The 115,343-nt window shown below is 58.3% G+C and carries 92 protein-coding genes and 8 pseudogenes (1 of these 100 cut by a window edge); 51 read left to right on the top strand and 49 right to left on the bottom strand.

Annotation, left to right across the window (positions count from 1 at the left end):
* From betB to LJU29_RS24860, 7 genes are all read left to right on the top strand, one after another.
* Nucleotides 1-792, top strand: partial view of a betaine-aldehyde dehydrogenase gene (gene betB, locus LJU29_RS24890; protein ID WP_122322471.1) — the 3' portion only. Its footprint begins 681 nt before the window's first position; the window shows 792 of its 1,473 coding nt (coding positions 682-1,473); the start codon falls outside the window, past its left edge; the stop codon is at nt 790-792.
* Nucleotides 793-932: 140 nt separating this feature from the next.
* Nucleotides 933-2,639, top strand: a complete 1,707-nt coding sequence (gene betA, locus LJU29_RS24885) for a choline dehydrogenase (RefSeq protein WP_122322470.1) — start codon at nt 933-935, stop codon at nt 2,637-2,639.
* A 286-nt stretch (nt 2,640-2,925) separates the two neighbouring features.
* Nucleotides 2,926-3,444, top strand: coding sequence for an RNA polymerase sigma factor (locus tag LJU29_RS24880; RefSeq protein WP_002555616.1), 519 nt, complete (start codon nt 2,926-2,928; stop codon nt 3,442-3,444).
* Complete coding sequence (locus tag LJU29_RS24875) at nt 3,441-4,424, top strand: FecR domain-containing protein (RefSeq protein WP_054995901.1); 984 nt, start codon at nt 3,441-3,443, stop codon at nt 4,422-4,424. Before LJU29_RS24880 ends, LJU29_RS24875 begins: the two co-directional genes overlap by 4 nt.
* Before the next feature lie 120 nt (nt 4,425-4,544).
* Nucleotides 4,545-5,678, top strand: coding sequence for a PepSY-associated TM helix domain-containing protein (locus LJU29_RS24870; protein ID WP_257111323.1), 1,134 nt, complete (start codon nt 4,545-4,547; stop codon nt 5,676-5,678).
* Nucleotides 5,675-5,857: a hypothetical protein gene (locus LJU29_RS24865; protein ID WP_004654803.1), complete on the top strand. Its 183-nt coding sequence runs from the start codon at nt 5,675-5,677 to the stop codon at nt 5,855-5,857. The genes LJU29_RS24870 and LJU29_RS24865 overlap by 4 nt, the downstream gene beginning before the upstream one ends.
* A 69-nt stretch (nt 5,858-5,926) precedes the next feature.
* Nucleotides 5,927-6,556, top strand: coding sequence for a glutathione S-transferase family protein (locus LJU29_RS24860; RefSeq protein ID WP_005781167.1), 630 nt, complete (start codon nt 5,927-5,929; stop codon nt 6,554-6,556).
* A gap of 261 nt (nt 6,557-6,817) precedes the next feature.
* On the opposite strand, the gene rloA2 is transcribed toward LJU29_RS24860, so the two are convergent.
* Nucleotides 6,818-7,321, bottom strand: a complete 504-nt coding sequence (rloA2, locus tag LJU29_RS24855; protein ID WP_002555611.1) for a retropepsin-like aspartic peptidase RloA2 — start codon at nt 7,319-7,321, stop codon at nt 6,818-6,820.
* A 193-nt stretch (nt 7,322-7,514) separates the two neighbouring features.
* Between rloA2 and yihG the strand changes: the two genes are divergently transcribed.
* Together yihG and LJU29_RS24845 are read left to right on the top strand one after the other, a co-directional pair.
* Nucleotides 7,515-8,408 carry a 1-acylglycerol-3-phosphate O-acyltransferase, YihG family gene (yihG, locus tag LJU29_RS24850; RefSeq protein WP_057423321.1) on the top strand — a complete coding sequence of 298 codons (894 nt, stop codon included), beginning with the start codon at nt 7,515-7,517 and terminating at the stop codon, nt 8,406-8,408.
* 71 nt (nt 8,409-8,479) lie between these two features.
* Complete coding sequence (locus LJU29_RS24845) at nt 8,480-9,526, top strand: RHS repeat-associated core domain-containing protein (RefSeq protein WP_257111322.1); 1,047 nt, start codon at nt 8,480-8,482, stop codon at nt 9,524-9,526.
* On the opposite strand, the gene LJU29_RS24840 is transcribed toward LJU29_RS24845, so the two are convergent.
* Nucleotides 9,506-10,069 carry a DUF2780 domain-containing protein gene (locus tag LJU29_RS24840; protein ID WP_004654797.1) on the bottom strand — a complete coding sequence of 188 codons (564 nt, stop codon included), beginning with the start codon at nt 10,067-10,069 and terminating at the stop codon, nt 9,506-9,508. The two genes, LJU29_RS24845 and LJU29_RS24840, sit on opposite strands and share 21 nt — an antisense overlap.
* Nucleotides 10,070-10,304: 235 nt before the next feature.
* Between LJU29_RS24840 and LJU29_RS24835 the strand changes: the two genes are divergently transcribed.
* Complete coding sequence (locus LJU29_RS24835) at nt 10,305-11,309, top strand: RHS repeat-associated core domain-containing protein (RefSeq protein ID WP_257111321.1); 1,005 nt, start codon at nt 10,305-10,307, stop codon at nt 11,307-11,309.
* Nucleotides 11,310-11,692: 383 nt separating this feature from the next.
* On the top strand, nt 11,693-12,718 hold the full coding sequence (locus LJU29_RS24830; RefSeq protein ID WP_257111320.1) for an RHS repeat-associated core domain-containing protein: 1,026 nt from the start codon (nt 11,693-11,695) through the stop codon (nt 12,716-12,718).
* 57 nt (nt 12,719-12,775) lie between these two features.
* On the opposite strand, the gene fdhA is transcribed toward LJU29_RS24830, so the two are convergent.
* The 10 genes from fdhA to LJU29_RS24780 all read right to left on the bottom strand — a co-directional run bounded on the left by fdhA (nt 12,776) and on the right by LJU29_RS24780 (nt 24,967).
* Entirely contained in the window at nt 12,776-13,972 is a 1,197-nt protein-coding gene (fdhA, locus tag LJU29_RS24825; protein ID WP_122322460.1) for a formaldehyde dehydrogenase, glutathione-independent, read from the bottom strand.
* Between the two features lie 49 nt (nt 13,973-14,021).
* Nucleotides 14,022-14,879 carry a formyltetrahydrofolate deformylase gene (purU, locus tag LJU29_RS24820; RefSeq protein ID WP_257111319.1) on the bottom strand — a complete coding sequence of 286 codons (858 nt, stop codon included), beginning with the start codon at nt 14,877-14,879 and terminating at the stop codon, nt 14,022-14,024.
* Between the two features lie 250 nt (nt 14,880-15,129).
* Nucleotides 15,130-15,762 (bottom strand): sarcosine oxidase subunit gamma, encoded by a 633-nt coding sequence (locus tag LJU29_RS24815; RefSeq protein ID WP_257111318.1) that lies wholly within the window; start codon nt 15,760-15,762, stop codon nt 15,130-15,132.
* Between the two features lie 51 nt (nt 15,763-15,813).
* Nucleotides 15,814-18,834 (bottom strand): sarcosine oxidase subunit alpha, encoded by a 3,021-nt coding sequence (locus tag LJU29_RS24810; protein WP_257111317.1) that lies wholly within the window; start codon nt 18,832-18,834, stop codon nt 15,814-15,816.
* The gene (locus LJU29_RS24805; protein WP_002555603.1) at nt 18,831-19,127 is read right to left on the bottom strand and encodes a sarcosine oxidase subunit delta; all 297 of its coding nucleotides are present in this window, start codon (nt 19,125-19,127) and stop codon (nt 18,831-18,833) included. The genes LJU29_RS24810 and LJU29_RS24805 overlap by 4 nt, the downstream gene beginning before the upstream one ends.
* A gap of 15 nt (nt 19,128-19,142) precedes the next feature.
* Nucleotides 19,143-20,393: a sarcosine oxidase subunit beta family protein gene (locus LJU29_RS24800; protein ID WP_002555602.1), complete on the bottom strand. Its 1,251-nt coding sequence runs from the start codon at nt 20,391-20,393 to the stop codon at nt 19,143-19,145.
* 17 nt (nt 20,394-20,410) lie between these two features.
* Nucleotides 20,411-21,664 (bottom strand): serine hydroxymethyltransferase, encoded by a 1,254-nt coding sequence (gene glyA / locus LJU29_RS24795; RefSeq protein WP_002555601.1) that lies wholly within the window; start codon nt 21,662-21,664, stop codon nt 20,411-20,413.
* A gap of 267 nt (nt 21,665-21,931) precedes the next feature.
* The gene (choV, locus tag LJU29_RS24790) at nt 21,932-23,110 is read right to left on the bottom strand and encodes a choline ABC transporter ATP-binding protein (protein WP_002555600.1); all 1,179 of its coding nucleotides are present in this window, start codon (nt 23,108-23,110) and stop codon (nt 21,932-21,934) included.
* A complete protein-coding gene (gene choW, locus LJU29_RS24785; RefSeq protein WP_170846044.1) occupies nt 23,107-23,955 on the bottom strand; it encodes a choline ABC transporter permease subunit in 849 nt (282 codons plus the stop codon). The genes choV and choW overlap by 4 nt, the downstream gene beginning before the upstream one ends.
* A 64-nt stretch (nt 23,956-24,019) precedes the next feature.
* Nucleotides 24,020-24,967 (bottom strand): choline ABC transporter substrate-binding protein, encoded by a 948-nt coding sequence (locus LJU29_RS24780; RefSeq protein WP_257111316.1) that lies wholly within the window; start codon nt 24,965-24,967, stop codon nt 24,020-24,022.
* Between the two features lie 780 nt (nt 24,968-25,747).
* On the opposite strand from LJU29_RS24780, the gene gbdR reads away from it, so the two are divergent.
* Nucleotides 25,748-26,851: a choline metabolism transcriptional regulator GbdR gene (gene gbdR / locus LJU29_RS24775; RefSeq protein WP_002555597.1), complete on the top strand. Its 1,104-nt coding sequence runs from the start codon at nt 25,748-25,750 to the stop codon at nt 26,849-26,851.
* A gap of 181 nt (nt 26,852-27,032) precedes the next feature.
* Here the strand turns inward: gbdR and LJU29_RS24770 are convergent, their stop codons facing one another.
* Nucleotides 27,033-28,163, bottom strand: coding sequence for a methyl-accepting chemotaxis protein (locus tag LJU29_RS24770; protein ID WP_412778798.1), 1,131 nt, complete (start codon nt 28,161-28,163; stop codon nt 27,033-27,035).
* A pseudogene (locus tag LJU29_RS29955) lies at nt 28,164-28,592 on the bottom strand (MCP four helix bundle domain-containing protein); the annotation flags it as partial.
* Nucleotides 28,593-29,079: 487 nt separating this feature from the next.
* On the opposite strand from LJU29_RS29955, the gene LJU29_RS24765 reads away from it, so the two are divergent.
* Together LJU29_RS24765 and LJU29_RS24760 are read left to right on the top strand one after the other, a co-directional pair.
* Nucleotides 29,080-29,313, top strand: coding sequence for a hypothetical protein (locus LJU29_RS24765; protein WP_002555595.1), 234 nt, complete (start codon nt 29,080-29,082; stop codon nt 29,311-29,313).
* Nucleotides 29,310-29,612, top strand: coding sequence for a cell division protein ZapA (locus tag LJU29_RS24760; RefSeq protein WP_257111314.1), 303 nt, complete (start codon nt 29,310-29,312; stop codon nt 29,610-29,612). The genes LJU29_RS24765 and LJU29_RS24760 overlap by 4 nt, the downstream gene beginning before the upstream one ends.
* Nucleotides 29,613-29,625: 13 nt before the next feature.
* Here the strand turns inward: LJU29_RS24760 and LJU29_RS24755 are convergent, their stop codons facing one another.
* Together LJU29_RS24755 and LJU29_RS24750 are read right to left on the bottom strand one after the other, a co-directional pair.
* Complete coding sequence (locus LJU29_RS24755; RefSeq protein WP_002555593.1) at nt 29,626-30,339, bottom strand: 3'-5' exonuclease; 714 nt, start codon at nt 30,337-30,339, stop codon at nt 29,626-29,628.
* The gene (locus LJU29_RS24750) at nt 30,336-32,270 is read right to left on the bottom strand and encodes a putative nucleotidyltransferase substrate binding domain-containing protein (RefSeq protein WP_257112871.1); all 1,935 of its coding nucleotides are present in this window, start codon (nt 32,268-32,270) and stop codon (nt 30,336-30,338) included. Before LJU29_RS24750 ends, LJU29_RS24755 begins: the two co-directional genes overlap by 4 nt.
* A 232-nt stretch (nt 32,271-32,502) precedes the next feature.
* Between LJU29_RS24750 and LJU29_RS24745 the strand changes: the two genes are divergently transcribed.
* On the top strand, nt 32,503-32,949 hold the full coding sequence (locus LJU29_RS24745; protein ID WP_257111313.1) for a response regulator: 447 nt from the start codon (nt 32,503-32,505) through the stop codon (nt 32,947-32,949).
* A gap of 45 nt (nt 32,950-32,994) precedes the next feature.
* Here LJU29_RS24745 and LJU29_RS24740 read toward each other — a convergent pair whose 3' ends face one another.
* The 4 genes and pseudogenes from LJU29_RS24740 to LJU29_RS24725 form a co-directional block, all read right to left on the bottom strand.
* Nucleotides 32,995-36,732: a type III effector gene (locus tag LJU29_RS24740; protein WP_257112869.1), complete on the bottom strand. Its 3,738-nt coding sequence runs from the start codon at nt 36,730-36,732 to the stop codon at nt 32,995-32,997.
* A 718-nt stretch (nt 36,733-37,450) separates the two neighbouring features.
* Nucleotides 37,451-37,662, bottom strand: a pseudogene (locus tag LJU29_RS24735) (hypothetical protein); the annotation flags it as partial.
* A gap of 360 nt (nt 37,663-38,022) precedes the next feature.
* Entirely contained in the window at nt 38,023-39,003 is a 981-nt protein-coding gene (locus LJU29_RS24730; RefSeq protein ID WP_054078085.1) for an IS5-like element ISPsy2 family transposase, read from the bottom strand.
* 156 nt (nt 39,004-39,159) lie between these two features.
* Nucleotides 39,160-41,337: a malate synthase G gene (locus tag LJU29_RS24725; RefSeq protein ID WP_257111312.1), complete on the bottom strand. Its 2,178-nt coding sequence runs from the start codon at nt 41,335-41,337 to the stop codon at nt 39,160-39,162.
* Nucleotides 41,338-41,658: 321 nt separating this feature from the next.
* On the opposite strand from LJU29_RS24725, the gene LJU29_RS24720 reads away from it, so the two are divergent.
* The gene (locus tag LJU29_RS24720; protein ID WP_005744056.1) at nt 41,659-42,177 is read left to right on the top strand and encodes a glycine cleavage system transcriptional repressor; all 519 of its coding nucleotides are present in this window, start codon (nt 41,659-41,661) and stop codon (nt 42,175-42,177) included.
* Between the two features lie 223 nt (nt 42,178-42,400).
* On the opposite strand, the gene rarD is transcribed toward LJU29_RS24720, so the two are convergent.
* Together rarD and LJU29_RS24710 are read right to left on the bottom strand one after the other, a co-directional pair.
* Complete coding sequence (gene rarD, locus LJU29_RS24715) at nt 42,401-43,288, bottom strand: EamA family transporter RarD (protein WP_004663394.1); 888 nt, start codon at nt 43,286-43,288, stop codon at nt 42,401-42,403.
* A gap of 211 nt (nt 43,289-43,499) precedes the next feature.
* Nucleotides 43,500-44,474 carry a serine/threonine protein kinase gene (locus tag LJU29_RS24710; RefSeq protein ID WP_002555585.1) on the bottom strand — a complete coding sequence of 325 codons (975 nt, stop codon included), beginning with the start codon at nt 44,472-44,474 and terminating at the stop codon, nt 43,500-43,502.
* 194 nt (nt 44,475-44,668) lie between these two features.
* Here LJU29_RS24710 and LJU29_RS24705 point away from each other — a divergent pair, with 194 nt between their 5' ends.
* The 6 genes from LJU29_RS24705 to LJU29_RS24675 are packed head-to-tail and all read left to right on the top strand — an operon-like array spanning nt 44,669 to nt 50,204.
* On the top strand, nt 44,669-45,688 hold the full coding sequence (locus LJU29_RS24705) for a LacI family DNA-binding transcriptional regulator (protein WP_054994786.1): 1,020 nt from the start codon (nt 44,669-44,671) through the stop codon (nt 45,686-45,688).
* Nucleotides 45,672-46,673 (top strand): ABC transporter substrate-binding protein, encoded by a 1,002-nt coding sequence (locus LJU29_RS24700; protein WP_257111311.1) that lies wholly within the window; start codon nt 45,672-45,674, stop codon nt 46,671-46,673. The genes LJU29_RS24705 and LJU29_RS24700 overlap by 17 nt, the downstream gene beginning before the upstream one ends.
* Entirely contained in the window at nt 46,673-47,542 is an 870-nt protein-coding gene (locus tag LJU29_RS24695; RefSeq protein ID WP_005735061.1) for an ABC transporter permease, read from the top strand. The genes LJU29_RS24700 and LJU29_RS24695 overlap by 1 nt, the downstream gene beginning before the upstream one ends.
* Complete coding sequence (locus tag LJU29_RS24690) at nt 47,539-48,318, top strand: ABC transporter permease (protein WP_257111310.1); 780 nt, start codon at nt 47,539-47,541, stop codon at nt 48,316-48,318. The genes LJU29_RS24695 and LJU29_RS24690 overlap by 4 nt, the downstream gene beginning before the upstream one ends.
* Entirely contained in the window at nt 48,315-49,346 is a 1,032-nt protein-coding gene (locus LJU29_RS29785; protein ID WP_371321895.1) for an ABC transporter ATP-binding protein, read from the top strand. Before LJU29_RS24690 ends, LJU29_RS29785 begins: the two co-directional genes overlap by 4 nt.
* Nucleotides 49,347-49,370: 24 nt before the next feature.
* Nucleotides 49,371-50,204 (top strand): phosphodiesterase, encoded by an 834-nt coding sequence (locus LJU29_RS24675; RefSeq protein ID WP_005758094.1) that lies wholly within the window; start codon nt 49,371-49,373, stop codon nt 50,202-50,204.
* A 268-nt stretch (nt 50,205-50,472) separates the two neighbouring features.
* Here LJU29_RS24675 and LJU29_RS24670 read toward each other — a convergent pair whose 3' ends face one another.
* From LJU29_RS24670 to LJU29_RS24660, 3 genes are all read right to left on the bottom strand, one after another.
* The gene (locus LJU29_RS24670; RefSeq protein ID WP_005735064.1) at nt 50,473-52,389 is read right to left on the bottom strand and encodes a PhoX family protein; all 1,917 of its coding nucleotides are present in this window, start codon (nt 52,387-52,389) and stop codon (nt 50,473-50,475) included.
* Nucleotides 52,390-52,470: 81 nt separating this feature from the next.
* Nucleotides 52,471-53,235: a TOBE domain-containing protein gene (locus LJU29_RS24665; RefSeq protein ID WP_057453869.1), complete on the bottom strand. Its 765-nt coding sequence runs from the start codon at nt 53,233-53,235 to the stop codon at nt 52,471-52,473.
* 147 nt (nt 53,236-53,382) lie between these two features.
* Nucleotides 53,383-54,117, bottom strand: a complete 735-nt coding sequence (locus LJU29_RS24660; protein WP_257111309.1) for a ComFC family protein — start codon at nt 54,115-54,117, stop codon at nt 53,383-53,385.
* 89 nt (nt 54,118-54,206) lie between these two features.
* Between LJU29_RS24660 and bioB the strand changes: the two genes are divergently transcribed.
* The 10 genes from bioB to LJU29_RS24610 all read left to right on the top strand — a co-directional run bounded on the left by bioB (nt 54,207) and on the right by LJU29_RS24610 (nt 65,555).
* Nucleotides 54,207-55,265 (top strand): biotin synthase BioB, encoded by a 1,059-nt coding sequence (gene bioB, locus LJU29_RS24655; RefSeq protein ID WP_002555574.1) that lies wholly within the window; start codon nt 54,207-54,209, stop codon nt 55,263-55,265.
* Nucleotides 55,266-55,329: 64 nt separating this feature from the next.
* The gene (gene bioF / locus LJU29_RS24650) at nt 55,330-56,520 is read left to right on the top strand and encodes an 8-amino-7-oxononanoate synthase (RefSeq protein ID WP_257111308.1); all 1,191 of its coding nucleotides are present in this window, start codon (nt 55,330-55,332) and stop codon (nt 56,518-56,520) included.
* Complete coding sequence (locus LJU29_RS24645) at nt 56,513-57,244, top strand: alpha/beta fold hydrolase (protein WP_257111307.1); 732 nt, start codon at nt 56,513-56,515, stop codon at nt 57,242-57,244. The genes bioF and LJU29_RS24645 overlap by 8 nt, the downstream gene beginning before the upstream one ends.
* Nucleotides 57,237-58,046, top strand: a complete 810-nt coding sequence (gene bioC / locus LJU29_RS24640; RefSeq protein ID WP_057452936.1) for a malonyl-ACP O-methyltransferase BioC — start codon at nt 57,237-57,239, stop codon at nt 58,044-58,046. Before LJU29_RS24645 ends, bioC begins: the two co-directional genes overlap by 8 nt.
* A gap of 30 nt (nt 58,047-58,076) precedes the next feature.
* Complete coding sequence (bioD, locus tag LJU29_RS24635; protein ID WP_057452937.1) at nt 58,077-58,757, top strand: dethiobiotin synthase; 681 nt, start codon at nt 58,077-58,079, stop codon at nt 58,755-58,757.
* A gap of 154 nt (nt 58,758-58,911) precedes the next feature.
* Entirely contained in the window at nt 58,912-59,208 is a 297-nt protein-coding gene (locus LJU29_RS24630; RefSeq protein WP_004654758.1) for a hypothetical protein, read from the top strand.
* A gap of 348 nt (nt 59,209-59,556) precedes the next feature.
* Nucleotides 59,557-61,362 carry a phenylacyl-CoA dehydrogenase gene (locus tag LJU29_RS24625; RefSeq protein ID WP_002555568.1) on the top strand — a complete coding sequence of 602 codons (1,806 nt, stop codon included), beginning with the start codon at nt 59,557-59,559 and terminating at the stop codon, nt 61,360-61,362.
* 377 nt (nt 61,363-61,739) lie between these two features.
* Nucleotides 61,740-63,038, top strand: coding sequence for a GGDEF domain-containing protein (locus LJU29_RS24620; protein WP_257111306.1), 1,299 nt, complete (start codon nt 61,740-61,742; stop codon nt 63,036-63,038).
* A 172-nt stretch (nt 63,039-63,210) separates the two neighbouring features.
* Nucleotides 63,211-64,989 carry an acyl-CoA dehydrogenase C-terminal domain-containing protein gene (locus LJU29_RS24615; RefSeq protein WP_057423907.1) on the top strand — a complete coding sequence of 593 codons (1,779 nt, stop codon included), beginning with the start codon at nt 63,211-63,213 and terminating at the stop codon, nt 64,987-64,989.
* A gap of 404 nt (nt 64,990-65,393) precedes the next feature.
* Nucleotides 65,394-65,555, top strand: a complete 162-nt coding sequence (locus LJU29_RS24610) for a YqaE/Pmp3 family membrane protein (protein WP_002555565.1) — start codon at nt 65,394-65,396, stop codon at nt 65,553-65,555.
* 84 nt (nt 65,556-65,639) lie between these two features.
* Here the strand turns inward: LJU29_RS24610 and LJU29_RS24605 are convergent, their stop codons facing one another.
* The 11 genes from LJU29_RS24605 to LJU29_RS24555 all read right to left on the bottom strand — a co-directional run bounded on the left by LJU29_RS24605 (nt 65,640) and on the right by LJU29_RS24555 (nt 77,516).
* Nucleotides 65,640-67,466 carry a S9 family peptidase gene (locus LJU29_RS24605; RefSeq protein WP_005744036.1) on the bottom strand — a complete coding sequence of 609 codons (1,827 nt, stop codon included), beginning with the start codon at nt 67,464-67,466 and terminating at the stop codon, nt 65,640-65,642.
* The gene (gene pqqE, locus LJU29_RS24600; RefSeq protein WP_257111305.1) at nt 67,429-68,598 is read right to left on the bottom strand and encodes a pyrroloquinoline quinone biosynthesis protein PqqE; all 1,170 of its coding nucleotides are present in this window, start codon (nt 68,596-68,598) and stop codon (nt 67,429-67,431) included. The genes LJU29_RS24605 and pqqE overlap by 38 nt, the downstream gene beginning before the upstream one ends.
* Nucleotides 68,591-68,875 carry a pyrroloquinoline quinone biosynthesis peptide chaperone PqqD gene (gene pqqD, locus LJU29_RS24595; RefSeq protein ID WP_005744034.1) on the bottom strand — a complete coding sequence of 95 codons (285 nt, stop codon included), beginning with the start codon at nt 68,873-68,875 and terminating at the stop codon, nt 68,591-68,593. The genes pqqE and pqqD overlap by 8 nt, the downstream gene beginning before the upstream one ends.
* Nucleotides 68,872-69,627 (bottom strand): pyrroloquinoline-quinone synthase PqqC, encoded by a 756-nt coding sequence (gene pqqC, locus LJU29_RS24590; protein ID WP_057423906.1) that lies wholly within the window; start codon nt 69,625-69,627, stop codon nt 68,872-68,874. Before pqqC ends, pqqD begins: the two co-directional genes overlap by 4 nt.
* Nucleotides 69,628-69,635: 8 nt before the next feature.
* Nucleotides 69,636-70,547 (bottom strand): pyrroloquinoline quinone biosynthesis protein PqqB, encoded by a 912-nt coding sequence (pqqB, locus tag LJU29_RS24585; protein WP_057423905.1) that lies wholly within the window; start codon nt 70,545-70,547, stop codon nt 69,636-69,638.
* Between the two features lie 88 nt (nt 70,548-70,635).
* Nucleotides 70,636-70,710: a pyrroloquinoline quinone precursor peptide PqqA gene (gene pqqA, locus LJU29_RS24580; protein ID WP_003422658.1), complete on the bottom strand. Its 75-nt coding sequence runs from the start codon at nt 70,708-70,710 to the stop codon at nt 70,636-70,638.
* A gap of 135 nt (nt 70,711-70,845) precedes the next feature.
* On the bottom strand, nt 70,846-73,155 hold the full coding sequence (gene pqqF, locus LJU29_RS24575; RefSeq protein ID WP_257111304.1) for a pyrroloquinoline quinone biosynthesis protein PqqF: 2,310 nt from the start codon (nt 73,153-73,155) through the stop codon (nt 70,846-70,848).
* 182 nt (nt 73,156-73,337) lie between these two features.
* Nucleotides 73,338-74,132: a carbon-nitrogen hydrolase family protein gene (locus tag LJU29_RS24570; RefSeq protein WP_005758075.1), complete on the bottom strand. Its 795-nt coding sequence runs from the start codon at nt 74,130-74,132 to the stop codon at nt 73,338-73,340.
* Nucleotides 74,133-74,146: 14 nt separating this feature from the next.
* The gene (locus tag LJU29_RS24565) at nt 74,147-75,826 is read right to left on the bottom strand and encodes a flavin monoamine oxidase family protein (RefSeq protein ID WP_005735082.1); all 1,680 of its coding nucleotides are present in this window, start codon (nt 75,824-75,826) and stop codon (nt 74,147-74,149) included.
* Nucleotides 75,827-75,976: 150 nt separating this feature from the next.
* Complete coding sequence (locus LJU29_RS24560) at nt 75,977-76,438, bottom strand: Lrp/AsnC family transcriptional regulator (RefSeq protein WP_002555556.1); 462 nt, start codon at nt 76,436-76,438, stop codon at nt 75,977-75,979.
* 10 nt (nt 76,439-76,448) lie between these two features.
* Nucleotides 76,449-77,516: an FUSC family protein gene (locus tag LJU29_RS24555; RefSeq protein ID WP_004654731.1), complete on the bottom strand. Its 1,068-nt coding sequence runs from the start codon at nt 77,514-77,516 to the stop codon at nt 76,449-76,451.
* Nucleotides 77,517-77,827: 311 nt separating this feature from the next.
* On the opposite strand from LJU29_RS24555, the gene LJU29_RS24550 reads away from it, so the two are divergent.
* Nucleotides 77,828-78,151, top strand: a complete 324-nt coding sequence (locus LJU29_RS24550) for a helix-turn-helix domain-containing protein (protein WP_016982674.1) — start codon at nt 77,828-77,830, stop codon at nt 78,149-78,151.
* Nucleotides 78,152-78,265: 114 nt separating this feature from the next.
* Here the strand turns inward: LJU29_RS24550 and LJU29_RS24545 are convergent.
* Nucleotides 78,266-79,396, bottom strand: a pseudogene (locus LJU29_RS24545) (Fic family protein).
* A gap of 279 nt (nt 79,397-79,675) precedes the next feature.
* On the opposite strand from LJU29_RS24545, the gene LJU29_RS24540 reads away from it, so the two are divergent.
* The 8 genes and pseudogenes from LJU29_RS24540 to LJU29_RS24505 all read left to right on the top strand — a co-directional run bounded on the left by LJU29_RS24540 (nt 79,676) and on the right by LJU29_RS24505 (nt 89,011).
* Nucleotides 79,676-80,971 (top strand): M20 family metallopeptidase, encoded by a 1,296-nt coding sequence (locus LJU29_RS24540; protein WP_257111303.1) that lies wholly within the window; start codon nt 79,676-79,678, stop codon nt 80,969-80,971.
* Between the two features lie 117 nt (nt 80,972-81,088).
* Nucleotides 81,089-81,592, top strand: a complete 504-nt coding sequence (locus tag LJU29_RS24535; RefSeq protein ID WP_117140220.1) for a GNAT family N-acetyltransferase — start codon at nt 81,089-81,091, stop codon at nt 81,590-81,592.
* Nucleotides 81,593-81,919: 327 nt separating this feature from the next.
* Complete coding sequence (locus LJU29_RS24530) at nt 81,920-85,960, top strand: Pls/PosA family non-ribosomal peptide synthetase (RefSeq protein ID WP_257111302.1); 4,041 nt, start codon at nt 81,920-81,922, stop codon at nt 85,958-85,960.
* Complete coding sequence (locus LJU29_RS24525) at nt 85,957-86,601, top strand: 4'-phosphopantetheinyl transferase family protein (RefSeq protein WP_054994662.1); 645 nt, start codon at nt 85,957-85,959, stop codon at nt 86,599-86,601. The genes LJU29_RS24530 and LJU29_RS24525 overlap by 4 nt, the downstream gene beginning before the upstream one ends.
* Before the next feature lie 107 nt (nt 86,602-86,708).
* A complete protein-coding gene (locus LJU29_RS24520) occupies nt 86,709-86,960 on the top strand; it encodes a helix-turn-helix transcriptional regulator (protein ID WP_010207618.1) in 252 nt (83 codons plus the stop codon).
* Nucleotides 86,961-86,975: 15 nt separating this feature from the next.
* A pseudogene (locus tag LJU29_RS24515) lies at nt 86,976-87,431 on the top strand (HipA domain-containing protein); the annotation flags it as partial.
* A 177-nt stretch (nt 87,432-87,608) separates the two neighbouring features.
* Nucleotides 87,609-88,386: pseudogene (locus tag LJU29_RS24510) on the top strand (AraC family transcriptional regulator).
* A 49-nt stretch (nt 88,387-88,435) separates the two neighbouring features.
* Nucleotides 88,436-89,011 carry a LysE family translocator gene (locus tag LJU29_RS24505; protein WP_257111301.1) on the top strand — a complete coding sequence of 192 codons (576 nt, stop codon included), beginning with the start codon at nt 88,436-88,438 and terminating at the stop codon, nt 89,009-89,011.
* A 168-nt stretch (nt 89,012-89,179) separates the two neighbouring features.
* On the opposite strand, the gene LJU29_RS24500 is transcribed toward LJU29_RS24505, so the two are convergent.
* Complete coding sequence (locus LJU29_RS24500; protein ID WP_257111300.1) at nt 89,180-89,995, bottom strand: formate/nitrite transporter family protein; 816 nt, start codon at nt 89,993-89,995, stop codon at nt 89,180-89,182.
* Between the two features lie 420 nt (nt 89,996-90,415).
* Between LJU29_RS24500 and msrA the strand changes: the two genes are divergently transcribed.
* Nucleotides 90,416-90,922 carry a peptide-methionine (S)-S-oxide reductase MsrA gene (gene msrA / locus LJU29_RS24495; protein WP_257111299.1) on the top strand — a complete coding sequence of 169 codons (507 nt, stop codon included), beginning with the start codon at nt 90,416-90,418 and terminating at the stop codon, nt 90,920-90,922.
* 688 nt (nt 90,923-91,610) lie between these two features.
* On the opposite strand, the gene LJU29_RS24490 is transcribed toward msrA, so the two are convergent.
* On the bottom strand, nt 91,611-92,771 hold the full coding sequence (locus LJU29_RS24490; protein WP_257111298.1) for an HNH endonuclease family protein: 1,161 nt from the start codon (nt 92,769-92,771) through the stop codon (nt 91,611-91,613).
* 63 nt (nt 92,772-92,834) lie between these two features.
* On the opposite strand from LJU29_RS24490, the gene LJU29_RS24485 reads away from it, so the two are divergent.
* Nucleotides 92,835-93,997 (top strand): IS3 family transposase gene (locus LJU29_RS24485; RefSeq protein WP_122320854.1). Its coding sequence is split into 2 segments (ribosomal slippage): nt 92,835-93,090 and nt 93,090-93,997, totalling 1,164 coding nucleotides; the frame shifts between segments, so codons are not numbered across the junction.
* 967 nt (nt 93,998-94,964) lie between these two features.
* On the opposite strand, the gene LJU29_RS24480 is transcribed toward LJU29_RS24485, so the two are convergent.
* From LJU29_RS24480 to LJU29_RS24470, 3 genes are read right to left on the bottom strand one after another with little or no spacing between them, the layout of a single operon-like run.
* On the bottom strand, nt 94,965-95,600 hold the full coding sequence (locus LJU29_RS24480; RefSeq protein ID WP_257111297.1) for a hypothetical protein: 636 nt from the start codon (nt 95,598-95,600) through the stop codon (nt 94,965-94,967).
* 7 nt (nt 95,601-95,607) lie between these two features.
* On the bottom strand, nt 95,608-96,645 hold the full coding sequence (locus LJU29_RS24475; protein ID WP_257111296.1) for an ImmA/IrrE family metallo-endopeptidase: 1,038 nt from the start codon (nt 96,643-96,645) through the stop codon (nt 95,608-95,610).
* Nucleotides 96,646-96,669: 24 nt separating this feature from the next.
* A complete protein-coding gene (locus LJU29_RS24470; protein WP_257111295.1) occupies nt 96,670-97,011 on the bottom strand; it encodes a hypothetical protein in 342 nt (113 codons plus the stop codon).
* A gap of 121 nt (nt 97,012-97,132) precedes the next feature.
* On the opposite strand from LJU29_RS24470, the gene LJU29_RS24465 reads away from it, so the two are divergent.
* Nucleotides 97,133-97,699, top strand: a complete 567-nt coding sequence (locus LJU29_RS24465; protein ID WP_122679700.1) for a sce7726 family protein — start codon at nt 97,133-97,135, stop codon at nt 97,697-97,699.
* Here the strand turns inward: LJU29_RS24465 and LJU29_RS24460 are convergent.
* The gene (locus LJU29_RS24460) at nt 97,683-98,708 is read right to left on the bottom strand and encodes a beta family protein (protein ID WP_257111294.1); all 1,026 of its coding nucleotides are present in this window, start codon (nt 98,706-98,708) and stop codon (nt 97,683-97,685) included. The genes LJU29_RS24465 and LJU29_RS24460 overlap by 17 nt on opposite strands.
* 347 nt (nt 98,709-99,055) lie before the next feature.
* On the opposite strand from LJU29_RS24460, the gene LJU29_RS24455 reads away from it, so the two are divergent.
* The 4 genes from LJU29_RS24455 to LJU29_RS24440 all read left to right on the top strand — a co-directional run bounded on the left by LJU29_RS24455 (nt 99,056) and on the right by LJU29_RS24440 (nt 109,230).
* Nucleotides 99,056-100,036: an IS5-like element ISPsy2 family transposase gene (locus LJU29_RS24455; protein WP_257112865.1), complete on the top strand. Its 981-nt coding sequence runs from the start codon at nt 99,056-99,058 to the stop codon at nt 100,034-100,036.
* A gap of 562 nt (nt 100,037-100,598) precedes the next feature.
* Nucleotides 100,599-108,212 (top strand): XopAD/skwp family type III secretion system effector, encoded by a 7,614-nt coding sequence (xopAD, locus tag LJU29_RS24450; protein WP_257111293.1) that lies wholly within the window; start codon nt 100,599-100,601, stop codon nt 108,210-108,212.
* A 458-nt stretch (nt 108,213-108,670) separates the two neighbouring features.
* Nucleotides 108,671-108,922, top strand: coding sequence for a type II TA system antitoxin, ParD family (locus LJU29_RS24445; protein ID WP_004643047.1), 252 nt, complete (start codon nt 108,671-108,673; stop codon nt 108,920-108,922).
* Complete coding sequence (locus LJU29_RS24440; RefSeq protein ID WP_053486599.1) at nt 108,919-109,230, top strand: type II toxin-antitoxin system RelE/ParE family toxin; 312 nt, start codon at nt 108,919-108,921, stop codon at nt 109,228-109,230. The genes LJU29_RS24445 and LJU29_RS24440 overlap by 4 nt, the downstream gene beginning before the upstream one ends.
* Before the next feature lie 105 nt (nt 109,231-109,335).
* Here the strand turns inward: LJU29_RS24440 and LJU29_RS24435 are convergent, their stop codons facing one another.
* Complete coding sequence (locus tag LJU29_RS24435) at nt 109,336-109,650, bottom strand: HU family DNA-binding protein (RefSeq protein WP_005758826.1); 315 nt, start codon at nt 109,648-109,650, stop codon at nt 109,336-109,338.
* A 162-nt stretch (nt 109,651-109,812) separates the two neighbouring features.
* On the opposite strand from LJU29_RS24435, the gene LJU29_RS24430 reads away from it, so the two are divergent.
* On the top strand, nt 109,813-111,042 hold the full coding sequence (locus LJU29_RS24430; RefSeq protein WP_257112866.1) for an IS91 family transposase: 1,230 nt from the start codon (nt 109,813-109,815) through the stop codon (nt 111,040-111,042).
* A 161-nt stretch (nt 111,043-111,203) separates the two neighbouring features.
* On the opposite strand, the gene LJU29_RS24425 is transcribed toward LJU29_RS24430, so the two are convergent.
* The 4 genes and pseudogenes from LJU29_RS24425 to LJU29_RS24410 form a co-directional block, all read right to left on the bottom strand.
* Nucleotides 111,204-111,536, bottom strand: a complete 333-nt coding sequence (locus LJU29_RS24425; protein ID WP_257111292.1) for a hypothetical protein — start codon at nt 111,534-111,536, stop codon at nt 111,204-111,206.
* Nucleotides 111,537-111,659: 123 nt separating this feature from the next.
* A pseudogene (locus LJU29_RS24420) lies at nt 111,660-111,794 on the bottom strand (replication initiation protein); the annotation flags it as partial.
* Nucleotides 111,782-111,859 (bottom strand): annotated as a pseudogene (locus LJU29_RS24415) (lytic transglycosylase domain-containing protein); the annotation flags it as partial. The pseudogenes LJU29_RS24415 and LJU29_RS24420, both read right to left, overlap by 13 nt.
* A gap of 10 nt (nt 111,860-111,869) precedes the next feature.
* Nucleotides 111,870-112,121, bottom strand: a complete 252-nt coding sequence (locus LJU29_RS24410; protein ID WP_257111291.1) for a hypothetical protein — start codon at nt 112,119-112,121, stop codon at nt 111,870-111,872.
* A gap of 626 nt (nt 112,122-112,747) precedes the next feature.
* On the opposite strand from LJU29_RS24410, the gene LJU29_RS24405 reads away from it, so the two are divergent.
* A complete protein-coding gene (locus LJU29_RS24405; protein ID WP_044424039.1) occupies nt 112,748-113,287 on the top strand; it encodes a helix-turn-helix transcriptional regulator in 540 nt (179 codons plus the stop codon).
* A 116-nt stretch (nt 113,288-113,403) separates the two neighbouring features.
* On the opposite strand, the pseudogene LJU29_RS24400 reads toward LJU29_RS24405, so the two are convergent.
* A pseudogene (locus tag LJU29_RS24400) lies at nt 113,404-113,700 on the bottom strand (polyamine ABC transporter substrate-binding protein); the annotation flags it as partial.
* A gap of 64 nt (nt 113,701-113,764) precedes the next feature.
* Between LJU29_RS24400 and LJU29_RS24395 the strand changes: the two are divergent.
* Nucleotides 113,765-114,745: an IS5-like element ISPsy2 family transposase gene (locus tag LJU29_RS24395; RefSeq protein ID WP_257112865.1), complete on the top strand. Its 981-nt coding sequence runs from the start codon at nt 113,765-113,767 to the stop codon at nt 114,743-114,745.
* Nucleotides 114,746-115,343 lie beyond the last annotated feature (598 nt).

Raw genomic sequence — 115,343 nt, 5'->3', positions numbered from 1 at the left:
ACCGGCGGCACCGACACCGGCAAGAAAGTCATGGCCAGTGCCTCAAGCTCGTCGCTCAAGGAAGTGACCATGGAGCTGGGCGGCAAGTCGCCGCTGATCGTGTTTGACGACGCTGATCTGGACCGTGCTGCCGACATCGCAATGATGGCCAACTTCTATAGCTCCGGCCAGGTCTGCACCAACGGTACGCGTGTGTTTGTACCGAACGCGTTGAAAGCCGAGTTCGAAGCGAAAATCCTTGAGCGTGTGAAGCGTATTCGCGCCGGTAACCCGGAAGACGAAAACATCAACTTCGGCCCGCTGGTCAGCTTCGAGCATATGGAAAGCGTGCTGGGCTACATCGCCAAGGGCAAAGAGCAGGGCGCACGCCTGTTGTGCGGCGGTGATCGTCTGACCGGTGGTGTGTTCGACAAGGGTGCGTTCGTTGCGCCGACCGTGTTCACCGACTGCACCGACGAGATGACCATCGTGCGTGAAGAAATCTTCGGCCCGGTGATGAGCATCCTCGGTTACGACACCGAAGACGAAGTGGTGCGCCGCGCCAACGACACCGACTTCGGTCTGGCCGCAGGCATCGTGACTCGCGACCTGAACCGCGCACACCGCGTGATTCATCTGTTGGAAGCCGGTATCTGCTGGATCAACGCCTGGGGCGAGTCGGCGGCACAAATGCCGGTCGGCGGTTACAAGCAATCGGGTGTTGGTCGTGAGAACGGCATCAGCTCGCTGGCGCAGTACACGCGGATCAAGTCGGTACAGATCGAGCTGGGCGACTACGCCTCGGTTTTCTAAACACGCTTCAAGTGGCACGCGGCAAACCTCAAGCAGACGCAATCAAAAGCGGCTTGCCGCACCCCATTTTCACAAGTATCGCCTCGCTGCTTCTGCTTGCAGCCGAGGCTTGAGACTTGCAGCTCTATGAGGGAGCCTCTATGACGACTCAATCCGAATACGACTACATCATCATTGGTGCCGGCTCTGCCGGTAACACCCTGGCAGCCCGTCTCACCGAAGACGCAGGCGTCACCGTTCTGCTGCTCGAAGCCGGTGGCCCGGACTACCGGCTGGATTTCCGTACGCAGATGCCAGCCGCTCTGGCATTCCCGCTGCAGGGCCGCCGCTATAACTGGGCTTACGAGACCGAGCCAGAGCCACACATGAACAACCGCCGCATGGAATGCGGTCGTGGTAAAGGCCTGGGCGGTTCGTCGCTGATCAACGGCATGTGCTACATCCGCGGTAACGCGATGGACTATGACGGCTGGGCCAAGGAGCCGGGCCTTGAAGACTGGAGCTACCTCGATTGCCTGCCGTACTTCCGCAAGGCCGAAACCCGCGACATCGGCCCGAATGACTACCACGGTGGTGAAGGTCCGGTCAGCGTGACCACGCCCAAGGCGGGCAACAATCCGCTGTTCCACGCGATGGTCGAGGCGGGCGTGCAAGCCGGTTTCCCGCGCACTGACGACCTCAATGGTTATCAGCAGGAAGGTTTCGGTCCGATGGACCGCACCGTGACGCCTAAAGGTCGTCGCGCCAGTACCGCCCGTGGTTATCTGGACGAGGCCAAGAAGCGCTCGACCCTGACCATCGTCACTCACGCGCTGACCGATCGCATTCTGTTCGAAGGCAAGCGTGCCGTCGGCGTGGCGTACCTGGTAGGTGACAGCGACACCCGCATCCAGGCCCGTGCCCGCAAGGAAGTGCTGCTGTGTGGCGGCGCGATCGCTTCGCCACAGATTCTCCAGCGTTCCGGCGTCGGCCCGGCCGAAGTGCTGAACAAGCTGGATATTCCGGTGGTTCATGACCTGCCGGGCGTTGGCCAGAACCTTCAGGATCATCTGGAGATGTACCTGCAGTACGCCTGCACCCAGCCGGTGTCGCTGTACCCTTCGCTGAAGTGGTGGAACCAGCCTGCCATCGGTGCCGAGTGGATGTTCCTCGGTACAGGTATCGGTGCGAGCAACCAGTTTGAAGCCGGTGGTTTCATTCGCTCCAGTGAAGCGTTCGAATGGCCTAACATTCAGTACCACTTCCTGCCGGTCGCGATTAACTACAACGGCACCAAGGGCGTTCAGGAACACGGTTTCCAGGCTCATGTCGGCTCGATGCGTTCGCCGAGCCGTGGTCGTGTGCAGGTCAAATCCAAAGACCCGCGCGAGTACCCGAGCATCCTGTTCAACTACATGTCCAGTGAGCAGGACTGGCAGGAGTTTCGCGATGGCATCCGCCTGACGCGCGAGATCATGCAGCAACCGGCTCTGGACCCGTACCGTGGCCGCGAAATCAGCCCCGGCATCGATGTCCAGTCTGATGAAGCGCTGGATCAGTTCGTGCGCGAGCATGCTGAAACGGCTTATCACCCGTCCTGCTCGTGCAAGATGGGCACCGACGAGATGGCCGTTGTCGACGGTCAGGGCCGTGTGCATGGCCTGCAAAGCCTGCGCGTAGTCGATGCCTCGATCATGCCGATCATCACCACCGGTAACCTGAATGCACCGACAATCATGATCGCCGAGAAAATCGCCGACAAGATCCGTGGTCGCCAGCCGCTGCCACGCAGCACGGCCGACTACTTCGTCGCAGGCGACAAGCCGGCACGCGGCAAGCCGCTGCGCGAGATCAGCCACCAGGCCTGATCTGACGACGGGCGTCCTCCCTGGACGCCTTTCGTTGTGCATGCTCCAGCGTGAATGCATTTCACACTGGAGCATCGGCACGATAGTTACCAGATTCTCGTTCCTCACGCTCCAGCGTGGGAATGCATTTCCCGACGCTCCGCGTCGCAATGGACGCGGAGCATTGGTACGAGCGCGAACTCGATTCAGACCCTCCTCCCGACAGACGCGAATTGCCACCATCCCTCCGCTCTGCCACAATCGCGAATGATTCTCTTTAGTTAGATCTTTCTCATCGAGGCTATTCGTGTCGTCAGTCCCAAGCACTCATAGCGAGATTGTTGGCGCGCTGTATCGCGATCATCGTGGTTGGCTGCTGGCCTGGCTCAGACGCAATGTCGCCTGTCCACAGCGTGCTCAGGATTTGAGTCAGGACACGTTCGTGCGTTTGCTCGGGCGACAGGAATTGCTGACGCCCAGAGAGCCTCGAGCGTTCCTGGCGGCCGTTGCCAAGGGACTGATGTTCGACTACTTCCGCCGCGCTGCGCTGGAGCAGGCTTATCTCGGGGAGTTGATGCAGGTTCCCGAGGCCGAGCAGCCTTCGCCGGAAGAGCAGATGCTGATTCTGGAAGACCTCAAAGCGATCGACCGTATGCTGGGCAGCCTCTCCAGCAAAGCACGGGCAGCTTTTCTGTACAGTCGCCTCGACGGGCTGAGCCACGGCGAAATTGCCGAGCGGCTGGGCGTCTCGGTTTCACGCGTCAGGCAATACCTGGCTCAAGCCATGCGTCAGTGCTATGTGGCGCTCTACGGTGAGCCGACATGAACACCAGGCCGGTATCCGCTCATGTTCTGGACGCCGCGATCCAGTGGCAATTGAACATGGATGGCAGCAGCGGCAATGACGCTGAGCTTGCTCGCTGGCTGGCCGCCGACGAAGAGCATGCCAGGGCCTGGAGCCAGTTGGGCATGGTCAATCAGCGTTTTGCCTTGCCAGCAGGTCCGGCGCGCAAGGCATTGCAGCACTCGCCTGGTGCCCAGCGGCATAGCTTGCGCAAGCTTGGCGGCGGTCTGGTCGGCGTGTTCATGGCGTTGGGGCTGGCATTGTTCGTCGGCGACCGCTACCTGCCGATAGACTACTGGCTTGCCGATCAGCGCACCGCCACCGGTGAACAGCGTGACGTGCGTCTGGCGGACAACACCCTGATTCGCCTTAACACCCACAGCGCGATTGATGTGCGCTTCGATGCGCAGCAACGTCGGGTGATTCTGCGGGACGGCGAAATAATGGTGCAGACCGGCAATCATGACGATCCGCGTCCCTTCATCGTCGAAACTGCGGATGGCAAAATGCGCGCCCTGGGTACGCGCTTTCTGGTCCGCCGCGAGCCAGACGGAACACTGCTCAGCGTGCTGCAATCAGCGGTTGCCGCCAATGCGCGCAATGCGTCCGGTGAACAGGTTCTGCGCGAGGGCCAGCAGGTTCTCCTCACGCGCAATGGCCTTGGTCCGTTGCTCAGCATGCCTTCCGGCGTCGACGCCTGGACGCGCGGCATGTTGGTGGTGGACAACGCCCGGCTGGCGGACATGCTTGCTGAACTGGGTCGTTACCGTACAGGCCATCTGGGTGTCGACTCGACCGTGGCTGATCTGCGTATTACCGGCACATTCCCGCTGGCCGACACTGACCTGGCGCTCAAGGCGTTGTTGCCGACCTTACCCGTGCAGATCGAACAACACACCGCGTGGTGGGTCACTGTGCTGGCCAGGGATGAGCAGGCCAGCAGCAATCCGGCAAAACTCTGAAACATGCCTCTTCATGCCTGCACCGGATCGCCCTGACACTTTCCGGTTTCGAGCGGCTTAGTCTTACAAGTCATTTCGGGGGCACGCTCGGTTTTGCGTCCCTTCGCCTGTGGATAAACCATGAAAAGCCAAACCGTGCGCCGCTGGTCCATCGTGCATACCTGGAGCAGCCTGATTTGCACCCTGTTTTTGTTGATGCTCGCGGTTACAGGACTGCCGTTGATCTTCCATCATGAAATCGATCACCTGCTGGGCGACGCCCCGCAGTACCAGGAGATGCCTGCCGACACGCCGCATCTGAACCTGGAGCAACTGGCCAGGGCCGCCGAAGCACATCGCCCCGGCGCGGTGATGCAGTATTTCGGCTGGGATGACGAAGACCCCAATGGCGTGATGGCCATCACCGCGGCAACCGCAGGTACCGAGCCCAATTCCTCGCATACCTTCGCCCTTGATGCACGCACCGGTGAAGCGCTGGAAATGCCTTCTGCCAATGGCGGCTTCATGATGGTCATGCTGCGCCTGCACGTAGACATGTACGCCAACCTGCCCGGCAAATTGTTGCTGGCGTTCATGGGTTTGCTGTTTGTGGTGGCGATTGTTTCCGGGACCGTGTTGTATGCGCCGTTCATGCGCAAGCTGGAGTTCGGCCAGGTGCGGGTCAATAAATCCAGGCGTACGCGTTGGCTGGACCTGCACAACCTGATCGGCGTAGTGACATTGACCTGGGCGCTGGTGGTGGGCGTGACGGGGGTGATCAGTGCCTGTGCCGATCTGCTGATTGCCTCTTGGCGCAATGATGCGCTGGCCACCATGATCGCCCCTTACAAGGACGCGCCGCCATTGACCCAGCGCGCCCCGGCGACTCGATTGCTGGAAATTGCCGAATCCGCTGCGCCCGGCATGCAGGCCGATCTCATCGCTTTCCCCGGTATGCGCTTCTCCAGCGAGCATCATTACGCGGTGTTCCTCAAAGGCAACACGCACTTGACTGCGCACCTGGCCACGCCAGTGCTGATCGACGCGCAGACGCTACAAGTCACGGCCGTGGTCGAGCGTCCCTGGTACATGGATGCATTGGGTATGTCGCAACCTCTGCATTTCGGTGATTACGGCGGCATGCCGATGAAGATTCTCTGGGCGGTACTGGATGTGCTGACCATCATTGTGCTTGGCAGCGGGGTGTACCTGTGGTGGGTGAGACGGCGTGCCACGCGCTCGGTGAGCGTGATTCGCGCTCAGGCGGCGCAATGAGTTCCAGGCCATCGCGATTCTGGAAGACCTTTGCGATACCCGCCTTGATAGCGCTGCTTATCGGCGTCGGCTTGTTCGCCGCGCTGCTGGGTGATGGCTGGTGGGATACGCTGGCGTGGCTGGGCATGGGGACGGCTGCCCTGTTGAGCATCAAGGGCTTGCTGGTGCGGCGCGGCTGATTGAAACGCTCATTGCAGGCGCGTCACAGGCTGACTAGTCTAGGATCCTGTCTCATTCGAGGAACACCCATGTCAGCGCCCACGATGACGTTGTACTTCAACGCCGCCTCGCCTTTTGCCCGCAAGGTGATGGTGATGCTTCATGAAACCGCTCAGCTCGACCGCGTCGAGTTGCAGACCACAGTGCTGACGCCGGTCAGCCCGTCTGCCGAGCTCAATGAAGACAACCCGGCCGGCAAACTTCCCGCGCTAAGACTGGCTGACGGTAATGTCATTCATGACAGCCGGGTGATTCTTGATTTTCTCGACCACCAGCACGTGGGCCTGCCACTGATCCCCCGGGAAGGCTCGGCACGCTGGAGGCGCCTGACCCTGGCTTCGCTGGCCGATGCGGTGTTGGATGCAGCGGTAATGATCCGCTACGAAACTGCCTTGCGTCCGCAGGAAAAACACTGGGACCAGTGGCTGGACAACCAGCAGCAGAAGATTGAACGCTCGCTGCATTACTTCGAAAGCGATGCGGTCACCGAGCTCAGCACATCCTTTGATGTCGCATCGATCAGCGTCGCCGTGGCGCTCGGTTATCTGGACTTTCGCCAGCCGGATCTGAACTGGCGCAGCACTTATCCGCGACTGGCCGCCTGGTATCTGGACGTCAGTCAACGCCCGTCGATGATCGCGACCCTGCCGCCAGTTTGAGTCAATCTGCGCCGCGCCGCACAGTCAAGATAGGACGCGCAGCGTCCTGAACGGCATACCCACGCGGAGCATGGGTACGATGGTGTTCTCGCGTGCGGCTATCGTTCCTCACGCTCCAGCGTGGGAATGCCGTGGGTGACGCTCTGCGTCACAGATCTGCGCCGCGCCACGCCCTCAAGACCGGACGCGGAGCGTCCAGAACGGCATGCGACGCGGAGCGTCGCACGATAGTCAGGAAGAAGCATGAGCACGATAGACGCCTCAGCAGTCAGGCTGGTCAGCGGTATAGCGGCGTGCCGGATTAACCGCTGCGTCGAACTCGCGCAGCGCCTTGGCACCGATCAGTAGCGGGAAGTTGAAGTGGCTGCGGTCGACCAGGTTGACTTCGACCGTGCGCTTCTTGTTTCCCAGGCACAGTTCCAGGTCTACAACAGGACGCTTGGCAGGGTTGATGCCTTCGTCATCTTCGTCATCACCTTCTGCACGCCCTTTGATCTTGCTGATCCGCGACACCTTGTGCTCATACACCTTGTTGTCGGCGCCCTTGGTTGCCAGACGGAATCGCACCCAGTCATCGCCATCACGCTGGAACAGCTCGATGTCCTTGGCCGACAGTGAAGCAGTCAGTGCGCCGGTGTCCATCTTGGCCTTGAAGGTCTGGTCTACGTCCAGAACCTTGATGTTCTCGTAGCGGCCATACAGCGTCGGTTCAGCAGCCATGACCGGCAGGGCCAGCAACGACAATAGCGCCAGGATCGGTTTCACGTGAGAGGTTCCTCGCAATGGTTAGCGCCTGATTGGCGCGCGGTTTTAGACAGCGAACCTGCAGTAGGTTCGCCAGCAAGAGTGTCAGGCCAGCATACGTGCCCGGACGTGAAACATTTGTAAGCACCTGTGTAATTGGCGTAAAACGCGTGGGTCTTTATTATTGCCGCCCCTGAACCTTCAAGAGTCCGCCATGCGCCGTCTGCTCACCGGCTGTTTTGTTGCTTTGTTGTTACTGATCAATACGCTGGTATTGATAGGTCCGTTATTGGTTTTTGCCTTGCTCAAGCTGCTGTTCAGAGGCCAAATGCGCGATCGCTGTTCAGTCGCCGTTATGTGGATTGCCGAAACCTGGGCCGAGATCGACAAGGTCATCTTCGCAACCTGTGTACCGACGCAATGGGATATTCGTGGCGATGAGGGCTTGCGCGGTGATACTTCGTATCTGGTCATCAGCAATCATCAGTCGTGGGTGGATATTCCCGCGCTGGTCCAGGCACTCAACCGGCGCACGCCCTTCTTCAAGTTTTTCCTGAAAAAAGAACTGATCTGGGTGCCTCTGCTGGGCCTGGCGTGGTGGGGGCTGGATTACCCGTTCATGAAGCGCTACAGCAAGGCGTTTCTGGCGAAGCACCCGGAACTGAAGGGCAAGGATCTGGAAATCACCAAGGCCGCCTGCGAGCTGTTCAAGCGTCAGCCAGTGACCATCGTCAACTATCTGGAAGGCACGCGCTTTACTCCGGGCAAACATGCGACTCAAGCATCGCCCTATACCCATCTGCTCAAACCCAAGGCCGGTGGCGTCGCATTCGTGCTGGCTGCCATGGGCGAGCAACTGGACGCCATTCTGGATGTCACCGTGGTCTATCCGGGTTCAGGCATTCCGGGGTTCTGGGACATGCTGTGCGGGCGGGTGCCCAAGGTGATTGTCGACATCAAAACCCGCGAAATGGACCCGGCACTGTGGCAGGGCGATTACGAGAACGATCCGGTGTTTCGCGAGAAAGTGCAGGGTTGGGTCAATCAGCTCTGGGACGAAAAGGATGCGCGTATTGCGGCGTTGCGGCTGGAGTTGCCTGGGCACTGACAGTTCTGACAGGTAGACGAGGCGAAACTGGCGGATGAAACTGGCCTTTAATGTTGCCGGAATCCGCTCTCATGTCATCGCCCCATGTTTCGCCGATCGGCCTATACCGTTACGACGCACTGAACCGACTGGCAAGCATCGCCCCTACGGGGCAGGAGGTCGTCAGGCGTTTCTATCGAAACAACCGCCTGACCACAGCAATACAGGGCACTTCCCACCATTCTGTCGTTCAGGCAGAGGGTCTTTTACTGGCATTGCGCCGTGTGGAATCTGATCAGGTCCTGTTCGATCTGCTTGCGACAGATCAAGCCAACTCGGTGCTGCACAGCCTTGATGCCATGCGCAATCAGGCGTTTGTCTACAGCCCTTATGGCCTGCGATCCCTGCGAACATCCGCACTGAGCGTACCTGGTTTTACAGGGCAGACGATTGATCCGATCACTGGATATTACTTGCTGGGCAATGGACTTCGCGCATTCAACCCGACGCTGATGCGCTTTAACAGCCCGGATACGCTGAGCCCGTTTGGTGAGGGCGGGATAAATGGTTATGCCTACTGTGGAGGAGACCCTGTCAATAATGTCGATCCGACGGGGCAAGTATTTAAGGTGGTTGTAGCAGTTTTCAGTACGCGTACGATAAAGTCTGTAAAGCTGATCAGCGAGCAATTTAACGACGTGATTGAAACAGCCCGCAAAGGGCTGATCCCTGCGGTTGGCTCATCGACGCCTCTGCAAGGCAGTAGAAAATGGCTTGATGACGCGCTTGAACGATTCAATGACAGCCAGTCTTCCTTCATCAAAAACCTCCGTCAAGTGAATCGCCATTTTGCGACTTACGGAGACGGAAGGTTAAGTTTTGAGCAGGCCGAGTATTACGCGGGGCTGGCGTCGCAAGTGTATTCGGGGAAAAAAAGCGACCCGGCCGCCTTTGGGGCGGCTGCTATCAAATGGGCAAGGCACTTTCCTGAAGACCGCAGCACCGCCATGGTTGGTGCGGCCTTCAATTCAGCAGGTGCGTTGATCTCAGGCGCTGTGCAAAAAAAGCAGTACAAGACCGGAGATATATTGAGGAACGCTACACGTATAAGGTCCGGTTCAACTGCCGGAACCCCATAACCCACTCAGGCTCTGCAACGCCGAACCGCTGGCACCTTGCTGCCCGAGGTATTGCAGAATCAGCGGGGCAAACTGGCTGACCATCGTGCTGTCCATGCCCAGTGCCTTGAAGGCGTTATTCACATCACCCATGCTCTGCACGTTGCCCAGTGCGCTGTTGAGCATCGAGTTATCGCCGGACTTGCCACCGAGCAGGCTGCCCAGTGCGTTTGCGCCTCCCAGGCTGTCCAGTGCGGAGGTGCCGGACATCTGCTCCAGGCCGGGAACCGATTTGGCCAACTGCGAATAATCGGTGCTGGTCAGCTTGTTCTTCGCCAGCCCGAGCAATGCGCCTGTTCCGCCAACGGCTTGTTCAGGGGTGACATTGAGCTGGGTGCCAAGGGTATTAAGCAGTCCTGCGACTTCAGGGGCCGCTGTGGCTTTCTGATTGCCACTCGTGGCATTGGAAACCGCATTTGCGGCGTCATTCAGATTGAAGGCAAACACCGGGCTTGCAGCCAGTGCCATCAACGTTACCAAAGCCATACCGCGTGCAGTTTTCATTGCGTCACCCTTATCAAACCTGAACCGCCCATGCCATGAGTGGGCGGTAAAGCAGACGGTTTGACTGTGAGCAACAGAGGCTTGTTCCCAACGCGCTGAAGACAGGCAGTTATTTCATTTGCCTGAATCGGCTCTGGCAGACGAGGTGGGCTCCCTAGCATTTCTGCTAGCTGTGCAGCACGAGATAACACGCCCAGAATTACGGTTCTATCATCGATTGCCGCAGGTGATGTTCATGTCTTCTGCCAGCCCTGTAGTGCTCTGCACTTACCATTACGACGCAACGGATCGCTTGGCCGACTGCTCGCCTGCCGGGCAGGGGAGCGACCGGTTCTTTTATCAGCAGAATCGCTTGGCGACGCAAATTCAGGGGCAGATACAGCACACGCTTCTGCGTACGGACGAGCATTTGCTGGCTCACCTGAGTGTAGAAAACAACCAGAACGATTGTCTGTTACTGGCGACGGATCAACAGCAGTCCGTGATCGCGGCACAGGGTTTGGCGTTTGCTTATACGCCTTACGGCCATCGTTACCCTTCAGGCCCCGCAAGCCTGCCGGGCTTTACCGGCCAGCGGCCTGACCCGATTACAGGGCATTATTTGCTGGGCAATGGGTATAGGGCTTTTAATCCGGTGTTGATGAGGTTCAATAGTCCGGACAGTTTGAGCCCGTTTGGCGAGGGCGGGTTGAATGCGTATGCATATTGTGAGGAGGACCCGGTTAATCGGGTTGATCCGGGCGGACATTTGCCAACGTTTTTAGTGAGCATTTTGAAAAGAGCAAGCAGTGTGAAAAAGCGCTTACTTGGTCGAAACGTTAGCCAGGATTCTCTATCTTCCCCGTTGCTTGATCCTGTCGAGAGTTTCGGGTCCACACAGGTAACTACTTCAACTAACTCGGTGAGCTCGCATATGTCTGCATCTGGTATTATCGATAGGTCACAATTTGTTGCCCCACCACCCCGCCCTCCCAAGAAAGGACTGCCGAGCAATGTCCCACCGCCCATCCCTCCAAAGAAAGGGCCGCCCAGCAATGCTCCACCATTCGTTCCTGCTCGAAAAAGTTACCTGAGGATAGAAGGTGAAGATGTAGACATTCATGAAGCTAAGGAAGGTCTGAAAAAGCCTTTTCTTCAAAAGTCGAAGCCAGTAAATACAGGCGCTCCAGCCCGGTTCCTCTCCAAAAAAATGGACTTTTTCAGAAGATACCTAAAAGACGGCTTGATGAACTGGTCCTGACAAATGAATCATATATTGGTAAAGGTGATGTTGTACCGTATGCTGTAAAGAATAATCTTGACTATTATAGACGTGCGGTTGAGCGTCTTAGAGGTGGCAATGGCACTATCGAGAAGCGGGCGGGCGCGTCAAATCGATTCCGATAATGGCCAACCACCCAGTCGGTTAAAGGGGTAGGCGGAGCGCCTTTTAACCATGACGCTGATAATAAGTTTTGTTGTGTTTAAGTCATGCCCATCAATGAGTGAAGGGCGCTTCGGTCTGTGCGCCGGCATGACTGTGTTCAGCGCCTTTCGGCCTGGCACCTAGTAGTTCTGCTAGCTGGGCGCAAGCAGATAGTCAGCCCAGACTTGCTGCAATGGGTGACTTCAAGGAGTGAAGCCATGGCTTCGTCTGGGCAATCCGTGCTCTGTGTTTATCGCTACGATCCATTGGATCGCCTGGCCGATTGTTCGGCCGCGGGGCAGGGCAGCACTCGCCTTTTTTATCAGAAGACACTCTTGGCTACGCAGATTCAGGGGCAGGTCCAGCACACGCTTATGCGCACGGATGAGCATTTGCTGGCGTGCCTGAGTGCAGAAAATAATCAGCGCGACGGCACGTTGTTGGCGACGGATCAACAGCAGTCAGTGATTGCCGCTCAGGGGTTGGAGTTTGCCTACATGCCTTACGGACATCGTCATCCTTCAGGCCCCGCAAGCCTGCCGGGCTTTACCGGCCAGCGAGTTGACCCGGTGACGGGGCACTATTTGCTGGGGAATGGGTATCGGGCGTTTAACCCGATGTTGATGAGGTTCAACAGCCCGGACAGTCTGAGCCCGTTTGGTGAGGGTGGGGTGAATGCGTATGGGTATTGTGGGGGGGATCCGGTCAATCGGATCGATTTGACTGGGCATATGTTTAATCCATTCATGCTTGCTTTAAAGATAATAAAAGCCAAAAAGAAATCAACTCTTACTGTAGGCGGCTCTTCGTCTGCTGAACTTGTTTCAGTGGGTTCGAGTCGCAGTCCAGGGGTTAATTCTACCGTGGGTTCATTATCCGAAACTTCATCGGCTGGTAGGTCGGGATTAACTGCGCAAGAGCTAAATCATCCTGGAAAGATAATAAATAAGTCGAGGCAAAATCTTGTTGTTGACGGCGCGTATGGAAAATACGGCGCGTTGGAATACAATTTTAATCTAGCGGAATTTTGGAAGAGGACATATGCGCTTCAAGGTATTTCCCCGCCTATAGAGTTTATCGAAAGCTATAAGCTTCTTGAAAAGAGATTTTTGAGCGTTTCAAGGACGCTAACCGGGGCGCCACCCCCCCCCAGTTACGACTTTGCGACGCAGCTTCCGCCACCCTATAGTAAGAGTAAGTTAAGGATATTCAGGACGTCAAACAGAATAAGGCGGACGGAATAAAAGACCGATTGCTCGGCCTTTTATTGAGAGGCGAAATGGGCAAGCGTTTTTTTTCAGTTAGGCACCAAACAACCGATGCGGATCAATCACAAACTTCTTCGGCACGCCCGAATCAAACTCGCCATAACCCCGCGGCGCATCATCCAGACTGATCACCTCGACACCCACTATGTCGGCGATCTTGATGCGGTCCCACATGATCGCCTGCATCAGCTGGCGGTTGTATTTCATGACCGGGGTCTGGCCGGTGTGGAAGCTGTGGGATTTGGCCCAGCCCAGGCCGAAGCGAATGCTCAGGCTGCCCATTTTTGCGGCGGCGTCCACGGCTCCCGGGTCTTCGGTGACGTACAGGCCGGGGATGCCGATCTTGCCTGCCACTCGTACCACGCCCATCAACGAGTTGAGAACGGTGGCGGGTGCTTCGGCCTGAGCGCCAGCATGGCCGTGACCGCGTGCTTCGAAGCCTACGGCGTCGATGGCGCAATCCACTTCAGGCTCGCCGAGCAGGGCAGCGATCTGTTCGTGCAATGGCGTGTCCAGGGACAGGTCAGCAATTTCGAAGCCTTGGGCCTTGGCGTGGACCAGGCGTTTCGGGTTGACGTCGCCGACGATTACCACCGCCGCGCCCAACAAGCGTGCTGACGCCGCCGCAGCCAGGCCGACCGGGCCAGCGCCTGCTACGTAAACCGTGCTGCCAGGGCCAACCCCGGCAGTCACTGCACCGTGGTAGCCGGTGGGCAGGATGTCGGACAGGCAGGTCAGGTCGCGGATTTTCTCCATCGCCGCGTCGCGGTCTGGCAGTTTGAGCAGGTTGAAGTCAGCGTAAGGCACCAGCACGTATTCAGCCTGACCGCCGACCCAGTCGCCCATGTCGACGTAGCCGTATGCACCGCCGGGGCGGGCCGGGTTGACCGTCAGGCAGACGCCAGTGTTCTGTTCCTTGCAACTGCGGCAGCGACCGCAGGCCACGTTGAACGGCACAGAAACTAGATCGCCGACTTTCAGATGTTCCACGTCTCGCCCGGCTTCCAGCACCTCGCCGGTGATTTCATGACCCAGGACCAACCCGGTTTGCGCCGTCGTGCGACCACGCACCATGTGTTGGTCCGAGCCGCAGATATTGGTGGAGACTACGCGCAGGATCACGCCGTGTTCGATGCGCTTGCCGCGTGGGTCTTCCATTTTCGGGAAGGGGATTGATTGCACTTCGACCTTGCCAGCGCCGAGATACACTACACCGCGATTACCAGACATACATGTCACCTCGCTTTTATTGTGGTGGAGCAGAGAGAAGCAGTTGCAGCTATAAAACCACCGTCCTGTTGGCGTTGAGAAACACCCGCCGTTCAATGTGATAGCCCACTGCGCGGGCCAGTGTCAGACCTTCGATGTCTCGACCTTTGGCAATCAGGTCTTCGGGATAGTGGCTGTGATCAACCACTTCCACGCCTTGAGCAATGATCGGGCCTTCGTCCAGATCGTTGTTGATGTAATGCGCGGTGGCACCCACCAGTTTCACACCCTTGTTGTAAGCCTGATGGTAAGGCTTGGCACCCTTGAAACCGGGCAGCAGCGAGTGGTGGATGTTGATCGCCTTGCCGTCCAGCTTGCGGCACAAATCGGGTGAAAGGACCTGCATGTAGCGAGCGAGAATCACCAGCTCTGCGCCGGATTTTTCGATCACCTGCCAGACCTTCGCTTCCTGCGCAGGCTTGTCGTTCGGGTCCAGAGGGAAATGGTAGTACGGAATACCGTGCCAGCCAGCCAATGGCTCAAGATCCGGGTGATTGGACACCACCGCGACCACGTCCATGGACAGTTGATTGATACGCTGGCGATAGAGCAGATCGTTCAGGCAGTGATCGGCTTTTGAAACCATGATCACCACTTTTGGCCGGTAGTTGGGTGCTGTGAGTTCGAAGATCATGCCGAAGGCTTCGCCTCGTTCGCTCAGCCCGGCCCGGAAAGCCTGTTCGTCGAAAGCCTGGGGCTGACGAAATTCCACGCGTATGAAGAAACGCCCTGACAGGCGATCATCGAAGGAGTGGTGCTCAGTGACGTAGCAGCCCTGCTCGAACAGGAAGCGGGTCACCGCATCTACCGTGCCCAGTACACTGGGGCAGTCGGCGGTCAAAATCCACGTATCGGGCGCGCGGCTCATTGAATCAAAGCTCCTGAATGTTCGTTATCCACAGATACGGCTGACTCTTGTGCCAATGCTCCGCGTTATACACAAATCTTGTGGGAGCGTACCGGGCGACGCTTCGCTTGTTCGCGAAGGGGGCGGTACATTCACCGGAAATGCATCGTCTGGACTACCGTCTTCGCGGACAAGTCCGCTCCCACAGGCCTCTCCCTCTGGAGTCTTCATTGAGACCGACGCTGCGGTTTCAGCCCCGGTTCCCGGCTCTTCACGCCTGAATGCTCAGCCCGTACTCGGCACTCGCATCCTGCAACCACAGCCACCAGTAATCCGAGAAGCTGCGGCGGACCAGCAGCTCCCAGGTTTCTTCACCGGTCCGGCGGATCACCAGTTGCGACTTGGCGAACACCGTGCCGACGGCCTTGCCCACCGGGAAGTTGTCCGGGTGCACGTCGTAGCTGGTGGATTTCATCAATACCTGGCGCACTTTCGGACCGGTCAGTTCGAGGATCGACTGGCCGCCACTGACGTTGACGATGGAGATATGCAGCCCGGTCAGCGCCTCGCGCAGCTTTTGCTCTGCCGCGAACTCTTCGCCGCTCGGCACGATCAGCAGCCATTCATCCGGGCCAAGCCATTGCAGCGAGCTTTCGCCACTGATGACCAGCATCAGTGCGGCGGGAAGCTCCATGCCAAGCGCCTTGTGTACGCCTGCGGCGAAGGCCGGATCGTGGGCATTGCCACGAATCGTCAGATGGCCCAGCAGCTTTTTCTCGCGCAGGAACACGCCGGGGCTGGCGCGTCCCTTGCCGATCAGGCTGTCGAGGTTTGCGTGGAACAGCGGCGACTCGGCTTTGACATCGGTGGTCGGGCTCTGCTGGTAAACGTTCGCTGTGGTCATGAATCACCTGCCTTGAATTCTGTTTGCTGCTGATGATCGGCGCTCCGCGTGTTACTCGACATTCTGGCGCTCGCCCTTTGGATCGAAGAACACCGAGGAAACGATCTCGGCTTCGATCACGCTGCCGTCTGCCAGAGGCGCGAAGACCCGCTCTCCCATACGCGCCAGGCCGCCTTTGACCACGCCCATCGCAAACGAATAACCCAGCGAGTTGTGTGCATAGCTGGAAGTTACATGGCCAACCATGCTCATCGGGATCGTCTGTTTGGTATCGAACACCAGTTGCGCGCCCTCTGGTAGCCATTTGGTCGGGTCGACAGGCTTGAGGCCGACCAGTTGCTTGCGCTGTTCGCGTACACAGTCTTCGCGATTCATGCCGCGCCAGCCGATCCAGGAGAATGGCTTGGTCCGGCCGACACACCAGCCCATGTTCAGGTCGTCGGGCGTCATCGAGCCGTCGGTGTCCTGACCGACGATGATGAAACCCTTCTCTGCGCGCAGCACGTGCATGGTCTCGGTGCCGTAAGGCGTCAGGTTGTACTGTTTGCCTGCCTCGGCGATCTTTTCCAGAACGCCCATGGCGTAGTCAGCCTGGATGTTGACCTCGTAGGAAAGCTCGCCGGTAAAGGAGATACGGAACACGCGTGCCGGCACGCCTGCGACCAGACCTTCTTTCCAGGTCATGAACGGAAACGCTTCACGGCCCAGGTCGATATCGGTGACTTCGCTGAGCAGCTTGCGGCTGTTGGGGCCGGACAGCGTCAGCGTCGCCCAGTGATCGGTCACTGAGGTGAAATACACTTTCAGGTCCGGCCATTCGGTCTGCTGATAGATTTCCAGCCATTGCAGGACGCGTGCAGCGCCGCCTGTGGTGGTAGTCATCAGGAAGTGGTTGTCGGCGAGGCAGGCAGTCACGCCATCATCGAAGACCATGCCGTCTTCCTTGCACATCAGACCGTAGCGGGCCTTGCCCACGTCCAGTTTGGTCCACGCGTTGGTGTAGATGCGGTTGAGGAATTCGCGGGCATCCGGGCCTTGAATGTCGATTTTGCCCAGCGTCGAAGCGTCCAGCAGACCCACACTGTCACGCACCGCCTTGCATTCGCGAGCGACGGCTGCGGGCAGGTCTTCACCGTTTTTCGGGAAGTACCACGGGCGTTTCCACTGGCCGACGTCTTCGAATTCGGCACCGTTTTTGACATGCCAGGCGTGCAGTGCGGTGAAACGCACCGGTTCGAAGATGTGCTTGCAATGACGCCCGGCTATCGCGCCGAACGTGACCGGCGTGTAGTTGGGACGGAACATAGTGGTGCCCATTTCCGGGATCGACACGTTCAGTGAACGGGCGGCGATGGCCAGACCGTTGACGTTGCCCAGCTTGCCCTGATCAGTACCGAAACCCAGCGCGGTGTAGCGTTTTACGTGCTCGACCGACTCGAAACCTTCACGGGTCGCCAGCTCGATGGCGGCAGCGGTCACGTCGTTCTGCAGGTCGACGAATTGCTTGGGGGCCCGAGCGGTGCCTTTTTCGTGCGGCACCTGAAACAGCGCCAGTGTCGGTTCTTCGGCGCGACTGAGGGCTTTGGGCATCACGCCTTCGACCACCTTGAAGCCTGCTTCGCTGGCCGCGCGCACGCCACCTTCGAAGCCATCGGCCAGGCTGTCAGCCAGACTGTAGACGCCGTTGACGCCGCCTACGCAGATACGTTTCTGCGGTGCTTCGCCCGGTACAAACCCGAGGATGTCCTCACGCCATACCGGCTTGCCACCCAAGTGCGAGGCCAGGTGCACAATCGGGCTGTAGCCGCCAGAGCTGGCCACCAGATCGCAATCAAGCCATTCGCCGGGGCTGGTGACTGCGTGCGTCTTGACGTCGATTGCGGCGACGCGGGCAGCTGTCACGCGTTTGCTGCCACGCGCTTCAATCACTGCGCTGCCGGTCAGGATGCGAATGCCTTTGGCGCGGGCTTCCTCAACCAGCGGGCCGCGCGGGTTGTGCCGAGCATCGGCAATCGCAACCACTTGCAGGCTGGCGTCGAGCCAGTCCAGCGCAACGCGGTAGGCATGGTCGTTGTTGGTGGATAGCACCAGTTTTTTACCCGGCGCTACGCCGTAACGCCGGACATAAGTAGAAACGGCGCCTGCCAGCATGTTGCCCGGCACATCGTTGTTGCCGTAAACCAGCGGGCGCTCGTGAGTACCGGCAGCCAGCACCACACGCTTGGCGCGTACCCGGTGCATACGTTGGCGAACCATGCCGATGGGGGCGCGATCACCGAGGTGATCGGTCAGACGTTCGTGAATGGTCAGGAAATTGTGATCGTGGTAGCCGTTGACCGTGGCGCGCGGCAGCAGTGTCACGTTGCGCAGGCTTTTCAGCTCGGCGACCACCGTAGCTACCCATTCAGCAGCGGGCTTGCCATCGAGACTTTCACGGCTGTCGAGCAGACTGCCGCCGAACTCTTCCTGTTCATCCGCAACGATCACTCGGGCACCACTGCGGCCCGCAGCCAGCGCGGCGGCCAGGCCGGCAGGGCCTGCGCCGACGATCAGCACGTCACAGTGCTGGTTCATCGCGTCATAGCTGTCCGGATCGTTCTCGGTCGGCGAGCGCCCCAGGCCCGCAGCCTTGCGGATGTACTTTTCGTAAGTCATCCAGAACGATTGCGGGTACATGAAGGTTTTGTAGTAGAAGCCCGGTGGCATCAGCTTGCCGCCAAGCTTGCCCAAAATGCCCATGACGTCGGTGTTCACGCTTGGCCAGCCGTTGGTGCTGGTGGCGACCAGTCCTGCATAGAGCGCTTGTTGCGTGGCGCGCACGTTGGGGATTTGCGTCGCTTCGGTCGCGCCGATCTGCAACACGGCGTTTGGCTCTTCCGAACCCGCTGCGAAGATGCCGCGCGGGCGGGAGTATTTGAAGCTGCGGCCGATGATATCGACGCCGTTGGCCAGCAGGGCAGAGGCCAGCGAGTCGCCTTCAAAGCCCTGATAGGTCTGGCCGTTGAAGGTGAAGTTGAGCACCTTGCTGCGATTGATACGGCCGCCGTTGGGCAGGCGCTGGGTCTGGCTCATACCTTGTCTCCCTGATCCGTGAACTGCGGCTTCGTACCAATCGGATAGGTTTCGAGAATCTCGTAGGTCACGGTATTGCGCGTCATGTTGAAGTACTGGCGGCAACCGGCAGCGTGTATCCACAGCTCGTGGTGCAGGCCGCGCGGGTTATCGCGAAAGAACATGTAGTCGCCCCATTGCTCATCGGTGCAGGCACCTGGGTCCAGCGGGCGCGGAATGTGCGCCTGGCCGGACGGGTGGAATTCCTCTTCGGAGCGCAGTTCGCCACAGTGAGGACAGAAGATATGCAGCATGGTCGGGTTCTCCTGTTAGTGGGCTACGGCTGCAGCGCCGTGTTCGTCGATGAGCGCGCCGTTGTGGAAACGGTCGATGGAGAACGGTTTGGCCAGCGGGTGCATCTCGCCTTTGGCCAGACTGGCGGCAAACACGTTGCCCGAGCCCGGCGTGGCCTTGAAGCCGCCTGTGCCCCAGCCGCAGTTGAAGAACATGTTCGGCACCGGCGTCTTGGAAATGATCGGGCAGGCGTCCGGCGTGGTGTCGACGATGCCGCCCCACTGGCGGTTCATGCGCACACGCGACAGCACTGGAAACATCTCAACGATGGCCTGAATAGTGTGTTCGATCACCGGGTATGAGCCACGCTGGCCGTAACCGACCCAACTGTCGATACCGGCACCGATCACCAGGTCGCCCTTGTCGGACTGGCTGATGTAGCCGTGCACGGCGTTGGACATGATGACGCTGTCGATAATCGGCTTGATCGGCTCGGAGACCAGTGCCTGCAAAGGATGTGATTCGATCGGCAGACGAAAGCCCGCCAGTTTGGCCATGTGCCCGGAGTTACCGGCGGTTACCACGCCGACACGTTTGGCACCGATGAAACCCTTGTTGGTTTCGACGCCGATGCACACGCCGTTTTCCTTGCGAAAGCCGATGACTTCGGTCTGCTGGATAAGGTCCACGCCCAAGGCGTCGGCGGCACGCGCAAAGCCCCAGGCCACTGCGTCGTGACGAGCTACGCCGCCACGGCGCTGAACGGTTGCGCCGATGATCGGGTAGCGGGTGTTTTTCGAGCAGTCCAGGTATGGGATTTCCTCAGCGACCTGCTTGCCGTTGAGCAGTTCGCCATCTACACCGTTCAGGCGGTTGGCGCTGACACGCCGCTCGGAGTCGCGCATGTCCTGCAAGGTGTGGCACAGGTTGTAGACGCCGCGCTGGGAAAACATGACGTTGTAGTTCAGGTCCTGAGACAGGCCTTCCCACAGTTTCATCGCGTGCTCATAAAGGTGGGCCGACTCGTCCCACAGGTAGTTGGAGCGCACGATGGTGGTGTTACGTGCGGTGTTGCCGCCGCCCAGCCAGCCTTTCTCGACCACGGCCACATTGGTGATGCCGTGCTCCTTGGCCAGATAGTAGGCAGTCGCCAGACCGTGCCCGCCACCGCCGACGATGACCACGTCGTAGACCTTTTTCGGGGTCGGCGTGCGCCACATGCGCTGCCAGTTTTCGTGATGGCTGAGGGAATGCTTGAGAAGGCCGAAGCCTGAGTAATGCTGCATGTAAGGCTACTCCTGACTCAGCGATAAACCGGGAAATCGGCGCACAGGTCTGCTACCTGGCTGGCGACGTTGGCCTCGACATCGGCATCACCGAGGTTATCGAGAATGTCGCAGATCCAGCCCGCCAGCTCGACGCATTGGGTCACCTTGAAGCCGCGGGTGGTGACGGCCGGTGTGCCGATACGCAGACCGGAGGTCACGAACGGCGACTGCGGGTCGTTGGGCACCGAGTTCTTGTTGACGGTGATGTGCGCACGGCCCAGAGCGGCGTCGGCGTCCTTGCCGGTCAGGCCCTGACGGATCAGGCTGACCAGAAACAAATGGTTGTCGGTCCCGCCTGAAACCACATCGAAGCCGCGGTCGATGAATACCTGCGCCATCGCTTGTGCGTTATCGATGACCTGCTGTTGATAAGCCTTGAAACCTGGCTCCATCGCTTCCTTGAAGCACACGGCCTTGGCGGCGATAACGTGCATCAGCGGGCCGCCCTGACCGCCGGGGAAGACGGCGGAATTGAATTTCTTCTCCAGCTCTTCGTTGGCCTTGGCGAGAATCAGGCCGCCGCGTGGGCCGCGCAGTGTCTTGTGCGTGGTGGTGGTGACCACATCGGCATACGGCAGCGGGTTCGGATAGAGACCGGCAGCCACCAGACCTGCAACGTGCGCCATGTCGACGAACAGGTAGGCACCTACCTTGTCGGCTATTTCACGGAAGCGCGGAAAATCCAGCGTCTTCGAATAGGCCGAGAAACCGGCAATGATCATTTTCGGCTGGCATTCGACGGCGATGCGTTCGACTTCGTCGTAATCGATCAGCCCGGTGGTGGTGTCGATGCCGTACTGCACGGCGTTGTAGAGTTTGCCCGAGAAGCTGACCTTGGCACCGTGGGTCAGATGACCGCCGTGCGCCAGGCTCATGCCCAATACAGTGTCGCCTGCTTGCAGCAACGCCAGATAGACCGCTGCGTTGGCCTGGCTGCCGGAGTGTGGCTGGACGTTGGCATAATCGGCCCCGAACAGCTGTTTGGCGCGCTCGATGGCCAGTTGCTCGACCTTGTCGACGTGCTCGCAGCCACCGTAGTAACGCTTGCCGGGGTAGCCCTCTGCGTACTTGTTGGTCAGGCCGCTGCCCTGCGCCTGCATCACGCGTTTGCTGGTGTAGTTCTCCGAGGCGATCAGCTCGATATGGTCTTCCTGACGCTGCTCCTCGGCGTTCATTGCCGACAACAGTGCGTCGTCATAACCTTGGATCTGGTCTTGCTTGCTGAACATCGCGGATCTCCCAGCGGCGGCGCGGCGCCTGACTTGTCGTTCGGGCTGACAGAGCCCTCTGAGAGCGATGGTAGGGCCGGACCGAAGACGCCAAATGCCTATGGACGCCACACAAAGGTGCGTTTACGACATGGCGGCGGAGGGAGCAGAAATAGCGGAAGGGAGTTACCCGTGACAACGCTGCAGACGAAAAAAGCCCGCTCCCGGCTGGAGTGATTCCAGCACAGGGAAGCGGGCTTGTCGGTTTCAGACTTTAATTTTCAGGTCTTAGCCGTGGTTTTTGCCCAGCAGCGCGTGATATAGCTCGGTATCCCCGAGAATGCCGACCACTTTATTGCCGTCCTGCAGGACCAGCTTGTTGCCGGTCTGGTAGCGGATCTGCAATGCGTCGCGCATGCCGATGTTGGAGTGCACCAGGGTAGGGCGACGGTCGAGCGTGCCGACGTCCTGGCCGGGGGTCCAGTTCTGCAGATCGAGGGGCGTAGCACCTTGCCGTGCGCCCTTGATCACATTGCCTTCGGCCAGGTCGAGCCATGAGTCGCCGCTCGGGTCAAGGCACACCGAATCGTTGACGTGCGTGCACTCATCGACCGTGCGCATCAGGCTGCGACCACACAGCACGTTCAGTGGGTTGGTGTGTGCAACGAAGGTGCGCACGTATTCGTCTGCCGGATTGAGCACGATCTGCTCTGGCACGCTGTATTGCACGATGCGGCCGTCTTTCATGATGGCGATCCGGCTGCCGAGCTTCAGGGCTTCATCCAGATCGTGGCTGACGAAGACGATGGTCTTGCTCAGCTTGCTTTGCAGGGCCAGCAGTTCGTCCTGCAAGCCTTGGCGGATGAGCGGGTCAAGCGCCGAGAACGGTTCGTCCATCAGCAGAATGTCGGCATCCATTGCCAGTGCGCGGGCCAGCCCGACTCGCTGCTGCATGCCGCCGGACAGCTCGTCCGGCTTCTTGTTGCGCCACTGTGTCAGGCCCACCAGCTCGAGCTTTTCATCGACCAGCTTGCGTCGTTCCTTTTCCGGGCGACCCTGCATTTCCAGGCCGAAGCTGATGTTCTCGCGTACTGTCAGCCAGGGCATCAGGGCGAATTTCTGGAAGACCATGGCAATGCGCTTGGTGCGCATCATTTTCAGCTCGGCCGCGCTGCAGTTGGCGATGTTGATCTGCGAGCCTTCATGCTCGACGAACAACGAGCCACGGCTGACGGTATTGAGACCGTTGATGCAGCGCAACAGGCTGGATTTACCCGAGCCGGACAAGCCCATCAACACGCAGATTTCGCCTTTCTCGATGTCCAGACTGGCGTTCTCGACGCCGACGATCTGCCCGGTTTTCTTCAGAATCTGATCACGCGTGAGGCCTTCGTCCAGCAGCTTGAGGGCTTCACGCGGGTCCTTGGAGAAGATGACGTCTACCTTGTCGAATTTGATGATACTCATGCGTCAGACCCTACCTTGGCTTCGGGTTGTTTGCAGATGCGGTCGAGCATGATGGCCAGCAATACGATTGCCAGACCGGCTTCGAAGCCGAGCGCGATATCGGCTGTGTTCAGTGCGTTGACCACGGGTTTGCCCAGACCATCGGCACCGACCAGCGCGGCAATCACCACCATCGACAAAGACAGCATGATGCACTGGGTGATCCCGGCAGCGATGCTGGGCATGGCGTAGGGCAGTTCGATGCGGGTCAGCAACTGGCGGCGCGACGAGCCGAAGGCCTTGCCGGCGTCCAGCAATTCCTGGGGTACATCGCGGATGCCCAGATACGTCAGGCGAATCGGTGCAGCAATGGCGAAGACCACGGTCGAGATCAGGCCGGGCACCACGCCCAGACCGAATAGCGTAAGGGTCGGGATCAGATAGACGAACGTGGGAACAGTCTGCATCAGATCGAGCAATGGCCGGATGATGGTGTAGAACAGCGGCTTGTGCGCGGCAATGATGCCCAGCGGCACGCCGATGACGACACAAACCAGCGTGGCGAAGAGCACCTGCGCCAGGGTTTCCATGGTTTCCTGCCAGTAATGCAGGTTGAGGATCAGCAGAAACGAAAGGATGACGAAAACCGTCAGGCCCCACTTGCGCTGGATGAAATGCGCGAGGGCGGCGATAAGGCCGATCAGTACGAATGGATTGAACCAGGTCAGCGCGAAAGTGAACCCGTGGATCATCATTTCCAGTGTCGAGGCAATCGCGTCGAAGTAGTCGGCGCCGTTGGCCGTCAACCAATCGACAAATGCGGCGATGTACTCGCCCAGAGGGATTTTATGGTCAGTCAGCATGATTTCGGGTGTCCGCTTGCGGAAGGTGAAGAGGGCAGCAGGCGGGTCAGCCCCGCCTGCTGTCGGCTTACTGGGTCAACTTGGCTTTGGCTGCCTCCAGGCCTGGCTTGCCATCGACGGTGGTCACGCCGGCGAGCCAGGTGTCGAGTACTTGCGGGTTTATCTTGATCCACGCCTTGGCGGCGGCATCAGGCTTCATTTTGTCGTCCAGGACGTTGCCCATAAGGGTGCTTTCCATGTCCAGTGTGAAGGACAGGTTCTTGAGCAACTGACCTACGTTGCTGCATTCCTGACTGTAGCCTTTGCGGGTGTTGGTGTAGATGGTCGCCTGGCCATAGTTGGGGCCGAAGAAGTCATCACCGCCAGTCAGATATTTCATCTTGAAACGCGTGTTCATCGGATGCGGTTCCCAGCCGAGGAACACGACGTCGTTTTTGCGTTTCACGGCGCGGTCGACCTGCGAAAGCATTGCGGCTTCGCTGGATTCAACAACCTTGAAGCCTGCATCTTTCAGGCCGAAGGCGTTCTTGTCGATCATGCTCTGGATCAGGCGATTGCCGTCGTTGCCAGGCTCGATGCCGTAGATCTTGCCGCCCAGTTCCTTCTTGAATTTGGCGATGTCGGCGAAGTCATGCAGGCCTTTGTCGTAAAGGGCCTGAGGCACTGCCAGGGTGTACTTGGCGTTCTCCAGGTTGGCACGCACGGTTTCGACAGTCCCGGCTTCGCGATACGGCTTGATGTCGTTTTCCATGGTCGGCATCCAGTTGCCGAGGAACACGTCCATGTTCTTGCCGTCGGCCAGCGACTTGTAGGTCACCGGTACGGAAATCATGGTGGTCTTGGTCGTGTAACCCAAGGACTCGAGTACGGCGCTGGTGACCGCAGTAGTAACGGTGATATCGGTCCAGCCTACGTCGGAGAAGTTGACCGTATGACAGGCCTCTGGCTCGGCTGCCTGAGCAAGCACCGGCATACAGAGCGTAGCGGCCAACAGCAACGATTTGGGACCTTTCATGGGTGGACTCCTGTGAGTTTCTTCTAGTCATCAGCAGGTGAACGCTGACGCGGCTTATGGGTTGGCGAGGCTTTTCGCGAAGCTCCATCACTGCGCCGGGCGATCGAGTCGGAACCGATCATGTAACAGGGAAAATCAAACGCCTACAGGGGGCGTCGTATCCAGTGCAGGAGGCGTCGTATCCAGTGCGCGCAAGGTCGCTTACAGATTCGTTGCATCGTACACACGCCCGGTTGCAGTGTTGGGACTGCTGAAAAACGGCCAGTACGTTACACAGTCGCTGCGCAGGTCGGCAGCGGTCGGTTGGCAGGTCGGTGCCTGCGCGAACGCGGTCTTTTGGAGGGGGGTAACGCCGACAAGTTCATTATCGGGTCAGCCCGTGCGGTCGTGTCGTCAGGTCTGACCATCACTTTTGATGGCTGCGCGGTTTTTGATCACACGCCTCGATGGCCGCCACCTTTTAGCGCGAAAACCCGCTGACGACCTGATTTTTCAGGGCGTGCCTTGAGTAGCACTTGGGGCACGTCTAGCCCCATGACGTTTCCCCGTGTGCTACCGAATTGCTCATCAAGAGTGCGGCCAGCGCGCCTTGGCGTCGCAAACAGACACTCGAGTCGCTGCTGGATAGACACTTCGCGACGTCGTTTTCAGGTGTTGTTGAATGGCTGATCAATTTCCGGCATGGGATTTGCGATGTCATCACAAAGCCCATCAATGAAGAGGGCTATAAGAAGAGCCTGTCCTGGGGCCAACCAATGCCATATGTGAGGAGATAGTGTGATGACATCGTTCAATCAAGGGGCTCAACCTCAGAACCGCGCGCCACAATCCATCGGCTTTCTGCTGCTGGATAACTTCACCCTGATCTCCCTCGCATCGGCGGTAGAACCTCTTCGCATGGCTAACCAGCTGTCGGGCCGCGAGTTGTATCGCTGGACCACGCTGAGCGTGGACGGCGGTCAGGTGTGGGCCAGTGACGGTTTGCAGATCACACCGGATGCCGCCATGCACAAGGCTCCGGCACTCGATACCGTCATCGTCTGTGGTGGTGTCGGCATTCAGCGCACCGTGACGCGTGAACACGTGAGCTGGCTGCAGAGCCAGGCACGTCAGTCACGTCGCCTCGGCGCGGTGTGCACCGGCAGTTGGGCGCTGGCGTGTGCCGGCTTGCTGGATGGCTTCGATTGCAGTGTGCATTGGGAGTGTCTGGCTTCAATGCAGGAAGCCTTTCCACGCGTGTCGATGAGCACCCGGCTGTTCACCCTGGACCGTAACCGCTTCACCAGCTCGGGTGGCACGGCGCCATTGGACATGATGTTGCACCTGATCAGTCGCGATCATGGTCGTGAATTGTCGGCCGCGATTTCCGAGATGTTCGTCTACGAGCGCATTCGCAACGAACAGGATCATCAGCGCGTGCCGCTCAAGCACATGCTGGGTACCAATCAGCCAAAGCTGCAGGAAATTGTGGCGTTGATGGAGGCCAATCTTGAAGAGCCGATCGACCTTGACGAGCTGGCGGTGTACGTCGCCGTGTCGCGCAGGCAGCTGGAGCGACTGTTCCAGAAATACCTGCACTGCTCGCCGTCGCGCTACTACCTGAAACTGCGCCTGATCCGCGCCCGGCAACTGCTCAAGCAGACACCGATGTCGATCATCGAAGTGGCGTCGGTGTGCGGCTTCGTATCGACGCCACACTTCTCCAAATGCTACCGCGAATACTTCGGCATTCCGCCGCGTGACGAGCGCGTGGGTTCCAACACCGCGCAACAGGTCGCCATGATGCCGATCCCGCAGGCAATGGTGCTCGCCCCATTGTCCGGACCGATGTCGGCGTTGAGTCAGGCGCGTAATGAATCGACGTTTGCGAGTGTGAGGCTTTAGTCGCCCTACGCCACAAGAGGACGCGGAGCGTCCGGAAAGGCATGCGACGCGGAGCGTCGCACGATAGTCGGGATCCAGCGTGGTATGCAGTTCGCGACGCTCTGCGTCGCAAGAGGACGCGGAGCGTCCAGAACGGCGTACTGACGCGGAGCGCCGGCACGCCAGTTGGGTTTTCGTGTGTTTACAGTGCGAAGCGCGACACCATGCTGTTGAGGTCCACGGCCAGGCGGGATAGCTCGGTGCTGGCCGCGCTGGTCTGGTTGGCGCCGTTGGTGGATTGTGCCGAGAGGTCGCGGATGTTGACCAGGTTGCGGTCCACTTCGCGAGCGACCTGTGCCTGTTCTTCGGCGGCGCTGGCGATGACCATGTTGCGTTCGTTGATTTCCTCCACGGCGCTGTTGATGGTGTTCAATGCCTGGCCCGCGCCCTTGGCAATGTTCAGGGTCGATTCGGCGCGTTCGGTGCTGTTGCGCATCGAACTCACTGCCTGCTCCGTACCGCTCTGAATGCTACCGATCATGCGTTCGATTTCACTGGTCGATTGCTGCGTGCGGTGCGCCAGGGCGCGGACTTCGTCGGCGACTACAGCAAAGCCACGCCCGGCTTCACCAGCGCGTGCAGCCTCGATGGCGGCGTTGAGGGCGAGCAGATTGGTCTGGTCTGCCAGGCCGCGAATCACGTCCAGCACCTTACCGATATCACGCGATTCACTGGCCAGGTTGATGATCAGTTCAGCCGTACCTTTCACATCGCCGCTCATGCGTTCGATGGCGCTGACGGTTTCCTGAACCAGGTCACGACCGTCGCCAGCAGATGTCGCAGCATTGCGAGACGCTTGTGACGTGCTGACGGCATTGCGCGCGACTTCTTCCACCGCGCTGGTCATCTCGTTGACCGCGGTTGCAGCCTGCTCTATTTCGTTATTCTGCTGCACCAGCCCGCGTGCGCTTTCGTCGGTGACAGCATTGAGCTCTTCAGCAGCCGAGGCCAGTTGCGTGGCCGAACCGGAAATTCCCTGCAACGTATCGCGCAGCTTGTCCTGCATGGTTTTCATGGCCAGCAGCAAACGACCGGCTTCATCGGTACCGTCGATCTGGATCGGCCGGGTCAGGTTGCCTTGTGCGATGGTTTCCGCTGCATGCAGAGCCGTGGCAATCGGCGTGGTAATACTTTTGATCAGCATCCAGGCAAACACGATGGTCAGCAGGGTGGCAGCGATCAACAGTCCGACGACCAGATTGAATGCCGAATCGTACTCGCTGGACGCATCCTTCTTCACCTGGTTCAACTGAGCCGTGTTGAACTCCACCAGTTTGCTGAGCACAACATTCATCTGGTCGGAGTTGTTGAGCATTTCGTTATTGAGCAGGCCCTGCAATTCATCGATCTTGTTGGCGCGAGTCAGGGTCTTCAGGCGCTCTTCAAGCTGGCGATATTGTCCCAGCAGTTGTACGTACTGGCTGTAAAGATTGCGCTCGTCGGGATCGCTGATGAGCTTCTCGTAAATCGCCTGAGCGTCAGTGATCTGCTTGTTGCGCATCGCCATCAACTCGATGGTTTTCTGCTGGGTTTCCGGGTCGCGGTTGACCAGCAATCGATAGGACAGAACGCGCAAACGAATGCTGACTTCAGCGAATCGGTCAAGGCTCTTGATGCTCGGCACATTGTTGTCGGCCAGCACTTCAGTGGCGCCACGGATCTTGCTCATCTGAGACAGTGCAAATACACCCAGAGTCAACATGAGTGTGCCGATCATGGCAAATCCAAGAAACGCTCGGGGCGCGATGTTCATATTTCGCAGGGACATAGAAAGCTTCCAGGGTCAGGTACGCAATCCATGCGATTTAACGGTGAAGGGAATGCAGTGAATGGCTGCCTATCGGTCATGCGACTAACGTCTTGAGTCAGTAGGCACTAAATATTGACGACTTATTACTGACGGTTATCTTTGGATATGGCTGACATTCGCGCAAACCCTTGAAAAGACTGGGTTGAGGGGGGTTAGGGTGATGTCAGTTTGCCCATTGGCTGTGCGCATTTGTCGCAGTTCGGGGCGGTCTGACGAACAGCAGGAACCGGATTCCGAATACGTAGTCACAAGCCCCCTATGCGTCTACGTTATGGACATGTCAGCGTCATGACAGATCAGTATCAAAGCCTGAGCGCTGGCATGCGCAGCGACTTTTCTTTATCGTACGCGCCCGTTGAAATTTGCTCGAGAAATCAAAATGTTGGAAGCCTCCCTTAGCCAATTGGAACAACTTGTCGGTGATCTGGTGCAACAGAACCAGGCCCTTCAAGACACAAATGCACAGCTCGGTGCCGAGCTGGCAAAAGCCAAGGACGAGAACGAGAACTTGCAACTGAGCCTGATGGAGCAGGAAGAGAAGCAGGGCAGCACCGCCGCCCGTATCCAGGCACTGGTTGATCGCGCGACCAGCGCAAGCGCTGTTGGCGCATGAACGTCGATGGCAACGGTGTAACCGTTCTCACCATTCTGGGTAATGAGTACTCGGTCAAAGCCCCCGCCGGTGAAAACCTGACCCTGATGAAGGCCGCGGCGATGCTCAATGCGTCGCTGGCCGACACCAAGCGCAAATACCCGACGTTGATCGGTGACCGTCTGCTGGTTCTGGCTGCGCTGAACCTCTGTTCGCAGCAAATCGAGCTTGAGCAATTGCACAAGGTCGAGCTCAAGCGTTACCGCGAGCAGGTCGACGCGACGGTGGATGTAATCGCCAAGACCATTTCCCAGAGCTAAGTGCAGGTCGCAGTCAAAACGAGTGCGATTGCTTGCGTCTGCGCCATTGCCCGAGTCGCTCCTCCAGTAGCCGCGGGCTGTCGATCTGCTGACGACGGGCGTGGCTGAACAGGATCAGCGCCAGCTCTGCGGTGACCAGTGCATCAGCGCTGGCGTTGTGACGCTCTTCGGCATGCAGGCCAAAAAACTGCGTCCAGTCGTCCAGCCCTGCGTGACGCAGGTTGGCTTGTTCACAGAGCATCGGGGCTATTTCTGCGGCATCGAAAAACGGATGCCGCAAGCGGTAGTCCAGGCTTTCTTTCAGTGCGCGCGACAGCATGTGCTGATCGAACGGCGCATGAAAACCCAGAATCGGGCTTTCGCCGACGAACTCCATGAAATCCAGCAACGCCTCGGCCGGCTCGCTGCCCGCGGCAATCGCACTGGGCGCCAAACCATGAATAAGCACGGCCGGGCTGACCTTGTGGTCGACGCGCAATAGCGTACGCTCGAACTGTTGACCCAGATCGATGGCACCGTCTTCAATTACGACCGCACCGATGGACAGCACTTGATCGCGGTTCATGTTCAAGCCGCTGGTTTCAAGGTCCAGCACGACCCAGCGCTGTTGGCGCAACGGCTTGTCGCTGAGGTTCGCGCAGACCGGCAGCTTTTTGAGGCGATCCAGTTGATGCGCTTGCAAGGGTGTCTTTTTCGCGCGCGGCTTGAGCCATTCGAACAGGTTCATAGTTGATAACGCAGGGTCAGGCTGGTTTGCAGTCGCTGCGCCTGGCGAAACGATTCGCGCAGAATGCGTCTGTCCAGATGGTTGAGCGTGTCAGGGTCGATGCGGTTGGAGTAAGGAAGGTTCTGGCGGCTTTGCAATTGATGTTGCTGCATGCGGGTCTGCTGAATGAAGTGGTACGCCTCTTCATACGCAGCGCCATCTAGGGGGGCGATGACTTCACGTTCGACCAGTTGGCGCAGGCGTTCCTGGGTATTGTTGACGCCGACACCATTGGCAAGCGCAAGCAGGCGCGCCCCGTCGACAAAGGGCGTCAGGCCTTCGGTCTTGAGGTCCAGAGTGTCTTTTTCGCTGCCTTTGCGCGCCAGGACGAAATCCTTGAAGCGGCCCACCGGCGGCCTTTGGCGCAGTGCGTTCTCGGCCATCATGCGCTGGAACAGCTTGTTGTCTGCTACCTGATCAAGAATGCCGCGGCGCAGTTGCTCGCCGCCGCTCTCATCGCCCCAGACGACGCGCAGATCGAAATAGATACTCGATGCCAGCAGGTTCTCCGGAGTTGCCTCGCGGATAAAGGCTGCAAAGCGCTGTGACCATTCGAGCCGGGACAGGCACAGGTCGGGGTTGCCGGCCATGATGTTGCCCTTGCACAGGGTAAAACCGAACTGTGCCAGGCTCTGATTGATACGTTCGGCAATCGGCAACAATAACGTGCGGATCTGCTCTGCCTCCGCCGCATCGCTGGCTTCAAACAGAATGCCGTTGTCCTGATCGGTATGCAGCGTCTGCTCGCGACGGCCTTCGCTACCAAAGCACAGCCAGCTGAATGCAATGCCGGGGTCGCCATTTTCTGCAAGTGTCAGCTCGATCACGCGGCACACGGTGTGGTCATTGAGCAGGGTAATGATCTGGGTTATCTGGGTCGAAGAGGCACCATGGGCCAGCATGCGCTCGACCAACTGGACGATATCGCCCCTCAAACCGGCGAGCGCCTCGATACGCGGCGCATTGCGGATGGTCCGCGCCAGGTGGACCAGGTCGACCCGTTGCAAGGAAAACAAATCGCGCTCCGATACCACGCCACACAATCGCCCGTCTCTGACCAGGCACACGTGGGCGATGTGACGTCCGGTCATGGCGATGGCCGCGTCGAATGCGCTGGCGTCCGGGCTCAGATGGAACGGCGACAGGCTCATGGTGTGTCTGACCGGCGCGCTGAAATCGGCATTCACATCGGCAACTGCCTCACGCAGGTCGCGCAGGGTAAAAATCCCCAGCGGGGCCTGCTGCTCGTCGACAATCACGATGCTGCCTACCTGCTGTTCATGCATCAGTTTCACCGCGTCGCGCATGGGTGTTTCAGGGCTGCACATCACCGGGTGACGCATGGCCAGTTCGCCCAGACGTGTATTCAGGGAATACTGCGTGCCCAGGGTTTCAGCGGCGCGCTGCTGGACCTGCTGATTGACCTGATCCAGCAGGCTGCTGACACCACGCAGGGCAAAGTCGCGAAACGTTGTGGAAAGCGCGAATAGCTTGATGAACGCCTGCTTGTTCAATTGCAGGCAGAAGGTGTCTTCTGCAGCCAGGTGTTCAGTGCGAGTGGCACGCCCGCCCAGCAGGGCAGCAAGTGGAAAACACTCGCCAGTGGTAATTTCAAATGTTGTTTCTGTGCCACCTTTGGCAGAATGCGGACGTTCACCGACGATTCGCCCCTGCTTGACGATGTAAAAGTGCTCTACCGGGCCATCGCCAGGCTTGATGATGCTTTCATCCGCAGCATAGAACCGGAGCTGACACTGCTCTACGAGGTACGCCAGATGCGCGTTTTCCATCTGGTTGAAAGGCGGGAATTTTTGCAGAAACTGCATGGTGCCGTGTATGTTCTGTAGCACGGCTGTCTTGCCTGCCTGGGTGAAAGCATCTGCTTTGCTCATGGCCTGTTCCGCGTTCTTGTTATTGGTGCTCATGGTCGGCCGCTTGCAGCCAGGTGCCCATTGGACGTAAGTCTTACGCTTGAACCGAGTGACAGTGCCGTGCCTGCTGCGGCGTAACTGATTTGACGAACGCAATGGATTGCGAGCGAAGACTGGCCAGGATGCCGACGAAATGCATCGCAGATTTATCCATATCTGCTGTCGGATTAGTTCAGGGAATGATGAGACTGCAATGATTGACCACGACATTTTGAGCGATGAAGAGCGCAATGCCCTCCATGAGGTCATGCTCACGCCCGCCCGTGACGCACCGCAACGAGTTCTGATCGTCGATGACGACAGCGACGCGCGCGAGCTGCTGGCCGAAATGCTGAGCCTCAATGACATCAGTTGCATGACCGCACCCGGTGGCGACAGCGCGCTCGAAATGATCCAGACGCGTCAGTCCATCGGACTGCTGATTACCGATTTGCGCATGGCACCTTTCGACGGGCTGGACCTGATCCGCAAGGTAAGGGAGTCGGATCGCGCCGAACTGCCGATCATTATCGTCTCCGGCGATGCCAACGTGCGCGATGCCATCGATGCCATGCACTTGAACGTGGTGGACTTCCTGCTCAAGCCGCTTAACACCAAGCAGCTGGTGAAGCTGGTAAAGCGTGAGCTGGGAATGAATTGACGCGTTAGTCGTGCAGTTGAATGACCAGCGTGTCGATCCCCGTTTTCACGGCGGCGGAAACTGCGCTGCAGTGCGCTGACCGTCGATATTGGAGAGCTTCTGCCAACGCAGCAGGTTACGCCAGCCGACAACGGTTGAGTCCCGTGCCCGTTCACGAACGATCAACACCAGTGGTCGCCAGGTTTCTTTGGTCAGCAAAATATCGTCAATGGCCTGCTGGGCCTTTTCCGCTGCCTGCACATCCCCGCGCTGCAAAGCCACAGCCTGAATGCCGCGATAGCCGTCTATTTCGGCGCCTGCCCGGCCCTTCATCGAGTAATTGACGTTGTACTGGCAATACTTGCTGTCCTTGCCCAGACGTTTGATTGTCGCCTCGAAAGCGTCAAGGTGTATAGCCGCGCGCAGGCGGTTGTCGGGGGTGTTTTTGTTGCCTGTCTCATCCGGCTCCAGTGTTTCGATGCAACGCATCAACCACAGATCGCGGTTGGCGTTGATTTCGGCCTGCATGTCGCGCGGCGTGGAGTAGTGCCGGTCCAGATCGGCGTCCTGTTTGTCGCCAATCAGGAAGGGCGATATTTCGTTCTTTTCCAGCGCCCAGGCCAGGTCTCGGGACATGCCCAGTTGCAAACCCAGCCCCTGACCCTGAACCCCATGGTTGGCACCTTTTTCTACTGACGTGGCCGAGCTGGCAATCGGCGCGAAGTTCAGGTTGGCGGTGACCCCCGCCCGTTGCTGAGCAGTGTCACCCTTGGCGCCGACAACGCTGATGAATCCGCCGGTTTCCGTGCGTGTTTCCTTGATTCGATCCGCTTCGACGTACACCGAAGGTTCCGGCGTCAGGGTTTGAGAGGCATCGCTTGCGCCATCCTTGAAACGTACCGCCGGGACGCGCAATGCCATACGCGCCGCGACGTTGCGGGTGCTGGACGTCGCATCTATCTGGCTGACAGAGACCTCCGGGTTACGCGCCAGTATGGCTTCCAGCGGCCCGGCGTAGCGCTGGCCCTTTTGCGGGTCGATGATGTCCCAGCGCACCATGCTGTCGAGCGCGGTCAGCATGTTGCCGCGCATTTCATCGTCCTTGTGACGGGTGCGGAAAAAGCGCATGAGGGTCGAGCTGGTTTGGGTTTCCTGAGCGGTAAAGCGGCCAGTGAGCGCAGCCTGTATCCCCACACCCTCTGCAACCGCGCTTCCTGCCGCCACACCGATGGTGACCTCGGCGGCTTCGGTTCGTGCTTTGCCAAAGGACATTTCTATCCCCAGAATCGGCATGAACAACTGGGCAAACGCTTCGTCACTGCGAGATTTCTCTGCCGAAAAGATCGGTGACACGATGGGCGATATCAAGCTGTAGGGCAGCGACGGCAAGCCTACGCCCAGCGTGCCTCCGCCGCCCAGCCGAAGCCGGTCGCGCAGGCGGCTTTCAAGAATGAACGGCTTGAAAAACGTCACAATGTCGCTTTTCTCGCTCAAATGCCGGGTTTTCAGCAGTTTTATCGCCGCGTTCAAGTCCTGATCAAGCACCTCTTCAACAGACTGAGCAGGTTGCAGCGCTGGCGGCAATATCTCGCGCAGGTGCTCATCGACGCGATTGATTGCCTCGTAGACCGACAGCTTGCTGTTCGCCAGTTCGCTGTACAGCAGCGGCAGTTCGATGTGCTGAGCTTTGTGCAGTACGTTGACTGCGCGCTTGCCGTTCGCGTCCGGCTTATCCCATATCTGTGATAGCCGCTGCTGTTGAACGCGGGCCTTGAGCAGGCTTTGCATCGATTTGCCATCGCGATTTTTAAGCGTCACCTGCGACAGGTGAGTGCCTTTCTTTTCCAGAGATTTGAGGTGATCGAGCAGGGCGTGGGCGGCCGAGATTTCAAGTTGCAGTCCTGGTGCACCCTTGGCGTTTTTCAGGGTTTCTTCCAGCATGCTGATACGCGCAGAAATCACCTGATCAACCTGCTTTCTGGGCGATTGCAGGCCCATGCTTTCGCCCACCGAGTAGGCCCGATCCAGCGTCGATTTAGCAAAGGGTGTTTTGTTCAGCGTGGGGACCAGGCGGCGTGGTAACGAGCTTTTCGCTGGGGCAGTTGCTGTTGCTTGCTCCGGGGTATTGGCCGCCACGGCGCGCATGACCCATTCCATCGTCGCTTTTTTCAGGCGCTGGTCATGCTGCGCATAGGGCGTGCCGGGAGCGTTGCTGAAATAACCGTTACGAACTGCGTTGAAGGCGGCGTGATCAACATCGTCGAACGACTTCTCGTCTCCATCCAGCTTGCTGCGCGCCACCTGTTTGGCGGTTTGCAGCCATGCCTTGACCTTGCCGTCGGGCTCTTTCTGCTGCGCTTCATCGGCATTCCAGAACACGCGCAAAGGCTTGGCCCGCTCGGTCACTATCGGTGCAGTGCCATCGCTGGAGAGCACTTGCAGCATTTCCATGCCACGCGGCACAGTTGCCAGTTTTCGACAGAGGTTGAGCGTGTCCTGCTGAATGCTGTTGTTTGTGGCGCTGCGGGTCCTGACCGACTTCGACATTTCTTCGGCAACGCGTGGCCAATGTTCCAGTGGGTGCTGGCTCAGTACGTCGAGCACACGGTTGGCACGTGTGGCGTCATTGCCCGTCACGTCTGCCAGCGCCGACGTTATTACCTCGATAACCGCGAAAGCTGGCAGCGATGTGGGTGGCGGCGTGCCTTGCAGGCGATCGCCGATACGTTGCAGGGCCGCTTGAATTTCATCCGCACCGGTTGCTGCAAAAGCGTGCGCTTGACTGATCTGACTGGCGAGGTACTGCTCGCGGACGTTCTTGAGAGCGGTTTTATCGATTCGTTCTTGGACCTCGCCCTCTGCAGGCGTGGTGACCTGGTCTGATGCGGGCAGTTTCTGATCAAGTGTCTTGAGTGCAAAGCGCTCGTCATTGACGATCGCGATTCGCTGATGAATCTCGCCCAGCTCGTCGTTCAGGCGCGCAACATCGGCATCGACCCGCACCAGTCTTTTTGCCAGTTGCTGATGTGTTTGCATGGCCTGTGAACGCGTTGCAAGCGTCTGTCCGATGGCGGTGTCCAGCCTGTCGGCTTCGTCTGACCCTTCGGGCGTCTCCTGTCGCTGGGCGCGCAACGCAGAAAGCTGCGTATTGGCGTGCGCGGCCGTGTGCTCGGCCGCGGTCATGTCGTGATCGAGTGAAATCAGCTCACGAGTCTCTGCCACCTTGATTTGCAGTTCGATTTCGATGGCAGCGTGCCGGTCGGCGAAACGGACATCCAGCGCCTGCATGCGTGTGCGCAACTCGCCCAGCCACTGCTGAGAGAACTCGGCTTTCTGTTTAACCTGATCCTGCCCCTCACTCAGCGCACCCAGTTGCAGTACCTCTGTGCCCTGAATCAGCTCCCGAAGTTGCTGGCTGGCCAGGCGGGTGGTGGAGCCGGCCTGTTGAACGCGAGCCCTGGCATGGTCCAGTCGTTCGGTCGACGTGGGTGGGGTGGCCTGTTCGAGCGATTCAAGATGCTCGCGCGCAGCGACCAATGCGAGGGTGGCTGTGGCGAGCACCTTGCTCTGATGATCCAGCCGGGTGCTCAACTCTTTCACCGCCGCTGCGATGGTTTCAGGGCTTTGCTGTGAGTTATCGGCCTTGGTCTTGGCGTTGCTGCCATTGCTGGCGACCTCGCGTAGCGGGGCAGGCTTTAGCCACGGAAAAATCTTGGTGGTAATACCCCTTGCCGTTGAAGGGGCGGGGCGCTCCCAGAGAGACGTTGGCGCCGCCTTCAGGTGGGTCAGCGCCGAATCGACCATGCGCTGCAGTTCATGCGCTTCTTTTAGCAACGGATCGTGTTTCTCCTCGCTCGATAGGTGCTCACCTTCCTCCGGAATCCCGCTGCGCAAGGGCCGGTTTAAAGTACGACCGGTGCCGGGAATACCGAGACTGAAATTGGTCTGACGCTCGGAAAGCTTGCCAGCGATGCGCGTCTTCAGCCCGTGAGCTTGCTGAACACCTGGCGCTGATTTAGGTGCAGCAGGATTGGCGACTGGCGGAGGCTCAGTCGGTCTTGCCGTGACAGACGGTACTGCCGGCTGCGACGAAGATCCTGTTTCCAGAGGTACAACCGGGGTAGCAGAACGAGTATTGATTCTTAAGGTCATGAGCGGGCTCCATCGGCTCAGATATCAAGTTCGACAGATCAATACAGGTGGTGGTAGTAATCGACACTGCACATTCGGTGGTGCGTAAAACGTGTTTGAAGGGCTGTCGCCATGACGTCAAGAGGTTGCAGGCGACACTTCTTCAAACTGCCAGGGCGGCACGGGGGAGGCGTGTTTGCTCGGGGGCATAACGGGGGCTACGTTGCTGACTCGCGGTTTGCTTCCGTTGGTGAGTCAGCTGTGGCAGGTGCCTGAAACGTTTCCCTGCTTGAACGGGAGGTTTTTGGACCTGTCTGGATGGGTGGTCGATATGTGGATTCGGTTCCGCTTTTATTTTGGTGCGCGCGGGGATGGGTGGGTTGTCGGGGATTCAAGGAATGGCAGGTTGATCACCGACGCAATCAGAGACATTCGGCCCGATGGGGATCATTCCGGCATAGGCCATTCCTGACCCACCGCCCCAAGACATTGGCCCGCCTGCCGACTCCAGATCATGAATCTCGGTTTCCGAGAGCAATTCGCCAGTGCGGTTATCGTAGAGACGGAAAAATGCAGGGTAGCCCACCAAGGAAGCCATTTCGGTGAATGATCTTTATAGGGGTATGACTTTTATTAATGCGCCAAGGAGAGATATCACTGTGTGTCGTGCGCGGAAATACCTTGTAGTTACATTTTTATAATTAAGGATCGGGCTTGCACATGTTGATCAAGCGCCTTACATCGGGAATGACTTTTTCCCACAAATAGGGTGGGATTCGTTTTGCTTCCACGATGTGGCGAGTTGGAAAGTATCTAGGGAAGGTCTGAAGTAGCCGGATGTTTTCCGGCTACCGAGTCCTCAGCACTTTTCAAAAAACGATGCATGTCGAAATTTGCTCAATTATCTTCGCTTTTTAGCTCTTTCGGCCGCTGCAAAGCCTTTTGCGGTAACCATTTCCTGCATTACACGCGCACCTCTCCTGCGCTCGCCAACAAATGTCGGCGGGCCATCCACAGGTTTGACAGGGCGAACAACGTCACCATCTGCGCGGTGTTCTTGGCCAAGCCCCGAAAGCGCACTTTTTCATAGCCAAACTGGCGTTTGATGACCCGAAACGGATGCTCGACCTTGGCGCGAACCTGGGCCTTGGCCTTCTCGATTTTGCGGATCGCCTTGTACAAAATACTGCGTTTTCCATGCTTTTTGTAAGTGCTGCGGCGGGCGGCAATCTGCCAAATGACCTTGCGCCCAGCGTGTTCTTCGCGCTTCTCGACCCCGGTGTAACCTGCGTCGGCGCAGACTACGTTTTCCTCGCCGTGCAGCAGTTTGGCAACCTGCGTGACGTCTGCCACATTGGCCGCTGTTACTACCACGCTGTGCACCAGGCCTGACTCGTCGTCGGCGCCGATGTGAGCCTTGGCGCCGAAATAGTACTGGTTACCTTTCTTGGTTTGATGCATCTCAGGATCGCGTTTGCCATCCTTGTTCTTGGTCGAACTGGGCGCGTGAATCAGCGTGGCATCGACGATGGTGCCTTGACGCAACGACAAGCCACGGTCGCCCAGATAACCATTAATTACGCCGAGAATCCCGGTCGCCAACTCGTGCTTTTCCAGCAGACGACGGAAGTTGAGAATGGTGGTTTCGTCTGGAATTCGCTCTAGGCTCAGGCCTGAAAACTGACGCAGGATGGTCGTCTCATACAGCGCTTCTTCCATCGCCGGATCGCTGTAGCCGAACCAGTTCTGCATCAGATGAACACGCAGCATCGCCATCAGTGGGTAGGCGGGCCGGCCACCTTCTCCTTTTGGATAATAGGGCTCAATCAGGGCAATCAAACCTTTCCAGGGCACCACCTGATCCATCTCGATCAGGAACAATTCCTTACGGGTCTGCTTGCGCTTGCCGGCATACTCGGCGTCGGCGAAGGTCATCTGTTTCATCATCGAAAAGCTCGGCGACTGGTGTCCGGAGATTTTGCCAAATTAGGAAGTCTTTTTCAGAGTTTCCCTAGGGTATTAAACAAAAAAAAGCGATGTTTACTTATCACCTTCCCGAAGAGGCAGCAAGCTGCCTCTCAGGTCCGATGACTAAAATCCTTACATTCCTTTACTGGCCTTGAACTCACGACGACGACGATGCAATACCGGCTCGGTATAGCCGTTAGGCTGTCGCGTGCCTTCGATCACCAGTTCGACGGCTGCCTGGAAGGCAATGTTGCTGTCGAAGTCTGGCGCCAGCGGGCGATACAGCGGGTCATTGGCATTCTGGCGATCCACGACCGGTGCCATGCGCTTCAAGCTTTCCAGCACCTGAGCTTCGCTGACAACGCCGTGACGCAGCCAGTTGGCCATGTGCTGGCTTGAGATGCGCAGCGTTGCGCGGTCTTCCATCAGGCCGATGTCGTTGATATCCGGTACTTTCGAGCAACCTACACCCTGATCGATCCAGCGCACCACGTAGCCGAGAATGCCCTGTGCGTTGTTGTCCAGTTCGTTCTGGATTTCTTCGGGCGTCCAGTCGGTGTTCGGCGCAAGGGGAATGGTCAGAATGTCATCCACCGATGCCTGCTCGCGTTGAGCCAGTTCGGCCTGGCGAGCGAATACATCGACCTTGTGGTAATGCAGGGCGTGTAGCGCAGCCGCTGTAGGCGAGGGCACCCAGGCAGTGTTTGCGCCAGCCAGCGGGTGAGCGATTTTCTGTTCCAGCATGGCGGCCATCAGGTCGGGCATGGCCCACATGCCTTTGCCGATCTGCGCACGACCTTGCAGGCCGCATTTCAGGCCGATGTCGACGTTGGAGTTCTCGTAGGCACTGATCCATTTCTCGGCTTTCATCTGCGCCTTGCGCACCACCGGGCCCGCTTCCATCGAGGTATGGATTTCGTCACCGGTGCGATCGAGGAAGCCGGTGTTGATGAATACCACGCGCTCGCTGGCTGCCTGAATACAGGCTTTGAGGTTGACCGTGGTACGGCGTTCCTCGTCCATGATGCCGACTTTCAATGTGTTGCGCGGCAAGCCCAGCACCTGCTCGATACGCCCGAACAGTTCGTTGGTAAACGCGGCTTCCTCCGGCCCGTGCATCTTCGGTTTGACGATGTACATCGAGCCGCTGCGGCTGTTGCTGCGCGAGGTATTGCCGTTGAGGTTGTGGATCGCAGCCAGACTGGTCAGCAGGCCGTCGAGAATACCTTCCGGCACTTCCTTGCCATGCTTGTCGAGAATCGCGTCGATGTTCATCAAGTGACCTACGTGGCGAATGAACAGCAGCGAACGACCGTGCAGCGTGACTTCGCCGCCTTGTGGCGTGGTGTAGACGCGGTCCGGGTTCATGGTGCGGGTGAAGGTTTCGCCGCCTTTGGACACCGATTCCGCCAGGTCGCCTTTCATCAGTCCCAGCCAGTTGCGGTAGACGACTACTTTGTCTTCGGCATCGACGGCTGCAATGGAGTCTTCGCAATCCATGATGGTGGTCAGCGCGGCTTCCATGAGGATGTCTTTCACGCCTGCCGCATCGGTTTGGCCAACCGGGCTGGAAGCGTCGATCTGCAATTCGAAATGCAGGCCATTGTGTTTGAGCAGCACGGCGAACGGCGCTGAAGCCTCACCCTGAAAACCCACCAGTTGTGCATCGTCGCGCAGGCCCGTGTTGCTGCCGCCCTTGAGGCTGATGACCAGTCTGCCGTCGATCAATTTGTAAGCAGTCGAATCAACGTGCGAGCCAGCCGCCAAAGGGGCTGCCTGATCGAGGAATGCGCGGGCGAAGGCGATCACCTTGTCGCCACGCACCTTGTTGTAGCCCTTGCCTTTCTCCGCGCCGCCTTCTTCGCTGATGGCATCGGTGCCATAGAGCGCGTCATACAGCGAGCCCCAGCGGGCATTTGACGCATTGAGCGCAAACCGTGCGTTCATTACAGGCACGACCAGTTGCGGTCCGGCCATGGTGGCTATTTCTTCATCGACGTTTTGCGTGGTGACCTGGAAGTCCGCTGCTTCTGGCAGCAGGTAGCCGATCTCCTGAAGGAAGGCTTTGTAAGCCGAGGCGTCGTGAGCCTGTCCGGCGCGCGATTGGTGCCACGTGTCGATCTGCGCCTGCAATTCATCTCGTTTGGCGAGCAGTGCCTTGTTCTTTGGCGCAAGGTCGTGGATCAGTTGGTCCGCACCCGCCCAGAACGCAGTGGCGTCGATGCCGGTTCCGGGTGTGGCTTCGTTCTGCACGAAGTCGAACAGGACTCTGGCGACTTGCAGGTCACCGACTTGAACGTACTCAGTCATTGCACTTGCCTCACTCTGCTCAGCAGGGTCGAGCACACTCGGGGAGCGCTCTGTTATTGATCTTGGTGTCATGTAGTGCGAGATTCTGGATACTACATGAGCTGCCGTTGCGTGAAAACGTCGCTGAATATGTCATTAAACGACTGGATATTCATATCGGGTCACGATGATATTCATTGTGTTCCCAAAAGCGCTCGGGATTGTTCCATAAAGCGTGGCAAACGGTACACGATTTACCGCGCACTGGCTGCCTTCGGGGCTGTCTATACTGGTGCGACCGACGCCGTTTTCAAATCACCTGCACAGAAAGAGGAATTGACCGTGGATCATCTCGTCGTAACGTTGGTTGCTCCCGACAAACCGGGTCAGGTCGAACGTATCGCGCAATGCATTGCCGAGCAGGGCGGTAACTGGCTGGAAAGCCGCATGTCGCGCATGGCCGGGCAATTTGCCGGGATCCTCAAGGTAGGCGTCGAGCCGGAAAAGTACGATGACCTGATCAAAGCGTTGAACGCCCTGTCGGCCCATGGCATTCGCATGCTGTTGGCTGAAAGCGTGATAGAGACAACCGCCCCGACCCAGTTGATCAGCATGCAACTGGTCGGTAACGACCGCCCCGGCATTGTGCGTGACATCACCCGCTTGCTGGCCGGGCAGGGTGTCAACGTTGAACACTTGATCACCGACGTTTCTCCTGCGCCCATGAGCAGCGAGTTGCTGTTCCACGCCGATGCAGTGCTGGGCGTACCGGTGGGCTTGTCGCTGGATGACCTGCAGGCAGGGCTTGAGACCCTGGCTGATGATCTGATGGTAGAGCTGGTGTTGGGTACTGAGGACTAGATTCACTTTCAGGTTATCCAAATTAACCGTGCACCTGCCTGTGGATAACCTGGGGGAATAGCCTTGCACGCCACGTTCGCCGTGGCCTGGCGAAAGTTGATCAAAAAACCAACAGTTTCAATGGCTTGTGCACAGATAAGGTTAGCCTGCCTGTGGATAACCCTTGGAGAACCTCTTGCAGGCCACGGGGGGCGTGGCTTGCGAGGTGTTGTGTGTTTTTTGATCAGCCCCGGCCGCGGGATTTCAGCCAGATATCCACACTGTAGATTGCCAGCCCCGCCCAGATGAAGGCGAAGGTGATGATGGTGCTGGTGGTCAGGTGCTCCCCATACAGCAGCACGGCCAGCAGCAGAACCAGCGTGGGCGCGAGGTATTGCAGGAAACCCAAGGTGGTGAAGGGCAGGTGACGGGCTGCGGCGTTGAAGCACACCAGCGGGATCAGCGTCACCGGGCCTGCGGCGGCGAGCCAGATGGCTTGCGTGGTGGTCCAGAATTCCGGCTGGGCGCTTACGGCCGTCGGGTTGAGCGTTAGCCAGATCAATGCCAGCGGCACCAGCATCCAGGTTTCCACCACCAGGCCAGGCAAGGCGGCAACCGGGGCTTTTTTGCGGATCAGGCCGTAGAACGCAAAGGTCAGCGCCAGGGCCAGTGACACCCACGGCAGGCTGCCGACGTTCCAGACCTGCTGGGCGACGCCAATGGTGGCGAAAGCGACCGCCAGCATTTGCAGACGCCTGAGCCGCTCGCCCAGCAACAGCATGCCCAGCAGCACGTTGACCAGCGGGTTGATGTAATACCCGAGACTGGCTTCAAGCATGCGGCCGTTGTTAACGGCCCACACGTAGACGATCCAGTTCGCAGCGATCAGCGTCCCGCTGAGTGCCAGCACGGCCAGTCGCTGTGGGTTGTTGCGCAGGTCACGCCACCAGCCGGGATGTTTCCAGAACATCAGCACAATAGAGCCGAAGAGGGCTGACCAGAGCACTCGATGGATGATGATCTCGATGGCCGGAACGGCTGAGATGGCCTTGAAGTAGATGGGGAACAGGCCCCAGATGGTGTAAGCACTCAGGCCCAGGATGTATCCACGGCGTGGATTGGCAGCTTGCATGGAGCGTCCCTTTAATACAGAAATTTCCGGTTTTATTGTGGGGTGATGCGGTTGATGGTTTTGATCGTACTCACGCTGGAGCGCTGGATGTTATACACAGGTTCGGCTGATTCATGACATCTGTGCCGCGTCACTTGTTCAGGATCGGACGCGGAGCGTCCAGAGCTGCATGCGACGCGGAGCGCCGCACGATAATCTGGGGCTCATCAGGTCAAAACAGCTTCAACGGCTCTTCATTCAGCGCTGACATCTGCTCACGCAGGGCCAGGATATGGTCGCCCCAGTAACGCTCGGTGCCGAACCATGGAAAGCTGTGCGGGAACGCAGGGTCGTCCCAGCGACGGGCGAGCCAGGCGCTGTAGTGCATCAGGCGCAGGGCACGCAGTGGTTCGATCAGGGCCAGTTCGCGTGGATCGAAATCATGAAATTCGTTGTAGCCGTCCATCAGCTCCGACAACTGGCCGAGGCGCTCCTGACGATCACCGGCCAGCATCATCCAGATGTCCTGAACGGCAGGGCCAAGGCGGCAGTCGTCCAGGTCGACGATGTGGAACATCTCGTCGCGGCACATCATGTTGCCGGGGTGACAGTCACCGTGCATGCGAATGTTGGTATGCGGCGTGGCGGCGTAAACGTCTTCGACACGCTTGAGCAGGTCACGGGCTACCGACTCGTAAGCCGGAAGCAGGCTGCGCGGGATGCAGTCGTTTTCCAGCAGGTAATTGACCGACGCATGGCCAAAGTTATTCACACCCAGTGCTTCGCGGTGCGCGAACGGTTTGGTCGAGCCGACCGCATGGATACGCCCCAGTAACTGACCCAGGCGATACAGCTGATCCAGATTGCCCGGCTCCGGCGCGCGTCCGCCTCGGCGCGGGAATAGCGTGAAGCGAAAGCCGGCATGTTCGAACAGGGTTTCGCCGTTATGCACCATGGGCGCAACAACGGGCACTTCGACCTCGACCAGCTCGTAAGTGAAGCTGTGTTCTTCAAGGATGGCTTCGTTGGTCCAGCGCTGGGGCCGATAGAACTTGGCGATCAGCGGCTGACCGTCTTCGATACCGACCTGATACACGCGGTTTTCGTAGCTGTTGAGTGCCAGGATGCGGGCATCGCTGAGAAAACCGATGCTTTCAACGGCATCGAGCACCAGATCGGGAGTGAGTGTTGCAAACGGGTGAGCCATGACTACTCCTGCGCGCAGCAGGTTGCCGCGTCGGACCGCTGATGGTAACGCAGACCGGTCCCGGTTCGCTAAACCCCTTCTGTTTAAAGTGCCCAAGGGTCGAGTTGTCACCAAACGGTCATCCTCCGGTCGCTGTTTAGCCATGTTCGCCACTTAGAGTTGCCGCCAATGAGATCGATCTCAAGCGAGCGACCATGACTGATTTGAAAGAAGTTGCACGACTGGCCGGGGTTTCCCGGGCTACTGCTGCACGCGTCTTCGCAAGCCCTGAGGTGGTGCGCGCCGAGACCCGCGAGCGAGTATTCGTCGCTGCTCGTGAGCTGGGCTTTCGCCCCAATCGGTTGGGCAGACAGTTACGTCTGCAAACCACCAATCTGATTGGCGTCATCGTGCCAAACCTGCTCAACCCGGTGTTCGCCGAGCAGTTTCAGGCTATGGAACGGGCGGCGCGGGCACGGGGCTACAACCTGTTGTTGGCGACCACCGACTACAGCGCCGAGCGTGAAAGCGCCGTGGTTGAGGAACTGCTGCGCCAGCGGGTCGACGGGCTGGTGCTGACCGTAACCGACGCCGAGCACAACCGTGTGCTGGAGAGCCTGGCCATCGAGGACACGCCGTTCGTGCTGGCCTATCACCAGACCGACAATGAGGAGTACAGCGCTGTGTCTGTGGATAACCGCGCAGGCATGGCGCTGGCGACGCGGTATCTGATCGACGCCGGCCATCGGCGTATTGCGATGGTCGCAGGCCCGGTCATGCAGTCCGACCGCGCCCGCCTGCGTTACGAAGGCTATCGCGATGCCATGAACGAGGGTGGGCTTGAGGCGCGCCCGGTGATTGAAATGCCTGCCCATACCAACGCCGACTTCGCCGCGCTCGAACCATTGTTACGTGGTCCGACTGCGCCAAGCGCGCTGGTCTGTTCCAACGATCTATTGGCCATAAGCCTGATCGCCGAATTGCGCCGCAATGGTTGGGGTGTTCCCGAGCGTCTTTCGGTCATCGGCTTCGACGGCATCACGCTGGGCACGCAGATGCACCCGACGCTGTGCAGTGTGGTTCAGCCGATTACCGAACTGGCGCACATCGTCATCGACCAGTTGCTGTCGCGGATTGCCGGCGCGGCACCGGTTTCTCATTGTCTGCCGTGCCATATCCGGCCCGGCGAAAGCACCCAGCCCTACCAGGAGATGCTTCATGCTCAGACTCAGTAAAACCCTCGCGGCACTGCTGTTATGTGGTGCGGCCAGCCTCGCCCAGGCCGCCGAAACCGCCATCTGCTACAACTGCCCGCCTGAGTGGGCTGATTGGGGTACGCAGCTCAAGGCCATTGCCGACAGCACCGGTGTACAAGTGCCGCTGGACAACAAGAACTCGGGGCAGGCGCTGGCGCAGATCGTCGCCGAGCAGGCCGCGCCGGTCGCAGACGTGGTGTATTACGGCGTGACCTTCGGCCTGCAAGCGCAAAAGGCCGGTGTGGTCGATACCTACAAACCCAAGCACTGGGACGACATTCCCGCAGGCCTGAAGGACCCTGAAGGGCACTGGTTCGCCATTCATTCCGGCACGCTGGGCATCATGGTCAATGTCGACGCACTGGGCGGTCTGCCGGTGCCGCAAAGCTGGTCGGATCTGCTCAAGCCCAAATACAAGGGCATGGTCGGCTACCTCGACCCCTCCAGTGCATTCGTCGGGTACGTGTCCGCCGTTGCGATCAATCAGGCCATGGGCGGCACACTGGACAACTTCGGCCCGGCCATCGACTACTTCCAGAAGCTGGCGAAGAACTCGCCCATCGTGCCCAAGCAAACCGCTTATGCACGCGTACTGTCCGGTGAGCTGCCGATTCTGGTCGACTACGACTTCAACGCCTATCGCGCTCGCTACAAGGACAAGGCCAACGTCGCTTTCGTGATTCCCAAGGAAGGCACCATTGGCGTGCCGTACGTGATGAGCATGGTTGCCAAGGCACCGCACCGCGCCAATGCCGAGAAGGTGCTGGATTTCGTCCTGTCTGACGAGGGCCAGGCGCTGTGGGCCAAGGCTTATTTGCGTCCAGTGCGCTCGAAGATGCCTGCCGACGTGGCCGCGCAGTTCCTGCCCGACAGCGATTACGCTCGTGCCGGTGTGGTGGATTACCAGCACATGGCTGCCGTGCAGGAAGCCTTTGCTGCCCGTTATCTGCGTGAGGTGAAGTAATGTCAGCTTCGCCGGGACACGCGCTGGCTCTGCACAAGGGCGGATTTATGAAGCTGCGGCTGCGCCCGACCGCTGCGGTGGCACTTGCTCCGGCGCTGGCGGTGTTGCTGGCATTCTGGCTGCTGCCGCTGACCCACCTGATCCTGCTCGGCGCACAAGGTTCTGACGGCAACGGCAGCGGTTACTGGCAGGTGTTGAGCAGTGCTCAATACCTCGGCAGCCTGGCGCAGACCTGTCTGCTGGCACTGGTGGTCACGCTTGCGGCGTTGCTGGTCGGCGGTATCAGCGGTGTGTTTCTGGCCCGTAACCAGTTTTTCGGACGCTCTGCGCTGGTGGCGTTGCTGACCTTTCCGCTGGCGTTTCCTGGCGTAGTGGTGGGCTTTCTGGTGATTCTGCTGGCCGGTCGCCAAGGCATCTTCGCGGCACTCGGGCTGGAGCTGGCTGGCGAACGCTGGATATTCGCCTATTCGCTGACCGGTTTGTTCATTGGCTACCTGTATTTCTCGATTCCGCGCGTGATTCTCACCGTCATGGCCGCTTGCGAAAGCCTGGACCGCAGCCTTGAAGAAGCTGCGCATTCGCTGGGTGCGGGTCATTGGCGGGTGGTGTGCGATGTGATCGTTCCGGGGCTGGCACCCGCGCTGGTGTCCTGCGGTGCGATCTGCTTCGCCACGTCGATGGGCGCATTCGGTACGGCATTTACGCTTGGTACGCGCCTGAACGTCACGCCGGTGGCGATCTACAACGTGTTCACCAATTACGCCAACTTCACCGTAGCCGCCGCGCTGTCGGTGATCCTCGGGCTAGTGACATGGGCAGTGCTGTTGCTGGCCCGTCGCATGGTCGGGACATCAGGGGTTGCCCTTTGAAACGTTCTCCATTGTTTGCTGCGCAACTGGCATTCACATTACTGGTTTGTGCGTTCATGCTGGTCCCGGTAGTGCTTTCGCTGCTTGCCGGGCTGACCCGCAATTATTTTCTGGGCCTGTCGAGCGGTTTGACATTCGACTGGCTGGTGCAGGTCTGGCAAGCCTATTCACCGACTGTCTGGTTGTCGCTGCAACTGGCTGTGGCCTGTGCGATCTGCGTGTGCCTGGTCGGCGTTCCGGCAGCGTATGCGCTGGTGCGCATGAACAATCGCTTCAGCCGGGCCTTTGAAGAACTGATGGTCCTCCCCGTCGCCATGCCCGGCCTGGCCAGCGCCCTGGCGTTGCTGCTGACCTACGGCCAGTTCGGCAGCTTTCGCAGCAGCTGGCTGTTCATTCTGGTGGGCCATGTGTTGTTCACGTTGCCGTTTCTGGTGCGCCCGGTCATGGCGGTCATGCAGCGTCAGCAACTGCCGGTTCTTGAAGAGGCTGCCGCCAGTCTGGGCGCCGGGCCGATCAAGCGCTTTTTCAGCGTGGTGGTGCCCAATTGCCGCGCCGGAATTCTGGCCGGTGTGCTGATGGTCGTGACCCTGTCGCTGGGTGAGTTCAACCTGACCTGGATGCTGCACACGCCGATGACCAAGACCCTGCCGGTCGGTCTGGCCGACAGCTACGCCTCAGCCCGACTGGAAGTCGCCAGCGCCTACACCCTTCTTTTTCTGTTGCTGATTGCGTTGCAGGCCATCAGTGCGCGTCTTGCCCGTGGAGAGAGCCGATGAGCGGAACTACCATTCGCCTGAAAGGCTGCCGCAAGGCATTTGCCGACGGCACCGTTGCTGTACAGGATCTGCACTTGACCATCGAGCCTGGCGAAACGCTGGCGATTCTCGGTCCGTCCGGTTGCGGCAAGACCACCACCTTGCGCCTGATCGCCGGGCTGGAGCGGCCGGATGTCGGTCAGGTGTTGTTCGATGATCAGGACGTTACGCGCCTGCCTATCGAGCGGCGTGACGTCGGGATGGTGTTTCAGAACTACGCGCTGTTCCCGAATCTAGACGTCGCCGGGAACATTGTTTACGGCCTGAAGATTCGCGGCCTGTCGCCTGCCGAACGAAGCAAGCGCTGCGATGAGTTGCTGGAACTGGTTGGCCTGACCGGTCACGGTAATCGTCGTGTCAACGAGCTTTCTGGTGGTCAGCGTCAACGGGTCGCGCTGGCCAGGGCTCTGGCACCGCGTCCGAGGGTGCTGCTGCTCGACGAGCCGCTGACGGCACTGGATGCGCAGTTGCGTGAGCGCTTGCGCAGCGAGCTCGATCAGTTGCTGCGTGGGTTGGGCATCACCTCGGTGTTCGTCACCCACGATCAGGGCGAAGCCATGGCCCTGGGCGACCGGATTCTGGTCATGGAAAAAGGCTGCGTCTCGCAATTGGCGACGCCGAGGGAAATCTATCAACAACCTGCCAATGCGTTCGTCGCCGGGTTTGTCGGCAATCTGAATGCGTTCAGCGTGGTCGAGCGCACCCCGTCAGGCCTCAAGGTGAGCGGCGGCGAGCTGCCATGGAACGGCGCTGGCCTGCCGGGCACGGTCTACTGCCGCCCGGAGCATCTGCGCCTGATGCCGGAACACGGGCACCTTCAGGGGCGCTTGGTCGGGCAGTTTTTTCAGGGTGCGCAAAGCCGTTTGCTGGTCGATGTCGGAGGTCCGCAGCCGCTGTTGGTGGACAGCACCGACAACGTTATTCACGCCGCCAACGCTGCCATCGCCCTGAGTGTCGAGCCGCAGGCGCTGTTCACCCTGCATTCGTAACATCGTTTCCGTAGAGAGATTATTTTGAATCGTCCGTTTCTTATTGCCCAGATCAGTGACTTGCACCTCAAAGCCGACGGGCGTCTGACCTATGGCGTGGTCGATACACTGGGTGCATTGCGCCGCGCAGTCGAACACATCAACGCCAGCAAGCAGCGCCCAGACATCGTGGTGATCAGTGGTGATCTGGTCGACTTCGGGCGTGAGGACGAATACGCCGTGCTCAAGCCTGAGCTGGAACGCCTGCACATGCCGTTTTATCTGGTGCCCGGTAATCATGACGATCGACACAACCTGCTGGCGGCGTTTGCCGAACAGGTGTACCTGCCATTGTCGGCCAGCGGACCTCTGGACTGGGTGGTGGAGAAATACCCGGTACGTCTGATCGGCATGGACACGACCATTCCCGGCGAGCATGGCGGGCGGCTGGATTACGGTCAGTTGGACTGGTTGCACGCGCAGCTGTCACGTCGTCCTTATGTACCGACGGTGATCATCCTGCACCATCCGCCGTTCATTACCGGCATAGGGCACATGGACCGCGAACCCTTCGGCAACGCGTCGGCGCTGGAGCGTGTGATTGCCCAGCATCCGCAAGTGGAGCGTTTGTTGTGCGGGCATTTGCATCGCCCCATGCAGCGGCGTTTTGGTGGCAGCGTGGCAAGCATCTGCCCTGGCACCTCACACCAGATCGTGCTGGACCTCGACGAAGCCGCGCCTGCCCATTTCAACCTGGAGCCGGCAGGCTACGTGCTGCATCGCTGGCATTCGGAACAGGGGTTTGTCAGTCATAACGCCGTGTTCGGCGGCTATGAAGGGCCATACCCGTTCTACGATGTGAACGGGTTGATTGATTAATTGATTGCTCATCGCTCCCACGCTCTGCGCCCGGCGTGATACTCAAGTCTTGATGAGCCCGGAAAGCGGGGCTCGACGCGCAGTATCAGGCGGAGTAAAGATCCTTGTGGGAGTGAGCTTGCTCACGAAGACGGTGTTTCAGTCGATGCATTTTCGACGATCATACAGCCCTCTTCGCGAACAAGTTCGCTCCCACGGCCTCCGGCCAGAATCAATAGCAGACCTTTATATAACGATGAGCGATCTGCGTCCTCTTCCTGATTGCCGATCAGGCGCCGATAACGCCGCCATCTTCGCGGGTAATCACCATCACCGATGAACGCGGTTTGCCGTTTGGCAAATGCTCGGGGAACGTGGAACCACCGTTTTCACCGGGATGCTGGATGCCGATGAACATGGTTTTATAGTCCGGCGCAAAGCTGATGCCGGTGATTTCGCAACCAATCGGCCCGACCAGAAAGCGACGAATTTCGCCGCTGGCAGGATCGGCGCAGAGCATCTGGTTATTGCCCATGCCCGCGAAGTCGCCCTTGTTGCTGGAGTCGCCATCGGTCTGAATCCACAGCCTGCCGGCTTCATCAAAGCTCAGGCCGTCGGGGCTGTTGAACATGTTCTGCGCGTTGATATTGCTCGACCCGGCCTGCGGTGTACCGGCATGCACAGTCGGGTTACCTGCGACCACGAACAGGTCCCAGTCGAAGGTCATCGCTGAAGGATTGCTGCCTTCTTCGCTCCAGCGCAGGATCTGCCCGTACTGGTTCTTGGCGCGCGGATTCGGCCCGCCTACAGGCTGACCCTCTTCGCCGCGTTTGACGTTATTGGTCAACGTGCAATAGACCTGACCGTCCTTGGGACTGACCACGATCCACTCCGGGCGGTCCATGCGCGTGGCTTTTACAACGCTGGCTGCCAGGCGCGCATGAATCAGCACTTCTGCCTGATTATTGAAACCGGCAGCCGCGTCCAGGCCATTCTTGCCATGAGTCAGTTCGACCCACTGGCCCTTGCCTTTCGGATGATCCGGATTGCTGTCGCCTGCATCGAACTGCGCCACGTACAAGGTGCCGTGGTCGAGCAGGTTACGGTTGGCTTTGGGGTTCTGATGATCGATCTTGTCGCGGCTGATGAACTTGTAGATGAACTCGCCACGCTCGTCGTCGCCCATGTACACCACGGCGCGGCCACCCTTGGTTTGGGTGAACGCCGCGTTCTCATGCTTGAAGCGACCGAGTGCAGTGCGTTTGACCGGTGTGGACTTGGGGTCGAACGGATCGATCTCGACCACCCAGCCATGACGATTGACCTCATTGGGGTTTTTCGCAACGTCGAAGCGTGGGTCGTGCGGGTGCCAGTTGATCTCCTTGCTGGCAGCAACCACGCCATAGCGCTTCATGCCGGCGTCGAACTTCTGCTCGGCGTTGCTGCTGCCGAAGCAATCAGTGAAGTTCTCTTCGCAGGTCAGGTAAGTGCCCCACGGCGTCTGGCCGCTGGAGCAGTTCTGAAAGGTGCCGAGCGCCTGAGTGCCGGTCTTGTCGGCATCCGTTTTGAGCCAGTCGTGCCCGGCTGCCGGACCACTCAGGCTGATCGGCGTGTTGCCGTGAATGCGACGGTTGTAGCGCGAGTCCTGAACGAACTGCCACTTACCATTGTGCTGTTGCACTTCGATCACGGAAACGCCTTCTGCAGCCAGTGCCTTTTGCACTTCTTCAGCCGATTGCGGCTCTTTGCCGTGATCGAAAAGGTAGCGGTAATTGGTGTATTCGTTGTTGATCGCCATCAGTGCGCGATCCTTGTGGCCTGGCATCGGGAACAGGCACATGCCGTCGTTGTTGTCGCCGAACTGCACTTCCTGAGCCTGGGCCGTACCCTTGCCGCTCGGGTCAAAAGCCGGGCCGCCTGCCTGTAAAGGGTGGCCCCAACTGATCAGAACGGATGAGGTATAGCCTTGCGGCAGGCTGATGCTGTCGGCAGTGGCGGCAGGGATGCTCTGGAAGCCCAGCAGTGTGCCGGACGCTGCGCTGACGCTGTTCGCGAGAACCGTGCGGCTCAACAGGTTGCCACCCAGAAACATCGCTGCGCCGCACAGGGCACCTGCGCTGATGAAGCCCCGGCGGGTGAGGCCGACCTTGTCTGTGCCGACCAGGTTTTCCAGATCGGTGGTTTGATTTTCTTCTAATAGTTTCATCATCACGGCTCCCTCGAATATGGCAGCCACCTTAGTGCGCGCATATGACGGAATTGTGTCGTGGTAATGACTTGCCGACGCTTACATCGGTATACCCAGCAACACCAGTGAAGCGGCAAATCTTGCCTGCACCGTTGCACCGCTTTTCAGCTGTTGTGCATGCAGGTGCTCAGGTGTCGCCAGGGCGCACAGCGTCTGGCCGCCAGGGAGTGTGATGCGTACTTCGCTTGGGCCATCTTCAGCGTCGGTCACGTTATCGATTCGGCCGATCAGGCAATTGTTTCCATTTGTTTCTTCGCTGTTGTCTGCATGCAGTTCCAGCCAACCGGCCTTGATCAGTGCAACCACCTCCGTGCCGTTTTCCAGCTCCAGACGCAGGGTGCTGTCATGGGTGACCTGTGCTTCGATGAACACCTCGCCAGCCAATTGCAGGCGAACCTGATCGTTGTGTCCCTGACGGGTGATGCTGACGATCCGCCCCAGCAACTGGTTGCGTGCGCTGGTACGCAAGGTCAGGCGATTGAGCAGATCAAGGTCGCTGCTGTCTTCGGCCGCTTCCAGCACTTGGGCCTGCAATGCCTGCACCCGCTGATAAAGACGCAGCACTCGCTCGCCCTCTAGCGACAGCTTAGCGCCGCCACCGCCACGTCCGCCGACACTGCGTTCTACCAGCGGCTTTTGCGCCAGATTGTTCAGCTCATCAATGGCGTCCCATGCTGCCTTGTAGCTCAAGCCTGCGCTTTTCGCAGCACGGGTGATCGAGCCCTGTTCGGCAATGTGCTGCAACAACGCGATACGTTGCGGGCGGTGGACTATGTGTTGCGTCAGCGGGGTGGGTAGCGACATGGTAATCCGGGGCGGTCGAGTAGGAGAGGGCAGTATGATCGCTCTCGCGCATGGCGTCGAAAACCGGACGCGGAGCGTCCAGGGCTGCGCTACCACGCGGAGCGTGGGAGCGATGAGCGTTTTGAGGTTCCTGAGCATAGTGCCCAATCAATCCCCAGGCTTCGGCGTTCTTGCCAGGCAATACACGTCCACTCTTCGCGCACCGGCCTTGTTCAGGAGTCGCGCAATGACCTCTGCCGTCGAACCGGTGGTCAGGACGTCGTCCACCAGCGCCAGGTGCTTGCCCTGCACCCAGTCGGGATCAACGAGGGTGAAGGCGTCGCGCAGGTTGCGTTTGCGTGCCTTGGCGTCCAGCCCTTGTTGCGCTGCTGTCTCCCGGCTGCGCAACACATGGTGTTCGTCAACGGGCAGCTGCAACTGTTTACCCAGCCACCCGGCCAGCATCGCCGCCTGGTTATAGCCGCGCTGGCGCAGGCGTTTGTTGGCGAGAGGAACAGGAATCAGGTAATCGGGCCGTGGCAGGTCTTCCTCGAAACGGTGTTGTAGAAACTGCCCACACAGTTCGGCCAGCAGGCGTCCCATCGGCCATTTACCGTTATGTTTGAAACGGGTGATCAGGCTGTCCACCGGGAAGTCGTACAGCCACGGCGCGATCACCTGAGTAAATCCGGGAGGGCGCTTGCAACATTGCGCGCAGCTCATGCCGGAGAGGGGTAAAGGCAGCACACAGCAGTCGCACTGGCTGCCCAGCCATGGCAGCTCGGCTTCGCACGGCACGCAGACAGGCATTGGCACCTCGCTGCGCTCATCGCATAACAAACAGTGTTGTTTGTTTTTTAACCAGATGTAAACCTCGTATTGGCGGTTGGGTTGACAGCGCATGGCTCTTCCTTAAATATGCCCGACATCCGTGTAGCGCATGGTGCCTTTACGCCCTCGCGCATTGCCCAGAAACACCAAGGAGCCGCCCGATGAGCGCCAGCACCACCGCCACTTTGCGTCACGACTGGACTTTAGCCGAGGTCAGGGCGCTGTTCGTACAGCCATTCAATGACCTGCTGTTTCAGGCGCAAACGGTGCACCGCGCTCATTTCGACGCCAACCGTGTGCAGGTTTCCACGCTGCTGTCGATCAAAACCGGCGCTTGCCCGGAAGACTGCAAGTACTGTCCGCAGTCCGGTCACTACAACACCGGTCTTGAGAAAGAAAAACTGCTGGAAGTGCAGAAGGTGCTTGAGGAAGCAGCGCGTGCCAAAGCCATTGGTTCGACCCGTTTCTGCATGGGCGCGGCCTGGAAGCATCCCTCCGCCAAGGACATGCCTTACGTGCTGGAGATGGTCAAAGGCGTGAAAGCCATGGGCATGGAAACCTGCATGACCCTCGGCCGTCTCGATCAGGAGCAGACCGAAGCGCTGGCCACTGCCGGGCTGGACTACTACAACCACAACCTCGACACCTCGCCGGAGTTCTACGGCAGCATCATCACCACCCGGACCTACAGCGAGCGCCTGCAAACCCTGGCCTACGTGCGCGATGCCGGGATGAAGATCTGCTCGGGCGGCATTCTGGGCATGGGCGAGTCCCTCGACGACCGCGCCGGGCTGCTGATCCAGCTGGCAAACCTGCCGGAGCACCCGGAGTCGGTGCCGATCAACATGCTGGTCAAGGTTGCCGGTACGCCGCTGGAAAACGCCGAAGACGTCGACCCGTTCGACTTCATCCGCATGCTCGCGGTGGCACGAATTCTCATGCCGCAGTCCCACGTGCGGTTGTCTGCCGGGCGCGAAGCGATGAACGAGCAAATGCAGGCGCTGGCCTTCTTCGCCGGTGCCAACTCGATTTTCTATGGCGACAAGCTGCTGACCACCGCCAACCCGCAAGCCGACAAGGACATGCTGTTGTTCTCGCGTCTGGGCATCAAGCCCGAAGCGGGCGAAGGCCATGCTGATGAAGTGCATCAGGCCGCCATCGAACAGGCGCTGGTCGAACAGCAAAGCAGTTCGATGTTCTACGACGCTGCTTCTGCCTGACCCCTTGAACGGGCCGGCCTGCTCCGGCCCGTTTTGAACTGCCATCTTTCGGACCGGGGCCTGCATGTCTTTCGATCTCCGCACGCGCCTCGACGCCCGTCGCGCCGAACATCTCTACCGTCAGCGCCCATTGCTGCAAAGCCCGCAAGGTCCGCAGGTGGTTGTCGATGGTCAGCCATTGCTGGCGTTCTGCAACAACAATTACATGGGCCTGGCCAACCATCCGGAAGTGATCGCCGCCTGGCAGGCAGGTGCCGAGCGTTGGGGCGTGGGCGGCGGGGCGTCGCATCTGGTGATCGGCCACAGCATGCCGCACCACGAACTGGAAGAAGCGCTGGCCGAGCTGACCGGTCGTCCTCGTGCGTTGTTGTTCTCCAATGGCTATATGGCCAACCTCGGCGCGGTGACAGCCTTGGTCGGGCAGGGCGATACGGTGCTGGAAGACCGCCTCAATCATGCCTCGCTGCTGGATGCCGGTCTGCTCAGCGGCGCACGGTTCTCGCGCTATCTGCACAACGATGTGACCAGCCTGACAAGCCGCCTGGAGAAATCCGTGGGCGATACGCTGGTGGTCACTGACGGTGTGTTCAGCATGGATGGTGACATCGCTGACTTGCCTGCGCTGGCGCAGGCTGCGAAGGCCAAGGGTGCCTGGCTGATGGTGGATGACGCCCACGGATTCGGGCCGCTGGGTGCAAACGGTGCCGGAATCGTCGAGCACTTCGGGCTGAGCATGGAGGATGTGCCGGTACTGGTCGGCACCCTCGGCAAATCGTTCGGCACCTCTGGAGCATTCGTGGCCGGCAGTGAAGAGCTGATCGAAACCTTGATTCAGTTCGCCCGGCCCTACATTTACACCACCAGTCAGCCACCTGCGCTGGCCTGTGCCACCTTGAAAAGCCTGCAATTGCTGCGTACCGAACATTGGCGTCGCGAGCATCTGGCGAGCCTGATCCAGCAGTTTCGTCAGGGGGCCGAGCAGATCGGCCTGCAGTTGATGGACAGCTTTACGCCGATCCAGCCAATAATGATCGGCGATGCCGGACGGGCTCTGCGTCTGTCGCAGTTGCTACGTGAGCGTGGCTTGCTGGTGACGGCGATTCGTCCGCCGACCGTGCCTGCTGGCAGTGCCCGATTGCGCGTAACGTTGTCTGCCGCGCACAGCAAAGCCGACGTACAGCTATTATTGGAGGCTCTGGAGCAGTGCTACCCGCTGCTGGATGCAAGTGAATCCACGGAGCCCGTCCATGCGTGATCGTTTGATTCTACTGCCGGGCTGGGGCTTGGGCGTTTCGCCGCTGGAGCCGCTTGCCGCCGCGTTGCGCGGGCTTGATGAGCACCTGCGGGTCGAAATCGAACCGTTGCCGAATATCGACAGCTGCGACCTGCCTGACTGGCTCGACGAGCTGGACGCCAACCTGCCGGATAACGCCTGGCTGGGCGGCTGGTCGCTGGGCGGCATGCTCGCCGCCGAGCTGGCAGCACGGCGTGGCGAAGGTTGCTGCGGGCTGCTGACCCTGGCCAGTAATGCCTGTTTCGTCACCCAGGGCGCGTGGCCGAATGCGATGCCCGCGCAGGATTTCGATGCGTTTCTGGCCGGCTGTTCCGCTGACCATGACGCGACCCTCAAGCGTTTCAGCCTGTTATGCACCCAAGGCGCAGTAGACTCACGCGGTCTCGCCCGGTTACTCAAGGCTGGCGCGCCGCACAGCTCCAAAACTGCTTTGGTCGATGGGCTGAAGATACTCCAGCAACTCGATACACGTAGCGCGCTGCAAATTTATCGCGGCCCGCAACTGCACCTGTTTGCCGGACTTGATGCGTTCGTGCCGGCTGAAGCAGCAAGTGATCTGCTGGCCTTGTTGCCGGATGTCGAGGTCGGTCTGATCGAACAGGCCAGCCATGCATTCCTTGTGGAAAACCCCCACGGAGTAGCCGCTGCGATTCATGCCTTTCTGCACGAGTTGGACGATGACTGATCTTTCTATGCCCAAACCGCCCTCTGTCCTGCCGGACAAACGGCAGGTCGCCGCGTCTTTTTCCCGGGCCGCGGGCAGCTATGACAGCGTGGCCGAACTACAGCGCAGCGTCGGCAGCGAGCTGCTGTCGCGTCTGCCTGCGCAGTTCAGTCCGGTTCGCTGGCTGGATCTGGGGAGCGGCACTGGCTATTTCAGCCGGGCACTGGATCAGGTTTTCAGTGGCAGCGAAGGCATCGCGCTGGATATCGCCGAAGGCATGTTGCGGCATGCGCAGCCATTGGGCGGTGCACAGCACTTTGTGGCAGGTGATGCCGAGCACCTGCCACTGCGTGATCAGAGTTGCGGGCTGATTTTCTCCAGCCTCGCTGTGCAGTGGTGTGCGGATTTCGCCGCGGTGCTCCGTGAGGCTCACCGGGTATTGCAACCAGGCGGTGTGTTTGCCTTCGCCAGCCTGTGCGTCGGCACGTTGTACGAGTTGCGCGACAGCTGGCAGGCAGTCGACGGCCAGGTTCATGTAAACCGCTTTCGTCACGAGGATGATTATCGTCAGTTGTGCGCTGCCAGCGGTTTACAGGTGCGCAGCCTGGATGTGTGCCCGCAGGTGTTGCATTACCCCGATGTGCGCAGCCTGACGCATGAGCTGAAAGCGCTCGGGGCGCACAACCTCAACCCTGGGCGGCCCAGTGGCCTGACCGGACGCGAGCGGATCAGGGGCATGGTTCAGGCCTACGAAGCCTTCCGTCAGGAAGCCGGTCTGCCCGCTACCTATCAAGTGGTGTACGCGGTGCTTGAAAAAGCCTGACGGCTCCACGTCATAAGGAAGATTACCGAGATGAGCGCTGCTTATTTCATCACCGGAACCGATACCGACGCTGGCAAGACCACGGTAGCTGCCGGTTTGCTGCATGCCGCCCGCTTGAAGGGCTTGAGCACCGCGGCGGGCAAGCCTGTGGCATCCGGTTGCGTAGTGACTGCACAGGGACTGCGCAATTCCGACGCGCTGGCCTTGCAGGCCGAGTGCTCTATCGAGCTGGATTACGATGAAGTCAATCCGCTGGCTTTCGAACCGGCCATTGCGCCGCATCTGGCCGCGCGAGAGGCAGGTGTTGTATTGACGGTCGACTCGTTGCTGCAGCCGATGCAGCATATTCTGGATAAACAGGCCGACTTCACCTTGATCGAAGGCGCTGGCGGCTGGCGCGTGCCCTTGGCCGGGCAGAGCAACCTGTCCGATCTGGCCATTGCGCTGGATCTGCCGATCATTCTGGTGGTGGGCGTGCGTCTGGGCTGTATCAATCATGCGCTGCTGACTGCCGAAGCCATCGCCCGGGACGGTCTGCACCTGGCAGGCTGGGTGGCCAACGTCATAGACGCAAACACCTCGCGGCTTGAGGAAAACCTCGCCACGCTGGTCGAGCGTCTGCCTGCACCCTGTCTTGGACGCGTGCCACAATTGAATGAGGCGAGCGCCGGAAATGTGGCGCAATACCTTGAGTTAGGGCAACTACGCTGACAGCGACGCTATCTTGCTGACAGGCAACGTTGTTTTGGTTTTTTCAAGAGTCAGGCTATCATGCGGCCTAATGCCATTAGTCTATTTGTCGAGTATTTCTGCGCAAATGCTGGTTCAATGGCACGTGTTCGTTTTTTGAACTGAGGATCGGCTTATGCAAATCACCATGAACAACACCCTTTATCCGGGCCTGAGCGCTATGCAGGTCGGGCAAGGTCGTGTGGATCAGGCGGCCACCCAGATCGCCAGCTCCAATATCGAAGTGTCGGGCAGAAGCCAGTCTTCCGACTTTCAGCTCGAAAACCTGCGTTCTGTCGACCGCAGCCAGCGTTCTGACCTGTCTGCCAATATTGTCGAGCTCAACGCCGGCAAGAGTCAGGTCGAAGCCGGGGTTGCGGTTCAAAAGGCCAGCGACGAAGCGCTTGGCACTCTGATCGACACTTACGCTTAACATCCTGTGTTCTAAAGCTTCGTGTAACGCCCACGCCGTGTCACACCTGCACGGCGTTGTTTGCTGAATTGCCCGCCATCACCCTCCTGTATCGCCCCCGTAACACCTTCCGCCCTCGACTAAACTTGCGCTTACGCTTTTCCTGCGCCTGATGCCTTTGCCTGCGCGGTCTGTAGAGCAGGGTGGACGAATGGTGCGCGCTTCGCTATTGACAAGGTTTAGGCGTAAACGTATGTTTCAAACACCTGTTTGACCGCAAGGCATACGAGATTGTCTGGTGCTTGAGGCTATGCTTTCAGCGACCGCCCGGTCATTCGTTCCAGGATTCATCAGCAGAGGTTTATCGCTATGCCTGACTACAAGGCCCCCTTGCGTGATATTCGTTTCGTCCGTGATGAGCTGCTCGGTTATGAAGCGCACTATCAAAGTCTGCCAGCCTGTCATGACGCCACCCCGGACATGGTCGACGCCATTCTCGAAGAGGGTGCCAAGTTCTGCGAGCAGGTTCTGGCACCGCTGAACCGGGTGGGCGATACCGAGGGCTGCACCTGGAGCGAGTCGGGCGTGAAGACACCGACCGGTTTCAAGCAGGCTTACAAGCAATTTGTCGAGGGCGGCTGGCCGAGTCTGGCGCATGACGTTGCGCATGGCGGCCAGGGCTTGCCCGAGTCGCTGGGTCTGGCAGTGAGCGAGATGGTCGGCGAAGCGAACTGGTCGTGGGGCATGTACCCTGGCCTGTCGCATGGCGCGATGAACACCATCTCCGAGCACGGCACCCCCGAGCAGCAGGACGCCTACCTGACCAAGCTGGTCTCCGGCGAATGGACCGGCACCATGTGCCTGACCGAATCCCACTGCGGCACTGACCTGGGCATGCTGCGCACCAGGGCTGAACCTCAGGCTGACGGGACCTACAAGGTTACCGGCACCAAGATTTTCATTTCCGCTGGCGAACACGACATGGCCGATAACATCGTCCACATCGTGCTGGCGCGTCTGCCGGACGCACCGGCTGGCACCAAAGGCATTTCGCTGTTCATTGTGCCCAAGTTCCTCTCGGCTGCCGATGGCAGCATCGGTGAGCGCAACGCGGTTAACTGTGGTTCCATCGAACACAAGATGGGCATCCACGGCAACGCCACCTGCGTGATGAACTTCGACGGCGCTACCGGCTACCTGATCGGCCCGCCGAACAAGGGTCTGAACTGCATGTTCACGTTCATGAACACCGCGCGTCTGGGCACTGCGCTGCAAGGTCTGGCGCATGCCGAAGTGGCCTTTCAGGGCGGCCTGCAATATGCCCGTGACCGTCTGCAGATGCGTTCGTTGACCGGCCCTAAAGCACCGGACAAGGCCGCTGACCCGATCATCGTCCATCCAGACGTGCGCCGCATGCTGCTGACCATGAAGGCTTTCGCCGAAGGCACGCGTGCCATGGTGTACTTCACGGCCAAACAGGTCGATATCGTCAAGTACAGCGAAGATCCAGAGCAAAAGAAAGCCGCCGACGCCTTGCTGGCGTTCATGACGCCGATTGCCAAGGCTTTCATGACCGAAGTGGGCTTTGAAGCCGCCAACCACGGCGTGCAGATCTACGGTGGTCACGGTTTCATTGCCGAGTGGGGCATGGAACAGAACGTTCGCGACAGCCGGATTTCGATGCTGTACGAAGGCACCACTGGCATTCAGGCTCTCGACCTGCTGGGCCGTAAAGTGCTGATGACTCAGGGCGAAGCGCTCAAGGGCTTCACCAAGATCGTCCACAAGTTCTGCCAGGGCAATGAGGGTAACGAAGCGGTGCAGGAATTCGTGACGCCGTTGGCCGCGCTGAACAAGGAGTGGGGCGACCTGACCCTGAAAGTCGGCATGGCGGCCATGAAGGATCGCGAAGAAGTCGGCGCCGCTTCGGTGGATTACATCATGTTCTCCGGTTATGCCTGCCTGGCGTACTTCTGGGCCGACATGGCGCGTCTTGCGGCCGAGAAGCTGGCTGCCGGTACGTCGGACGAGGCGTTCTACCGCGCCAAGATCCAGACCGCGCGCTTCTACTTCCAGCGCATCCTGCCGCGCACTCGCACGCACGTTGCCGCGATCCTGTCGGGCGCTGCCAACCTGATGGACATGAAAGAGGAAGACTTCGGCCTGGCTTACTAAGCGTCGCTGCGGTCATGAAAACCGCCTGATCGCTGATCAGGCGGTTTTTTTATGGGTGCGTTTTGGCTCATTGTTAACACCAATCTCAACGAGACTTTGGGGAGCACTGACCCCGGATAACTCTCGTTCCCATCACTGCGCGTGGTAATGCATTTCGTGACGCTCTGCGTCACATCGCAGCCATAGGGCGCTATTCAATCTGGTCCGAGATACAGATAGCACCAACGCCCGCGACTTCCGCAATAAACATTTCCCACCTCCTGCCGTTACAGAAAGTAGCTCGTTTATTGATCCTGCCGATGCATTGTTCGCTGGCGGAGGGCACAATGCCATCAGGCCAGCCATTCATTCAGATGCCGGGTAGGAGATAGCCCCTTTTGTTGCGTCCATCAGCTGCGCGATTGAGTCATTTTTTGCCCTCACTGGGTCTGCTGGTGGCGGGGCTTGCGGCTGCGTACGTAAAGGACCTGAACGTCTTCTTCACATCGCTATTCAATGTGCTGCCCACGCTGGTCCTGCTGTTGGGCGGTGCGTATTGCTGTGTTTACCGGCGTCAGCGCGAGCTGTTTCTGATGCTCACGGTGTATATCGCCTACTACCTGCTGGATACCCAGACCGATTTTTACCGCGATAACGGCAAGGTCCGTGAGGATGCGGCGGTGATTTTCCACCTGGTCTGCCTGCTGCTGCCGGTGCTGTTCGGGCTGTATGCCGCGTGGGAAGAACGTACGCATCTGTTTCAGGACATGGTCGCGCGGCTCGCGGTATTGGTGGCGGTAGGCAGTGTGGCGCTGGGTCTTGAACAGAGTTATCCGGTCGAACTGCAAGTCTGGCTGGCCGACATCCGCTGGCCTGCGCTGCACGGTGCCTGGATGAGTCTGATTCAGCTGTCCTATGCCATGTTCCTGGTGTCATTCGGGGTGTTGATCTGGCAATACCTGGAAAAACCGCGACCGCTGCACGCCGCGCAGATTGTCGGCCTGCTGGGATTGTTCTGGGCACTGCCGAAAACCTTCATCCTGCCGTTCACGCTGAATATCCTCTGCAGTCAGGTGATGCTGATGATTGCCGCCGCCGTGGCTCACGAGGCGTATCAGATGGCCTTCCGGGATGAACTGACCGGATTGCCTAGTCGCCGGGCGCTCAATGAGCGCATGCAGCGTCTGGGACGCAACTATGTGCTGGCGATGAGCGACGTGGATCACTTCAAGAAATTCAATGACACCCACGGCCACGATGTGGGCGATCAGGTGCTGCGTCTGGTGGCCAGCAAGCTGTCGAAAATCACCAACGGTGGTGGCAAGGCGTATCGCTATGGGGGCGAAGAGTTCGCCATCGTGTTTGCCGCCAAGACCATTGATGAATGCATGCCGCATCTGGAAGCCATCCGCGAGACCATCGCCAATTACGAGATTCAGCTGCGCAACAAGGACAGTCGTCCTCAGGATGATCAGCAAGGCCGACAACGCCGCGGGGGAGCGCAGGCAGGCAGCGTGTCGGTAACGGTCAGTATCGGCGTTGCCGAACGCCAGCCGGAACATCGCACGCCGGAAGAGGTGCTCAAGAGTGCTGACCAGGCGCTGTATGCGGCCAAGGGGGCCGGGCGCAACTGTGTGGTCGCTTACGGGCAGTTGAACCGGCGCGGCGCTGTTCGTACAACTGAAGCGGCCACCTGAACCAATCCTGCTATTTTTCCCCGTGACCTGCTGTGACTATTCAGTCATGACACGACCCTATGTCTCTGAAATGTTGTTCGGGTAGACTCGTGAAACTCGACTGCTGATCTGCGTCTCTGCATGCATCGATCAGCCTCCAACAGAATTTCGCTCCGTGTTCACGAGGTTTGCCATGGCTGACTACAAAGCGCCACTGCGCGATATGCGCTTCGTCCTCAATGAAGTCTTCGAGGTTTCAAAGCTCTGGGCTCAACTGCCCGAGCTGGCCGAAACAGTCGATGCTGAAACGGTCGAAGCCATTCTCGAAGAAGCCGGTAAAGTGACCAGCAAGACCATTGCGCCGCTGAGCCGTAACGGTGACGAGGAGGGCTGCCACTGGAAAGACACCGTCGTCACCACACCTGCAGGTTTTCCCGAGGCCTATAAGACCTACGCTGAGGGCGGCTGGGTCGGTGTAGGCGGCAATCCCGAGTTTGGCGGCATGGGCATGCCCAAGGTGGTGTCGGCTCAGGTCGAAGAGATGCTCAACTCTGCCAGCCTGGCGTTCGGTCTGTACGCGATGCTCACGTCCGGCGCCTGCGTATCGATAGACACCCACGCCAGCGAAGCGCTCAAGACCAAATTTCTGCCCAATATGTATTCAGGCGTCTGGGCCGGGTCGATGTGCCTGACCGAGGCCCACGCCGGTACGGATCTGGGCATCATTCGGACCCGCGCCGAACCGCAGGCTGACGGTGCCTACAAGATCACCGGCAGCAAGATTTTCATCACCGGCGGCGAACACGACCTGACCGAAAACATCATTCATCTGGTCTTGGCCAAGTTGCCGGATGCACCGCCCGGGCCGAAAGGCATTTCGCTGTTTCTGGTGCCCAAGTTCATGGTCGGCGACGACGGCAGCCTTGGCGAGCGCAACACCGTCAGCTGTGGCTCGATCGAGCACAAGATGGGTATCCAGGCTTCGGCGACCTGCGTGATGAACTTCGACGACGCTACCGGCTACCTGATCGGCGAACCGAACAAAGGGCTGGCGGCGATGTTCACGATGATGAACTACGAGCGTCTGGGCGTTGGTATTCAGGGCCTGGCGTCGGGCGTGCGGTCTTACCAGAGCGCCGTCGAGTATGCGCTGGATCGTTTACAGAGCCGCGCCCCGACCGGAGCGCAGAACAAGGACAAGGCTGCTGACCCGATCATCGTCCACCCCGACGTGCGTCGCATGCTCTTGACCATGAAGGCGTTCAACGAAGGCGGTCGTGCGTTTTCCAGCTACGTCGCCCTGCAACTGGATATCGCCAAGTTCAGCGAAGACGATGCCGCGCGCAAGCGTGCCGATGATCTGGTGGCGCTGCTGACCCCGGTCGCCAAGGCGTTCCTGAGTGATATCGGTCTGGAAACCACTGTTCATGGCCAGCAGGTTTTCGGCGGTCACGGTTACATCCGCGAGTGGGGCCAGGAACAGCTGGTACGTGACGTGCGCATTACGCAGATCTACGAAGGCACCAATGGCATTCAGGCGCTTGACCTGGTGGGGCGCAAGATCGTCGGTTCGAACGGCGCGTTCTATCAGTTGTTTTCGGATGAAGTGCGCCAGTTCATCAATGGCGCGGATGGCGCACTTGACGAGTTCGCCCAGCCGCTGGCAAAAGCCTTGAACATGCTGGATGAGCTGACTGGCTGGGTGCTGGACCGCTCGCGCGGTAATCCCAATGAAATCGGCGCTGCGTCTGTGGAGTATCTGCATCTGTTTGGTTACACGGCGTATGCCTACATGTGGGCCATGATGGCCAAGGCAGCACTCGGTAAAGAGCAGCAGGAGGAGTTCTACGCAAGCAAGATGGGTACTGCACGCTTCTACTTCGCACGTCTGCTGCCGCGTATTCACTCGCTGGATGCCTCGGTGCGCGCGGGCAGCGATTCGCTGTACCTGTTGAAGGCGTCACAATTCTGACCTGCAAAAGCCTTGTAAGCATTTGCTTACACTGCGTGGTGCCAATTGACCTCTTCCCAAGAAAGGGATCCAAAGTTAATCTTCTCCCATGGACGTAGCGCAGGACGCGCAACAAGACATAACAGGGACACGTAGGGAAGCCTGCCAGGACGGTGGGGTGAAAGGGAAATCAGGGAAACAGTCTGGAAAGCCCCGCTTAGGCGGGGTTTTCTTTGTTTGCGTTTTGACGATTCTGTTTTCTTTCCGCTCGCAGCACACGATGCTGTGCCCGCAGTGCAACGCTTGTCCTGATCCTCTCCCGAGAAAGAATAATGGCGTCGTGCCAGAGCCGGTTGAACCCTCACCGACGGCTAGGGTCGATTAGCTGTATGGCCAATCAGAGCCAATTCAATCAGGAGCTTTTCATGGACATCATTCGTATCATTTTCGCCATTCTGCTGCCTCCGGTAGGCGTGTTCATGCAAGTAGGCTTTGCTGGCGCTTTTTGGCTGAATATCCTGCTGACCCTGCTGGGTTATATCCCGGGCATCATCCACGCGATCTACATCATCGTCTCGCGCAAGTAACTCCCGCGCAAGTAACAAGGTCGCCCGACCACGCAGTAGCACTCGTTGATCGTTCCCTGCTGCGGGAACGATCACACGGCTTGATCAGGCATCAAGCACATCCCGATAAAAACGCCATTCTTTCTCCAGAGCATCTGCCAGGTTACCCGCCTTGCGGAATCCATGATGCTCGTCTGCGTAGAAGTGCGCTTCAGTCTTGATGCCGTTGTCTTGCAGGGCTTTGAGCATGGCCCGGGTCTGTTCGGGCACTACCACGGCATCCAGCTCGCCTTGAAAGAAAATCACCGGCACCTTGATGCGGTCTGCGTGCAACAGCGGCGTTCGATCCTGATAACGCTCGATGTCCTTGTCCGGGTCGCCGATCAGCCAGTCCAGGTAATCGCCCTCGAATTTATGCGTGGCCCTGGCCAGTGCTACCGGGTCGCTGACGCCATACAGACTGGCACCTGCACGAAACACATCCTTGAAGGCCAATGCACAAAGTGTGGTGTAACCACCCGCGCTGCCGCCGCGAATGAAGGCCTGTCCTTCGTCAATCAGGCCACGTCCCGCCAGATGCGTGACAACCGCACAGGCATCTTCCACGTCCGCCACGCCCCATGCCAGGTGCAGGCCTTGCCGATAGGCGCGACCGTAGCCGCTGCTGCCGCGATAATTGAGGTCTGCCACGGCGAAGCCGCGGTGTGTCCAGTACTGAATACGTGGGTCCAGCACCGGGTAGCAGGCGGAAGTCGGGCCGCCATGGATGAACACCACCAATGGCGGTTTTTGCGCGCCGGTCATGGCCGGGTAGAAATAGCCGTAGGCCTCGGCTCCACCGCTGGGATAACGCAGCGGCTGAGGGCGGCTGATCAGTTCGGGCGGCAGCGGCGAGCCTCCCCCGGCAAGCACCTGAACACCGGCGTCGTGGCGAGAAATAGCCAGCACGGCAGATGTGCTCACCGCGGATGCCGCGATGCAATACACGAACTCTTCGTCAATGGCGAGGCTGCGAAAGCGGCTGTAACCAACGCTGAAATCCTCGACGCTGCCGTCAGCCTGACAAAGCCCCAGAACACTGGAGCCGTCTTCGATCCAGCTCGCCAGATAGCCATCGTTGATTGGCAGCCAGGTGCAGCTGCCCAGTTGCCAAGGCGCAGAAGCGTGATCGGCCGGGCTGGCGGGCAGCGGCGCAAACCCGGAAGGCGATTCACCCCACGGCTGCCAGAAGCCAGCGCGATCAGTCAGGCAATGCAGGCGACCGTGGGCGTCAAAACGTGGCTGTTGCAGCGACTCTTGTGCGCCTTCGCCTGCAACACACTGCGCAGTGCCCCAGCTGCCGTCGTCTTGTCTCGCTGCACACATCAAGCGGGTGCTGGTCCACGGCTGATGCGGGCGTTGCCATTCGATCCAGGCCAGGCGTTTGCCGTCGGCGCTGATGATCGGCGATGCGTAGAAATCAGCGCCTTCTGCCAGCAATCGGCGCTGCCCGTCAGCCAGATCGATAGCGACCAGCCGATGGGTGTTGTGGTCTTCTTCAACGGCGAGAATCTGACCACCGCTAAAGAACAGGCCGCCATAACGCTTGTCGCCCTCCGTCAGCGCAACCGGCGCGCTGGCGTCCAGCGTCTGGCGGTACAATTGCTGGTCGCGCTCATTGACGAACACTAGCGCGTCGTCGGCCAGACAGAACGAACCACCACCGTATTCATACACCCGGCTGCGAACGCTGAAGCCTTGTGGCGTCAGGCAGCGCTTGCTGTTCGCGTACCAGTGCCAGATACGACAGGCGCCGTCTTCGGGGCGGTATTCGTTCCAGAACAGGCCTGCCGAGCTGACATCCAGTTCGGCGAAGTCGACGCCTGCAGCGACCGCTTGGGCGGCGCTCAGGCGTTCAGGAGGATTTTGCGATGAGTCGTGAGTTTCGGTCATTGCGAAAGGCCAGCTCTTCAATGGTTTGAGTAGCGGTTTCGGACTCGTCGCGAGCCTGAGTGATGATCCCGTGGTGGTAGGATTTGCTGCACACCGGGTCGGCATTGGCAGCATCGCCAGTCAGCATGAAAGCCTGGCAGCGACATCCGCCGAAGTCCTTTTCCTTTTCGTCACACGAGCGGCACGGCTCGGGCATCCAGTCGTAACCGCGGAAGCGATTGAAGCCGAACGAGTCGTACCAGATGTGCTGCATGCTGTAATCGCGCACGTTGGGGAACTGGATCGGCATCTGCCGTGCGCCGTGGCAGGGCAGTGCGGTGCCATCCGGTGTCACGGTCAGGAAGATATTCCCCCAGCCGTTCATGCATGCCTTGGGACGCTCTTCGTAATAATCAGGCGTGACGAAAATCAGCTTGCACGGATGATTCTCTGCCTCCAGCCGGGCGCGGTATTCGTTGGTAACGGCTTCAGCGCGGACCAGTTGATCCTTGGTCGGCAGCAGGCCGAGGCGATTCAGGTGCGCCCAGCCATAGAACTGACAGGTGGCCAGTTCGACGAAGTCCGCTTCAAGCGCCAGACACAGCTCGATGATCTTGTCGATGCGGTCGATATTGTGCCGATGGGTGACGAAATTCAGCACCATCGGGTAGCCGTGCTTTTTCACCGCGCGGGCCATTTCCAGCTTTTGCGCAAAGGCTTTTTTCGATCCGGCGAGCATGTTGTTGACCTGCTCGTCGCTGGCCTGGAAGCTGATCTGGATGTGGTCCAGGCCGGCTTCTTTGAAGGCGATGATCTTTTCTTCTGTCAGGCCGATGCCCGAGGTGATCAGGTTGGTGTAGAAACCCAGGCGCCGGGCTTCGGCGATCAACTCGGCAAGGTCCTGGCGCACCAGCGGTTCGCCGCCGGAAAAGCCGATCTGTGCCGCGCCCATCTCCCGCGCTTCCTGCAGGACCTTGAACCACTGCTCGGTGGTCAGCTCCTGGCCCTGTTTGGCAAAATCCAGCGGGTTGGAGCAATACGGGCATTGCAATGGGCAGCGATAGGTCAGCTCGGCGAGCAGCCACAGTGGCAGCCCGACCTCGGGAGTGGGCGGTATGTACGGGGTGTTGGTGACGGGGGCCAGGTCAGACAAGATCGATCCAGTTTTTCTTTTTGGCGCCTTCCATGAACTCGTCGACGTCCATGCCCAGTTCGGGAACATTGGGGAACTGCTGCTGAAGCTCATGAATGATGGCGGTGATGGTGCGCTTGCCATCGATCAGCCCGCCAATCAGGGCCGCGCTCTCGTTAAGTTTGATCATGCCTTCAGGGTAGAGCACCACATGCGCCTTTTGCGCAGGCTCGTACTGAAAGCGATAGCCTTGATGCCATTTGGGTGTCAACGCTCGGAACTGCGGATCGTGCTTCATAGCGTAATCCCCTTATGCCAGACCTTTTGGTCTGTAACGCTGTGATACGGCGGGCGGTTCAGCTCGTAGGCCATGGACATCGCATCGAGCATGCTCCACAGGATATCGAGCTTGAACTGCAGGATTTCCAGCATGCGCTGCTGGCCTTCGTACGTAGTGTAGTGCTGTAACGTGATGGCGAGGCCGTGTTCCACGTCGCGTCGGGCCTGGCCCAGGCGAGTGCGGAAATACTCGTAGCCTGCCGGGTCGATCCACGGGTAATGCTGCGGCCAGCTGTCCAGGCGCGATTGGTGGATCTGCGGCGCGAACAGTTCGGTCAGCGAGCTGCTGACCGCTTCCTGCCAGTTGGCGCGGCGGGCGAAGTTCACGTAGGCGTCGACGGCAAAACGCACGCCTGGCAGCACCAGTTCCTGGGCGCGCAGTTGGTCCGGGTCGAGCCCCACGGCCTGGCCGAGGCGCAGCCAGGCTTCGATGCCGCCGTCTTCGTCGGGCGCGCCGTCATGGTCAAGCAAGCGCTGAATCCACTCGCGACGGATCTCGCGATCCGGGCAGTTGGCCAGAATCGCCGCGTCCTTGAGTGGAATGTTCACCTGATAGTAGAAACGGTTGGCGACCCAGCCCTGAATCTGCTCGCGGGTTGCACGACCCTCGTACATCGCCACATGGTACGGGTGATAGATGTGGTAATAGGCACCCTTGGCGCGCAAGGCCTGTTCGAATTCAGCGGGGGACAGTGCAGTCGCTTCGCTCATGTCAGCTCCTAAAGCTCGATGCTCATGCCATCGAAGGCCACTTCGACGTTGCGACGAACCAGCTCCGCACGTTCCGGGGAGTCTTCGTCGAGAATCGGGTTGGTGTTGTTGATATGGATAAGCACTTTGCGCTGCTCGGGAAAGCCTTCGAGGACTTCCAGCATACCGCCGGGGCCGTTCTGCGCCAGATGGCCCATTTCCCTGCCAGTTCGCGTGCCGACGCCACGGCGCTGCATTTCGTCGTCGTCCCACATTGTGCCGTCGACCAGCAGGCAGTCGGCGTCACGCATTTTCTCGGCCAGTGCTTCATCGACCTTGCCCAGGCCCGGCGCGTAGAACAGCTTGCCGCCGGTGCGGGTGTCTTCGACCAGCAGGCCGATGTTGTCGCCCGGATGCGGGTCGAAACGGTGTGGCGAGTAGGGTGGTGCGGCGCTGCGCAGCGGGAATGGCGTGAAGCGCAGGTTAGGGCAGGCGGGGATCACGAAGCTGCCTTGCAGCTCGATACGATTCCAGTTCAGGCCGCCGTTCCAGTGCTTGAGCATTTCGAACAACGGGAAGCCGGTGCTCAGGTCTTCATGGACCATCTCGGTGCACCAGACCTGATGCGGGCAGCCTTCGCGCAGGCTGAGCAAACCGGTGGTGTGGTCGATCTGGCTGTCCATCAGCACAATGGCGCTGATGCCGGTGTCGCGCAATGCGCGCCCCGGCTGCATCGGCGCAAAGCTCTGTAGTTGCGCACGGATATCCGGTGAGGCGTTGCACAGCACCCAGTTTGTGCCGTCGTCGGACAGCGCAATCGACGACTGGGTCCGCGCGTGAGCACGCAGGCTACCGTCGCGAAAACCTGCGCAGTTGACGCAGTTGCAGTTCCACTGGGGGAATCCACCACCAGCAGCAGAACCTAGAATCTGGATGTACATGACAGCTCCTGGCACACGTTCTGAAATAAAAAACAGCCACAACCATAAAAAAAGCCCCGGCGAACCGAGGCTTCACAGCGCACTGAAATCAACGGCTTGCGAAGTACATGGTGACTTCAAAACCGATACGCAGATCAGTGTAAGCAGGTTTAGTCCACGACATAAAAATCTCCTCGGATAAGTGCTGCGGTTGGTGACTACATCTTAGTGCATCGCTGAAGGCATACGTTCAGATAGTTAGGGAGCTATGTTACTCAATTTAACAATTGCGCAGGACTGGAATCTGCAGGAAAGACCATTACCGTTCAGGTAAGGATAGCGGGATGGCCGCTTTGGCAGGGCGATTGGCCACGATCAGCCAGCCGCCAGTGGCATTGGTCAGCTGCTCCGTGGCAGTGAGTAACGAGTGTGTATCCAGATTTGACAGAGCGCGTTGCAACGCCTGCGAGTGGCTACCCTGATGGCCGGCAAGATGCGCTTGCCACTGCATGTCTGCCTGCTGCTGGTCCGGCATGCTCGACGGCTCGAATTGGGCTGAAAGGGCTTTTATCTGCTCAGACACATCTGCGTCGCGAACCCGCTCGGGCAATCTGCCGATGAACGTCTCAATGTGCTGAAAAAGCTGCCCTGCGTCGCAGGAGGGCGATTGAACACCAAACAGTAATCCGGTCCTTCCATTGATCTGTCTGATGCCACTGAACACGGCGTAACCCAGTTGCAGATCGACCCGCAGCCGCTGGTAGAAGAGCGCTTGTGACACGTGCGCGAGCAACCGCCAGGCAGCTTCATCTGCAACGGAGGCCGTAGGGGCCGGGCAAAACACCAGCACTGCGTCTTCCGACGAGGACGATGCTTCAGTCGCCCAGCGTTTGCCTGGGAAAGTGGCGGGCGGCTTTGGCGAGTCTGTTTGCCGAACGCCCGGTGCTGCATTCAATGTGGCGTCTATCAAGGGCTGGCTGGCAGCAGAGAAGCCATTGGCGAAGCTGATCCAGCGCGAAGCCGCCCATACGCTTGGCAGATCGCCAACCGTCAGCTGCGGTTCGCTGCTCAGGTAATGATCGGCAAGCTGTTTGAGCAACTGACGAATCGGAATCAGCTCAGGTTCGTCGCCTGCCAGCGATGCGGGCTCAGCGCGCTGCAGGCGATGCAGGGCGTGTTCGATAACCGCAACCATCGGCTCGCGCAGGCCGTTCAGTTGAAGCTGCCAATAAGGCCCGTAAGCACTGAACGTCAGGCTCACACCAGCCTGACGTGCGTCTTCGATCAATGGCTTGAGCCCTGTATCGAGCATCCGCCAGAGGGTTGGCTGCGGGGAGGGCAGTTCCCAGCGCAGATAAAACGCGGCTTCATCGCTGTTGGTGAGTGCCGTATCGAGAAACGGATTCGGCGCTGGCAAACGCCAATTGACCTGCTCGATGCTGTGGGTATCGGCGAGTGCGGAGCCGATCAGCGCGTCGGGCGTGAACTGTTCGAGCAGCGCGCGCAATGCCTCTTGGCCTTGCGCGCCTAACTGTGCAGGCGTCTCGCGACAGTAATAATGTGCCAGCGCCAACGCACCGAGCATGTGCAGGCGGCGTTGTTCGAGGCGTTGGTATTGCTCGACCAGCAACGGCCAGTGAGCCTTGAAAAAATCGAGCCAGCTGAAAAACAGGCTGTTGATGGTGAGAGTGTTCGCGAGGGCATCTTTCAGTTCGATATCAAGCAAGAGCTGCCCGCCGAACTGGTACAGCGGTGCGGCTTTCAGTGAGCTGGCAAGGCCCCTGTCGACCAGCTCGGCAATCAGTCCGCCCGGCTGAGTTGCATTAAGCCAGTGACAGAAGAACGCCAGCGCTTCGTCAGACTTGTCCGGCAAGTCCTCAAAGGCAAACAGCAGGTGGTTTTGCTCGTCAGCCTTTGGTCGATTGGCAATCAGCGGTGGAGGCGGTTGCTGTATGACCTTCACACCACTGGCGAACATTGCGCCATGGTTGATTGCCAGTGTTTCCAGCTCGGCCATTGGTAGCGGCCCACTCAGGCACAGGGTCATCTGCCCTGCCTGATAGAAGCATCGATAAAAGTCCTGCAACGCCTGTTGAAACGCAGGGTTGGGCACTGACAGGCTGTAACGATTGCCAGCATGAAAGCCGCGCAGCGGATGCTGTGGATTGATCGATGCCAGCCGGCGCGCCTGATCGCGTGATGCGCTATCGCCGACCCAGGCGATGAACTCGGCGTGCAGCACTTCGCGCTCGCGCAGTTGATCGGCCATGGTCATGCGCGGACGGGCGAGCATGTCGCACAGTCGCTCCAGCCCTTGGGCAAAGACCGCCTGCGGCAGCTCAAAGAAGAAGTCAGTGGTGCGTTCGCGTGTGCTGGCATTGACCTGACCGCCATGGCGCTGCACGAACGTCATCAGGTTTTCGCTGGCAGGGAAGCGCTCGGTGCCGAGGAACAACAGATGCTCCAGAAAATGCGCCAGCCCGGGCCAGGCCTGCGGCGCATCATGGCTGCCCGCCGCTACGCGCAATGAAGCTGCGCAGCGCTTGAGGCGCGGTTCGTGACACAGCACCACATTCAGGCCGTTGGCCAGCGTTAGGCGTTTGATGTCAGAGGAAGGCGGGGCAGGCATGAGGGTGTCCACGGCGGCAGGGAATGCAAAGCATCATGCTAGCGGATAACCGGCGAAGTTCGCGAGCATGGCTGAACCAAGGCAGGACGCGGAGCGTCCAGAGCTGCATGCCGACGCGGAGCGTCGCGCGATAATCGAGATTGTCACTCCAGTGTGGGAGTGCCGAGCGTGACGCCTCGGGATCAAGTCAGCGACGTATACAGCCCCGGTCGACGATCGACGAAATAGTCGTTCACCGTCCTGGCCTGGGCCAGCAATGCCTTGTCCAGCGTCCCCATCAGCAAGCCTTCGTCCTGACCTGCCAGCAGTGGGCGGCTGCCGTCCGGTGCGCAGATGCTGCTTAGCCCGCAGTAACGAATCGCGCCTTCGCTGCCGCAATAGTTGGCGTACACCACGTAGCAGTGGTTCTCGAACGCTCGCGCCCGTACGGTCACTTCACAGACAAAGTCGTAAGGCAGCATGTTCGCGGTCGGCACCAGAATCAGTTCGGCCCCTGCCAGCGCAAGCCGACGGGTGTTTTCAGGGAACTCCACGTCGTAGCAAATCAGCATGCCCAGACGCCAGTCGTTCAATTCGACCACCGGGTAATGATCCTCGCCTGCTGCGAACATCGACCTGTCCAGCTCACTGAACAGATGGGTCTTGCGGTAGTTGCACAGACGTGTGCCCCGGCTGTCGATCAACTGCACGGCGTTGTATACCTGTTGATCAGGCCCGTGCTCCGGATAGCCGTACAGAATCGCAATGCCGCTGGCTTGCGCGATGGCGGCAATGCGTGTCGCCGCCGGACCGTCCTGCGCTTGCGCCAGTTCACTGACCGCCTGTGCACCGATGTTGTAGCCAGTCAGGAACATCTCCGGGCAGATCAGCAGCTGTGCCCCTTGCTCTGCGGCAGCCTGGGCCTGTTGTTCCAGACGCGTCAGGTTGCCGCTTATATCCAGCGGCAACGGCGAGCATTGATACAGCGCAATGCGCATGGTTTTTCCTTCCGTCAGTCGCCCAGTGCAATCGGGCCTATTTCATGAAACACGTCACCGGGGCCGGGGTTCTCGGCGTGAGTCTTGCCGCCGAAGTGGTTCATGATGCCCCACACGGCGTTGAGCGATGTCTGTACTGCGCCTTCAACCCAGGCCGGTGTCCAGGACACATCGTCACCGGCGATGAACATGCCGCGCTGTTCGCTGGGCATGTCCTGCTGCATGAAGTGCGCGTACATGCGCTGGTTATAGCGGTAATGGCCCGGCAGCGCACCTTTGAAGGCACCCAGGAAGTGCGGGTCGGCCTCCCACGAAACGGTGATCGGGTCGCCGATGATGCGCGCCGCGATGTCCACTTTCGGATAGATCTTCTTCAGCGCATCAAGCGCCAGCTTCACACGCTTCTCGATAGGCTGCGGCAGCATCTTCAGCGCATCGCTCATCCACGAGTAAGACAGGCAGATCACGCCCGGCTTGTCGTCGCCGTTATCGAACAGGTAAGTGCCACGGGTCAGGCGGTCGGTGAGGGTCATGCTCATCAGATCGCGACCGGTTTCCGGGTCCTTGTCTTTCCAGAACGGACGGTCGACCATCACGAAAGTCTTCGAGGATTGCATGTAGCGCGTGCGATCCAGGGCCATCCACATTTTTTGCGAGAACAACGATTCTTCGCACTCGATCTGCGTGGTCAGCAGCCAGCTCTGGCAGGTGGTCAGCACGGCGGCGTATTGCCGGGTGTCGCCCCAGTTGTCAGTCACGGAAAAGCTTCCGTCCTCGGCGCGAGCAATGCGTTTGACGCCAGGACGCGGTGCGCCGCGGTGCAGCGAAGACAGGCTGGTGCCCTTGGGCCAGTGTGCGCAACGCTCGGGCACATGGCTCCACAAACCGACCGGCACCTGCTGCACGCCGCCCACGATCAGGTGCTGGTGCTCATCGCAATTGGTCATCACCACGCGGAAGATTTCCAGCATCGAGTTGGGGAAGTCCGAGTCCCAGCCGCCCGTGCCGAAGCCTACCTGACCAAACACCTCGCGATGATAGAAAGACAGTTTGGCGAAGGCCTTGGACGTCGCGACGAAATCATAGAAGGTGCGGTCATCCCACAGCGGCACCAGCTTGTTCCACAGCTCTTTGAGGCGCGGCACATCACGGTCACGGATGGCCTGCTGGATGTCACCGAACTGCGAGCCGCTTTCCAGTGCGTCGGCCCAGGCGTCGGCCACTTCCTGAAACAGCGCCGGCAGATCCGAGAGCATTTGCGCGTAATAGGTGGTGCCTTCCAGGTCGATGACGGTGCTGCCGGAAGCGGCGGTCAGCGGGTTGGGAAAGGGCCTGGACTCAAGGCCCAGTTTGTCGACGTAATGAAAGAATGCGGTCGATGACACCGGAAAGCGCATGCCGCCCAGTTCGGCAACGATGCCTTTGGCACCTTCAAACTCTTGCGAACGCAACCGCCCACCCATCTTGGAGGCTTCGTAAACCACTGGCTTGAGGCCCATCTTCATCAGCTCGTAGGCCGCCACCAGCCCGGCAATACCGGCACCGATAATCGCTACTTCCGCGCCATGATTTTCAGCCGGGATACTGCCCAGACCCTTCGGGTGTTCGATCCAGTCATCGAAGGCGAAGGGGAAGTCGGGGCCGAACATGGTGATCGGCTTTTTGCCGTTGGCGGGGTGACGGTTGTTCTTCATGACGGACCTTGATGGGCAACGGCGAAAACAACAGTCTAGAGAAGGGCGGGCACGTTAATAAGACGCAAAATGTCGTCGATATGCTGTTTATTTATGCAAAGTGACGAATATTTTGGTCATTTTGTATGGTTTCGTGCAGCTATGGCTTGCTTATACTGGCTGGCCGCGGTCGATCTTGCTGCTGAGGATGATCGATGTCGTGGTCTTCTCGACACCATCCACGCTGCCGATCAGGTCCAGTAGCTGGTCCAGTTGCTCCGGAGAATCCGTACGCAGCCAGGCGACATAATCGAACTCGCCACTGACCGCACATAACTGCTGCACTTGCGCCATGGCGCTGAGTCGGCGCAGCACTTCCTTGCCCGAACGAGGTTGCACGGTGATGCCGACATACGCCTGCAATCCGCCACTGACCACTCGCTGGCCAAGGCGCACGCCATAGCCGGTAATCACCTTGCTGCTTTCCAGGCGTGCCAGCCGGGAGGTGACGGTGGTACGGGCGATGCCCAGTTGACGGGCGAGCATGGCGACGCTTTCGCGTGCATTGATTTGCAGCGCTGCGATCAACTGTCGATCAATTTCGTCCAGCACGGGCGGGCGGGTATCGGGCACGGGTATTTCCTTAAAACTTCCAGCGTTTAGCGGTCTTGGCCAGGCGTGCCTGGAGCCCGTCCAAGTTCTGTGCCAGTTGCTGAGTCATCAAGTGATAGCCCATCAACTCGGCTGGAATGACCGGCTGCGCGGGAGCGCTTTCCGATGTGCGCACCAGACGCTCGGTTGCGCCGGTTTGCAGCGCGCGAGCCATGCCGATCAACTGACGACGTATCTGCCGGTAATCGTTATCCAGCGAAGTTTTAAACGACTCGCCCGCCACTTTATCCAGATCGGCAGGGCGAATATTGGCGAGAATCTCCAGGGTGCTCAGGCACATGCGGAAATGGCCTTGAATGGCGTCCAGTTCCACCATGGACATCTTCACTTCCTTGGAAACCGACGGCAGCAGCGAGCGCAATTGCAGCATCGTGGCGTTGAGCCTGGCGGTCAGCTTGAGATGCTCGTCAGCGGTGACCGGCTGGCCTTGCACGATGCGTCCATAGACCTTGGCGCAGTCACGCAAGCCACTGGCCAGGTTGTAGCGCCAGGAAAACACGGCATACAGTGGCAGGGCGAAGGAGAAGGCCAGCGCCAGCGCGATACCGATCAAAATATCTACGGTGCGCCACAACCCGTCACTGATCGGGTTGTAGCCATGACCGGCCACGATAAACAGCGTTATCGCCGACAGCAGCGCGGTGTAACCGCCTTTGCCAATAGCGTGATAAGCAAAAAAACCGCACATAACCGACATCATCGCGTAGGTCAGCAACGGCATTTCCAGATAGCCCTGCTGGACCACCACGATCAGGCCAAGACCAGCTCCGATCAACGTTCCGTAGGCGCGCTCGACTGACTTTTTGCCGATATTGCCGTGGTGCTGCAAACCGCCGATGACGATCAGCATCGTCACCGACGCCCACTCGCCATGAGGCAGATTGAGGCCCGTGGTCAACAGAATCGTTACCAGCAAGCCCACCGCAATCCGCGCCGCGTGGATCAGCCGCGCATGCCGATAACGGCGATACGGGTCCAGCAGCGGACGCAGAACAGGGCGAAGCCAGGAAGGTATGAAAGCAGAGCGCGAATTCGTCATGCGTTAAGAGACCGCGAGGGTAGGGAAGAGATTCCCTGATTGGATGATGGCAGGTCTCAGTAAGCCACATTTTGAGAGGAGATGGGTGGTGTATGTTGGCGATCAGTGAACATGACATCGTGGCTTCAAGCGGTAGGAATCACGATCTGAATTCAGTAAGGATGAAATCCAGCACTTTTTAAGATGCCTTTATATGAGGCTTTATGGTCATTAATGTGTACTTTCATGATCTATTATCTACAGGTTCAAGCCTGCAAACGTACTACTTTGTGATTCCTTGAACCCCCGCGCCTGCTCGCTGGTAACTGCTCATGAAAGCTTTTTTCCCCGTTCAATGCAGCGACACGCTGTTGCGGATTGCCCTGCTGGTAAAGCAGGCCCGGCTACAACAGGGCGTTCGGCAAGTGGATCTTGCCGAGCGGCTGAGCATTTCGCTGCGTACATTTCGACGCATCGAAGCAGGCAGCGCAGACGGCGTATCGCTGCGCGACTTTATGCTGGTGGTCTGGGGGCTGGGTGTGTCAGAGCGCTTGTTTCAGGGGCTGCGAGACGACGAGTCGTTTAGCGTCGAACAGCTTGAAGCTGCCGACCGCAAGCGCGTTCGCCTGCCCAGAAGCAAGCCGGAGGACTTCTGATGGCTCAGGCCTACATTTATATGGAGTGTCCTGTGTGCAGAGTTGGACGCTACGGTCGATGCTACCAGTGCCGCGCGCTTGAAGGGCCAGTAGCCCCCTCAGATTCTGCAGCCCTTATGGCAAGGGCCGATTGATCTGGTAGCGAGTGCTGCGGCCGCCGCCGGGCAGACGAGTCAGGCAGTTTCTGCCAAGCAGATCACTTAAATGCCGGGTCGCCGTGGCCTTGGAGACTTTCGCTACCGCTTGATACTGCGCGGCGCTCAGACCTTCTTCAAAGCCCCGCTCGCCGCCATCAAGCAGTCGATTCAACACTTTGACCTGCTCGGCGGACAAGCCGTCACCATTGTGCAACTGCCAGAATCGCGTCTTGGCCAACACCCGTTCGATACAAACCAGGGCATGCTCAATGCTGTTCAGCAATGTGCGCAAAAACCATTCCAGCCACTCGGTGATATCGGTTGTACGTTTCTGGCTGGTTTCCAGAACATGGTAATACCCGGCGCGGTCATCGAGGATGCTGGCAGACATGGAAAACAGCCGAATGGCTTGTTGATCGCCCTGAGTCAGCGTCAGGTCAGTCAGCGCCCGCGTCAGGCGACCATTACCGTCGTCAAATGGATGCAGCGTCACAAACCAGAAATGTGCGATGCCGGCACGCACGAATGGATCTAGCCCCGGATCATTTTGACTGGCGGCAAACCAGTCGAGGAAGTCGTCCAGTTGTTGCGCAAGCACCGCGCGCGGTGGTGCTTCGAAATGCACGACCGGTCTATCAAGTCTCCCGGAGACCACCTGCATGGGCTCGTCGCTACGCAACTGGCCTGCCAGGATGCGAGCGGATACAAAGCTGTCCTCTGCCGGGAACAGCCAGCGATGCCAGGTGTACAGGCGTTACAGGTCAAGCGGTTGATCGTGCCTGCGTGTGGCGTCCAGCATCAGCTCTGCCAACCCCTCGCTGCGGGGGGGTTGTTTACCGTTATTGGCAATACCCAGACGACGCGCCAACGAAGACCTGACAGAGCCCACATTCAGTCGCTCGCCTTCGATGGCAGACGAGGTAACAATATTCTGCAACAGGGTGTCCATGCCCTCGCGCATTTCGGCATCGCCACTCACTACGCCGCTCATTCCCAGCAGGCGACCCTGAGCTTTAGCGCACGCTCGTATCAAGGGCGCGATGCGTTCATCGCTCCAGTTGAAGTGGGGCCAGTCCGGCTGCTGCCAGATCCAGAGATGTTCGGACATTGGATATGCCTTTGAGGTGAGCCGAATACGGGTTTAATCGGCTCATAAGGTGAGCCGATTGTGCTGGCTATTCGGCTCATCGTCCAGACGTTGTTTCGGCCCCCAAAATTTCAACTACCGTTCGTCCGCCTTCATAGTGGTTCACTTGCTGGCGCAATGGAACCGTATCAGCCTTCCCGACACTTAGGACGGCACAGCATCGCTCCTTGTGGGCAATCTGATGAGATCCCGGGCGCAATGCCCCGGTCATCACTAATGGCCAAGCGGAGTTTATCTTCCATGAAAAAAAGTATTTCCCTGCTCACGACTTTGTTTTTCTGCCATGGCGCATTGGCAGGAACGATGCTCGATGAACAGAGCATTACTTCGTACGTCGACAGTCACAGTGCCGAGCAGGTCGCGTTGCTTGAAAAACTGGTGAACATCAACAGCGGCACGGACAACGTGGACGGTGTCGTCAAGGTCGGTGATCTGATGAAGGCAGAGTTGGAAGCGCTGGGCTTCGATACCCGTTGGCACGAGCTGCCCGCAGGGATGAACCATGCCGGTAGCCTTGTCGCGGTGCATGACGGTAACAAGTCTGCGAAACGAATCTTGCTGATAGGCCATCTGGATACGGTGTTTCCGGCCACCAGCAAGTTTCAGGAGTATTCATTGATAGATGGCGGCAAAAAAGCCAAAGGCCCCGGAGTGATCGACGACAAGGGCGGCCTGGTCACCATTCTTTACGCCTTGCAGGCGCTGAAACACAGCGGCGCATTGCAGGACATGAATATCTCTGTGGTCCTGGTTGGTGACGAAGAGCTGGCGGCCAAGCCGACTGAAATTTCCAGAGAATGGCTTATTGCCGAAGCCAAAAGAAGTGACATAGCACTGGGCTTTGAATTCGCCTTGTCGCCCAATCAGTTAATCACCGAGCGCAGAGGATTGAGCGAATGGTTTTTGATCAGTACCGGCATAGACAAACACTCAGCGACTATTTTTCAGCCTGAAACCGGTTTCGGTGCGGTGTACGAGTCGGCCCGGGTGCTTGATGAAATTCGCTCCAAACTCTCCGGTGAGCAAGGCTTGACCATCAACCCTGGGCTCATTCTGGGCGGTGCCACAGCCCAGGAAGATGTACCAAGCGGGCAAGGCACTGCCTCGGGAAGAAAAACCACAATCGCCAGAATAGTGTCCGTGCATGGCGACCTGCGGTTCAGCAGTGAAGAACAGCGAAGCTCCGCTGAAGCCCGCCTGCAGGAAATAGCCAGTCACTCGCTGCCACAGACCCATAGCGAGTTGAAGATCAAGGCAATCATGCCGGTCATGGTTGATCGCGAAAGTAATCGCAAACTTCTGCAAGCCTACAGCAAGGTCAGCCAGGACCTTGATGGACCTGCACTGGAATCGGCTCCGTCAGCGGAAAGAGGCGGTGCCGATATTTCCTATGTGAACAAATATGTAACGGCGAGCCTGGACGGGCTTGGCGCGTGGGGGCAGGGTGCCCACAGCGAGAATGAAACCATCGATCTGAGTTCGCTGCCCGTGGTGACCAAACGCGCCGCGCTGTTCATCAGCCGCTATGGCAAATAGCTGCTCTTCAGCCGGGCGCTGAGCCCTGCCTGACTGAAGAGCACAAGGCCGACGGCAGCACCTGATGCGTGTTGCCGTCCTCACCTGCAGTGTTGACCAGCCAAGGAGAAAAGCCCAATGGAATTTGAACTGCGATTGTCGCATGACAACGATCTGGAGCAGTTACAGCGTCTCTCTGTGCGGGCTCGCCAGCGGTATATGATCATCCCCTCTTTGGCTCATGTCGCCGAAAGCCCACCGCTGGGCGCAGACAGATTCGAAGCCTGCCGGGTCATGGTTGCTGTAGACAGGCATTGCGATGAAGTCATCGGTTTCGTAGCCATGCGCCTACTGGATGATTACTTATACCTGGACAATATCTCGGTCGAACCTCTTGCTTCAGGCAAGGGCGTTGGAAAAAGCCTGCTGTCGTCTGTCGTGGCGTACGCGCACTTGCGTCGGGCTGATGCGGTGAGCCTGACAACATTTCGCGAACCACCCTGGAATGGCCCATGGTTTCGTCAGCATGGGTTCTGTCCGATGCCGACGGATTGTATTGGCGATGGGTTAAGGCGCGTCATGAAGCGTCAGTCGCAGACTTTCGATCCTGCGACGCGTGAGACCCTGTGGCGTCTGCTGTAACCCATGCCAAGTCATGGATGCAATCCACTTTAGCGAACTGCGCTTTCCTCATCGAGCTGCAAGGTCGATACATAAATGCCTTGTTGGCTATCCGCCACCTTCGTTTTGTTGTTCAAGATTCATACAGCCAGTGTTTGCCATATTCGCCTTGCCAGCCTGTTCTTTCACCGCGGTGAGAGCTGCAGCGCTCCAGCCAAAATGTATCAAAACAGAAATATTGCGGACACCTTGTCACCACAAAATGCACGCCACTCGCTGATGGACCGGCTCTGACCCCATAACCAGAAATCTCAGGCATCTCCTTCAGACGAGCGAATATTTGCTGCCATGAATAACCTGAACCTGCTGCAGACCTGCCAGAACGAACAATCGGCGGACGTGATTTACGGTCCGATTCAACCTGAACTGCTGCGCGAGGAAGTGCTGGCCGATTTGCTGCAAGCCAGCGCCCGGCGCGATCCGCAGCAAGTGGCACTGATCTTCGGCGAGCACCGGATCAGTTATGGGGAGCTGGACCGGCAGGCTGATCAGGTGGCTTCTGCGCTGATCAAGGCTGGCGTAAGGCCTGGGCACATCATTGGTCTGTGGCTGCCGCGAGGCATTGAGCTTCTGGTGATGCAGGCCGGTATCGCCAAGGCGGGTGCCGCTTGGTTGCCTCTGGATCAGGACACTCCGGTGGAGCGTCTGCAGATATGCCTGGAAGATGCCAGCGCCGTGGGGCTGGTGTCCTGCAACGCGCTGAGCCCGTTGCTGGCTGGTAGCGGTCTGAACGTGTGGACTGCCGAATCGCTGCTGACACAGACCGACGCAGCGTTGGTGCGCCGCAGTGGTGTGCTTCCCGATCATCCTGCGTATGTGATCTACACCTCCGGTTCGACCGGCAAGCCCAAGGGCATCCTGATTTCCCAGCGCAGCATCTGCCATTTCCTGCGCAGCGAAAACGCGGTACTCGGTATCTGCGCCAGCGACCGGGTCTACCAGGGCTTTTCCGTGGCATTCGACATGTCGTTCGAGGAAATCTGGATTGCCTATCTGGTGGGCGCGACGTTGTGGATAGGCCCAAAGGAAACCAGCGGAGACCCCGAAACCCTGCCACGTCTGCTGAACGAGCAGCGCATCAGCGTTTTGCACGCGGTGCCTACCTTGCTGGCGCTGTTCAGCGAAGACGTCCCCTGCCTGCGGGTGATCAATCTGGGCGGCGAGATGTGCCCTGAGTCGCTGGTCGACCGCTGGGCCACGCCGAACCGGCAAATGTTCAACACCTATGGGCCCACCGAAGCCACTGTGTCGGCGAGTCTGGCGCGGTTGTCGCGTGGTCGCCCGGTCTCGATTGGTACGCCGCTCCCCAATTATGGTCTGTTGGTAATCGCCAATGACCCAGCGGTCGGCAGCAGCCTGGCACCCAGCCTGCTGCCCCGTGGCGAAGTCGGCGAACTGTGCATCATCGGCCCCGGTCTGGCTGAAGGTTATCTGGGCAGACCGGATCTGACCCAGGAAAAATTCCTGCCTAACCCGTGGTCCACTGGCTATCACGATGCGCGCCTGTACCGCACCGGCGACCTTGCGCGGATCGACGATGAAGGGCAAGTACAATGCCTGGGACGTGCCGATGATCAGGTGAAAATTCGTGGCTTTCGCGTCGAACTGGGCGAGATTGAAGCGCTGTTGGCGCAACAGCCCGGCGTAGGCACTGTTGCCGTCCTGTTGCGCAACGAGGGTGGCGTTGATCAGCTGATTGCTTATCTGGTTTGCGACACATCGACGGATTCCACATTCACCAGCCAGCTGCGCAAGGTCTTGCAGGCCCGGTTGCCGTCGTACATGGTGCCGGGGCATTTCGAGTTGCTCGACAGCATGCCGCGCCTCACGTCCGGAAAAATCGACCGCAAAACACTCAAGGCCCGCCCGTTGACGGTTGATGCCGCGGGTGCTGGCGCAGAGTCCGACGTGGCTGAAACTGAAGGCGAAATCGCACTGTTTGCTGCGTTGGCCTCACTCTTTCCTGGCATGCCGATCCGCCGCGACGCGGACTTTTTCACTGATCTGGGCGGGCACTCCTTCTTTGCAGCACGTTTGGCCTCGGCCTTGCGGGCGAACCCTCGCTTTGCACAAATCACCGTGCGCGACATTTACCAGCAACGCCGTATCGGCGCGATTGCCGAAGTGCTGGATCAAGCACCGCAAGAGATGGCTGCCCCGGTCGACTGGACGCCTCCGTCCGCGTGGCGTCGCTGGCGTTGCGGCGTGGCTCAGGCCCTGGCATTGCCGGTAATGGTCAGCCTGCGAATGACCCAGTGGCTCGCGCCGTTCTTTACCTACCACTTGCTTACCGGTTCGCCTGACGACTCTGTGGCTCTGGCGACTCTGGCTTCTATCTCGGTGTTTCTGATTGCCACCGTTCTGCAGTTTTTCATCGCATGGGCGGCCAAGTGGCTGATCGTTGGTCGCCTGAAGCCTGGAATATATCCATTGTGGGGCGTCACTTACTTTCGCTGGTGGGCCGCCGACCGTATGGTCGAGTCGGCACCGACTTACCTGTTGAGTGGTTCTTCGCTTTATCCCCTGTGGCTGCGCGCCCTGGGAGCAAAGATCGGTGAGGAAGTGATTATCGGCGGGGCCACGGTGCGGGCCCACGACCTGCTGGAGATCGGTGACGGGGTCAGCGTCGGCAACGGCGTGAGCTTCGAGAACGCACGCGTCGAGCGGGGCCAGTTGCATCTGGGACGTATCGCGTTGCAGGACAATGCCTGTGTCGGTTCCTACGTGATCATGGAGGGCAATACTGCTATCGGTCCGTGGGGGCATCTTGAGGCGCAATCGGCCATGGCCGACGGCCGGGAGGTTCCGGCTGGGCGTATCTGGCAGGGCTCACCTGCGCGTGATGTCGGCGCGTTCGATACGCTCGGCCAACCTGCGCGGCCTGTGACCAGCCCTGCGCGTTTGCGGGCAGAAAAACTGTTCTTCGTGTTCGGCGTTCTGCTGGTCGCGACGCTGTTCTTCATCCCGGTCTTCCCGACCTTTTTCCTGATCGACTGGTTCGACACGCAGAACGTCTTGCCATGGTTCGAGGGCAGCGGACCATTGGGACAACTGGCGCGCTATTTCCTGCTCGCGTTCCCGGCCAGTGCGGTGCTGATTGTCGCGACTGTTCTGGCCTCTGCCGCATTGCGCTGGATCGTCTTTCCACGTCTCAAGCCGGGTCGCTACGCGGTACACAGCAATACTTACTGCGCCAAGTGGCTGATCAGTCAGATTCAAGAGGCCAGCCTCAATGTGCTTTCCGGTATCTACGCCACGGTGTATTCGCCCTTCTGGTATCGACTGCTGGGCGCGAAAGTGGGGCGCGACGCCGAGATTTCCAGCGCACAGGGCGTCATCCCGGACATGCTGACCCTGGGCGATGAAACCTTTATCGCCGATGCGGTGATGCTGGGCGATGAGCGTATCGATGGCGGCTGGATGACCATGCAACCCACAGTCGTATCCAATCGCAGCTTTGTCGGCAACGGCGGTTACATTTCAGATGGCACGGTGCTGCCGGAAAACGTCCTGATCGGCGTCCATTCCTGTGCACCGCATAACAGCAAGATGGCCGATGGCGATACCTGGCTGGGCTCACCACCAATCCACCTGCCAGCCCGCGAGCAGGTAAGCGGTGCTCCGGAATCTCTGACCTTCAAGCCCTCGCCATTGCGTCGTCTGGCCCGAGGTCTGGTCGAAGGCGTGCGCATTGTCACTCCGCACGCGGTGGTGATTGCGGTTGGCTACACCGTGATGCTTGATCTGATGCCACTCGCCGACCAAGAGCGCTGGGGTGCCGTGCTGGCTTACCTTGCCGTCATCGGCATGGCGTACAGCGTGGGTAACTTTCTGCTGATCGCAGGCTTGAAGTGGCTGGTCATGGGGCGCTATCGCAAACGCGCAGACCCTATGTGGACACCATTCGTATGGCTTTCGGAAGGTATCACCAGCCTTTATGAAGGCATGGCCGCACCAAACTTCATGCGCTACCTGCGCGGTACTCCGTGGTTGCCGCTGGCCTTCAACCTGCTCGGCTGCAAGATTGGCCGAGGGGTTTACATGGACACAACCGACATCACCGAATTCGACTGCGTCAGCATCGGTGCAGACAGTGAGCTGAATGCCGGTGCCTGCCCGCAAACACACCTGTTTGAAGATCGGGTCATGAAGATTGATCACGTCATCATCGGCGAACGCGTGTACATGGGGCCACGCAGCGCCGTGCTCTACAGCGCCGTAGTCGGCAACGATGCGCACCTTGGCCCACTCACCCTGGTGATGAAAGGCGAACACATCCCCGCGTGCAGTCGCTGGGCCGGCTGCCCGGCGGCACCTGACAAAGCATGAGGCCCGGAGCGAGCTGGACATTTGATGAAAATGGCCAGCTTGCCCCTCCCAAGTCTTTCCCGCACCACGGTGTATTGCTGGTCAGTTGCGTCACCAGGCCTGGCTCTGCAAGAGATGACGCGAGAAACCGCATTCGGGCCTGCACGCGTAAAGCCGTGGGGCAGTGGCTCGAATTGCCATCGGACGCGATCACGTTCATCAGCACTCCAGGTGTTGCGCCGCGATTAATGATCGACGGCCTGCCGGAGCCCGGTTTTTCCATCAGCCACGAAGCTGGATTCTCTCTGGCTGCGGTCAATCTCAACGGAGCGGTGGGTGTGGACTTGATGCAGGTCCAGCCTGTACCGGACTGGCAGGTTATTGCGCGGGATTATCTCGGGCCAGATGTAGGTGCGCGACTGCGGGATGTTTCCGAGACGATGCGCCCGGTCGCGTTTGCCAGGGCCTGGTGTGAGCGAGAAGCGTTTTTGAAACTGCATGGGCGTGAGTTGGGGGAATGGATAGAGGTGAGGCAGTTGGAGGGCGTGGGCATAGAGGTTGAATTGGGGACGAATATGGTTGGGGTAGTGGCTTTGAAATGGCCTCGATGTGTAGCTCTGAGCCGTCAGGTCTCATCTGACTCTGTAATAGCGTTTCAATAAATCCGCTAGCCGGTGCCGCGACTCAAAGCCCCGTTCACACATCAGTTTGATTTATTCAAGGGTTAGGTATACGTTACATTTAATCTAATTTGTTATGTATACGGAACATGGACTATTCCCTCATCACAACGCGTCTTGGCGAGCAGATTCGGCAGCGCCGCCTCAATCGAGGGCTTACGCAAGCCAGGCTTGCCACGATGGCAGCCGTCACCCGGCAAAAGATAATTGCCATAGAAAAAGGTGACCTTTCAGTAGGTATGACGGCCTATGCGCGCGTGCTCGGAGCGCTGGATTGTGAGCTCTCGGTCATACCCGCTGTCATGCCTACACTGGATGAAATTGAGGGAGTATTCGACTGATGATGACCACGCTGCAAGAGCTACTCCGCTATCGCCAAAGCAATCCGCCTGTTCTGTGCCCCCGACCAGGTACAGGATTCATTGGCCCAGCTATTCGCCATCGTGACCCTGAGCTGTATTGTCGGCAACGGCGACGCCCACCTGAAAAACTTCGGTCTGCTGTATTCCAACCCCACCCAACGAGATGCACGGCTCGCTCCAGCTTACGACATCGTCAACACCACGGCTTACATCCCCGAGGACGTGTTGGCACTGGATCTGCTCGGCAACAAGTCGCTATTCGCCTCGCGGCAGGGCCTACTGGATTTCGCCCAGATCTGTGATGTGACACGTCCAGAGGAGGTGATTTCCGGGCAACTTCAGGCACTGGAGCAAGTACTGGCGCGTTCGGTTGAGCTGAACGAGCAGGCGCCGGAGGTCATCGCTGCGGTCAGACGATGCGCTGAGCCGTTTATGAAAACCTTTGGGTAGCAAGCCGTTGGGCTTCGTGTCGCGACCTTTGGCAACTGCAATTCCAACAGACAGATGAATGCACGAATGTTCTAGACTCACCTTCTGACGTCAGCGATAACCAATCGCTTTCATCGATTCAGGTGTTTTATGCCTTCCACACACTGGATAGACCTCGCTCGCGACCTCGATACAGGCATCGAGACGCTGCACGCGCACTTTCAGGGGCATGCCTATGATCCCCATTGGCATGACAGCTATCTGGTGGGCGTTACCCGGCAAGGTGTGCAGCAGTCGTCAGCGCCATGCCAGCACGCCCGGGCAGGTGTTCACACTGGAACCGGGGGAAATTCATGATGGCAATGCCCCGTGCGCCGAAGGGTTCACCTATCAGATGCTGTACCTGGACCCGCATTGGCTGAGCCGGGAGCTCAGTGGGTTGTTCGAACAGGCTCCCGACCAGCATCTGCCTTCTTTCGCCAACACCCTGCAAACCGAATCACGGCTGGCTCACGCGGTCACGTTCGCTTTCACGGCGCTGCATCAAAAAGAACTACGCATCGTTCGTCAAAGCGCGTTGGATGAATTACTGGCGCAGCTCATTGATCGGGTGCAATGGCGACGCATGACCGATCCCGATCCGCGCTTGCCGCAGGTGGCCTTGCGGGCGAGGGATTATCTGCACGCGCATCTGCATCAGGACGTGGGCATGAACGAGTTGGCAGCTGTTTGTGGCGTTGACCGCTTTCGCCTGACGCGGGCGTTCAAGGCCGCCTTCGGCCTGCCGCCTCATGCATATCTGGTACAGCTGCGCCTGGCCAAGGCCCGTCGAATGCTGGCAGCCGGAATCTGGCCCGCTCAGGTGGCCAGCGATCTGGGCTTTGCTGACCAAAGCCATCTGGGCCGCTGGTTCATGCGCGCCTACGGACTTAGCCCGGCGGCCTATCGCTTGCGCTGCTCAAACCTTCCAGACTGATCCTGTGGTATGTCGCAGCATGGGCTTTTTCAGCCCTGGATTGCCGATCATGCTGCCTTTCATTCTGTTCGCCTTCGTCGCCTCGATTACCCCCGGCCCCACCAACATCCTGGTATTAAGCAACAGTGCCCGCTTCGGCTGGCGCGCCGTCGTACCGTTGATTCTGGGAGCCTGCACCGGCGCTGCACTGTTGGTGTTGCTCGTCGGCATGGGTGTCGGCCACTCATTGCTCGCGATCCCCAATGCTCAGCGCGTCATGGCATGGGTCGGCGTGCTGTGGCTAACCTGGCTGGCCTGGAAAATAGGTGCCGGCCCGACCGACTCAATCGAGCGGCAAAACAGTCTGCCGATGGGCTTTATCGGTGGCGCAGCACTGCAATTAGTAAATCCCAAGACCTGGGTCATGGCGCTGGCGGTAGTCAGTGTATTCAGCCAGCGCAGCCCGGTGTCTTACCTGGCGCTGGTGTTTTTTCCGATTTCCTTGCCCTGCCTCGGCAGCTGGGCTCTGATGGGCGCAGGCTCGTCCCGATGGCTCACATCGCCTTGGCGAGTGCAGTGGATGAATCGAGTGCTGGCGGTTTTATTGCTGCTGGCGGCGTGGATCGGTTTTATGGACAGTGTCTGAGCGCGTGCGGCCTGGATTGGCGGTGGGTACGCGAGGAGTCGGCTTCATTCAAAGGCTCTTGTCGAGCCAACTCGACTATTTGCTTGTGAGGTGAGTTTTGCTCTTCAACTTGCTGGTTTGCTCTGCGGCCGTCATCTCTTTTCACCGCAGAGCCTGTATGGCGTCAGATTATTCCGGTGCTTGCGCGCCGCTGGTCCTGGACAGCTCAGCAGGTCGGGCTGCCGCATTGAAGAAGGCCAGGTGATAGGCCAGGCCGACGAACACCGCACCGCCCACCGCGTTACCCAAAAATACCGGAACGAAGTTGTCGCCGAACTGCGCCCAGCTCAAGGCGCCGGCAAAGATCGCTGCAGGAATGACGAACATATTGGCGACGATGTGCTGAAAGCCGATCGCGACGAATGCCATCACCGGAAACCACATGCCGACCACTTTACCGATCACGTCCTTGCTTGCGTAGCTGAGCCACACCGCCAGGCACACCAGCCAATTGCAGCCAATACCCGAGATGAATGCCTGTTCGAAGCTGGCCCCCACCTTGGCATTGGCGATGGCCACAGTCTTGGCCATGAATGGGCCTTCAGTCAGCCCCACCACATGGCCGAAACAATAGGCGACGAACAGCGCGCCGATAAGGTTGGCCAGCGTCACCAGTACCCAGTTGCGCACCAACTGACCCAGACCGATACGCCCGGCGAATAGCGCCATGGGCAGGCTCATCATGTTGCCAGTCAGCAACTCGCCACCGGCCAGCACCGCCAGAATCAGCCCGACCGGAAACACCACAGCGCCAAGCAGATTGCCCAGCGACGCCCACTCGTGAGGGATCATGGTGCTGACATGAATATCGAGAAGAAACCCGAGGGCAATGAAAGCCCCTGCCAGAAAGCCCAGGATCATCAACGACGACAGGCCCAGGTGGGCTTTCTTGACGCCACTTTCGACGGCAATTTCAGCGATTTGCTGCGGGGTGTTCAGAGACATGGTGGGCTCGTGCGTGGTCGTGGGCTGAGCGTAGAGAGTAGAAGCTCAAGCGGTGCGCGCATCTGTCGCACGGGGAAACAACGTTACGGAATGTTTCGAAGGATGGCTAATCGGATGTTTTGATCGGGTGATTGAGAGGGTCGATGACTGGACTTACAGTTGTTTGGTTGGCAGGTTTGTAGTGGGTAAACTAAACCCGATCACTGAGTTGTCAGCGAACGAGCCATCTTGGAAACGCTGACTCAAGCACTCAAGCCAGCGGATTCTGATGCAACTGTAGGCAACGGAGCAAGGCTCCTAGGCTTCTGTAGGACGTGTACTCGTTTCGCAACACGATCCGGTTTTTTACTTCATCCGGCTTGGTATTGCCCGGCATCGCCCCATAACTATCCCTGTCTTCATAAACCGCAAGGACAGACCATGACCAACCAAACCGAAACCGCCATCCTTGCCGGCGGCTGCTTCTGGGGCATGCAAGATTTGTTGCGACGCTACCCCGGCGTGCTGCGTACGCGAGTCGGCTACACCGGTGGCGAAGTACCGAACGCCACCTACCGCAACCACGGCAACCATGCCGAAGCGATTGAGATCGTGTTTGACCCGGCGGTGATCAGCTACCGGCAGATTCTTGAGTTCTTTTTCCAGATCCATGACCCGAGCACGCCTAACCGGCAGGGCAATGATCTTGGGCCAAGCTATCGTTCGGCGATTTACTACCTGAGCGAACAGCAAAGGGATATTGCCAAAGATACTGCAGCTGACGTGGACGCCTCCAAGCTGTGGCCGGGGCGTGTGGTCACGCAAATCGAGCCTGCCAGCGAGTTCTGGGAAGCGGAGCCGGAGCATCAGGATTATCTGGAGCGGATACCGAACGGGTATACCTGCCACTTCATCCGGCCGAACTGGAAGTTGCCCAAGCGGGGTTGAACCTGAATCTCACCGGGAAAGGCTGGGATAGGGGAGAGCGCAAAAGCTGACCAGTATCTGAGAGAACCACCCAGAAACACAAAAGCCGCGCAATGCGCGGCTTTGGAGTTGGTGGGCCCACACGGACTCGAACCATTATGTGGTACTCAAACTTGTCGCTCGGCTACTGTCCGTCCGGTTCTATATGAGCAGATTCCAGTAAGCACGGGTGCTGTGACCACATGTCGCCCCGTTCTCCACAATTTCTTTAATACAACACCGGTGTTGTATTTGGAATAACTGTTGCCGTACGTCCACCTTACCGATGCTAGAACTGGGTATATCACCACGCAGCATTCGTTCTTGGAGAAACTGATTGCGCAAACCCTGGGCGCACGCTTGCGTTGGCGGGGCGCAATCCGGCGATGAACGACATGATCCGAAAGTCTCCGGGCGGGTTAGGGGTTTCCAAAGGTGCCAATGGGCCTGCGTCTCTTTCAAATCGAAGACTCGAGCTCCGCCTGGCATACAGGCTGAGTATGTCCGCCATAACTGCACTGAGGGAAGGCGGTAGCTATAGCCATCCTCCAGCTACGCTGAGGCGCTAAGCCGGTGTGGCTCGGAGTTTCCAGGATGCACGCCTTGAGCAAAATAGTGATCGGCCGTTTTTTGGCGCCGCCATCAACTACAGTCACCACCCACTTGTCGCTCAGTCCGCCCATTCATGCCTTATAAAATCCTCGATGCTTTTTGTTCGAGCTAAAGCCATGTCTTCTGTCCAAGAACCAGCTTCATGAATCTGTTGGCCGACATGAATCGTGGCAATCAGTCCGCAGCTTCGATAGACGTCTATCTTTTCAACCGGAGGCCTAGCTTTTAGTGAAGAGTTTGTTCCAGGCGGGAGCATCGTCAGATTCCCCAGATGGTGCATCCACTCAACGCCACTGCTCTGCGGTGCGATATGTTCTATTGAGCTCGCGGCATCCTGCTCCCAGATCTTTCCCCATTGGCTCTCATTTAGCTTCTGCCCTGCGAGCTGGGCCAAGTGTTCGTCATAACGGTTCAAAACATAGCGCAGCTGATTTTGCCAGCCATCGTAGCTGCTCAGCCACTCAATATTGTCCAAAACTTGGTCAATCGAATAACCCTTGGAGATTTTTTCCAACCCACTGAGGATTTGATCCTTGCTCAGGTTGTTCCGGTAGATTTCATAGCCAAGACGGATGTACTCCCCAACCTTGTGTCGGCTATCCCGGCTTGCCAGCTCGTAGATTCTGAAAGTAGCGCGCTCCCATTTGCCGAGTAGTTCTTGCTCCGTCTTCTTGTCGAATTTCCGCAGGAGGATCGCTGCGGCAACAAATCGAGCGTGAACAATTCGCGTCACAGCCCGGAGGCGCGGATCTCGGAACAGGCGCAGGTTCGCTTGCACGACCGCCTCGAGTTCATGACCAACCTCTGCAATCGTTTTTAGCTGCGTGCCCGCCTTCAAGGTTAGTAATGCGGTCGAGTCTGCTTCACTGGGAATCCGATTCGGTCGTGCGTCACACGCCCATGCACCTGCAAAGCGGAGAGCTTCGTCTCCGATTCGTGTGCTGTTTTCCAGCGAGCGATAAATGCCCCTCCAGACGTCTTGCATTTCAGACACTGCCTCGTCGCGAGTCCCACCCTCAACGTGCTCGAAAATGAGTGCCATCAGCTGGCTTTTGAGCTTGTCGATCCATTTCACATCCAGCCCACGGCTGTTAAGAACCTCGAAGACTCGATATACCGTAGCCTCGTCAGAAATCTCATGGTAGATGATCGTTAGCTTATTCCTGATGGTCACCAACAGCTCAAAGATCGTATCTCCACGAGCCAACCATTTGCTCACTGTAGTGGTCTAATGGTTCCGGACACTCATTTAGGCGAGAATATCGCCAGATAGAGGTGTCTGATGACCAAACAACGCCGTACCTTTTCCGTTGAATTCAAACGCGAGGCCGCAGGCCTCGTGCTCGATCAAGGCTATAGCCATATCGAAGCCTCCCGCTCGCTTGGGGTGGTCGAATCTGCGCTGCGTCGCTGGGTCAACCAGCTTCAACAAGAGCGCAACGGTGTCACTCCACAGAGCAAAGCCCTCACGCCCGAGCAGCAAAAAATCCAGGAGCTCGAAGCCCGGATCGCCCGTCTTGAGCGGGAGAAATCCATTTTAAAAAAGGCCACCGCGCTCTTGATGTCGGAAGAGCACGAGCGCATGCGCTGATTGATCAGCTCAGTGTCCATGAGCCAATCGAATTGCTGTGCGAAGTGTTCGAGGTACCTCGCTCGTGCTACTACAACCATTGCCTGCGGCGTCGGTCTCCAGACGCCGAGCGGGTTCGTTTACTTAGCCGAGTCAATGAGCTGTTCGGGCAAAGTCGAGGCGCTGCCGGCAGCCGCAGTATCGTGTCGATGATGCAGGCGGATGGCGAGCAAATCGGTCGGTTCAAGGTGCGTAGCTTGATGCGGGAGCTGGGATTAATCAGCAAGCAACCAGGCTCGCATGCTTATAAAAAAGCAACAGTGGAGCGGCCTGACATTCCGAACATTTTGAATCGGGAGTTCGATGTACCCGCGCCCAATCAGGTCTGGTGTGGCGACATCACCTACATCTGGGCGCAAGGAAAATGGCATTACCTGGCGGTGGTTATGGATCTTTACGCGCGTCGGGTGGTGGGCTGGGCGTTTTCGAACAAACCGGATACGGACTTGGTGATCAAGGCGCTGGACATGGCTTATGAGCAACGCGGCAAGCCTCAGGGCCTGCTGTTTCATTCCGACCAGGGCGTCCAATACGGGAGCCGACAGTTTCGCCAGCGGCTTTGGCGATACCGCATACGCCAGAGCATGAGCCGCCGGGGTAATTGCTACGACAACTCGCCGATGGAGCGTGTGTTCCGCAGCTTGAAAACTGAGTGGATACCGACCGTGGGCTACATGACGGTCCAAGAGGCTCAGCGGGATATCAGTCATTACCTGATGCATCGTTACAACTGGATTCGGCCACACCAGTTCAATGATGGAATGGCGCCCGCTCAGTACGAGAAAAACCTTAACGTCGTGTCCGGGATCAGTTGACCACTACACCTATCAGCCAGCCAGGTTGCGTAATGCGAGAAGGGCTCGAACTCCTGCCCAGGTATGCCGGGATCGAGATGAAGCAGGAGGTACCTACCTTTGCTCGTACGAGGGGCCTCAACCAGCATGAAGTTCTTCATTCGCATCACTTCCAAATACCACACCATTTTTAGCATTGGGTGTAGCAGTTGAAGTGTCAACGAAAAATTTCGTACGAGACGTCTTTTAGGTTTCTGACCGCTAAGTCGCCTTCATGGGGAAGACCATCAATCAGGCAGTTCGCATCGGAGCGGGGGGGGGAGTAATAGGCTCGGGGAAAGCTCGCCACGGCTTATGCCTGCTCAATGCAGCAACGAAAAAGCCAGACCTATTGGTCTGGCTTTAGAAATGGTGGGCCCCCCCGGAGTCGAACCGGGCACCAACGGATTATGCGTACCAGCTACAGTTTTCACTGCCCCTTTCGAGTTTGTGGTCTGGACTGTCTCTTGCCTTTACGGCTCGCCCGTACAGTCTCTACACCTTCCTCTCGCGAGGCTTGGCTCGGGATTACCACGTCGAAACAGAGGCTTCCCCGAATTTGAGCGATTCTACCAAGGGACAGAGTCAACTTACCCCAAGGCAACCCATTCGCTCAGCACCATGCCCAGAGGGGTTAGGTACTGATCTGCTAAGTCCGCTGCTCTAACCAACATGAGCTAGAGGCCCAAATTTACTGCGTAAAACTACCAAATTTGCGGTTCAAATACCACACCTAGGTGCGTACCACATAAGAACCGTGGACCAAAGGATTATGAGTTGCTGGGCGACACTATAAGCCCAGCAAAATCGAGCATAATTTTCCGTAGGTGCAGGAAGCCTTAAGTGTTTCAATATCATGGGTTTAGCGTAATTTTGCGAAGTCTATTAAACATCGGCATTGTACTGCTACTGTACCGTTTCCTTCCACCATCACGATAGTTGCGGCGCTTCATGCGGTGGCACAGCTCGGCAGCAGATACTTTCCGCTGGTATCTGCCCGCAGAGTTCTCAGGTAGCCCCAAAGCGCCTCATTCACAGTCTCCAATGGGTTCGCCGCTGTCCGGCCAAACGAGATGCTGATAGCCATGTCGACATCCGGTCGGGCCCGGACCTTGTCCGAGACATGCTGAAAATCTATATGCTTCAAAACAAGCCACATTGCCTCTTCCAGGCAGATTAAATGGGCCCAAAGAGCATCCACTGTCGGCACGTCATCAACCTTGGAAAGAGCCACATAGGCCCGTTTGTCTCCGCTCAGCAGTTCTGCCTCGTTGCCGTATAACGCAGCGAACAATGTTGCCTCTCCGCTATCAATATCGGGCCGATTGAGTAGCAATAGTGGATTTGCTGATTCGGCCACGACCTGAACCTCGGATGCCGCTGCCACCAGTTGTCGCGCGAGATTCACTGCTTCCTGGGTGCCAAGCTTCGCGAGAGCCTTGTCATCTTTGGTTAGCTTCAGCTGGAATTTGAGCTGCGGTAGCACCGCGAAATCGCCTAAGGCGCAGTTTAGCGCTCCAGCCAGTTCGTGGAGAAGGTGGTATTGGCAGATCTTTTTGGCGGCATCACTATCTAGCAGATACAAGAACGGGTTACCTCGCAAATCCCTGCATGGTGAAAAGGTGGTCGGCACCTTCCTCGGTTATCGCTGACAGGTCAGCATTTTTTATGAACCTGTCTCGCAGTAACTCAACTGCTCCAATGTCTTGCGGCACGAAACCCATCGCCTGGTTCGCCCTGATCCAGTCATCATGCTCCTTTGCATAGGACATGATCAGATGCCCGAGATCTATACCGTGAGTTAGGCCAAGCTTCATTGCTGCGGCGGCGAGTGTCGCAGCAGATGCTTGGCGGGGGATCTGCCGGATAATATCTATTTGGCCGTGCCTGATTAGACTGAGAGCAAAAGCATCTGCCTCCCGTTCTTGCACATCGCGCCGAACCTGAGCCCGCCCCTCAAGTCCCTCGCTGACGTCCGCTATATCCTCATCGACCAGCGCACCATTTGTCTGGACGTGCTCGCACAAGATATGCGCTAGCTCATGAGCCAGGACAAACAACTGCTTTGAGTGCACTGCATAGTTGAAGCCAAGTAATATCGAGGGGCGGCCATCCACCATGACAGCCATGCCGGTCATTCGCTTGGTGTTTTTAGGCATGTCCTTCAAGAACAGGACTGGAATGCCATGCATCCAGCACAAGTCCAACAAACCTTCGAAATCAACGCATGCTTTGCCAGTGCTTTTGCGTACCAATTCATAAATTGCCAGTGGATCTGCGGGCAACGCACGGTAAGCTTCGCGAGTGGCAAAAACCGCTACGCGCGCCAATGCGATGCCGAGGCTCGCCGCGACATTTAATTCATCGGCATCAGTTCCTGCCCGATGCTTGAAATTGGCACGAGCTGCCCGTGGCTCTATCGCCAGATCACCGTCTTGCCCAAAACTTACGTCCAGGCCTAACCGCTGCTTCAGGATCAGGGCGAACTGGAAGGCCCCTGCACTGGTTTTCAGAAGGCTGTTGTCCCACCAATCAGGCAGGAGCTTCGTGACATACGCACGCGGGTAGCCAGCAGCCTTGAGGCTTTCGAACGCAGTTTTAACGGTTATCGGAGTCTTTGCGTCATGCATATGCAACCTCCTATAACGCTGTTCCTAGGTACATGTTCCCACGCTGGCGCGGCTATGTGCAAAGAGTAAGTCAGCAAGTCTGCGCGCGTGATCATCAGAGCCATCCCAGATGGAGGCTAGCGCTTCCATCAAGATTTCGCTTGAGCGAGGGTCAAGCGTTTCTTCGCGTGCATCGATATTCGCAAATTTGCATAAGCGCAAATGTGTTTTTGTCACTTTTTTCGGCGTGGCGAATAAATTTCGATAGACCTGCGATTGGTTTATGCCTGTAGCCTTTGCTATAGATGAGCTCGTTCCAATGCCGTTCGCAGTGAAAAACTGCAACAGCTCCGAGACAAGTTGATGCAGCGGTTTTTGTTGATTCATGCATTATTTATAGCATATATGCATATACTTCGGCATCAGCTAAAATTCCTTCGTTGTGTCGGAAAAGGGACGCAGCTGACGTCTCTTTCCGGCATGATTGACGCCCCCTTGAGGAACGACCATGCGCGAAGCCGAAATAAAACTCGCTCTCACATACCATCTGGCAGCTGCGATGCCTAACGACGTCTTCCATTTCTTGGAGGAGGTTGAAATCAACGGTGGTGAGATTCGGGCGGATCTCGTGCAGGTCATGGACATGCACTGCTATGAGATAAAAAGCGCCAGTGATTCACTGAACCGACTTATTGGTCAGGGATCTCGGTATGCTCGGGCTTTCGATCAGGTCACTCTCGTTACCGCTGAATGCCACCTCAAAAAGGCAATGCCTATGCTCCCTCCTTGGTGGGGGGTAATGGTGGTGCCTAACGAGTCAGGAAAGGGCTTCAAGCAGGTTCGGAAGGCTAAGGCAAACACTCGCCACAAGCCTGATGTGCTGGTAACTTTAATTAAGCGCGAAGAAGGTCTGCAGATTCTAGAAGAGCTGGGCATCACGCGTGGCTTCAAAAGCAAGAGCCTGTACGTCATACAAGCCAAGGTCGCTGAACTACTCCCCTTGAAAGATCTCAAGGAGAGGGTTCGCAAATGCCTAATCGAGCGTGCTATGGGCTGTCTCAGTACTGCTCTTTAAGTACGTACGCGATGTGGTGACTCCAGCCTTCAGTGATGTGGTAATGGCCGCAGCGCTTCTTTTTCACCGGCACGGTAGGGTCTGCTCGCTCAGAAAGGATCTGATCGCCGAATGAATATGGAGCGCCTTTGAAGTCCTTGGGATAAGTGTTTACCAAGATCTCGGAGATTGCGACAGAGTCGTTGGTGGTTTTCCCATCAGCCCGCAGGATGAGCCAGTCAACACCTCTGGTGTATCGAATAGCAATGCGATTGCTGCGCCGCTCCAGAATCTCCTCAGTCCACTCCGGGGATAGAGTTCCGTAATCACCGAACCCTAACCCCAGATTCGGCACATTAGCATTCACGTCGTACCAGAATCGCCAATCGGACCGTTGGAATGTCGCGCTACCTGTTTTGACCGAGGCTAAGCTCGCGGGGTAGGCGCCAGAGACAAGATGCATCGATTGGTAGCCGATAGCGGCTAAAGAATTCAGGTCGTGGCCAAAGCTAGTGACCTGCGCGGGCGACCACTCCTTTGGGCTTACGCCCAGATCGACAATCAAAGTTGTGTTGATGCCTGCGGCTTTAAGGTACGCGTAGGCCCCTTTAGCAAGTTGCAGCTTATCGTTAGGGACTGCTAGGGCCCCTAAGCGCAGGCGAATACACACACCTGGCAACGATCCGGCCAGTTTCAGGAATTTCGCTCCCATATTTGCAACGTAGGCTGGCCCGATTACCGGGGAAGCGGGGATTTTCTGCTGAACCGCATGTTGCATGAAGTCTAGGAGCTCGCTCTGTCGGACATGGCTCAAAAGTCCACTGGGGTTTGAGTAGTCCACAAGTACGTCGTGTGGCCAGACAGTCTGAAGTTTGCTTAGAAGATTCAGGTGCTGTTTGGAAGTACGTACCTCAATACAGGGACGCATACGAGGTTTGAGTTCGGCATCTACCTTTTCGAGGGCGCGCTGCTCCCAAGATTGCCATTTGATGACTGGGATATACTGCGGATGCTTCGGAAATTTGGCCATGGACCCTCCTTGGTGTTCTTGATATGAACATCTATAGCACTTTGCCATGAGTGCGCGCAATCCGACCTGCGTCCCATTGCCGTGAGCACCACATATTACGGCGCCTGATGGTGTTGGCGTATGCGGTGAGTAATGATGCGCTGGCAGGCCCCTAACTCAGCATTCATGCTCCGCCGGAGTTGCATTCACTCCCGGCCCCTCTTGTGGTTATATTCCAGCCCATCCTCAGGTTTCTGCCTGAGGTCCCAGCGTTCAATGCTGGCGCGAATTGCCCGGCTAAGGAAACTCTGAAAAAGACTTCCTAATTTGGCAAAATCTCCGGACACCAGTCGCCGAGCTTTTCGATGATGAAACAGATGACCTTCGCCGACGCCGAGTATGCCGGCAAGCGCAAGCAGACCCGTAAGGAATTGTTCCTGATCGAGATGGATCAGGTGGTGCCCTGGAAAGGTTTGATTGCCCTGATTGAGCCCTATTATCCAAAAGGAGAAGGTGGCCGGCCCGCCTACCCACTGATGGCGATGCTGCGTGTTCATCTGATGCAGAACTGGTTCGGCTACAGCGATCCGGCGATGGAAGAAGCGCTGTATGAGACGACCATCCTGCGTCAGTTTTCAGGCCTGAGCCTGGAGCGAATTCCAGACGAAACCACCATTCTCAACTTCCGTCGTCTGCTGGAAAAGCACGAGTTGGCGACCGGGATTCTCGGCGTAATTAATGGTTATCTGGGCGACCGTGGCTTGTCGTTGCGTCAAGGCACCATCGTCGATGCCACGCTGATTCACGCGCCCAGTTCGACCAAGAACAAGGATGGCAAACGCGATCCTGAGATGCATCAAACCAAGAAAGGTAACCAGTACTATTTCGGCGCCAAGGCTCACATCGGCGCCGACGACGAGTCAGGCCTGGTGCACAGCGTGGTAGTAACAGCGGCCAATGTGGCAGACGTCACGCAGGTTGCCAAACTGCTGCACGGCGAGGAAAACGTAGTCTGCGCCGACGCAGGTTACACCGGGGTCGAGAAGCGCGAAGAACACGCTGGGCGCAAGGTCATTTGGCAGATTGCCGCCCGCCGCAGCACTTACAAAAAGCATGGAAAACGCAGTATTTTGTACAAGGCGATCCGCAAAATCGAGAAGGCCAAGGCCCAGGTTCGCGCCAAGGTCGAGCATCCGTTTCGGGTCATCAAACGCCAGTTTGGCTATGAAAAAGTGCGCTTTCGGGGCTTGGCCAAGAACACCGCGCAGATGGTGACGTTGTTCGCCCTGTCAAACCTGTGGATGGCCCGCCGACATTTGTTGGCGAGCGCAGGAGAGGTGTGCGTGTAATGCAGGAAATGGTTACCGCAAAAGGCTTTGCAGCGGCCGAAAGAGCTAAAAAGCGAAGATAATTGAGCAAATTTCGACATGCATCGTTTTTTGAAAAGTGCTGAGGACTCGGTAGCCGGAAAACATCCGGCTACTTCAGACCTTCCCAAGGAACCAAATCCGTCCAAAAGGCCACACAACGCGACACTTTTAATGAAAATTTGGTGGCTACATAACTTCAGCGTCAGTGGTCAAAAACCTCTTTAAGGAACGCTGCAAAAATAGCCAACCGCTCAGCAGGCCCGGCAAGAGGCTGGCTCGCTCATTACACAGCCGCGCAGAGACATCACTGCAGTTCGAACGCGAGGCGTGAGCGGCCAAACGGCACCTTGGCTGGACGCGCCACTGAGGCGGCCCTGTTGGAGGAGCGGATCCTCGCTCAAATATCAGCGTCGGTACGAAGATCAGGTGCAAGAGCTAAAGGTCGTATTGCGTCAGCAAACAACGCCTTGACCGCCAAGAAACACGGCCCAGTGCAACTCAACCGTGACAACGACTACATTCGGATGGACTAATTGCAGACATGAGAATCCCCAACGTCAATCTAAACGCATTGAGCACAAACCGGTCTTTCAGTGAAGAGGACCAGCTCAAGCGGACCGGGGATCAGCCGGAAGCCAGTACCGGCAACAGTTGCAATGAGCGGCAGCCGGCCAAACGGCGACGGGTGGAGCAGGATGAACCTGGAGCCGGTGGCCGCGCACGGGACAGGGACGCTCGGCAACAGCCTACCATTCACGCGCACTTGCGCAACGATATCACCGACCGACATCGTACCAAGTCCGAGCGGCCCCATGACAGAGCGCCCGCTGACGTCAGTGCATCGTCATCGCATCGTAGGCCACAAAGAACAACGCATGGCTGGGAGGCGCGCTTGGCCGAACACACGTTCGACCGGGCGGCAGGAAAACGACCTCGGGAAGAGCGAGAGCCGTATCGGCAGCCAAAGCGGCCAATGCATGACTTGGAGTGGACGGCGGCGGATCTTCACCAGGCCGAACATCAGCTCGATCCAGCTGCAAAAGAGCAGCTGCAGGAACAGCGAGAGCGGTATCGGAAATGGCTGAGTGCCCCCAGCCGAGTACCTCAGAACCACAACGCTCGCTTGTGCGTGTCGGTGGCAAAGGAAAACGCGCTGGCGCGTCACATCGGCTGCGGGCTGGCGCTGCCTTTCCTGGATGAGAGCGTCAACGCGCAAACCAATGCGCAGTGGCTCGACCAATACCTTCTGATGATTGCCAGTGCAAGGCGCGCCACAGGGGCAGGCGTAACGCATAGCGAGCTCGATCGTTGCACGGAGGTTGCGGCGCAGTATCTCTGCAAGACCAAGTGGTTTGACGGTGCATCGCTGACGCAGCTGGCCCATGTGGGCAACAAGCTGAGCAAGCATCCGAACCAGCAAGCGTGCATGGATGCAATCGCGTGGATCGCCGGACAGCTCAATCAGGCAGATGATTTATCGGGACTGGATGGCCGCCACTCAGTCCTATTCTTGAACGCCTTCGCCAAGAACTTCAACAGCGGCAGGTGTGAACGCGCGGTGGCTCGTCTGGCGCGTCACTTGCAACGTAACCACTCTGCCCGATCGTCTCTGGACGCGCAGCACATCGGCCTGGCACTCAATGCCTTCAGCAAGTGGCCCGACAATCCGGACTGCCAATCCATGGCGTACTTGCTTGCTGATATGCTTGCAAGCAACAGACGCTTGCGTCATGCGATGGATGGGCAGAGCGTCGCGAACGCGCTCAACGCCCTGAGCAAATGGCCCGACACACCGCACTGCGCGGACGCCGCCAACGCACTGGCCTTGAGGCTGGCCAATGATCGCAACTTGCGCTACGTCCTCAAACCGCAAGAATTCGGAAACACATTGAATGCCCTGAGCAAATGGCCTGACACGCCGGACTGCACTGCCGCCGTCAAGGCACTGGCCTCGCGACTGGCCGACGAGCGTGGTTTGCGCAGCGCCCTCGACCCGCAAGGCGTGGCCAACGCGCTCAATGCCCTGAGCAAATGGCCCGACACGCCAGACTGCGCGGACGCTGCCAACGCGCTGGCCTCGCGACTGGCCAACAATCGCGAGTTACGCAACGCCCTCACCCCGCAAGGCGTGGCTAACGTGCTCAATGCCCTGAGCAAATGGCCCGACACGCCGGACTGCGCGGACGCTGCCAACGCGCTGGCCTCGTGGCTGGCCGACGAGCGCGGTTTGCGCAACGCCCTTGACCCGCAAGAACTGACCAACGCGCTCAACGCCCTGAGCAAATGGCCTGACACGCCGGACTGCGCGGACGCTGCCAACGCACTGGCCTCGCGGCTGGCCAATGAGCGCAGCTTGCGTAACGCCCTCGACCCGCAAGGCGTGGCCAACGCGCTCAACGCCCTGAGCAAATGGCCCGACACGCCCCACTGCACTGCCGCCGTCAAGGCACTGGCCTCGCGACTGGCCAACAATCGCGAGTTACGCAACGCCCTCACCCCGCAAGGCGTGGCCAACGCGCTCAACGCCCTGAGCAAATGGCCCGACACACCGCACTGCGCGGACGCTGCCAACGCGCTGGCCTCACGGCTGGCCGACGAGCGCGGTTTGCGCAAAGCCCTCACCCCGCAAGAACTGGCCAACGCGCTCAACGCCCTGAGCAAATGGCCCGACACGCCGGACTGCGCGGCAGTCGCCAGCGCATTGGCCTCGCGACTGGCCAACAATCGCGAGTTACGCAACGCCCTCACCCCGCAAGAACTGGCCAACGCGCTCAACGCCCTGAGCAAATGGCCCGACACACCGCACTGCGCGGACGCTGCCAACGCGCTGGCATCGCGGCTGATCGACGCCCCTGGGTTGTGCAACGCCCTCAACCCGCAAGGTGTGGCCAACGCGCTCAACGCCCTGAGCAAATGGCCCAACACGCCAGACAGCAAGTACGCCGCCAACGCGCTGGCCTCACGGCTGGCCGACGAGCGCGGTTTGCGCAAAGCCCTCACCCCGCAAGAACTGGCCAACGCGCTCAACGCCCTGAGCAAATGGCCCGACACGCCGGACTGCGCGGCAGTCGCCAGCGCATTGGCCTCGCGACTGGCCAACAATCGCGAGTTACGCAACGCCCTCACCCCGCAAGAACTGGCCAACGCGCTCAACGCCCTGAGCAAATGGCCCGACACACCGGATTGCGCGAACGCGGCCAACGCACTGGCCTCGCGACTGGCCAATGATCGCCACTTGCTCAGCGCCCTCGACCCGCAAGGCGTGGCTAACGTGCTCAATGCCCTGAGTAAATGGCCCGACACGCCGGACTGCACTGCCGCCGTCAAGGCACTGGCCTCGCGACTGGCCAATGATCGCCACTTGCTCAACGCCCTCAACCCGCAACAGATGGCCAACGCGCTCAACGCCCTGAGTAAATGGCCCGACACGCCGGACTGCACTGCCGCCGCCAACGCGCTGGCCTCGCGACTGGCCAACAATCGCGAGTTACGCAACGCCCTCACCCCGCAAGGCGTGGCTAACGTGCTCAATGCCCTGAGCAAATGGCCCGACACGCCGGACTGCACTGCCGCCGTCAAGGCACTGGCCTCGCGACTGGCCAATGATCGCCACTTGCTCAGCGCCCTCGACCCGCAAGGCGTGGCTAACGTGCTCAATGCCCTGAGTAAATGGCCCGACACGCCGGACTGCACTGCCGCCGTCAAGGCACTGGCCTCGCGACTGGCCAATGATCGCCACTTGCTCAGCGCCCTCGACCCGCAAGGCGTGGCTAACGTGCTCAATGCCCTGAGTAAATGGCCCGACACGCCGGACTGCACTGCCGCCGTCAAGGCACTGGCCTCGCGACTGGCCAATGATCGCCACTTGCTCAACGCCCTCAACCCGCAAGGCGTGGCCAACACGCTCAACGCCCTGAGCAAATGGCCCGACGTGGACGTTAGCCAGGCCTCCGCTGACGCCTTGGCCTCGCGACTGGCCAATGATCGCGAGTTACGCAACGCCCTCAGTCATATCGGCGTGACTCAAGCACTCAACGCCTTGAGCAAATGGCCCGAACGTGCGAATTGCGAGAGTGCTACCGATGTCTTGGCCGGCAGGCTGGCGGAGGACAACGATCTGCGACAAGCCATGGATGAGCACCACGTGGCTGTGTCGCTCAATGCGCTGAGCAGATGCCTCGGAAGGCCGGCATGTCATTCGGCAGTGTTGCTGCTCGCCGAACGCGTCGGCTCGGCAGAGTTGCCGTGGCAGCAGTTCGAGATGCGTGGGCTCGCCATGGTGGCCAACGCGATGTCCCGTCTGCTGCACCTGGATGAGGAACAGTTCCAAATTTTGGGACGCGCCAAACTGCTGGCAATGGCCGGGCACCTGGAGCTGCACCGTGAGCGTTTTGAGTCTGCCTCCGCGCAAGACATTGGTATGCTCTTCAAGGCCCTTTCATCGGCGCAACTCCATCGCCAGATGCGTCCGCTGGCTCGGTCGGCCCTGGAGCGGGTTGCGGTGCTCGCGCAGGAAAACGGATTACGGGAAACCAACCTTGAGGGGCTCGGCAGCCTGTGCATGGGATTCTTGCCGTTGATCCGCAGCCCAGAGTTGACCTCTCGCCATCGGGGGCACGCATTGCGCGTGTTCAATACGTTGCAGCCCATCATCGAGCGCAAGATCGACTTGTACCTTACCGGCGGTGTCCCGCCGTCTTCGACCGACCTCGAACAATACGCCACTCGATGCCCGGCGCTGACCTTCTTCCAGGTACTCAAGGCTTACAGCATGGTGAGCCGGCAATGCAAGCCGCGCCACATCGAAGGCTCGCGCCAGGAAATTCGCCAACGTCGCGAAGAGTTGGGGAAATGGGTTGACAGGACGCTGGAGCGGACACGCGAGGCCATCGAGGAGGACCTCGGCGAGATGAGCTGGAACTTGATCGCGCAGATCGAGGCCGGTGACATCGTATTTGACGCCCTGGACCTGCGCATGGCGAAGGAAGCAGCGAAGATTACGCAGGCCCATCCACCGAGCCAGTTCGACCTTGACGCCGGGCGCCTGAGCATGCGGTCGGCACCCGGCGAGCCCGTTGCTCCGGCACCCGGCAACGGCAGCACGACCCACATCGTGGTCGATCTGCGCGGCAAGGAAGTGTCGACCAATGCGACCGAGACGAACAAGCCGTACTCGCTATTTACACGGCTGACGGGCTTGCCGCTGGTGGAGGTCCAACTGCCTGGGGCAATTTCGACGTTCATGCTCGCGCGTACGCTCACCTACCAGGACGAACCCTGGCGTTTTGACATGTTCGGCGGCAGCCGCGCCACGCGAGGCCACATGAGTCGCCCCGCCCAGTTGCTGTCCGGCACATCCGGAGCACCGTCGCTGCTGCCGGCAATGCGCTATACAGACACCGCGCCGGGCAGTAGCCTGATGCAGCTCATCGCCAAGCTTGCCCCGCAGCGCGAAGACTGGTCGCGGATGCAGCGCTCGCTACTAGAGATGGTGCCGACCGATCACGTCATTGAGGGCACACTGCGTCTGGGATTTTTTGAAGACGTCAGCGGCCCTGCGCACCCGTTCAAGCCAACAGCACCGGACGGGCATGCATTGGCGCTGTGCCCCAACGATGGTTGCGGCTTCCTGAAGCTGGAGGTGGCACTACGCATACCGGCCTTCCGTGAGTACTTCTCTGCCTGGCAAGCAGTGCAGGCCGGTGAGGCCAGCCAGAAGCAGCGTGACCTTATTGCCAAGGATAAGGGACCCACGCGGCTGGCACCGCAGGCGCTGCAGCACTTCCCACGTGACGAGGCGGCACTGCAGGAGGCGCACGAGGCGATGCAGCGCCGGTTGCAGGCGCTGCCGTCGGAGTTGAGTCAACTCACGTTATACGAACTGGCCACCAGCGGCGGCTACCAGGGCCAAAGAGTCAGGGCGGTGCCTGCTGCCGACGACAAGGTGCACCTACCGAGCGAGCGCAGCCAGACCTTCGACGCCGCAGGCGGCGCCTTGCTGATCGGCAAGCCGCCCTATGACAAGGAGAACCTGCTGCCCGTGCCGGAAGAACGCGTCGCGACAGTGGCGCAGAGCGACGCCACCGCCGAATTCCTCTCGCAGTCCTTTGGTATCCAGTACAGCTACACTGGCTTCGACGACGGATCGGGCAGCGACGCCGAGATGCTGCACAGCAAGGGCATGCTCATCGTGGTGCCATCAAAGAACTGGCCAGCCAATTTTGCGGACATGGATCTGGCCTGCTCGAAGGAGGACCTCAAGACCTTATCGCGCTGGACGACCGGTCGCGACCGCAGTGCCGTGCCGCAGGACATGCTCACCACCGGCAGCCTGCGGCTCAAGGACATCGTGGAGCCCGGACGCATGGGCGCACTGCCTATCCCGGAACTGCGCAAGCGCAACATGGACACCGACGGCGACGACGCGTTCGTGTACGCGGGCTACCCCAAGCTGGCCGCGCTGATTTCGCGCGAGATGGCCGATCGCGAGGTACGCCGCGGCCAGCCACGTTCCTTCAAGCCGCCGAAAACGGCCACGCCGGCCATTGATCCTGACAACGGCCATTACCAGGCGGGGCGGCTGTCCGAGATCATGTCTCTGCAACGTGGCGGCCAGATCATGGGGGCGGCCAGCACCTTGGCAGCGCGCTTCATGGCGCAGCCTGACCACCTGCGTGAGGCAATGGCGCGCAATATGATGTTCGGCACTTATGACGGCATTGAGCGCGACCTGCGTAACGGTCTACGTGTAGCACTCGACAGCAAAGCCAGAGATCCTCAGGTGTTGACGGAACTGCGCAACCAGGCATACAACGCCATCGGGCGCGCCCACCTGCCCGAGGCACGTGAAGCCGCCGAGCTCCTGCATGCACAACTGCTTCGACTGGAGCCGGGGGCATCATCGCGTGCCGAAATGCCGCCATTGCCGGATGCGCTGGGCGAGGCCTTCCCACGCCTCGCCCAGGCGTACCTTGCTGCGCCTGATACTGAGGCACGGATTCACGCCATCATCGACAACTACCCGGTGTGCAGGCTCTCGCACGCGCAATTCCCGGCAGGGCAACCGGGGCTCATCCCTGGAGAGCCGGAACTGAGCATGCGCAACCTCTTCACCATCGCGATCAAGGTGGGCACCGATGCGCTGAAGTCTGACACCGGCACTGCGCTGTTCGCCAAGATCGTTGAGTCGTGCGAACGATCCGAGCGAGGGTTCGCTGATCGGGTTCGCAGCGTACCGTATGGCAAGGTGACTGCCCGGGCCATGCACGATGGTCGCTTCGACGCCGAGCAGACCCAGATGGACCTGCAGAACATGCCGACGATGGCTGCGGGCGTCATGCAAGACGCGCTACACTCGCTGCAGCAAGCAGACCTGATCGACCCACCGCCACCGCCCGCCGAGCGCTTGCGCGCCGTGCAGCCAGAGGACATTGCGCTTGAGGCGCAGAGCTTACTGAAGCGTGCTCGCGAGATGGAACCTAGGGTCACTCACATGCTGAGGCGCGTCGCCGAGTCCCATGCTGGGCAACTGGCGGGCATGGACCATCAACTGAAGTCGGTCGGCTCGTTGAAGGAAAAGCTAAAGCAGCAGATGGCTGTGAAAAACAAGACCCTGGAAGAAGCCGTGGCCGGCGTGAACGATGCGTTGCGCTACAGCGTAGTACTGGATCCGCAGGATTTCACCGCTGGCTTGCGCGGTGTGCTGGCCTCGCTGGACGATCAGGGCCATGTGCGCGTCAAGCTGAACAACCTGTTTGCCAAGCACAAGCCAGCCTTTAAAGCGGTCAATGTCACTATGCGCAGTCCCGAAGGCGCGCTCTGGGAGATCCAGTTCCACACGCCTGACACCTTCAGGCTCAAGGAGCAATTCCATGATCTTTACAAGCACGGCTATGCGCTGCAGCTTCAGGGTGCCCCACTGACTGACCAGCGAGAAGTGCAGGCGCCCGCGCAAGACGCCTTCAGACTCGTGCCTTCGCCGCCAGAGTGCGACGATATCGACGACTGGGAGGAGGAGAACGTCCCGGCCTTGGCAATCACGGTTCCGGCTTTCAAATCCCAACCAAACAATCGCAAAGACGCCGCAAAATTCCGTGCAGGCGTGAGCAGCACACCGCAAGTGACGCTGTCACAGCAGAGGGTGCCAACTCGATGACCCCCTTGATAGCCTCTTCCTGAGCCGGTGGGCTTTTTCAAAAGCGGGCTGGGTGCTTCGTGACGATGAGTAGGTCAGCGCCATTGGCCTTGACCGACTAAGGTTGCGCCAGCTCGTCGCGGACCTTGATGGGGAGCCCGCAGAATTCGGAAAAAATCGTACTACAAGGGCTTCCCCATTGAGCACAAGCCCAATAGTTTCTGTTTGACTCCGCTGCATGTGCCGGATCGACGGAAAGAAGGTGAAGGACTGCAGTACTACAAACGGTCATCTTGAGCTGATCGCTCGGTAAGCCGGAATCCCAGAAATTTCCGTCATGGGCGGGAAGCGAGTACTGGTGCGAATTGACGCCAAACAGGTGTTTTACGACAACCTGCGTCAATGTAACCATGTATAACCGCCTGCTCCATTAGCACATATGTTCTAATGTGGGAATGTGTAGTCTTGGAGGTTATCCCATGAGTCGCTTAACCATCGACATAACAAACCAGCAGCACCAAAGCCTGAAAGCGCTGGCTGCCTTGCAGGGCAAGTCCATCAAGCAATATGCGCTGGAAAGACTGTTTCCGGGCGATGCTGATGCCAATCAGGCATGGGAAGAACTGAGAACCCTGCTCGGCGCACGTATTCACGAGGGACTTACCGGCAATGTGTCTGCCAAGAGCATCAGCAAAATTCTCGATGAAGAACTGATCGAGGGCAGCGCTTGACCGGCTACGTTCTCACCGCTGCGGCAGAATCCGATCTGCGGGGCATCGTCCGCTACACCCGTAAGCAATGGGGCGATGCGCAGGTGCGCCGCTACATCGCTACGTTGGAACAGGGGATCGCCAACCTCGCCGATGGCCGGGGTGTGTTCAAAGACATGAGTGCGCTTTTTCCGGCTCTACGGATGGGGCGGTACGAGCATCATTACGTCTTCTGCCTACCGCGTGAGGGAGCGCCTGCTCTGATCGTGGCTATTTTCCATGAGCGCATGGATCTGATGACACGACTGGTTGATCGGCTCAAAGAGTAATAGTCTGGGTAGCCATGATGGAAATAGCGGCTGTTTTCGATTGCAAGCCGCTACACCTAGCGGCCGTCACCACAATTCCGGCCATTAGACTGAAATCAGTTCAGCTTAACGTACTTCAAAATCCTTTTTCTGAGGCGCACCGTTGTTGATCGCGTCGTTCAGCCTCTTGGCCGGGACGAACTTGATGACTTTCTTGGCAGCGATTTCGATGGCAGCGCCAGTCGAGGGGTGGCGGCCAGTGCGGGCTGGGCGCTCTGCCACTTTCAGTTTGCCGATGCCCGGTAGAGTGATTTCTGCACCGTTGCCCAGCTGGTCGGCAACGATCTGTCCCAATTGATCAAGAGCCTTACCCGTGGTGTTTTTTGGCGCGTCGATAGCTTCTGCGATACCGGCGATGAATTGGTCTTTAGTCAGAGACATTATGGTGTTCCTTCCCTATCAAGTTCATTTGGATTGCAGAGTAAGGGGTCAGCTTGGGGCCGAGAACTGGGCAGCCTGCGGCTGCAAATCGCCCGTTCTTGCGATCGCGTAGCAGCAGAAACATCGATTTGAGCTTTGTCATGAGGCCCATTATTGATCATCATGAAGCCTGCTTACCCACCGCTGCTGCTTCAGATGAGTCCTGCCTACACACCTCGACCGCTCAAAAACCTCTTCACCACCAATCAATGCTGGGCACGCCTCCTCGAGGAGGGCGGCTTGCGCGACATCGAAGTCGAGTCCGTCAGCAAAATGCTGGCCTGCGGCACCTCGATCCTGGGCGTCAAACACTACACCTGCGGCAACGACAGCTGCCCGCACGCCAAATACCTGTGCAACACCTGCAGCTGCCGCGCCTGTCCATCCTGCGGCAAAAAAGCTACCGATCAGTGGATCGCCAATCAACAGCACCGCTTACCCGAGTGTACCTGGCAACACCTGGTGTTCACATTGCCTGACACCCTGTGGCCGCTGTTCTTTCATAACCGTCACTGGCTCGATGCCTTGTGTCGCCTGGCCGTCGACAACCTGCTCTATGCGGGCCGACGCCGGGGCGTGGAGGTGGGTGTTTTCTGCGCCATCCACACCTACGGCCGGCGACTTAACTGGCACCCACACATCCATGTCTCGGTCACCTTGGGTGGAATCGATGACGCAGGTGTCTGGAAAGATCTGTCGTTTCATCCATCAGCCTTGCGTCGACGCTGGATGTGGAATGTACGCCAGTACCTGCTCAGTCAGTGGGAGCACACCACCGTCCCACCTGAAAACGCTCATCTGCAGAGCGAAAATGACTGGCGTCACCTTGTGCTCAACGCCGGTGGTCAGCACTGGCACATCCACTTGTCGAAGAAGACGAAAAACGGCCGAAAGACCGTCAATTACCTGGGCCGCTACCTGAAAAAACCGCCCATCTCGGGCAGTCGTCTGGCGCACTACACCTCCGGAGCCACGTTGAGCTTCACCTACCTGGATCACCGCACCAAGACCTATCAGCAGGAAACGCTGAGCCAGACCGACATGCTGCGCCGGGTGGTGCAGCACATCCCGGAGAAGCACTTTCGGATGATCCGGTATTTTGGATTTCTGGCCAACCGCGTCTGTGGCCGACAGCTACCCCGGGTGTATGAGACGCTACGCGTGGAAAGGCGTGGCAAAGCGCAAAAACTGTATTTTGCGCAGATGAGCAAATCGTTCTTGCATCGGGATCCGTTCAGCTGCGTGCTCTGCGGAGCGCGGATGGTGTATACCGCAGCCATCGCCGGCCTGACGGTGCAGGGCTTGATCAACAACGCTCAAAGCATCGCGCAATTGAGGTACGTGCCGGCCTGATACGGGAGAGGTGCGTCCAAAATCTGGAAAAGGTACAATCTGGAAAAGGTACAGAAAAGTCGCTTTCAATCCATTTTTCGGCGTGGGTGATGGGTTAAAAAAGCTTTTTGCCGACATCGACGCCACGTTGGCATCACGCAGAGGGTGCCTTTTTAGGAGGATTACCCTGTATAGGAATTATTGAAATTCCTATGCATGAACAGTCCTACGCTGCCCCATTGTTGCAATGCCGGCCAAAACCCCAGCCAGACAACGGCCAGTGATGCGGGCAATACATTTTTTACAGTCAAGATCGATCCGTAATGATTTTCTTTCCACCACCCAGCACACAGAATCGCAAGGCCAATGATCATACCGAACAGCAGACGGCTTCCGGCATGAAAATCAAGACTGAGAGCCTTTGAAAACTTCCAAATAAAAAGGCATACAGCGATAACTGCGATAGCTATGCACGGCAGTACGAAATCATCCGAGTCATTACGTCGATTGTTCACGTTGCCACCCCCATAAGTCCTGATTTAAGTACGCCAAGGTGGGCAGTAAAACTGCTGAAAGCCACCAGAGCAGTGCGTCGCCCGAGGTAATTCTATGTAGGTCGACAGGATAAGCACACCCCATTATGAACCATCCTCATGTTCTGTGTTTAAGGGCTCTCCGGCTTGCGGCCCCTGCGGGACCGCAGATATCTGATGTACAGCGGATTGCACACCCGAGGCGCGGCCATCAGCAGGCTGACCTACAGGGGGGTAAGCGTGGCGGGATGTATCGAGGGAGCGCATTGCATAGCCAGGGCCAGGAAGGCACTGGTGGTGAGCATACAATTTCCTTCAAGTTTTGGATTGCGAAACAATGAACTCAGAAAGACTCTGCACTCCATTTTTACCGTACTTTTCTACTAAATACTGAGTAAATTTCGCTGCAGATACTTGTGTTCCAGTTGCATAGCTAACGGCAATTGCGTGCTGCGTAACTACGCTATAAAGGTCGGAGCCGATAAAAACAACCTTGCTGCCTGTTCCTGAATTAGGTCTTCGTTCAGGGATTGGTTCTTCAGAGGTATCTGGGTCAATCGCACTCATGGCGTCTCCTTTTAAAACTATGTCCCAAGCATGATCGTAACAAACTCAGGGAGTTGGCTATTTAGCCAAGTCTATGGCTTCTAATTGAAACAAGTATCAGAGTTGCTAGCTTCAACAATAGCGTCTATAACTAAACGCTATTGGTGAAGCCTCAGCAATAAAGAATTAGCTGAAGGCTTTACATAAATATTAATAGCCACGAATTCCCGCTATTACTCCATTTCACAGCCCTGACCGCGCTGAACCGAAGGAGGCCCTCGTGGACCGAGGCTCACTGTGCTCGATCGCGTAACAGGATCTGGCGTCTGAGGCCCGCCGGTGACCGGCTAAATCAACGTAAAGAGCGGCATTACAAGTGGAGCTACCAGCCACAGGGGAATGGCATAGCTGGACGTTTATCCAGCTGATGTGCCCGCTGCTAAAACCTGCTTCGAGCCTCCACCTAGTGCTAGAGTAGCACCAAAAATCATGAATTCGTATACGTTTCTTGTATTTGATTAATGTTTTTATGACCATGAGGTTGTTTTTTCCAGAAAAAACAAGAGCCTATGAAAAAAAATTCTCATTCCGCCAAAAAAAAATCTATTGTTAGCGTCTAACCCTACCCAACCTATGGAAGGTCCGACGTGAGCACTCAGGCAACACTCTCAAGCCGCTTGAAAGCGGTGCTTAGTGAACTGCACATTAGCCAGAAGGAGGCCGCAACGAGGTGTGGTCTACCAGAGCAAACCATTAGCAACATCCTCACTAAAAATATGGATGAGACAAAAACAGCAGGCCGCATAGCCATGGGCTTAGGCATTAGTCTGGAATGGCTTGTATATGGAACAGGCCAACCGTTTGGCCAAACCGTTAAATGGATACCAATAATTGATAGTTTCTACGCCCTAGGTCTTTTTTTGACAGAGAGCAGTATTAGAAGTAAGACCGAATATATTGCAAGCGAAAGAGACTACGGACCCAAAGCCTTTGCTTGGAAACTGGATAACGGAACAATAGTAATCTGTGGGGAGCATGAAAAAATAATAGATCCTGCTAACCATTCTTATCTTTTGATAAACGATGAAACGTCAATGATTTCTGAAAACTCAGCGGAAGCTAGAAAGTACCTGCACCTAATTTGCGAATTAAGAACATGTTACGACCTTGTAAAGACTGGTAACTAAATCTCAAGTGCTCAGGCACATCCAAAATGTGTATTTTAATTATAAATGCACTGATCTATATGAAGAATTGATCAGTGCATCTAAAATATACTTATCCCTTTAAATACCTAAACCCCTCAATCTGCACTCTTAATCTTAGTCCAAACTCGTGTGCGGATTCTTTCTAATTTTAGAGGCGACGGCTCAAGTGGAAATAGCTTAGCTATAGTAGCTTTGTCTAGATAGACCCATGGGTTTTCACGTAGTTTTTTGTCTACCAAGACAGTGGCATCTGTATTAGCATTGGGATAAAGAGTAAAATTCGAAATTTTCGTTATGACGTCTGGTCGCATTATATAGTTAATAAAGGCCAAGCCTTCTTTTGGATGAGGCGCGTCCTTAAGCAAAACCATATTTTCAGACCACACTAGGGAAACTCTGAAAAAGACTTCCTAATTTGGCAAAATCTCCGGACACCAGTCGCCGAGCTTTTCGATGATGAAACAGATGACCTTCGCCGACGCCGAGTATGCCGGCAAGCGCAAGCAGACCCGTAAGGAATTGTTCCTGATCGAGATGGATCAGGTGGTGCCCTGGAAAGGTTTGATTGCCCTGATTGAGCCCTATTATCCAAAAGGAGAAGGTGGCCGGCCCGCCTACCCACTGATGGCGATGCTGCGTGTTCATCTGATGCAGAACTGGTTCGGCTACAGCGATCCGGCGATGGAAGAAGCGCTGTATGAGACGACCATCCTGCGTCAGTTTTCAGGCCTGAGCCTGGAGCGAATTCCAGACGAAACCACCATTCTCAACTTCCGTCGTCTGCTGGAAAAGCACGAGTTGGCGACCGGGATTCTCGGCGTAATTAATGGTTATCTGGGCGACCGTGGCTTGTCGTTGCGTCAAGGCACCATCGTCGATGCCACGCTGATTCACGCGCCCAGTTCGACCAAGAACAAGGATGGCAAACGCGATCCTGAGATGCATCAAACCAAGAAAGGTAACCAGTACTATTTCGGCGCCAAGGCTCACATCGGCGCCGACGACGAGTCAGGCCTGGTGCACAGCGTGGTAGTAACAGCGGCCAATGTGGCAGACGTCACGCAGGTTGCCAAACTGCTGCACGGCGAGGAAAACGTAGTCTGCGCCGACGCAGGTTACACCGGGGTCGAGAAGCGCGAAGAACACGCTGGGCGCAAGGTCATTTGGCAGATTGCCGCCCGCCGCAGCACTTACAAAAAGCATGGAAAACGCAGTATTTTGTACAAGGCGATCCGCAAAATCGAGAAGGCCAAGGCCCAGGTTCGCGCCAAGGTCGAGCATCCGTTTCGGGTCATCAAACGCCAGTTTGGCTATGAAAAAGTGCGCTTTCGGGGCTTGGCCAAGAACACCGCGCAGATGGTGACGTTGTTCGCCCTGTCAAACCTGTGGATGGCCCGCCGACATTTGTTGGCGAGCGCAGGAGAGGTGTGCGTGTAATGCAGGAAATGGTTACCGCAAAAGGCTTTGCAGCGGCCGAAAGAGCTAAAAAGCGAAGATAATTGAGCAAATTTCGACATGCATCGTTTTTTGAAAAGTGCTGAGGACTCGGTAGCCGGAAAACATCCGGCTACTTCAGACCTTCCCTAACGGCTTCAAATATTCGCGATGTGAATGCATGCAGTACTCGTCCTTGATAAGATGCTAACAGTACCAGTGTCTTGACATGAAAGGCAGCCTGTTGCTGCGCTATTTCCGGTTCGTTCAACTCACTTCAAAAATGCAGCGCATGCTGCTCTGGTTAGATAGAGCTCTGATCGCGACGAATCCCGAGCCAAGTCAATTCCCCAGAGCAGTTGTCCAAGCAGGCATGTAGCTGGGTTCAATAAAAATGTAGGCCAAGATAATAAGTGTGGTCATCAGTACCAGCCAGCCCCTCCCCGAAAAAAGAAAAGTCACTCGTGTCAACCATGTCCATAACGGCTGAACAAAACTCGGGCTACGCTGGTTCATGAGTGCTAGGTAGTGGATCAGCACGAAAGCCATACACACAGTGGTGGTTAGAACTAGGACCATGCCGAGCATCTGAAAAAATATA

The sequence above is a fragment of the Pseudomonas ficuserectae genome, from assembly GCF_024584585.1.
Lineage (GTDB): Bacteria > Pseudomonadota > Gammaproteobacteria > Pseudomonadales > Pseudomonadaceae > Aquipseudomonas > Aquipseudomonas amygdali.
The sequence above is the reverse complement of the archived record's forward strand: the minus strand, read 5'-3'. Positions and strand labels throughout refer to the sequence as shown.

What these genes read in the sequence shown, in the direction of transcription:
- LJU29_RS24805 (WP_002555603.1), bottom strand. Translation starts at nt 19,127, where the DNA reads ATGCTGCATATCTTCTGTCCTCACTGTGGCGAACTGCGCTCCGAAGAG.
- yihG (WP_057423321.1), top strand. Translation starts at nt 7,515, where the DNA reads ATGCGCCGTCTGCTCACCGGCTGTTTTGTTGCTTTGTTGTTACTGATC.
- msrA (WP_257111299.1), top strand. Translation starts at nt 90,416, where the DNA reads ATGACCAACCAAACCGAAACCGCCATCCTTGCCGGCGGCTGCTTCTGG.
- LJU29_RS24800 (WP_002555602.1), bottom strand. Translation starts at nt 20,393, where the DNA reads ATGCAGCATTACTCAGGCTTCGGCCTTCTCAAGCATTCCCTCAGCCAT.
- LJU29_RS24845 (WP_257111322.1), top strand. Translation starts at nt 8,480, where the DNA reads ATGTCATCGCCCCATGTTTCGCCGATCGGCCTATACCGTTACGACGCA.
- LJU29_RS24625 (WP_002555568.1), top strand. Translation starts at nt 59,557, where the DNA reads ATGCCTGACTACAAGGCCCCCTTGCGTGATATTCGTTTCGTCCGTGAT.
- fdhA (WP_122322460.1), bottom strand. Translation starts at nt 13,972, where the DNA reads ATGTCTGGTAATCGCGGTGTAGTGTATCTCGGCGCTGGCAAGGTCGAA.
- LJU29_RS24630 (WP_004654758.1), top strand. Translation starts at nt 58,912, where the DNA reads ATGCAAATCACCATGAACAACACCCTTTATCCGGGCCTGAGCGCTATG.
- LJU29_RS24520 (WP_010207618.1), top strand. Translation starts at nt 86,709, where the DNA reads ATGGACTATTCCCTCATCACAACGCGTCTTGGCGAGCAGATTCGGCAG.
- LJU29_RS24695 (WP_005735061.1), top strand. Translation starts at nt 46,673, where the DNA reads ATGTCAGCTTCGCCGGGACACGCGCTGGCTCTGCACAAGGGCGGATTT.
- LJU29_RS24470 (WP_257111295.1), bottom strand. Translation starts at nt 97,011, where the DNA reads ATGAATCAACAAAAACCGCTGCATCAACTTGTCTCGGAGCTGTTGCAG.
- LJU29_RS24810 (WP_257111317.1), bottom strand. Translation starts at nt 18,834, where the DNA reads ATGAGCCAGACCCAGCGCCTGCCCAACGGCGGCCGTATCAATCGCAGC.
- pqqC (WP_057423906.1), bottom strand. Translation starts at nt 69,627, where the DNA reads ATGAGCGAAGCGACTGCACTGTCCCCCGCTGAATTCGAACAGGCCTTG.
- LJU29_RS24610 (WP_002555565.1), top strand. Translation starts at nt 65,394, where the DNA reads ATGGACATCATTCGTATCATTTTCGCCATTCTGCTGCCTCCGGTAGGC.
- choV (WP_002555600.1), bottom strand. Translation starts at nt 23,110, where the DNA reads ATGAGTATCATCAAATTCGACAAGGTAGACGTCATCTTCTCCAAGGAC.
- LJU29_RS24765 (WP_002555595.1), top strand. Translation starts at nt 29,080, where the DNA reads ATGTTGGAAGCCTCCCTTAGCCAATTGGAACAACTTGTCGGTGATCTG.
- LJU29_RS24710 (WP_002555585.1), bottom strand. Translation starts at nt 44,474, where the DNA reads ATGGCTCACCCGTTTGCAACACTCACTCCCGATCTGGTGCTCGATGCC.
- LJU29_RS24740 (WP_257112869.1), bottom strand. Translation starts at nt 36,732, where the DNA reads ATGGTCGATTCGGCGCTGACCCACCTGAAGGCGGCGCCAACGTCTCTC.
- LJU29_RS24465 (WP_122679700.1), top strand. Translation starts at nt 97,133, where the DNA reads ATGCGCGAAGCCGAAATAAAACTCGCTCTCACATACCATCTGGCAGCT.
- LJU29_RS24500 (WP_257111300.1), bottom strand. Translation starts at nt 89,995, where the DNA reads ATGTCTCTGAACACCCCGCAGCAAATCGCTGAAATTGCCGTCGAAAGT.
- LJU29_RS24750 (WP_257112871.1), bottom strand. Translation starts at nt 32,270, where the DNA reads ATGAGCAAAGCAGATGCTTTCACCCAGGCAGGCAAGACAGCCGTGCTA.
- LJU29_RS24780 (WP_257111316.1), bottom strand. Translation starts at nt 24,967, where the DNA reads ATGAAAGGTCCCAAATCGTTGCTGTTGGCCGCTACGCTCTGTATGCCG.
- LJU29_RS24725 (WP_257111312.1), bottom strand. Translation starts at nt 41,337, where the DNA reads ATGACTGAGTACGTTCAAGTCGGTGACCTGCAAGTCGCCAGAGTCCTG.
- LJU29_RS24665 (WP_057453869.1), bottom strand. Translation starts at nt 53,235, where the DNA reads ATGTCGCTACCCACCCCGCTGACGCAACACATAGTCCACCGCCCGCAA.
- LJU29_RS24395 (WP_257112865.1), top strand. Translation starts at nt 113,765, where the DNA reads ATGAAACAGATGACCTTCGCCGACGCCGAGTATGCCGGCAAGCGCAAG.
- LJU29_RS24755 (WP_002555593.1), bottom strand. Translation starts at nt 30,339, where the DNA reads ATGAACCTGTTCGAATGGCTCAAGCCGCGCGCGAAAAAGACACCCTTG.
- betA (WP_122322470.1), top strand. Translation starts at nt 933, where the DNA reads ATGACGACTCAATCCGAATACGACTACATCATCATTGGTGCCGGCTCT.
- glyA (WP_002555601.1), bottom strand. Translation starts at nt 21,664, where the DNA reads ATGTTCAGCAAGCAAGACCAGATCCAAGGTTATGACGACGCACTGTTG.
- pqqB (WP_057423905.1), bottom strand. Translation starts at nt 70,547, where the DNA reads ATGTACATCCAGATTCTAGGTTCTGCTGCTGGTGGTGGATTCCCCCAG.
- LJU29_RS24550 (WP_016982674.1), top strand. Translation starts at nt 77,828, where the DNA reads ATGAAAGCTTTTTTCCCCGTTCAATGCAGCGACACGCTGTTGCGGATT.
- LJU29_RS24705 (WP_054994786.1), top strand. Translation starts at nt 44,669, where the DNA reads ATGACTGATTTGAAAGAAGTTGCACGACTGGCCGGGGTTTCCCGGGCT.
- bioC (WP_057452936.1), top strand. Translation starts at nt 57,237, where the DNA reads ATGACTGATCTTTCTATGCCCAAACCGCCCTCTGTCCTGCCGGACAAA.
- LJU29_RS24410 (WP_257111291.1), bottom strand. Translation starts at nt 112,121, where the DNA reads ATGAGTGCGATTGACCCAGATACCTCTGAAGAACCAATCCCTGAACGA.
- LJU29_RS24840 (WP_004654797.1), bottom strand. Translation starts at nt 10,069, where the DNA reads ATGAAAACTGCACGCGGTATGGCTTTGGTAACGTTGATGGCACTGGCT.
- LJU29_RS24830 (WP_257111320.1), top strand. Translation starts at nt 11,693, where the DNA reads ATGGCTTCGTCTGGGCAATCCGTGCTCTGTGTTTATCGCTACGATCCA.
- pqqD (WP_005744034.1), bottom strand. Translation starts at nt 68,875, where the DNA reads ATGAAGCACGATCCGCAGTTCCGAGCGTTGACACCCAAATGGCATCAA.
- LJU29_RS24745 (WP_257111313.1), top strand. Translation starts at nt 32,503, where the DNA reads ATGATTGACCACGACATTTTGAGCGATGAAGAGCGCAATGCCCTCCAT.
- LJU29_RS24645 (WP_257111307.1), top strand. Translation starts at nt 56,513, where the DNA reads ATGCGTGATCGTTTGATTCTACTGCCGGGCTGGGGCTTGGGCGTTTCG.
- LJU29_RS24535 (WP_117140220.1), top strand. Translation starts at nt 81,089, where the DNA reads ATGGAATTTGAACTGCGATTGTCGCATGACAACGATCTGGAGCAGTTA.
- LJU29_RS24660 (WP_257111309.1), bottom strand. Translation starts at nt 54,117, where the DNA reads ATGCGCTGTCAACCCAACCGCCAATACGAGGTTTACATCTGGTTAAAA.
- LJU29_RS24760 (WP_257111314.1), top strand. Translation starts at nt 29,310, where the DNA reads ATGAACGTCGATGGCAACGGTGTAACCGTTCTCACCATTCTGGGTAAT.
- LJU29_RS24455 (WP_257112865.1), top strand. Translation starts at nt 99,056, where the DNA reads ATGAAACAGATGACCTTCGCCGACGCCGAGTATGCCGGCAAGCGCAAG.
- LJU29_RS24835 (WP_257111321.1), top strand. Translation starts at nt 10,305, where the DNA reads ATGTCTTCTGCCAGCCCTGTAGTGCTCTGCACTTACCATTACGACGCA.
- LJU29_RS24565 (WP_005735082.1), bottom strand. Translation starts at nt 75,826, where the DNA reads ATGAAGAACAACCGTCACCCCGCCAACGGCAAAAAGCCGATCACCATG.
- LJU29_RS24540 (WP_257111303.1), top strand. Translation starts at nt 79,676, where the DNA reads ATGAAAAAAAGTATTTCCCTGCTCACGACTTTGTTTTTCTGCCATGGC.
- LJU29_RS24875 (WP_054995901.1), top strand. Translation starts at nt 3,441, where the DNA reads ATGAACACCAGGCCGGTATCCGCTCATGTTCTGGACGCCGCGATCCAG.
- LJU29_RS24605 (WP_005744036.1), bottom strand. Translation starts at nt 67,466, where the DNA reads ATGACCGAAACTCACGACTCATCGCAAAATCCTCCTGAACGCCTGAGC.
- LJU29_RS24870 (WP_257111323.1), top strand. Translation starts at nt 4,545, where the DNA reads ATGAAAAGCCAAACCGTGCGCCGCTGGTCCATCGTGCATACCTGGAGC.
- LJU29_RS24555 (WP_004654731.1), bottom strand. Translation starts at nt 77,516, where the DNA reads ATGACGAATTCGCGCTCTGCTTTCATACCTTCCTGGCTTCGCCCTGTT.
- pqqF (WP_257111304.1), bottom strand. Translation starts at nt 73,155, where the DNA reads ATGCCTGCCCCGCCTTCCTCTGACATCAAACGCCTAACGCTGGCCAAC.
- rarD (WP_004663394.1), bottom strand. Translation starts at nt 43,288, where the DNA reads ATGCAAGCTGCCAATCCACGCCGTGGATACATCCTGGGCCTGAGTGCT.
- LJU29_RS24475 (WP_257111296.1), bottom strand. Translation starts at nt 96,645, where the DNA reads ATGCATGACGCAAAGACTCCGATAACCGTTAAAACTGCGTTCGAAAGC.
- bioF (WP_257111308.1), top strand. Translation starts at nt 55,330, where the DNA reads ATGTCTTTCGATCTCCGCACGCGCCTCGACGCCCGTCGCGCCGAACAT.
- LJU29_RS24505 (WP_257111301.1), top strand. Translation starts at nt 88,436, where the DNA reads ATGCTGCCTTTCATTCTGTTCGCCTTCGTCGCCTCGATTACCCCCGGC.
- bioD (WP_057452937.1), top strand. Translation starts at nt 58,077, where the DNA reads ATGAGCGCTGCTTATTTCATCACCGGAACCGATACCGACGCTGGCAAG.
- gbdR (WP_002555597.1), top strand. Translation starts at nt 25,748, where the DNA reads ATGACATCGTTCAATCAAGGGGCTCAACCTCAGAACCGCGCGCCACAA.
- LJU29_RS24815 (WP_257111318.1), bottom strand. Translation starts at nt 15,762, where the DNA reads ATGACCACAGCGAACGTTTACCAGCAGAGCCCGACCACCGATGTCAAA.
- LJU29_RS24460 (WP_257111294.1), bottom strand. Translation starts at nt 98,708, where the DNA reads ATGGCCAAATTTCCGAAGCATCCGCAGTATATCCCAGTCATCAAATGG.
- purU (WP_257111319.1), bottom strand. Translation starts at nt 14,879, where the DNA reads ATGAGCCGCGCGCCCGATACGTGGATTTTGACCGCCGACTGCCCCAGT.
- LJU29_RS24430 (WP_257112866.1), top strand. Translation starts at nt 109,813, where the DNA reads ATGAAGCCTGCTTACCCACCGCTGCTGCTTCAGATGAGTCCTGCCTAC.
- LJU29_RS24865 (WP_004654803.1), top strand. Translation starts at nt 5,675, where the DNA reads ATGAGTTCCAGGCCATCGCGATTCTGGAAGACCTTTGCGATACCCGCC.
- LJU29_RS24530 (WP_257111302.1), top strand. Translation starts at nt 81,920, where the DNA reads ATGAATAACCTGAACCTGCTGCAGACCTGCCAGAACGAACAATCGGCG.
- xopAD (WP_257111293.1), top strand. Translation starts at nt 100,599, where the DNA reads ATGAGAATCCCCAACGTCAATCTAAACGCATTGAGCACAAACCGGTCT.
- LJU29_RS24730 (WP_054078085.1), bottom strand. Translation starts at nt 39,003, where the DNA reads ATGAAACAGATGACCTTCGCCGACGCCGAGTATGCCGGCAAGCGCAAG.
- LJU29_RS29785 (WP_371321895.1), top strand. Translation starts at nt 48,315, where the DNA reads ATGAGCGGAACTACCATTCGCCTGAAAGGCTGCCGCAAGGCATTTGCC.
- LJU29_RS24860 (WP_005781167.1), top strand. Translation starts at nt 5,927, where the DNA reads ATGTCAGCGCCCACGATGACGTTGTACTTCAACGCCGCCTCGCCTTTT.
- LJU29_RS24700 (WP_257111311.1), top strand. Translation starts at nt 45,672, where the DNA reads ATGCTCAGACTCAGTAAAACCCTCGCGGCACTGCTGTTATGTGGTGCG.
- bioB (WP_002555574.1), top strand. Translation starts at nt 54,207, where the DNA reads ATGAGCGCCAGCACCACCGCCACTTTGCGTCACGACTGGACTTTAGCC.
- LJU29_RS24670 (WP_005735064.1), bottom strand. Translation starts at nt 52,389, where the DNA reads ATGAAACTATTAGAAGAAAATCAAACCACCGATCTGGAAAACCTGGTC.
- LJU29_RS24615 (WP_057423907.1), top strand. Translation starts at nt 63,211, where the DNA reads ATGGCTGACTACAAAGCGCCACTGCGCGATATGCGCTTCGTCCTCAAT.
- LJU29_RS24445 (WP_004643047.1), top strand. Translation starts at nt 108,671, where the DNA reads ATGAGTCGCTTAACCATCGACATAACAAACCAGCAGCACCAAAGCCTG.
- LJU29_RS24435 (WP_005758826.1), bottom strand. Translation starts at nt 109,650, where the DNA reads ATGTCTCTGACTAAAGACCAATTCATCGCCGGTATCGCAGAAGCTATC.
- LJU29_RS24525 (WP_054994662.1), top strand. Translation starts at nt 85,957, where the DNA reads ATGAGGCCCGGAGCGAGCTGGACATTTGATGAAAATGGCCAGCTTGCC.
- LJU29_RS24570 (WP_005758075.1), bottom strand. Translation starts at nt 74,132, where the DNA reads ATGCGCATTGCGCTGTATCAATGCTCGCCGTTGCCGCTGGATATAAGC.